At 39.2% G+C, this 115,328-nt stretch carries 83 protein-coding genes, 3 pseudogenes and 1 CRISPR repeat array (1 of these 87 only partly in view); of the genes and pseudogenes, 49 read left to right on the plus strand and 37 right to left on the minus strand.

Annotated elements, in window-relative coordinates; genetic code table 11:
• On the minus strand, positions 1 to 4 hold the 5' portion of the coding sequence (locus A7967_RS08395; protein ID WP_331458699.1) for a hybrid sensor histidine kinase/response regulator. Its footprint begins 2,414 nt before the window's first position; 4 of the gene's 2,418 nt are visible here — the first part of the coding sequence; the start codon lies at positions 2 to 4; the stop codon falls past the left edge of the window.
• A 442-nt stretch (positions 5 to 446) separates the two neighbouring features.
• Entirely contained in the window at positions 447 to 1,334 is an 888-nt protein-coding gene (locus tag A7967_RS08400; protein WP_054205008.1) for a cation diffusion facilitator family transporter, read from the minus strand.
• A gap of 240 nt (positions 1,335 to 1,574) precedes the next feature.
• Between A7967_RS08400 and A7967_RS08405 the strand changes: the two genes are divergently transcribed.
• From A7967_RS08405 to A7967_RS08415, 3 genes are read left to right on the plus strand one after another with little or no spacing between them, the layout of a single operon-like run.
• Positions 1,575 to 2,990: a sensor domain-containing diguanylate cyclase gene (locus A7967_RS08405; RefSeq protein ID WP_231659026.1), complete on the plus strand. Its 1,416-nt coding sequence runs from the start codon at positions 1,575 to 1,577 to the stop codon at positions 2,988 to 2,990.
• A 46-nt stretch (positions 2,991 to 3,036) separates the two neighbouring features.
• Positions 3,037 to 3,291 carry a hypothetical protein gene (locus A7967_RS08410; protein ID WP_054205009.1) on the plus strand — a complete coding sequence of 85 codons (255 nt, stop codon included), beginning with the start codon at positions 3,037 to 3,039 and terminating at the stop codon, positions 3,289 to 3,291.
• Positions 3,292 to 3,340: 49 nt separating this feature from the next.
• Positions 3,341 to 3,805: a hypothetical protein gene (locus A7967_RS08415; RefSeq protein ID WP_054205010.1), complete on the plus strand. Its 465-nt coding sequence runs from the start codon at positions 3,341 to 3,343 to the stop codon at positions 3,803 to 3,805.
• Positions 3,806 to 4,173: 368 nt separating this feature from the next.
• Positions 4,174 to 6,181: a CRISPR direct-repeat array (repeat unit 28 nt; unit sequence TTTCTAAGCTGCCTGCGTGGCAGTGAAC).
• 128 nt (positions 6,182 to 6,309) lie between these two features.
• Here A7967_RS08415 and cas6f read toward each other — a convergent pair.
• From cas6f to A7967_RS08455, 9 genes are all read right to left on the minus strand, one after another.
• Positions 6,310 to 6,963 carry a type I-F CRISPR-associated endoribonuclease Cas6/Csy4 gene (gene cas6f, locus A7967_RS08420; RefSeq protein ID WP_054205011.1) on the minus strand — a complete coding sequence of 218 codons (654 nt, stop codon included), beginning with the start codon at positions 6,961 to 6,963 and terminating at the stop codon, positions 6,310 to 6,312.
• An 11-nt stretch (positions 6,964 to 6,974) separates the two neighbouring features.
• Positions 6,975 to 7,997: a type I-F CRISPR-associated protein Csy3 gene (gene csy3, locus A7967_RS08425; protein WP_054205012.1), complete on the minus strand. Its 1,023-nt coding sequence runs from the start codon at positions 7,995 to 7,997 to the stop codon at positions 6,975 to 6,977.
• Between the two features lie 11 nt (positions 7,998 to 8,008).
• Positions 8,009 to 9,070, minus strand: a complete 1,062-nt coding sequence (gene csy2, locus A7967_RS08430) for a type I-F CRISPR-associated protein Csy2 (RefSeq protein ID WP_054205013.1) — start codon at positions 9,068 to 9,070, stop codon at positions 8,009 to 8,011.
• Positions 9,067 to 10,584, minus strand: coding sequence for a type I-F CRISPR-associated protein Csy1 (gene csy1, locus A7967_RS08435; protein ID WP_054205014.1), 1,518 nt, complete (start codon positions 10,582 to 10,584; stop codon positions 9,067 to 9,069). The genes csy2 and csy1 overlap by 4 nt, the downstream gene beginning before the upstream one ends.
• Complete coding sequence (gene cas3f, locus A7967_RS08440) at positions 10,577 to 13,912, minus strand: type I-F CRISPR-associated helicase Cas3f (protein ID WP_054205015.1); 3,336 nt, start codon at positions 13,910 to 13,912, stop codon at positions 10,577 to 10,579. Before cas3f ends, csy1 begins: the two co-directional genes overlap by 8 nt.
• Positions 13,909 to 14,079 carry a hypothetical protein gene (locus A7967_RS22995; RefSeq protein WP_157601488.1) on the minus strand — a complete coding sequence of 57 codons (171 nt, stop codon included), beginning with the start codon at positions 14,077 to 14,079 and terminating at the stop codon, positions 13,909 to 13,911. The genes cas3f and A7967_RS22995 overlap by 4 nt, the downstream gene beginning before the upstream one ends.
• Complete coding sequence (gene cas1f / locus A7967_RS08445) at positions 14,072 to 15,046, minus strand: type I-F CRISPR-associated endonuclease Cas1f (RefSeq protein ID WP_054205016.1); 975 nt, start codon at positions 15,044 to 15,046, stop codon at positions 14,072 to 14,074. Before cas1f ends, A7967_RS22995 begins: the two co-directional genes overlap by 8 nt.
• Positions 15,047 to 15,146: 100 nt before the next feature.
• Complete coding sequence (locus A7967_RS08450; protein ID WP_054205017.1) at positions 15,147 to 15,992, minus strand: BrxR family helix-turn-helix transcriptional regulator; 846 nt, start codon at positions 15,990 to 15,992, stop codon at positions 15,147 to 15,149.
• 370 nt (positions 15,993 to 16,362) lie between these two features.
• A complete protein-coding gene (locus tag A7967_RS08455) occupies positions 16,363 to 17,568 on the minus strand; it encodes a J domain-containing protein (protein ID WP_054205018.1) in 1,206 nt (401 codons plus the stop codon).
• Between the two features lie 74 nt (positions 17,569 to 17,642).
• Between A7967_RS08455 and A7967_RS08460 the strand changes: the two genes are divergently transcribed.
• From A7967_RS08460 to A7967_RS08495, 8 genes are all read left to right on the plus strand, one after another.
• A complete protein-coding gene (locus tag A7967_RS08460; RefSeq protein WP_054205019.1) occupies positions 17,643 to 18,596 on the plus strand; it encodes an SPFH domain-containing protein in 954 nt (317 codons plus the stop codon).
• A gap of 18 nt (positions 18,597 to 18,614) precedes the next feature.
• The gene (locus A7967_RS08465) at positions 18,615 to 19,067 is read left to right on the plus strand and encodes an NfeD family protein (RefSeq protein WP_054205020.1); all 453 of its coding nucleotides are present in this window, start codon (positions 18,615 to 18,617) and stop codon (positions 19,065 to 19,067) included.
• Between the two features lie 314 nt (positions 19,068 to 19,381).
• A complete protein-coding gene (locus A7967_RS08470; protein ID WP_054205021.1) occupies positions 19,382 to 20,056 on the plus strand; it encodes an ABC transporter ATP-binding protein in 675 nt (224 codons plus the stop codon).
• Entirely contained in the window at positions 20,050 to 21,021 is a 972-nt protein-coding gene (locus A7967_RS08475; RefSeq protein WP_054205022.1) for an HlyD family secretion protein, read from the plus strand. The genes A7967_RS08470 and A7967_RS08475 overlap by 7 nt, the downstream gene beginning before the upstream one ends.
• Positions 21,011 to 22,180, plus strand: a complete 1,170-nt coding sequence (locus A7967_RS08480; RefSeq protein ID WP_054205023.1) for an efflux RND transporter periplasmic adaptor subunit — start codon at positions 21,011 to 21,013, stop codon at positions 22,178 to 22,180. The genes A7967_RS08475 and A7967_RS08480 overlap by 11 nt, the downstream gene beginning before the upstream one ends.
• The gene (locus A7967_RS08485; RefSeq protein WP_054205024.1) at positions 22,177 to 23,376 is read left to right on the plus strand and encodes an efflux RND transporter periplasmic adaptor subunit; all 1,200 of its coding nucleotides are present in this window, start codon (positions 22,177 to 22,179) and stop codon (positions 23,374 to 23,376) included. Before A7967_RS08480 ends, A7967_RS08485 begins: the two co-directional genes overlap by 4 nt.
• Complete coding sequence (locus A7967_RS08490) at positions 23,373 to 24,608, plus strand: ABC transporter permease (RefSeq protein ID WP_054205025.1); 1,236 nt, start codon at positions 23,373 to 23,375, stop codon at positions 24,606 to 24,608. The genes A7967_RS08485 and A7967_RS08490 overlap by 4 nt, the downstream gene beginning before the upstream one ends.
• A gap of 84 nt (positions 24,609 to 24,692) precedes the next feature.
• Positions 24,693 to 25,538: a patatin-like phospholipase family protein gene (locus A7967_RS08495; RefSeq protein WP_054205026.1), complete on the plus strand. Its 846-nt coding sequence runs from the start codon at positions 24,693 to 24,695 to the stop codon at positions 25,536 to 25,538.
• Positions 25,539 to 25,681: 143 nt separating this feature from the next.
• Here A7967_RS08495 and A7967_RS08500 read toward each other — a convergent pair whose 3' ends face one another.
• Positions 25,682 to 27,307 (minus strand): methyl-accepting chemotaxis protein, encoded by a 1,626-nt coding sequence (locus tag A7967_RS08500; protein ID WP_054205027.1) that lies wholly within the window; start codon positions 27,305 to 27,307, stop codon positions 25,682 to 25,684.
• A gap of 466 nt (positions 27,308 to 27,773) precedes the next feature.
• On the opposite strand from A7967_RS08500, the gene A7967_RS08505 reads away from it, so the two are divergent.
• Both A7967_RS08505 and A7967_RS08510 read left to right on the plus strand, forming a co-directional pair.
• The gene (locus A7967_RS08505) at positions 27,774 to 28,580 is read left to right on the plus strand and encodes a type 2 periplasmic-binding domain-containing protein (protein ID WP_054205028.1); all 807 of its coding nucleotides are present in this window, start codon (positions 27,774 to 27,776) and stop codon (positions 28,578 to 28,580) included.
• Between the two features lie 11 nt (positions 28,581 to 28,591).
• A complete protein-coding gene (locus tag A7967_RS08510; protein WP_054205029.1) occupies positions 28,592 to 29,062 on the plus strand; it encodes a DM13 domain-containing protein in 471 nt (156 codons plus the stop codon).
• Between the two features lie 11 nt (positions 29,063 to 29,073).
• Here the strand turns inward: A7967_RS08510 and A7967_RS08515 are convergent, their stop codons facing one another.
• The 3 genes from A7967_RS08515 to ahpC all read right to left on the minus strand — a co-directional run bounded on the left by A7967_RS08515 (position 29,074) and on the right by ahpC (position 31,858).
• Positions 29,074 to 29,478, minus strand: coding sequence for a GFA family protein (locus tag A7967_RS08515; protein ID WP_054205030.1), 405 nt, complete (start codon positions 29,476 to 29,478; stop codon positions 29,074 to 29,076).
• A gap of 129 nt (positions 29,479 to 29,607) precedes the next feature.
• Positions 29,608 to 31,179, minus strand: a complete 1,572-nt coding sequence (ahpF, locus tag A7967_RS08520; protein WP_054205031.1) for an alkyl hydroperoxide reductase subunit F — start codon at positions 31,177 to 31,179, stop codon at positions 29,608 to 29,610.
• A 109-nt stretch (positions 31,180 to 31,288) separates the two neighbouring features.
• The gene (gene ahpC, locus A7967_RS08525; RefSeq protein ID WP_054205032.1) at positions 31,289 to 31,858 is read right to left on the minus strand and encodes an alkyl hydroperoxide reductase subunit C; all 570 of its coding nucleotides are present in this window, start codon (positions 31,856 to 31,858) and stop codon (positions 31,289 to 31,291) included.
• 251 nt (positions 31,859 to 32,109) lie between these two features.
• Between ahpC and A7967_RS08530 the strand changes: the two genes are divergently transcribed.
• The 7 genes from A7967_RS08530 (at position 32,110) to A7967_RS08560 (ending at position 37,515) form a co-directional block, all read left to right on the plus strand.
• Positions 32,110 to 32,529, plus strand: coding sequence for a DUF3429 domain-containing protein (locus A7967_RS08530; RefSeq protein WP_054205033.1), 420 nt, complete (start codon positions 32,110 to 32,112; stop codon positions 32,527 to 32,529).
• Between the two features lie 56 nt (positions 32,530 to 32,585).
• A complete protein-coding gene (locus A7967_RS08535; protein ID WP_054205034.1) occupies positions 32,586 to 32,936 on the plus strand; it encodes a hypothetical protein in 351 nt (116 codons plus the stop codon).
• Between the two features lie 77 nt (positions 32,937 to 33,013).
• Entirely contained in the window at positions 33,014 to 33,862 is an 849-nt protein-coding gene (locus A7967_RS08540; protein WP_054205035.1) for a GGDEF domain-containing protein, read from the plus strand.
• Between the two features lie 304 nt (positions 33,863 to 34,166).
• Positions 34,167 to 34,976, plus strand: coding sequence for a class I SAM-dependent methyltransferase (locus A7967_RS08545; protein ID WP_054205036.1), 810 nt, complete (start codon positions 34,167 to 34,169; stop codon positions 34,974 to 34,976).
• The gene (locus A7967_RS08550) at positions 34,973 to 35,968 is read left to right on the plus strand and encodes a Gfo/Idh/MocA family protein (RefSeq protein WP_054205037.1); all 996 of its coding nucleotides are present in this window, start codon (positions 34,973 to 34,975) and stop codon (positions 35,966 to 35,968) included. The genes A7967_RS08545 and A7967_RS08550 overlap by 4 nt, the downstream gene beginning before the upstream one ends.
• Positions 35,969 to 36,165: 197 nt before the next feature.
• On the plus strand, positions 36,166 to 37,044 hold the full coding sequence (locus A7967_RS08555; protein WP_054205070.1) for an EamA family transporter: 879 nt from the start codon (positions 36,166 to 36,168) through the stop codon (positions 37,042 to 37,044).
• Between the two features lie 90 nt (positions 37,045 to 37,134).
• Complete coding sequence (locus tag A7967_RS08560; RefSeq protein WP_054205038.1) at positions 37,135 to 37,515, plus strand: hypothetical protein; 381 nt, start codon at positions 37,135 to 37,137, stop codon at positions 37,513 to 37,515.
• 214 nt (positions 37,516 to 37,729) lie between these two features.
• Here A7967_RS08560 and A7967_RS08565 read toward each other — a convergent pair whose 3' ends face one another.
• Positions 37,730 to 38,596 (minus strand): sensor domain-containing diguanylate cyclase, encoded by an 867-nt coding sequence (locus tag A7967_RS08565; RefSeq protein WP_054205039.1) that lies wholly within the window; start codon positions 38,594 to 38,596, stop codon positions 37,730 to 37,732.
• 578 nt (positions 38,597 to 39,174) lie between these two features.
• Positions 39,175 to 41,421, minus strand: a complete 2,247-nt coding sequence (locus A7967_RS08570; RefSeq protein ID WP_231659028.1) for a DUF5916 domain-containing protein — start codon at positions 41,419 to 41,421, stop codon at positions 39,175 to 39,177.
• Between the two features lie 155 nt (positions 41,422 to 41,576).
• On the opposite strand from A7967_RS08570, the gene A7967_RS08575 reads away from it, so the two are divergent.
• The gene (locus A7967_RS08575; protein WP_054205040.1) at positions 41,577 to 43,628 is read left to right on the plus strand and encodes a winged helix-turn-helix domain-containing protein; all 2,052 of its coding nucleotides are present in this window, start codon (positions 41,577 to 41,579) and stop codon (positions 43,626 to 43,628) included.
• A 22-nt stretch (positions 43,629 to 43,650) separates the two neighbouring features.
• Here A7967_RS08575 and A7967_RS08580 read toward each other — a convergent pair whose 3' ends face one another.
• The 5 genes from A7967_RS08580 to A7967_RS08600 form a co-directional block, all read right to left on the minus strand.
• Positions 43,651 to 44,955, minus strand: coding sequence for an ABC1 kinase family protein (locus A7967_RS08580; RefSeq protein WP_054205041.1), 1,305 nt, complete (start codon positions 44,953 to 44,955; stop codon positions 43,651 to 43,653).
• Positions 44,956 to 45,056: 101 nt separating this feature from the next.
• The gene (locus tag A7967_RS08585) at positions 45,057 to 45,476 is read right to left on the minus strand and encodes a hypothetical protein (protein ID WP_054205042.1); all 420 of its coding nucleotides are present in this window, start codon (positions 45,474 to 45,476) and stop codon (positions 45,057 to 45,059) included.
• A gap of 15 nt (positions 45,477 to 45,491) precedes the next feature.
• Positions 45,492 to 46,562: a lipocalin-like domain-containing protein gene (locus tag A7967_RS08590; protein ID WP_054205043.1), complete on the minus strand. Its 1,071-nt coding sequence runs from the start codon at positions 46,560 to 46,562 to the stop codon at positions 45,492 to 45,494.
• Positions 46,563 to 46,565: 3 nt separating this feature from the next.
• Complete coding sequence (locus A7967_RS08595) at positions 46,566 to 48,965, minus strand: FtsX-like permease family protein (RefSeq protein ID WP_054205044.1); 2,400 nt, start codon at positions 48,963 to 48,965, stop codon at positions 46,566 to 46,568.
• Positions 48,949 to 49,602: an ABC transporter ATP-binding protein gene (locus tag A7967_RS08600; protein ID WP_054205045.1), complete on the minus strand. Its 654-nt coding sequence runs from the start codon at positions 49,600 to 49,602 to the stop codon at positions 48,949 to 48,951. Before A7967_RS08600 ends, A7967_RS08595 begins: the two co-directional genes overlap by 17 nt.
• Positions 49,603 to 50,122: 520 nt before the next feature.
• Between A7967_RS08600 and A7967_RS08605 the strand changes: the two genes are divergently transcribed.
• On the plus strand, positions 50,123 to 51,076 hold the full coding sequence (locus tag A7967_RS08605) for a hypothetical protein (RefSeq protein ID WP_152960599.1): 954 nt from the start codon (positions 50,123 to 50,125) through the stop codon (positions 51,074 to 51,076).
• A gap of 27 nt (positions 51,077 to 51,103) precedes the next feature.
• Here the strand turns inward: A7967_RS08605 and yidD are convergent, their stop codons facing one another.
• The 6 genes from yidD to A7967_RS08635 all read right to left on the minus strand — a co-directional run bounded on the left by yidD (position 51,104) and on the right by A7967_RS08635 (position 59,374).
• Positions 51,104 to 51,475 carry a membrane protein insertion efficiency factor YidD gene (gene yidD / locus A7967_RS08610; RefSeq protein WP_054205047.1) on the minus strand — a complete coding sequence of 124 codons (372 nt, stop codon included), beginning with the start codon at positions 51,473 to 51,475 and terminating at the stop codon, positions 51,104 to 51,106.
• A gap of 155 nt (positions 51,476 to 51,630) precedes the next feature.
• On the minus strand, positions 51,631 to 52,638 hold the full coding sequence (locus A7967_RS08615) for an RDD family protein (protein WP_054205048.1): 1,008 nt from the start codon (positions 52,636 to 52,638) through the stop codon (positions 51,631 to 51,633).
• A gap of 242 nt (positions 52,639 to 52,880) precedes the next feature.
• Entirely contained in the window at positions 52,881 to 53,657 is a 777-nt protein-coding gene (locus A7967_RS08620; protein ID WP_054205049.1) for an SDR family NAD(P)-dependent oxidoreductase, read from the minus strand.
• Positions 53,658 to 53,725: 68 nt separating this feature from the next.
• A complete protein-coding gene (locus A7967_RS08625) occupies positions 53,726 to 54,097 on the minus strand; it encodes a MerR family transcriptional regulator (protein WP_054205050.1) in 372 nt (123 codons plus the stop codon).
• A 127-nt stretch (positions 54,098 to 54,224) separates the two neighbouring features.
• A complete protein-coding gene (locus A7967_RS08630) occupies positions 54,225 to 56,237 on the minus strand; it encodes a hybrid sensor histidine kinase/response regulator (RefSeq protein ID WP_054205051.1) in 2,013 nt (670 codons plus the stop codon).
• Positions 56,238 to 56,611: 374 nt separating this feature from the next.
• On the minus strand, positions 56,612 to 59,374 hold the full coding sequence (locus A7967_RS08635) for a methyl-accepting chemotaxis protein (RefSeq protein ID WP_244507095.1): 2,763 nt from the start codon (positions 59,372 to 59,374) through the stop codon (positions 56,612 to 56,614).
• A gap of 188 nt (positions 59,375 to 59,562) precedes the next feature.
• Here A7967_RS08635 and A7967_RS08640 point away from each other — a divergent pair, with 188 nt between their 5' ends.
• Positions 59,563 to 60,252 (plus strand): VC0807 family protein, encoded by a 690-nt coding sequence (locus A7967_RS08640; protein WP_054205053.1) that lies wholly within the window; start codon positions 59,563 to 59,565, stop codon positions 60,250 to 60,252.
• Positions 60,253 to 60,388: 136 nt separating this feature from the next.
• Positions 60,389 to 63,727 (plus strand): methyl-accepting chemotaxis protein, encoded by a 3,339-nt coding sequence (locus A7967_RS08645; RefSeq protein ID WP_054453954.1) that lies wholly within the window; start codon positions 60,389 to 60,391, stop codon positions 63,725 to 63,727.
• A gap of 184 nt (positions 63,728 to 63,911) precedes the next feature.
• On the opposite strand, the gene A7967_RS08650 is transcribed toward A7967_RS08645, so the two are convergent.
• Positions 63,912 to 64,517, minus strand: coding sequence for a TetR/AcrR family transcriptional regulator (locus A7967_RS08650; RefSeq protein ID WP_054205055.1), 606 nt, complete (start codon positions 64,515 to 64,517; stop codon positions 63,912 to 63,914).
• A 167-nt stretch (positions 64,518 to 64,684) separates the two neighbouring features.
• Between A7967_RS08650 and A7967_RS08655 the strand changes: the two genes are divergently transcribed.
• The 3 genes from A7967_RS08655 (at position 64,685) to A7967_RS08665 (ending at position 72,906) form a co-directional block, all read left to right on the plus strand.
• The gene (locus tag A7967_RS08655) at positions 64,685 to 65,734 is read left to right on the plus strand and encodes an efflux RND transporter periplasmic adaptor subunit (protein ID WP_054205056.1); all 1,050 of its coding nucleotides are present in this window, start codon (positions 64,685 to 64,687) and stop codon (positions 65,732 to 65,734) included.
• Entirely contained in the window at positions 65,734 to 68,814 is a 3,081-nt protein-coding gene (locus A7967_RS08660) for an efflux RND transporter permease subunit (protein WP_054205057.1), read from the plus strand. The genes A7967_RS08655 and A7967_RS08660 overlap by 1 nt, the downstream gene beginning before the upstream one ends.
• Positions 68,815 to 69,054: 240 nt before the next feature.
• Positions 69,055 to 72,906 (plus strand): sensor histidine kinase, encoded by a 3,852-nt coding sequence (locus A7967_RS08665; protein WP_054205058.1) that lies wholly within the window; start codon positions 69,055 to 69,057, stop codon positions 72,904 to 72,906.
• 210 nt (positions 72,907 to 73,116) lie between these two features.
• On the opposite strand, the pseudogene A7967_RS08670 reads toward A7967_RS08665, so the two are convergent.
• The 4 genes and pseudogenes from A7967_RS08670 to A7967_RS08685 all read right to left on the minus strand — a co-directional run.
• Positions 73,117 to 73,326: pseudogene (locus tag A7967_RS08670) on the minus strand (alpha/beta hydrolase family protein); the annotation flags it as partial.
• 83 nt (positions 73,327 to 73,409) lie between these two features.
• Positions 73,410 to 73,616: pseudogene (locus A7967_RS08675) on the minus strand (alpha/beta hydrolase family protein); the annotation flags it as partial.
• A 95-nt stretch (positions 73,617 to 73,711) separates the two neighbouring features.
• Positions 73,712 to 73,918 (minus strand): annotated as a pseudogene (locus A7967_RS08680) (alpha/beta hydrolase family protein); the annotation flags it as partial.
• An 83-nt stretch (positions 73,919 to 74,001) separates the two neighbouring features.
• The gene (locus A7967_RS08685) at positions 74,002 to 76,446 is read right to left on the minus strand and encodes a S9 family peptidase (protein WP_054206708.1); all 2,445 of its coding nucleotides are present in this window, start codon (positions 76,444 to 76,446) and stop codon (positions 74,002 to 74,004) included.
• Between the two features lie 137 nt (positions 76,447 to 76,583).
• Here A7967_RS08685 and A7967_RS08690 point away from each other — a divergent pair, with 137 nt between their 5' ends.
• The 5 genes from A7967_RS08690 to A7967_RS08710 all read left to right on the plus strand — a co-directional run bounded on the left by A7967_RS08690 (position 76,584) and on the right by A7967_RS08710 (position 85,407).
• On the plus strand, positions 76,584 to 77,591 hold the full coding sequence (locus A7967_RS08690; RefSeq protein ID WP_054206709.1) for a LacI family DNA-binding transcriptional regulator: 1,008 nt from the start codon (positions 76,584 to 76,586) through the stop codon (positions 77,589 to 77,591).
• Entirely contained in the window at positions 77,588 to 78,808 is a 1,221-nt protein-coding gene (locus A7967_RS08695; RefSeq protein ID WP_054206710.1) for a glycosyltransferase, read from the plus strand. Before A7967_RS08690 ends, A7967_RS08695 begins: the two co-directional genes overlap by 4 nt.
• A gap of 127 nt (positions 78,809 to 78,935) precedes the next feature.
• Complete coding sequence (locus tag A7967_RS08700; RefSeq protein ID WP_082379074.1) at positions 78,936 to 80,162, plus strand: threonine/serine exporter family protein; 1,227 nt, start codon at positions 78,936 to 78,938, stop codon at positions 80,160 to 80,162.
• A gap of 1,001 nt (positions 80,163 to 81,163) precedes the next feature.
• Positions 81,164 to 83,770: a TonB-dependent receptor gene (locus A7967_RS08705; protein WP_054206711.1), complete on the plus strand. Its 2,607-nt coding sequence runs from the start codon at positions 81,164 to 81,166 to the stop codon at positions 83,768 to 83,770.
• A gap of 227 nt (positions 83,771 to 83,997) precedes the next feature.
• Positions 83,998 to 85,407: a TonB family protein gene (locus A7967_RS08710; protein WP_231659112.1), complete on the plus strand. Its 1,410-nt coding sequence runs from the start codon at positions 83,998 to 84,000 to the stop codon at positions 85,405 to 85,407.
• Here A7967_RS08710 and A7967_RS08715 read toward each other — a convergent pair.
• Entirely contained in the window at positions 85,388 to 87,559 is a 2,172-nt protein-coding gene (locus A7967_RS08715) for a winged helix-turn-helix domain-containing protein (RefSeq protein ID WP_157601518.1), read from the minus strand. The genes A7967_RS08710 and A7967_RS08715 overlap by 20 nt on opposite strands.
• Before the next feature lie 199 nt (positions 87,560 to 87,758).
• Between A7967_RS08715 and A7967_RS08720 the strand changes: the two genes are divergently transcribed.
• From A7967_RS08720 to A7967_RS08740, 5 genes are all read left to right on the plus strand, one after another.
• Positions 87,759 to 90,320, plus strand: coding sequence for a TonB-dependent receptor (locus A7967_RS08720; RefSeq protein WP_054206713.1), 2,562 nt, complete (start codon positions 87,759 to 87,761; stop codon positions 90,318 to 90,320).
• 92 nt (positions 90,321 to 90,412) lie between these two features.
• Positions 90,413 to 92,461 (plus strand): alpha/beta hydrolase family protein, encoded by a 2,049-nt coding sequence (locus A7967_RS08725; RefSeq protein ID WP_054206714.1) that lies wholly within the window; start codon positions 90,413 to 90,415, stop codon positions 92,459 to 92,461.
• A gap of 229 nt (positions 92,462 to 92,690) precedes the next feature.
• A complete protein-coding gene (locus A7967_RS08730; protein ID WP_054206715.1) occupies positions 92,691 to 93,116 on the plus strand; it encodes a hemerythrin domain-containing protein in 426 nt (141 codons plus the stop codon).
• A 270-nt stretch (positions 93,117 to 93,386) separates the two neighbouring features.
• Positions 93,387 to 94,736 (plus strand): flagellin N-terminal helical domain-containing protein, encoded by a 1,350-nt coding sequence (locus A7967_RS08735; RefSeq protein ID WP_054206716.1) that lies wholly within the window; start codon positions 93,387 to 93,389, stop codon positions 94,734 to 94,736.
• Positions 94,737 to 95,014: 278 nt separating this feature from the next.
• On the plus strand, positions 95,015 to 97,339 hold the full coding sequence (locus tag A7967_RS08740; protein ID WP_054206717.1) for a TonB-dependent receptor domain-containing protein: 2,325 nt from the start codon (positions 95,015 to 95,017) through the stop codon (positions 97,337 to 97,339).
• 60 nt (positions 97,340 to 97,399) lie between these two features.
• Here A7967_RS08740 and A7967_RS08745 read toward each other — a convergent pair whose 3' ends face one another.
• Positions 97,400 to 97,816, minus strand: a complete 417-nt coding sequence (locus A7967_RS08745; protein WP_054206718.1) for a hypothetical protein — start codon at positions 97,814 to 97,816, stop codon at positions 97,400 to 97,402.
• Between the two features lie 487 nt (positions 97,817 to 98,303).
• On the opposite strand from A7967_RS08745, the gene A7967_RS08750 reads away from it, so the two are divergent.
• The 12 genes from A7967_RS08750 to A7967_RS08805 all read left to right on the plus strand — a co-directional run bounded on the left by A7967_RS08750 (position 98,304) and on the right by A7967_RS08805 (position 112,801).
• Entirely contained in the window at positions 98,304 to 100,634 is a 2,331-nt protein-coding gene (locus A7967_RS08750) for a TonB-dependent receptor (RefSeq protein WP_054206719.1), read from the plus strand.
• Positions 100,635 to 100,645: 11 nt separating this feature from the next.
• Positions 100,646 to 102,799, plus strand: coding sequence for a dihydrolipoyl dehydrogenase family protein (locus A7967_RS08755; RefSeq protein WP_054206720.1), 2,154 nt, complete (start codon positions 100,646 to 100,648; stop codon positions 102,797 to 102,799).
• Between the two features lie 37 nt (positions 102,800 to 102,836).
• Complete coding sequence (locus tag A7967_RS08760; RefSeq protein ID WP_405629806.1) at positions 102,837 to 103,601, plus strand: DUF547 domain-containing protein; 765 nt, start codon at positions 102,837 to 102,839, stop codon at positions 103,599 to 103,601.
• A gap of 55 nt (positions 103,602 to 103,656) precedes the next feature.
• A complete protein-coding gene (locus tag A7967_RS08765; RefSeq protein ID WP_054206733.1) occupies positions 103,657 to 104,832 on the plus strand; it encodes an ABC transporter substrate-binding protein in 1,176 nt (391 codons plus the stop codon).
• Positions 104,832 to 106,589 carry an ABC transporter permease gene (locus A7967_RS08770; protein ID WP_054206722.1) on the plus strand — a complete coding sequence of 586 codons (1,758 nt, stop codon included), beginning with the start codon at positions 104,832 to 104,834 and terminating at the stop codon, positions 106,587 to 106,589. The genes A7967_RS08765 and A7967_RS08770 overlap by 1 nt, the downstream gene beginning before the upstream one ends.
• Position 106,590: 1 nt before the next feature.
• Positions 106,591 to 107,244: an ATP-binding cassette domain-containing protein gene (locus A7967_RS08775; RefSeq protein ID WP_054206723.1), complete on the plus strand. Its 654-nt coding sequence runs from the start codon at positions 106,591 to 106,593 to the stop codon at positions 107,242 to 107,244.
• Positions 107,238 to 107,864, plus strand: a complete 627-nt coding sequence (locus tag A7967_RS08780; protein WP_054206724.1) for a CDP-alcohol phosphatidyltransferase family protein — start codon at positions 107,238 to 107,240, stop codon at positions 107,862 to 107,864. The genes A7967_RS08775 and A7967_RS08780 overlap by 7 nt, the downstream gene beginning before the upstream one ends.
• Positions 107,854 to 108,642 carry a sterol desaturase family protein gene (locus A7967_RS08785; protein WP_054206725.1) on the plus strand — a complete coding sequence of 263 codons (789 nt, stop codon included), beginning with the start codon at positions 107,854 to 107,856 and terminating at the stop codon, positions 108,640 to 108,642. Before A7967_RS08780 ends, A7967_RS08785 begins: the two co-directional genes overlap by 11 nt.
• Before the next feature lie 167 nt (positions 108,643 to 108,809).
• Positions 108,810 to 110,663, plus strand: coding sequence for a CIA30 family protein (locus A7967_RS08790; protein WP_054206726.1), 1,854 nt, complete (start codon positions 108,810 to 108,812; stop codon positions 110,661 to 110,663).
• Positions 110,664 to 110,767: 104 nt separating this feature from the next.
• The gene (locus A7967_RS08795) at positions 110,768 to 111,751 is read left to right on the plus strand and encodes a sensor histidine kinase (protein ID WP_054206727.1); all 984 of its coding nucleotides are present in this window, start codon (positions 110,768 to 110,770) and stop codon (positions 111,749 to 111,751) included.
• Positions 111,748 to 112,536, plus strand: coding sequence for a LytR/AlgR family response regulator transcription factor (locus tag A7967_RS08800; RefSeq protein ID WP_064435629.1), 789 nt, complete (start codon positions 111,748 to 111,750; stop codon positions 112,534 to 112,536). The genes A7967_RS08795 and A7967_RS08800 overlap by 4 nt, the downstream gene beginning before the upstream one ends.
• Before the next feature lie 82 nt (positions 112,537 to 112,618).
• Positions 112,619 to 112,801, plus strand: a complete 183-nt coding sequence (locus A7967_RS08805) for a DUF6435 family protein (protein ID WP_054206734.1) — start codon at positions 112,619 to 112,621, stop codon at positions 112,799 to 112,801.
• 123 nt (positions 112,802 to 112,924) lie between these two features.
• Here the strand turns inward: A7967_RS08805 and A7967_RS08810 are convergent, their stop codons facing one another.
• Both A7967_RS08810 and A7967_RS08815 read right to left on the minus strand, forming a co-directional pair.
• Complete coding sequence (locus A7967_RS08810) at positions 112,925 to 114,526, minus strand: hypothetical protein (protein WP_054206729.1); 1,602 nt, start codon at positions 114,524 to 114,526, stop codon at positions 112,925 to 112,927.
• Between the two features lie 498 nt (positions 114,527 to 115,024).
• On the minus strand, positions 115,025 to 115,328 hold a 304-nt coding region (locus tag A7967_RS08815), incomplete at its 5' end, for an IS66 family transposase (protein WP_157756408.1).

Here is a 115,328-nt window from a genome sequence, read left to right on the forward strand (position 1 = left end):
TCACAAAAAAATAGCCAAAAACAGCTAAAAGGGGTGTACCTATTAGTAACCAGTATACAAGGCCCCTAACAAATAAAGGTTTAGCGCTGCGACAACAAAAAAAGTAAAGCCATATTACCTCGCCAGTAAAGACAAGTGATGGCCAACAATGCCCCCAACGATAAAATATAAATGCGGCACTAAATACACATGTGAGCAAGGCATAACGTAAGCCAAAGCACAATAATGTAAGAACAACAAAAAATTGACCAAACAAAAATTCAGAGCTGTCTAAAAACCAAAAAGGTAATAAGTTAACAGCCCCTGCAAGTAAACCCAGTACTACTGAACAACTAAAAGCAAAATATCGTTGCTGAAAAATCGGCAAAGGCTTACCCTATCAAAGATCCATACTAATAAAAGTAAAAGAAAAAACCCGTTTTGCCAAGCAAATAAGTCCATTTAATTTAGTGCGTACAACCATTACTTTCAATTTGCAGTACACTGGTAACCACATTAAATTGTTGCGCAAGCAATTGCTCCACCTTTAATCGGCACGCCTCGTCGTGTTTTTCTTTTGTACAATGTTGTTTTAAGACAACGTGCGCACCAACAACAAGCTCTTTTTCGCGCCTAATGACAGTTACATTGTGTACATTTTCAACGTGCTCAACTTTGCTTATCGCACTTTCAATATCGCCTACATCAGGCAATTTAGCCTTATTGAGCCATAACCCTTTAACACAGCTAATAATCACTTTTACACCGGTAAACATCACAAACAAAGCGATTAACATGCTTGAAAGTATATCAATCACTGTCCAGCCAGTAAGGTAAATCAATACGCCGGCAATAAAAGTAGACACCGTCGAAATTAAATCAAAGAACGAATGTAAGAAAACTGCATAAACATTAATACTTGCTTTGCGCCCTTTATATAAAACCCACGCAGCAGCGCCATGAAAAAGAAAGCCCGTTGCGGCTATTACAGACATCAAATAACTATTTACAGGTGCGCCTTGGCCCTCATGGTGATGTAAAAAACGCTCCCCCCCTTCAAACAAAATAACCATGCTAATTGCTAAATAAAGACACCCATTTAACAAGCCACCACTTAACTCTGCTTTTTGATATCCATCATTATAGTTTTTTGCTAAATGAATAGCTAAACTCGAGGCAATAAGCGCGATAAATAACGAACTATTATGTACAAATAAGTGCCCTGCATCAGCCATAACAGCGAGAGAATTAGCATAGTAAGCCCCTATAACTTGAATGACCATAAAAGAACATGTGATAGCTAATGCTATTAGTAATCGACGTCTGGAAGCTTTGTGAGTTGTAATATCGGTCATGAAAAGCGGTTTTTACCTATGCTTAATGGTGCTAAGAGTCATCATTTTTAAAGATGCAGGAAAGAGTAATGATATACAATATCAATTGTAATACTTCCTATGACTAAACGCACTAAAAACTTAGTACTAACCCACAGCAATCTCGCAGCAATTTAAGTAACTATCTATTTAAACAAAAAAGTACCATTCTCATTCAATTCACGTTAAGCTAAAAGTGTTAACAAGACGTTAGGGAAACCAGTGTACAACGCTTCTACAGGTACAATAGATTCAGTAAAAGACATATGGCATGCACTCCAGGCTTTGCCCATAACAATAGCGTTATTTGATCAGCGCACTGATTCTGTTTTTGCCAACCCATCAGCGCAAACACTACTAGGGATCCCCGCTTTAGTTACTTCTGCACATGATGCCTTATCCCATTTACATCTTTTTGAGACACTAGATACCAGCTTACCTTCAAGCGTTAAGCCACCAATCCACCTCGAAAACGGACAAAATATAAACGTTCGTTACAGCTATATTGCACAAAACCTTATCGCACTTATTTTTGAAGTGCAGCATGAACCTGATAATCAAGCCGATTTTGATGAGGTCATCGCGAAAATATCAGCTCAATTAATTGATATTCAAACTGAAAACCTAGATCAACAAATTGAAAGTGCTTTAGAGGCCATAGGCACATTCTGTCATGCTGATCGCAGCTACCTGTTTCAATTTAGTAACGATGGCAAAGAAATGAGTAATACCCATGAATGGGTTAATAACAACATCAATCCCTTTAAAGATGAATTACAAAATATTCCACAAAACTCATTGCCTTACTTTTTTAAAACTATGAACGAAAAACACGTCTTTAACGTGCCTAACGTAAGCCTGTTACCCGTTCAAGCGGCCGCAGAAAGAGAAGAGTTTGAATCTGAAGGCATTAAATCGGTTTTATGCATTGGCCTACGGTCAGACAATACACTATTTGGCTTTATAGGCTGTGATTGCGTTAGCAAAGCACATAATTGGACTAATACTGATTTAATTCGTATAAAGTTAGTAGGCGAAATAATTGCAAATGCACTTAAAAACGTTGTTTATAAACAACGTTTAGAACAAACCCAACATCAGCTGTTAATTGCAAACCAAGAACTTAAACTTCAAGCAAACATCGATAGCCTGACCGGCATAGCCAACCGACGCTGTTTTGATCAAACTTTAACGAATGAAATACAAAGAGCAACACGCACCTTGCAGCCCGTCAGTTTAATCATCTGCGATATAGATTACTTTAAGTTATACAACGATAATAACGGCCACCAAAAAGGTGACGACGTATTAAGGCAAGTAGCCCAAGCACTGCAAGCACAATGTAAACGCCAAGGTGATTTAGCAACCCGTTATGGCGGTGAAGAATTCGCCATTATTCTCCCGAGTATTGATACACAGCACTGCCTACAGTTTGCTGACTTATTACAGCAAAGAATACATGAGTTGAATATCCCGCACTTATACTCTGACATTTCACCACAACTTACTTTAAGTATTGGTTGCCATACCTGCTTTGTAAGTAAAGATACAACACCACAAACTATGATTAGCGCCGCAGATAAAGCACTCTACAACGCCAAAAATGCAGGCCGAAACCAAGTTCAGCAGATAGATTGAATCAAAAGTAAATCATCAACAATGATATTAATTCACAACCTAAACCATGTATATTGCGGGTCGTACTTTAGCGCGAAAAACCCCGAATAATCACGCTAAGCTAGCGATTTATAACCCATCCAAGAGCTTGGTTACACCGGTCACTCATCACCTAAATACCAGTACCGTAGGTCGTGCTTTAGCGCGAAAAACCCCGAATAATCACGCTAAGCTAGCGATTTATAATCCATCCAAGGGCTTGGTTACATCGATCACTCATCGCCTAAATACCAGTACCGTAGGTCGTGCTTTAGCGCGATAAACCCCGAATAATCACGCTAAGCTAACGATTTACAATCCATCCATGGAGCTTGGTTACATCGATCACTCATCACCTAAATACCAGTACCGTAGGTCGTGCTTTAGCACGAGAAACCCCAAATAATCACGCTAAGCTAGCGATTTACAATCCATCCAAGGGCTTGGTTACATCGATCACTCATCACCTAAATACCAGTACCGTAGGTCGTGCTTTAGCGCGAGAAACCCCGAATAATCACGCTAAGCTAACGATTTACAATCCATCCAAGGGCTTGGTTACATCGATCACTCATCACCTAAATACCAGTACCGTAGGTCGTGCTTTAGCGCGAGAAACCCCGAATGATCACGCTAAGCTAGCGATTTATAACCCATCCATGGAGCTTGGTTACACCGGTCACTCATCACCTACCAGTACCGTAGGTCGTGCTTTAGCGCGAGAAACCCCAAATGATCACGCTAAGCTAGCGATTTATAATCCATCCATGGAGCTTGGTTACATCGGTCATCCATGACCTCATTTCCTCAGGCTGCACTGTTTATTCGGTAAATCGTTTCGGTCCATCGTCACCTAAGCTGCCTGTGTGGCAGTGAACGTGTGACATCGCTGCGGGGTCGATGCGTATGTTTTCTAAGCTGCCTGTGCGGCAGTGAACGCTACCTGACGCGCCTACGATTAACACATTACTTTCTAAGCTGCCTGTGCTGCAGTGAACTTTCGAGCGATGACAAATAATCATTCATGCTCTTTCTAAGCTGCCTGCGTGGCAGTGAACTAACGTTGAACCAACATTAGCGTGTAAATCCATCCATGGAGCTTGGTTACATCGGTCATCCATGACCTCACTTCCTCAGGCTGCGAAACTTCGTTTCGGTCCATCGTCACCTAAGCTGCCTGCGTGGCAGTGAACTCTTAATACCATCTTTAGCATTATAATTTTCATTTCTAAGCTGCCTGCGTGGCAGTGAACCTCGCAACCATTAAAACAACGTCAATGGATAATTTCTAAGCTGCCTGCGTGGCAGTGAACAAAGTAAGCCAAGCGGACGTTGTAAGCCAAGCTTTCTAAGCTGCCTGCGTGGCAGTGAACGCTCTGCTGCGGCACAAATGGCGCTCTTTAGCTTTCTAAGCTGCCTGCGTGGCAGTGAACTGGTATGACACGCCGCGTGTAATAGTCAATGCTTTCTAAGCTGCCTGCGTGGCAGTGAACGATTACACATATCTACTTGGTAATATTCATGCTTTCTAAGCTGCCTGCGTGGCAGTGAACAACGGCGGGTAAAACCGCCCCTTTTTTCTTAATTTCTAAGCTGCCTGCGTGGCAGTGAACACTTTAGTGGTGTGTATGGATGGTCGCAGCAATTTCTAAGCTGCCTGCGTGGCAGTGAACGGCAATTTAATTTAGGTTTTATTAACTAACAATTTCTAAGCTGCCTGCGTGGCAGTGAACGATGGGAGTTATACCCCGTAATACAAGAACGGTTTCTAAGCTGCCTGCGTGGCAGTGAACTACCCTATGGTGCAACTGATATTTTCGTTACTTTTCTAAGCTGCCTGCGTGGCAGTGAACGCGCAATCAATAAGCAGATGACTGACATTTTCTTTCTAAGCTGCCTGCGTGGCAGTGAACCTTGCTAAGACTGCTTAAGCTCATGCCTGTGCTTTCTAAGCTGCCTGCGTGGCAGTGAACCGTAATGCCAGTACCAACCATTAAACCTTCTATTTCTAAGCTGCCTGCGTGGCAGTGAACTATAAACCGAGTCACGCGCAAAGCTACTGCTATTTCTAAGCTGCCTGCGTGGCAGTGAACTAATCAAACTCAGCGTAGTCCTCTATAATTATTTTCTAAGCTGCCTGCGTGGCAGTGAACTTGTGCACCCTAAATGGCGCATTGTGCTAGAATTTCTAAGCTGCCTGCGTGGCAGTGAACGAACCGACCATTTCCTAGCCTAAATAGGCATATTTCTAAGCTGCCTGCGTGGCAGTGAACTGACAAGAAAATCTGTAAATGTTTTTGTATAATTTCTAAGCTGCCTGCGTGGCAGTGAACCGGGTGATTGTTATGTTTTATTTCATACTGAATTTCTAAGCTGCCTGCGTGGCAGTGAACTTTAGTTAGCGCATAAAAATATATTAATCAGATTTCTAAGCTGCCTGCGTGGCAGTGAACGAATTTAATTCAGTCGCAGAAGGTGCGCCAAATTTCTAAGCTGCCTGCGTGGCAGTGAACCCATTCTTGCTTGCGTTGCGCGAGCTAAAGCGTTTCTAAGCTGCCTGCGTGGCAGTGAACGAAAACTGGAAGAAGGCGATAATCGTACATGATTTCTAAGCTGCCTGCGTGGCAGTGAACCTCCACTTATTAAAAGCTGATTACTTGCATTATTTCTAAGCTGCCTGCGTGGCAGTGAACAACAAGATTAGCCGCCACGTCCGCTCTAAACTTTTCTAAGCTGCCTGCGTGGCAGTGAACCATTCGCTTCAGGTAGTTCGTGCGAAATATATTTTCTAAGCTGCCTGCGTGGCAGTGAACCTAATGTAGGTGTAATGATAACTGGCAAAAATTTTCTAAGCTGCCTGCGTGGCAGTGAACATGGAGATTTACAATGAGATTATATTCCCAGTTTTCTAAGCTGCCTGCGTGGCAGTGAACGCAGCAAACGGCGCCGCTGTAAATGCTCTGATTTTCTAAGCTGCCTGCGTGGCAGTGAACTCAAAGATGCTGAGGATGGTAAACAGTATCATTTTCTAAGCTGCCTGCGTGGCAGTGAACTTTATAGGTGGTATTGTAGAAAACTGGAAGAATTTCTAAGCTGCCTGCGTGGCAGTGAACATGGTCTCCCTGTTTCTTTAGGTTTACCTTACTTTCTAAGCTGCCTGCGTGGCAGTGAACAATAGAATATCAGGCAAAAAATAAGTTACAACAGGCAATTAGGTAAAATTATCTATTTTTACCTAATTTTTTAGCGCTGTTGTAACTTATTGTTTTAGTTTCTAATTTTTAAAGAGCAAAAATAAAGGTTAAAACTGGGGAATACTAGCCAGCTTTTCTTTATTGCTGTGATTTACACTTAAACCATAACAATTAAATATGCCTGTTTGTTTTTTCCCAATTTCTACCTTTTTGATAAATAGTGGAAATTTTCTACTGTTAGCTGCATCACGTTGTTTTGTTTCTTGGCTTTCTAACCAAATAAAAGGTAATGAGTTAACGGCTTTGGGTTTAGTCTTTTCAAGCTCTGCTAAACAAGTATCAAGCGGTTGACCTGATTTTTCAGCCCAACGTTGTGCTTTACTTAACATATCTTTTTCTATACGCGCCTCACCTTTTACATGCTGTCTAACAAAAGCCGCATAGGTCACATTTTCTGGTACTGGTTTAACTGACTTAATATGTACATAATCTTCCAAACGATTTAGCCATTTTGCTATTTTTAATTTAGTGAGCTGTGCCTCATCATTTGCCAACAACCTTAATTGATTGCCGAGCGGAAATTCATGCTCACCACTTTTTTCAGTGCTATAGCGAGGAAAACTCACTGCAATTGCCGACTCATTTTCAGCGACTTTATTATCAACTAAGGCAATATGCACTTGTTGGTAAACCTTTTGCCAAATGAACCCGAGGGTAATGTCTGCTTCTGGCAATAAGGTAATATCGAGATAATATTTCATGTCTCTCTCCCTTAACTTTCACCTTCACCAAACACACCTCCACGAATCAGCATGGCGACAACAAAGTCCTGTTCATTTTGCTCAAGCGCATCGTTACTAACTGAATTCAACCATTTTAACAACAATGTTTTAAAATCATTTTTTGTTGAACGATAAGCAATACCTCTTTGTGTAACGGAACCATAGGCTTCGATAGCTATAGGGATTTGTGTTTCATCAAAGCTAGGGTACCAATCATCAATGGTACGCAATGCATTGCCTATTTTTTCACAGTGCATTGCTGCTACATCTTTGCCATTCACGTTTAATGAAAATAAATGTCGGCTTTTCTCACCTTTCGGAGAGTTCAATATCATCTCTTGTGAAGGCCAAATACGCTGCCCATTACCAAGCTTTGAAAATGCTTGAATAGACAATAAAACAGGTGTGTCACTTTCAAATCCTGATTTGATCAATTCTGTTAATTTGACTAATTCAGCATTTCCAGATGTCGTATTCTTTAATGAATAATCATAAGCATCAAATACTAATGGTTCGCTTAAACTTGCGTGATTCACTACAACTTTGATTTCTTGAGCACCAACACGGTTACGCCATAAAAAACGACCGTTTGCAATATTATATGCGTACCGACTAGCCAAATTACCTATATTAGATTGAACATAGCCGTGAATTTTTTCTTTATATGCAGCTTCAAATTCCACATCGTTACATACTGATGGACGACTTAAACCGCTTACAACACGTAAAGTAAAACTTAATTTTAATGTATCGTGTTCATGGCTTAATGCGGCGTCATCTCCCCAAGCAAGGTTTGCTTCGGCAATTTGCTTTTGTAACTCAACCTCATCATTAAGAACTTCAGGTTTAAAGTTACTTTTAACTGCGCGGTTATGCCTATCAAAAAGTTCAATTTCGCGCCATGAATTAGCAGTGGCTATATTTTCCCAGTTCCCTGAATACATTAACGCATCTGAAGGTTCTAATTTTCGATCAAAAGCGATCACTGCAGGCATTTTTGTAAAAGTGGTCATGTTATTTATCCTTAAAAGAGGTTAAGTACTTCATTTAAATTAAGTGTTTGTGCTTGTTCTAATTCGCTTTCGTTTGTATCTAAATCAACGGACTCGGGGTTATTATTTTGTTCACATAAATACCATTGTCCGTCGTGTCTATAACGCCAAATAATGTCAGCAACTTTTTGAGTGTTGTGCATACTTTTCCATTCACCGACAGAATGAACTGCTTCGACAAAACGTGAGTGGGTTAAATCATCACGTGTATTCTTCACTTGCTTAGGCTCATACAGTTCACTGATCGCTTTATACCCCGTCATAATAGGAACCAAATAACCAGAATTAGGTTTAGCAACATACTCCCAATCAGCATCAGTATTTTCATCTGGTACAACTTGGTCTTTAGTTACTTTGGGAATTGCTTGATATTTAAGAGCAGAAAAATCTAACCATGCATCTAACAGTTGTGGTTCGTTGTTCACATTGGTATTTACTTTATGACGGCTTACTAGGGTTTTGTAATGTTGTTGCAAATATTCACTACGATCTAATAAAACAAAACCAGCCATAGTTAAGTTTTTTATTTTCCTAACCATGTCAGCATGCTGTTTTTCAGTACTCGCGGCTAAGAGCTTAATTTTATTAATGTTTAAAATTGTTCCACCAGCAATACGCATTCGATAACATAGCGTTTCAACTTTTTGTTCAAACTCTTTAATCTTTTCTATGGTTAGCATTGCTGATTTATCTATTTCAATAATCAAACTAACAGTCAAATTCATTTTTCCCTCTTCAATGATCGGAGGCGATGCATTTTTATGTTTAGCCAAAACAGGGGGGGTTTTACTTTGGATGAACTCAAAATCAGAGAATTGTTTAGGTTGATATACTTTATTTTGAACAGTATGAGATATCACTCCACAACCAGTTAATTCGAAGTCATACTCACCATCATACTGTTTTGATATTTTTCTATTTAAAGCATGAGTAAAACCTAAAAACTGAGTTATAGCGGGAAAGCCCCACGTTAACCCTGCAATTGAATTAGCATTTTGTATTTGAATATGACTGAGTACTAAGTATTGGCTCATAATGTTACCTCCTGTGTAGCAACAAACTCTCTCAACTCAATTAAAAATGCATCTGCCCATACTGCTTCGTGAATAAGGGTTAAGGGCAACTTATCTTTGTCTTTAAGCTGATTATTTAACCACCGGCCGTAACTTTTGCTAAGTACTTCCATCCATTGCTTATTTTGTTTTACGGTGATTGCCTTATCATCGTCACGGAAATATTCAAATAAAAGCTGTTGCTCGATCGGTAGCCGCGTTTCAACTGTCCAATTTTTCATGCTTGTGTGTAAATTAATCTGTTCTATATAATTAAAGAAATTACCCGATATTGCCCGTAGTTTATTTATTACTGTCGCATTGCGTTTAGGCTCACTTATACTGAGTGATTTATTTTTTATCAGTAGTAAATATTTTTTTAAGTCGTTCATTTCTACTTTTAAAACAAAACTCAATGTTCGATCAAAAACATCGGTTTTATTAATATAGGAAGGAATAGTTGATTGCCATTGCGGTGGCATAGCTGGCAATAATGAAATTCGCCCCCCACGCTTGCCATTTAATGAGGAAGCATTGGAGTGATTAGAGCCTGTAACATGAATATAAGCTTTATTTGGATAGGAACATGACATTTTCGGCATGTATTTTTTACTATATCTCTGCGATCTAACCTTTTCTTGTTCTTCGTCCCAATATTTTTTATGTTCAAGGTGTAATGCGTGAACCAAGGAGGATGAAGTTAAGGGTAATAGCAGGTGATACTGCTTACTTTCTACGGGAAAGTAAGTTTGTTTAGAAAGGAAATAGCTTTGCTTTTCTGAACTATCATAAGCTTGTTTTAATTGTTCACACCACTCATTTATTAAAACCTCATTGTCAGTTAAATTTTCGAATAATGATTTATCATTCTTTTTTAAACAATCAAGAACACTAATACCATCGACTGTTATTTTTAATATATCTGCAATAGGTAATGAAGCCGCATTTGAAGAGGCTGTATCAATTTCAATATTATGCAAAGTATTAGTTGTAAGGTAGTCTTCTTTTTTTTCATCCGATACATCGAGAATACTAGAACTTTTACTGCTAGAATGAGTTAGTTTCCCAACATGGGTTGCGAAACTTATATCTTTAGCTTTCACAGAATAATTAGTAAGCCAAGTCACTGTGTTAAAAAACTCTCGATTAGTCTCTAGAAATTGATGATATTCATTTTTTATATCAACTAAATTATTATCAACACTGGTTGCATCTACTAAAGACAATAATTGCTCATATCGGCTTCTTTGAAATTCTAAATTTGTTTGGGTTTTATTTTTTTTTGCTTTTTCTATGCTGCTAACTTCATCAACATGATTAGTTACCTTTTTTATAACAGCTAATAATCTCGCAATAATTGCACCATTGGATATTATCCCTTGTTTATTTTTTTTCGGCTTATCCTTTAAAAAACCTTCTTCTTTAACATCTCGACGATTATCAATATATTTAATAATCTCATCGGATAATGCCTTCGATATTTTTTCATTAATCATTTTTATAAGCATCCTTTTTCAATATTTTGTATAAACCAAGCGAAGGATGGCATTGCCACTGTTCAGCTGAGTCTTTATTAAATTGACGAAGTGATAGATTCGTAAATTTCTTTAATACCAGTTCTTCACTTTCACCACTTCGAGTAGCTAAACTTTCAACGCTTTCTTTAAGGTTAAAATCTCCCCATATATAATTACCTATGCCAAACTTAATATTTTCACTTTCAGTTGCTATGTCTGACGTATTTTCATATTCAACAGGCGATGTTTTCGCTATTTTTTTTTGCCAAATAACTTTGCCCGTACGACTAAACATCTGGTTATATTCATCATTTGGGGCTGACTGCCTAAATGGCTGTAAACGCTGCAACTCTCCACACCATGTGACGTTGTTATCCCACCATTGTGCGGCATAATTTCTGTCGTTTTTACTTCCTCTAAGTCGAATAGTCTGTGATAAATGCTCTAATTCATTAAATGATTTAAAACGCGGTGAAGCTTCACTTGTTAGTGTGAGTGACTTTGGCGCTTTAATTCTGGAAACAGCATTAATTTCATCAAATTCATTCATTGGAACAAGATCACTTAGCTCCGCAGAAAAATAACTTAATTTTTTAGTTTCAAATCCTGGCTTTTCGAAGCGTACATCAAGCCCTTTTATACCCTTAAAGTTTTTAGATAGAACATGAATATTTTCAGTGGTAGGTTCTTGTTTACGATGGCGCTGAACACGCCCAGCTAACTGAATAATTGAACGCATAGAGCTTGGCTCAACTATCGCCCAATCATAATCATGATCACGACCCACTTCAGCTACTGCTGTAGCTAAAACAACAAAAATATGGTGTGTTTCTTTATACTGTTTTACCTGTTCTGTAATACCTGAACGTTGTAACCATTCTTCTTGGTTATGTCGCGATAATGCAGTATCTAACTGGTTTTCAATTTTTGAGCGTTGTAATAATGGAAACTGACTATGGTAAACACAGTAATGAATAATCGTATCTTCAGGCGCATTTTCTTCTAATAATATTTTAGAAATATGCACCAATGGATCAATATTTGCCATACGTACTAATCCGATAGATACTTTTTTATCTAATACAGAAATGCAGTGTTGCTTATGTAAAGTTTGGATAGATGTATGAATAACTTCCGCTATATTTTCACTGGGTCTTTGTTCATTATTTTTAACAACAGGAATGATTTTACCTTTCCTTAACGCCACATTATTTTTCCCTAAATTACTAATGCGTTTTTCAATAAAATTAGCATGCTCTTTTTCATAAGCATCGGTATTAGCTATGAGTGCTGATTTAGGCTTTTTAAACTCATCAAACCATGCGCAACAAACTCTTGTGGTTTCACCAAGCTCACCATTAACTTGCGTATAGTGTTTACGACCTGCTTGATAAGCAGAAAATAATGCACTCGCTAGTGATGGTGATATTGTCGCCGTTGATAAAAGCACTCGACTGCCGAGCATACCTGCCCAATTAACTAAACGGCATAACGCTGGTAAATCATCTAGACCAAAATCATCAGGTTCATCAAGCACTAAGTCAGATGTAAGTAACCTAAGCATAGGAGCTATTTGACGTCCACCGCGGATCCCCTCGTTAGCTGGCATCAAGTAATCTATCGTGCTAACTAATACAGGTGCTTGAATAAGTTTTAGTATTTTAGGGTCATGTTTAAACCATTTAGCACACTCGCCTATATACTCAGGTAAATTTTCAATTAGCGCAATTTCATCTTTTAATAATGATTCTGCAGATTCACTACCTTGGTTTTGCTGGACACTAACCTCAGGGACTTTTGATTGTTGGTGTAAATCCTTCACGGCCTGTGAACCAATAAGCAAAGCAAGTTCATCATTGCCAAAGTTTAGTTTACCTTTAAGCGCATCTGCTGTTTGCAGTGTTAATGTTCTTAGGCCAAGTGCAATACTAAACCGACAATTTCCTTCATCAGCAAGTCCATACATGATTCGCGTATTCCCTAGTGTTTTTCCTTTTCCTGTTGATGATTGACAGATGCCAAAGAAACCATAGTTTTTAGCTTCATCTTTGATTGATTTCGCTAAATTATAGGCTGTATCTTGCCATCCGTAATCGGCTTGGAAATTACTAGGAACTTTCGTTGTTAACGCTTTATTTACTTTTAAGGTAGGTAAATCAGCTTTTAAATAAGGTAAAGACTTTGCAAGTTCATACGCATTTAAGCCCACTGCAATATTATGTTCATCAAGTTTTTGCTTTAAGTAAGATTTACCGTGCGAGTTTTTATCTGTATTTGCATAAGCTTTATAATTTCTATCTTGCCATTGTGGCGTAGTTTCTGGTTGTGAAGAATAATAATGATCCGACAACATTAAAGATAAACGTGCAATGTGGGCTGTAAAGTTCTGTTCTAACCAGCTCCGTTGAAAGAAACCTTCACAATGCAAAGCTCTCTTCGCTAAAATACTCACTTGTGTTTGCCAATGAACACTAGAAAATGGTGTACCGTGTGGGAATATCCAGTTTTGCTCGATGTCTTTTTTTTGCCAGTCATCAGTTAAACATTGTGGTGAATTCCAACAAGCTTCAAAGCTTTGATTCAACCATTTATTAATATTCTCTAACGACGGTGGATTATCACCATCTTTAGGAAATTGGGGTAATTTATGGTGCGATACAATCAGCCAAGCAATTACTTTAGCTATAGGAGGAAATGACATAAAGGGATTAATAATATTTTCATCAATACCATCTCTGAGTGATGTTAGCTTTTTTAAAACATATTTTTCAGAGCTGTTATCAACATCAACTAAAGCCTGTAACCATTCTTTGTCTGTTTTATCATCAACAAACGCTTGAAATATTCTTAGTGATACCCACTCATGACGATATGGCTCATAAAACTTACCTGTTAATTCAGGGTTAAGTTTATTTTGGAAAAGTGCATTTGCCTTCCCTACATCATGGAATAAACCAGCAATACTAGAAAATAATGCAATTTGATCAACAGAATTGAAAAATGATGTTTCTACTAATAATTCTTTCTTCGTACTATTAACTGGCACTATACCTTCACAATTAAATTTATTTTTGTTCCCCACCACCCACAAAAACTGACTTCTTGCTCGGCTACGTATCCAGTGGCAACTGACTGCGGTGCTTTTGCTGGCTGTTTGTCGTAGCATTTTTTTAACGGTGACTAAGCCGTCTTCGGTGATGAGCGTTTGCCATGTGTTGTCACCTATACGATTAGCGAAGGCATCAAGTACGCGGCGGGTCTTCTTTAAGGCGTTTTTTTCGCATTGTGATATAAAGGTGACCATCATGGCATTAAGGTCTTCTCGCTTTGACGCGCTAAAGCACGACCTACAGTGTCACGCGCTAAAGCACGACCTACAGAGTCATGCGCTGAAGCACGACCTACAGAGTCATGCGCTAAAGCACGACCTACAGTGTCATGCGCTGAAGCACGATCTACAGAAACGTTATGCATTTTTATCTATCTCTGCATGTGTGGTTAAAGCAATGCTTTTTACAGTATCAAACATAAAATCTAACGCTTTATGATCGGTAAATGCTTGTAATATTTGTTGGCGAAACTCTTGCTCGGTTGCGTTTTCTTTGGCGCAAATAAATGCCCAAGGCAGAACGAGTGTGTCTTTTATTAAATCAGCTATATCAAACACTAATGCGCCTCTTCTGGTTTTCCCGTGCATTACGGCAAAACCGTGGGGAATACCTAATACCCACAAGCAGCTTGCGGCTAAGCCATAGGCTAAGTAATTACCGTGGTTTAGAAAGTCATTCGCTAAGTCTGTAGATTTATGCTCACGTTTAAAGTCTGTTGTTTGTGTGGCATTAGCTGCAAACTTATAAAGTGCTTTAGTGAGCTGCGCTTCGGTTAGTAGTAATTCGTTTTGTTTGGTGGCGCTTTCTGTGCGTTGGTTAAAGGTCGTTAATGCACTTTCTAAATCGGTGAGATTAAAACCATTATGTTTTAGGTCTTTATCTTTTAGCCAAATTTTAGTGAGATATTCAATTCGCGCTGCTTGGATCATTTTTGCCGCTATCAGGCGTTTTTCATCATCAAACCAAAAGCGCATCCAACCTTGCAGATATTCTGTTGGACGATATTCACTTTGTGGCGTTAACCACTCAATAGGTTGCTCAACGTCATTTGCCATATAAAGCGGTGTACCACCGCCGCCACTAAAACCTACTAATACGCCAGCTTGGGCTAGCATTCGCATTGCGGCTTGGGTAATTGATGTGCCGTTACCCAATAAAATTACGGTTGTATTTGCGATTGGAATATTAAAATAGAGATTCTCTTTCGTGCCTTCGGTTAAATAAAGTACACGCCCATCCTTTTGCATAACACGGCAATATTCCAAGCAATAAATGTTTGCGCGCTTTGAATGCAAAATTGCTTTTAGATCTGATGAGCTAAAGTTTTCCATAACAGTTCCTATTTTGTAAGTGTGCCTACTTTAGATTTGCTTTAGAACTGTTTCAACACTGTATATTTATCACCTGCTGAGTTTTTACGCATGTTTAGTATTACCATGCCATATAAGGTTTAAGTGCCTCTAAGCATGTTGGACTTAAAATAATTTGTTGGGCTTCGGGTTTGGTTTGGTAGCTGTCTAGGTGAAGTTGTTTAAGTAAGTACAGTAATAGCGCGGCGCGTACGGTTATTTTACGTTGGTAACGGCCATTTGGCTGTTTTGTCATTTGATGATCGAGTGCGATAATGTGGGCGCGTTCTGGGGTTAAACGCGGATCGGGCTCTATCACTACGGTTAATTGAGTTTGCCACAATGTGTCGTGACTTTGGTCATATTGCGCCTCCCCTTCAAACTCACATTCACCATTAAAGCGTGTTAGTACAAAGTCTCTAAAGCCACTATTTTTTTCACAATAGGCGCGTACGTGCCAACGCATACCGTCAAATATTAGATTATGTGGGCTTATTATGCGTGATTCAAATTCGGGGCTGGACACTGAAGCATAGCCTACATCAACTCTTAATCCTTGATTTAATGCACGTAGCACGCCCCTTATTTTGTGCGGTTCAATACTAATTAGTGGTGAACTAAGCCAAGTAAATTGCTGCCAAGTAAGTGTATCTTCACTTTGATCGGCTAGCTTTAAATACGCTGTTAGGTCAAGGTCGATTAAGCATGGGGAAAAGTCTTTTGTTGCTTCATACCCTTTAAGTGAACTGTTGTAACGTAGGCTCTGTGGGTAAAACTGTATATAGTCTTGAATAATATTTGACGCACTTGAACGACTAATTGCAAAGTGCTTTTGCAAATGATTTGTGGTTAACCGCCCTTCCCAATGAATAATAAGTTCAATAAAATTAAAGCGTCTACGGGTTATATAGTCGAATTGTGGGGTCATGCATTCCCTGCACTATTTCATTATTGTTAGCTCAACTTATCAGAAAAATTATTGATTACAAGCAGAATTCCTTTTCTGCTTATAAGGGCGTGTTGACCTTTCAGGATTAAAATTTGTTCCAACAAGGGGCGATTTAATCGCGGCGCGAGATTTGTAACCTAGTGGGCTAAGTAAAAGTCGAGCAAAGCTTCCGCGTCCTGCTCACGCCCCTAGGAAGAACCCCGAAGGGCAGCGTGTGTTTGGCATTTATGCTGCGTTATCGCCTATTTATGGGGAACAACCACACACCATAGGCTCTGCCTTGCCTAAATACCAAACATACTGCTGCAAATTTAACCTCGAAAGATAAACATGCCCTAGCTTGTTTAAATCAAAAATTAAACATGCTTTCTAGCGCATCGTCAAAAGACATAGGCATATGGCGTTTATTATTAATCCGATCATTTAGCTCTTCTTTAAGTAATTTTACTGTGGTGCAGTATCCTAAACGCTCGGATATTTCTTCACACTCACTATTTAAAGCAGCGATATGATTAGTAAAATTATGTTTAATTTGCGCTTTACTACGACCATTAAATTTACGCCATACGAGTGAATGCGGATCATTGCCTTCTTTTTGCTGGCGGTGCAGTTTATTTAACTCAACTATTTTATTTTGCAGTAGCGGAATTAAGTTAGCTTTAGTTTCTTCATCAAAATCTACGTCGTCATCAAAATGAGTTATGTATAACTGCAATAAGGTAAAGCCATCTTTTGCTTTACGGGCCTGCCCTAGTTGCTGCATAAGTTCGTGCTTTTCAGCCTTTTTGGTTGGATCAGGCTCTTTATCCGGGTGAAGTTTTGCTGCTAAACGTTTATACATTTTGTTTAGTTGCGAGCTTTTAAATAGCTTTTCTAATTTTGCATCCGTCTTTTGTTGTTTAATTTCATCGCGGTCGAATCGTTCGAATTGATCAAAAAAATCATCCCAGTCTTCATCTTGTTCTGCATGTGCATTGCCTGGATTAAATGCATCGTCGTCGCTTTCTTCATCCTCACCAAAGCCTTGTTCATCAAGATGCTGATAAAGTTTTTGGGGATTGACGGCAATTTCTCTCAAGTCTTCATCTGTTAACTCTAAACCGGGGAAATCTTGTTGGAGCATAGTTCGTAAAAGATTCAACTGGGATGAATCAATTGCATTAACTGTATCGTGATTGTGCTTGCTTAAATGCGATTGAAAGATTTGCGTTACTTTTTCAATTTCCAACTCACCAATAAATGGGTGCCCTGATAAGTATTCTAAATCTTCGTTTATCCAATCTACAAGCTCATTGCGCTGCTCAATCGTCAGGCTTTTACGCTGAATAAATTTACTCAGATGAATAATTTGCTCTGCCATCATACGGGCTTGGTGGTGCTCGTGAGGCTCCACTTGCTCTTTAAACTGATTGAATAGCGTACTTTTTTTAATCTCAAAGTTTGCGTTACGCTTGGTGTGCTTATCTATTCGCTGCCATAAACGTTCTAATTCTGATGCAGGTTTCGCTGTCGCTTGCTGTTTTACATTTTGTAAAAAAGTTGTGTTTGTTTTCATTAAAGCTCGTATCTCATCATATTTACACGCATAATCATTGCTCTAGTCTAATAAAAAATCTAAGGAGAGTATACATGGACCCAATTGCGCAAATATTCAACATGCTGTTTACTGTTGAAGCGTTTTTACTCATTTTTGTATTAGTGCTGCTTAAAAGCAGTGTTAAGTTTGTACCACAAAACCGTGCTTGGTTAATCGAACGTTTTGGTAAATATCAATCAACTAAAGAAGCCGGATTAAACTTTATTATCCCATTTATTGATCGTATTGCCGCAGATCGCAGCTTAAAAGAACAAGCACAAGATGTGCCTTCTCAATCGGCCATCACTAAAGACAACATTTCATTGATTGTTGATGGTGTTTTATACTTTAGGGTACTTGACCCATACCGCGCCACTTACGGTGTTGACGATTATGTATTTGCTGTCACTCAACTTTCGCAAACAACCATGCGTTCAGAGCTTGGTAAAATGGAACTTGATAAAACCTTTGAAGAACGTGATCTACTCAATACCAATATCGTAAGCGCAATTAACCAAGCGGCTGAGCCGTGGGGTATTCAAGTATTACGGTACGAGATTAAAGACATTGTGCCACCGCAATCTGTAATGGAAGCGATGGAAGCGCAAATGAAGGCCGAGCGTGTTAAACGTGCACAGATTTTAGAATCAGAAGGTGATCGCCAAGCTAACATCAATGTTGCCGAAGGTAAAAAGCAAGCCCAAGTATTAGCTGCCGAAGCTGAAAAAGCCGAACAAATACTGCGCGCTGAAGGTGAAGCTAAAGCGATTATTGCCGTTGCAGAAGCACAAGCAGATGCATTACGTAAAGTCGGTGAAGCTGCTGATACTGAACAAGGGCAAAAAGCAATTCAATTAGATCTTGCGTCAAAAGCAATTGCCGCTAAACAAGCTATTGCTAAAGAATCTTCAGTTGTTTTACTACCAGATAACGGGACTGATGCCAGCTCAATGGTGGCACAAGCAATGTCGATTATTAATACGTTAAATACTAAACAAAAAAGCTAAACGACTAAGGGGATAATCATGGATCTCATTACTAATAATTTACCTGAAGTGCTGATGATTTTAGGCATTGCAGCTCTCATTATTGAGGTTGCTGTATTAGGAATGTCGACTTTTATATTATTATTTTTAGGCATGTCGTTGTTTGCAACCGGTTTGATGATGAATTTTTCAATATTGGATAATTCATTAACGACTGCATTGTGGAGTAATACCCTTGTAACAGCGGCACTGGCTGCTTTACTGTGGAAACCTCTTAAGCGTATGCAAGACAATGTAGACACTAAAGAAGTTAAAAGTGATTTTGCTGAGCTCGATTTTATACTCAATAGCCATGTTAATGAGCAGGGTCTTAGTACACATTCATACTCTGGGATCAGCTGGAAGCTAAAAAGTCACCAACCACTATCCGCTGGTACGCATGTTAAAGTAGTAAAAAAAGAAGTTGGTGTAATGTGGGTTGAAACGCTTTAATTATCTCAATAAAAATCAAATAACGTGAAGCTATTTCACGTTATTTGCCTCTCATGTCTTATATATTTTTTGTAACAAAAAACATTTCTTTTTATTTCAAAAATCAAAGCAATTAAGTGCTTTAATCCATCAAAAATCAATTAAACCCACTCAGAGTTAATATAATAAACATAAAAAGATACAAATTTGTTAACCGGGTTTTATCTTTAACGGTAGCTTAATTTTATTCAATAAAGCAAAAAATCTTTTGCTTGTTCCTGTTACCTTTTCCCGTTAGTTTAATTAGCCATAATTATAAAAATAAAAGTCAGCATATGATCAGGGTCGAAAATCTTTGCCGTACTTATGGTGCAGGTGAAACGCAAGTAATTGCATTAGATAACGTATCGTTACATATTAAAGAAGGTGAATTTGTCGCGGTGATGGGCGCATCCGGCTCAGGAAAGTCTACTTTAATGAATATTCTAGGGTGTCTCGACACGCCAACTTCTGGTAATTATTTACTTTCTGATGAAAGTATAAAGGAGGTACATGACGAGAGCCTTTCTGCTATTCGCAATAAGAAAATTGGCTTTATATTTCAAACCTTTCACTTGTTAACACGACTAAGCGCACAAGAAAATGTTGCCCTACCACTGCGCTATACCGATATGCCAAAACAACAAGCTAGTGATCGCGCAATGGCGATGCTTGATAAGGTTGGTTTACAAAATCGTGCGCACCATAAACCATTTGAAATGTCAGGGGGGCAACGTCAGCGCGTTGCCATTGCCAGAGCATTAGTGAATAACCCGCAAGTAATTTTTGCAGATGAACCTACCGGTAACCTCGATAGCAAAACATCCCATGAAATAATGGAGTTACTGTGCTCGCTCCACCAGCAAGGACACACCTTAGTCATGGTGACACATGAAGAAGATATTGCAGCTTACGCTAAACGCGTAATTCGAATGAAAGATGGTGTAGTGATTGAGGACAGCGGATGTTAAAAAATAAATTGATTAAAACCAGCCTTATCTTACTTTTTAGTAGTTTGTCATTTTCAACTTTTGCCCAAAGCTTATTGCTCAGTGGCGAACTAAAAGCTAGTGAAAATCAAATATTCTACGCTCCCAAGTCAGATACATGGCGTGTGCAAGTCCAATGGATGATGGAGGAAGGCGAAATAGCGCAAAAAGGTGATACCGTTGTAGTATTTGATAGCGGCACAATTGCAACTGAAATAGAGCAAGATGAAGTTAACCTTGAAGCCGCACAAGAAGAGCTTATTAGGATCACCACCAGTAATAAAGAAAATCAAATTGAAGCTGAGTTTAACTTTAAGCGCTCTGAGCTTTTATTAGAACGTGCGCGTATTGATGCTGCTATTCCTCAAGTTAATTTAAGTACTTATGACTATCAAAAAAATCAGCTTGAATTTGAGAAGGCTTTAATTAATAAACAAAAAGCATCTGAAGAACTGTTGCAAGTAAAAACAGAGAATAGCGTTGCTTATAACAAACAATTACTAACCATTGAACAATTAAAAACTAATCTTGAATATAACAAAAATCAGCTTGCTAGTATGAGTATTCAAGCTCTGCGATCGGGGCCCGTATTATATGCCAACCACCCGTGGAATGGCGAAAAAGCGTTTGTAGGTATGACTGCGCAACCGGGTTGGAAAATTGCCGAAATACCAGCCATGAGTGAGCTTTATATTGAAGCATGGGTACATGAAATTGATTACCATCAGTTAAAGCTCGGACAACAGGCACAGTTACTATTTGACGCCTATTTACAACAGCCACTAAGCGCTACGCTAAGCGAAGTCTCAACTCAACCAGAAGAACGCTTACAATGGGGAAAAGACGCTTATTTTAGAACTCGTTTTAATTTTAGCGCTGTTGCATTAAATCTGTTGCCAGGTATGAGCGCAAAGCTAACAATAGGAGCAGATACAGATGAGGAATAAAGCCTTATTAGTATGTACAGTAATCATGTTTGTGTGTGTATTAAGCGCATGCAATGACGAGAGCCAACAAACCCATGTTGTTAAAAGCAGTGACATTGCTATTACCGTCAATGCTAACGGCGAGTTGGAATCTTCAACAACAGCAATCATTGCCCCGCCGTCTGTCGCCCGTATGTGGCAATACCAAATTAAAACGATGAAACCTGAAAATACACACGTTAAGCAAGGTGAAGTCATTGTCTCGTTCGACGACAAACAAGTTCGAGATAAACTAATTGAAAAACAATCAGAGTTACTACGGGCAAAAAAACAGCTAGAAAATGCCCAAAATAAAGAACTCATCAAAGAACAAGAATTAACACTCTCCGTGGCTGAAATGAAAATGAATTACGATAAAGCTAAACGCAAAGCAGATATTGTCGATCATTCTCGTTCTGAAGTTGACCGTAAAAAATCACAAATTGATTTTACAATTGCAAACAATGATTTAACCCTTGCTAAAAGTAAACAAACCTTTCAACAACAAAGCAAAGAGTTAAATCTAAAAATGGCAAAGAGCAAGGTTGCTCGGCTACAGAGCGAAGTGGACGGATATTTACAAGATATTGATCGTCTTAAAGTAAAAGCCCCGATAGATGGCCTAGTAATTTACAAAACCAATTACCAAGGTGAAAAATCATCCATAGGTGAAAGCGTACAATTTGGCCAACCGGTTATGGAACTTGCTGTGCTGGAGAATATGCAAGTAAAAGCACAAATCGATGAGCCCGATAGCGGTAAAATAACGCCCGGGCAAACGGTTAAAATTACCATTGATGGTAGTACTGAGTTAGTTGTTTCAGGAAAGGTAAAAAGCTTAGGCCGTGTGTTTAGAGAAAAATCATACCAAGATAAACGCCGTATTGTAGATGCAATTATCAGTATTGATAACCTTGATATTAGCGCAATAAGACCAGGCCTAACAGCACGCTTAGAGATAACCACCGCATTACTTGCACAGGCTTTAAGTATCCCTTTAGCTAGCTTACAGTATGATTTACAAGGACCCTTTGTTGAGACTACGGAGAATAATAAACAATTGATAGAGATTAGCCATTTCACTGATAATCTCGCCGTGATTAAAAGCGGTTTACAACAAGGTGATGAGGTGAAATTATGAAAATCCGTTTTGTATTGAGCTTAATTACCACTGCGCTTATATTAAGTGGTTGTTCTAAAGAAAATAAAGTTCAAAATGCCCTGACTTATACCGTCAGCACACATAGCTTTAAAACCGAAGTTGAAGCCAAGGGCCATTTAGTTGCTGCAAACGAAACCCTTATAGTTGCCCCTGCATCAAGTCAAGGACCGCAAACTTTAGCGTGGTTAATGCCTGAGTATAGCCAAGTCAAAAAAGGCGAAGTGATTGCGCGTTTTGATGGGGAGAAAATGCGCCGTCAAAGTCAAAAAATTACAAATCAAACCGCCATGGCTGATGAAGACTTAACGCAAAAATCAGGCGCAATAGAAAAAGATAAAACAATTTTAAATCATGACATTGTATTGGTTAGTGAAGAAAAACAGTTTGCCGAAGACTATTCAATCGAAGATGAACGCATTATCTCCAAGCTAGAGATCTTAGAGTCACAACAAAATGTTGAGTTTTTAAATGCAAAACATAATTACTATGACTGGCAGGTCGAACGCTTTGAACAAGGCGCAACTGGCGAATTAATGCTGTTAAAAATGAGAAAAGATCAACATCAACAAAAATTAGCATCTTTAAATACTAACTTATCACAACTTGAAATAGTTGCCCCCCATGATGGCTTACTAACCCATGACACTAATTGGCGTGGTGAAAAACCCCGAGCTGGTGAAACGCTATGGCCAGGGCAAAAGATTGCAGCGTTACCCGATGTCAGCCAAATGCAACTAATCCTTTATGTATCTGAGCGTGAGGCCATTGATTTAGCAGTGGGTCAAACTCTAACGTTTAAGCTTATCGCTTTACCTGATCAACAATTTAGCGGTGAATTAATTGAAGTGTCTCCTTTTCCAAAGTCTATTAAACGTGGCGATCCACAAAAATATTACGAATTAAAAGCAAATATTAATGAACAAAGCGCTGCATTACGACCAGGTTTGAAACTCAACGCACATATTTTGGTTACCCCAGAAAGCGAACGCTTAATAGTACCAAAACAAAGCGTATTTACTGAACAAAATGCCCATTATGTTTACACCGAAGTACACAATGAGTTTATTAAAACCACTGTAAAATTAGGCAAACATAATTTAAGCCACGTTGAAATAGTTGAAGGTGTCGCCTCTGGTAATGTGATCTCCTTAATTAATATGAAGGACGCCCAATGAAATATTTGAGTTTATTTATCGACACCACGTTAGAGCTTGCGCAGCATAAATTACGTACCTTGCTGACTCTATTAGGAATGATTTTTGGTGTGGGTGCCGTTATTGCGATGCTCAATATTGGTGAAGGTGCAGAGCAAGAAGCAATGAAAATGATTGACTCTATGGGCTTGTATAACTTAATTGTTAATGCAAAAGAATTTGATGAAAAGGAATTAAAAGAACAACGTAAACACTCTGCAGGTTTGAACCTTCGAGATGCTCAAGTCGCTCATGCGTCACTGCCTTTCATCACTGATTATGCGGCGCAAAAAACAATTGAGACATACCATATCTTTAGTCAATACAATAAAAGCGATGCGTCCGCTGTTGGTGTTAGTGCAAACTTTTTTGAATTATCACACTTCCAAATTTTTTCCGGTCGTGTTTTAAATCAAAACGATCAACAACAGTTTGCACAAGTGGCTATGTTAGGCGCAAATACCGCCAAACAACTTTTTCCATTAGGTGACGCCCTTGGGCAACAAATTAAAATCAATCACCTCTGGTTTAAAGTCATTGGCATTTTACAATCTCCCTATTTAAAAAAGAAAGAGTTTCAAGGTGTGAAACTAGGCAATGAACAAAATCAAGTGTTTATCCCTCTAAGTACGGCGCTACACCGCTTTAAAAGCGGTTTACTCGATAGTGAAGTAACCAGCTTAAAACTGGCGATTGATAAGTCTGTAGACCCCATTATCGCAGCCCAAGCATTAGAACATCTGCTGCAAAATCGTCACAGTGATATTGATGATTTTGAATTAGTCATTCCAGCCGCTTTATTAGCACAGCAAAAACAAACCCAACAAATATTTAATATCGTTATGTCGTGCGTTGCAGGTATTTCATTGCTCGTTGGAGGGATTGGTATTATGAATATTATGCTTGCCACTGTGCTTGAGCGTACCAAAGAAATTGGTTTATTACGTGCTATCGGCGCGACACAAAAAGATATCCGCATACAATTTATTGCTGAAAGCTTCACTATTTCTATTTTGGGTGGTTTATTAGGCGTTGTCTTTGGTATTGGTTTATCTGAAATTATTTCAATCTATTCTCAGTGGGCTGTATCTTGGTCCATGACCGCTATTGTATTGTCTTTTAGTATTTGTGCATTAGTAGGGCTTATATTTGGCGTATACCCTGCAATTAAAGCGTCACAGCTTGATCCTATCGAAGCCCTACAAAGTGATTAATTACTGCAGGTAAACTCACATTCTCCCTCGCGAATTAACAATGAAATTGTTAGCATAGCGTTATTCTAAAAAGAGAGTAACGCTATGAATCATTCATCTCATGCTTTAGTTGTTGAAGGTGGCGCTATGCGTGGGATATTTGCCACGGGTGTACTTGATGCTTTTTTGACTGCCCAATATCAACCTTTTAACCGCTGTTTTGGTGTGTCTGCAGGCGCAACCAACATCGCCGCTTATTTGTGTAAACAACCCAAGCGAAATCATAAAGTAATTACCGATTACTCTTGCAGGCCTGAATTTATAAATTTATCACGATTTATTCGTGGCGGGCACTTGTTCGATTTAGATTGGTTATGGCAACAGACTATTAAAGATATTCGCCTTGATTTAACAACGTTTCATAATCAATCATGTGATTTTTACATTGTCGCCACTGCAATTGAAAATGGCGAAGCCCAATATTTAAAAGCCACAGCTAAGCAATTAGAACAACAACTTAAAGCATCATGCGCTATTCCAATTGCCTATCGAGATTTTCCGTCTATTGGTGGATTAAAGATGACCGACGGTGGAGTTGCCGATTCAATTCCTATTCGTAAAGCGTATGAAATGGGTGCTAATGAAGTAACCGTGATACTTTCTCAACCGCTTGGCTATCGAAAAAAACCAAATAAAACACCTTGGCTTACAAAACATATTTACAAAGATTACCCTGCACTTATTCGCGCTACGTTAGCACGCACTGAAAACTACAATGCCAGTATCGACTTTATTCACAACCCGCCAGCTAACTGTAAAATAAACATCATTGCACCACCTAAAAACTTCAAAGTTGGTCGTACAACCACTAACACAAAGAAATTAGCTGATGGTTATTTGATGGGCTTTAATGCTGGTCAAAATTACTTAAGCCGTATTTTAGTCACTTAAAAACCAAACTCTTTGTTAGCAACAAAATCCGGGGAATATTATCAATTAAGTGACGTTCTAAGTAGTTTTAGTACCAAATACACAACCGTGTACTTGGTACTCTATCGAGGTAATATTAGATTTTATGTTTAAGTTTAGGTCTACTATATTTTAAATTCATTTACTTGCTGCTGTAACGTCGCTGCCAATATTGCTAACTCCTGAGATGCTTGCGCATTTTGCTGTGAACTTTCACTAACAGACAAAATACTTGCGCTGAACTCATTAATATTACTACTTAGCTCATGCGCAACCATTTTTTGCTCTTCTGTCGCTGTTGACACTTGGGTATTCATATCTGCAATTTGAGTGACCTCTTGATTTATCTCACTTAATACTTGAGACGAATACTGCGCATGGTCAACACTTTCTTGGGCACTGCTTTCAGCATTTCCCATCGACGCAGCGGCTTGTTGCGCCATTTCCTGTAATTTAGTGATCATTTCATTGATACTTGCTGTTGCCTTTTGGGTGTTATGGGCAAGCTGCCTTACTTCATCCGCAACAACAGCAAAGCCTCGTCCTGAATCCCCAGCTCGTGCAGCTTCAATTGCTGCGTTAAGGGCTAATAAATTAGTTTGTTCTGCAACGCCTTGAATCATCATAACAACTTGATTAATATCGTTTGTTTGCGTATTTAATTCATTTATAAGTTGAGTATTATCATTGACTAAATGTGACAACGTTTTTATTGATTCTATGTTATCTGCAACTGCTTGTTGTCCTTGTTGTGCTTTAGTGTCTGCGTTTGTAGCTTTATCAGATGTTGCAAGTGCATTTTGAGCCACCTGCTCAATCGCACTACTCATTTGCGTGATCGCGGTTGCTATCATCGCTGATTGTTGCTCTTGCTCTGTTGCTGTCGTCGCTACTTGATCGCTAATCGAGTTCATTTGTTCAGCAGCAGACGATAAAGTCATTGTCGCGCCCGAAACGTCCGTTACTAACGTATGAATTCTTGCCACCATGTTATTAAAATGTGTTGCTGTTTCAGCAATTTCATCTTCACCCTGAACATTAGCTCGTAATCTCAGATCTGCATCATTTGCAATTTCAGATATTGTGTTACGTAATGACATAAGTGGATTATGAATTGATCGGTATATAAAATAGGCAATCGTCAATAAAATCAATACAAGTAATACAACTGACACTTCCATTATTAAGCTCGTCACTTCATAGCTGTCATTTGCTTGATCTTTGAAGCTATTGGCCTCGTGTAATTGTAATTCTATTAAGGCTTGATAACTTGTACTCAAAGGGTCAAATACATTATAGAGATCACTCACAAATTGTTGCTGAGACACAGATTGGAATTCTTCGTTTGTAATACTATCGAGTAGGTTTTTCAGGTGTGCTTGAACAGGCAAAAGTTTGTTTTCTACGACACTCACTAAGCGCCGCTCTTCATCCGTTAAGTTAGTACTAAGATATGCTTGCCATTCGCTATCTGCAGTATTTTTTGCATCGTTCACTGCACTCAAAAAGTCAGGCTTTGGAATATTTCCTGCTCTATACTTATGAAATAAGTCAACAATATTCACAGCATAATTATCTGACACATTCTTTATTTGCTTAAGTGGAACAACCCTGTCTTCGTATAAATCATCGATTCCTACAACTAAGCTTCCCATTGTATTTATAGAAAATACAGCCGTTAAAATAAATATCAGTACTGGCAGTATTGCCAGTACTCCTAATCGGGTTCGTACTGAGTAATTATTAAGCATAGCGTTCCAAATTTACTTCTATTATTAGAAAAGTATAATACTAATTTTAAAACACACTGGTTTTTTTGCTAATTAAATTATAATAAATTCAACACTAGGGCGTGTTGACCTTTCGTGATTGATTTTGCAGCAGGCTGTTTGGTATTTAGACAAGGCAGCGCCTATGCAGTGTGGTTGTTCCCCATAAATAGGCGATAACGCAGTATAAATACCAAACATGCGCTGCCCAAAGGGTTCTTCCTAGGGGCGATTAACTCTTTGTTACTCGATTTTTACTTATTCTCACATGGATGTGAGCCAGTAGAATAACGCAGGAGCAGTTATCGAGCCCGCTAGGTTACAAACCTCGCGCCGCGATTAAATCCCCCCTAGATTGAACAAATTTCAATCCACAAAGGTCAACACGCCCTAAACCTACGAATATTTTGCTATAGTATGTTAACTATTATTGACTTACGACTGAACTATGGCTTTCTCATCTTTATTACGCTATACGCTTTATTTATTGTTATTGCTCCCTTTCGCCGCGCAAGCTAATAATGCAGTTGTTAATCTTCATTTAGCCCGACCGAGTATTGTAGAATCACCCACAAATCAATACATTCATGCTTTACTAACACAAAGCTTTGCTAAGGTAGGCAAAGAAGTTAACTTTATTTACTCAATTAAGCCCATGAATAAAAAAAGGATCACTGGAGAGCTTTATAAGCCCGGTGGAATTAATTTAGCCTGGTTATCTATAGAGCCTAGCGCACACAATGATCTACTTCACACATCCTCCCCCTTGTATAAAGGGATACATGGCAAACGCCTATTGATGATTAATAAAAACCAGCAGGCAATCTTCAAAAGGATTTCGTCGCTTAATCAATTAAAGCCGCTCGTAGGGTTACAAAAACAAAGCTGGTCCGACTATAAAGTACTCAAACGAAGTGGCTTAACCGTCAATGGTGAACTAAGTTATAAAAGCATGATAAAAGCATTAGACACAAACCTTGGTGATTATTTCCCTCGCTCTGTGTCCGCAATTGAAGCCGAACTTGCAAAACAAAAACATGTAGATTTAATGATTGAACCAACAATTATGTTGCAATACCCCAGTCATTATTACTTTTATACACACAATAGAAATAAAGATTTATTAATATTACTTGAATCAGGCTTAACTCAGTTACAACAAAGTGGTGAGTTTGAGTTGCTTTATCAACGCTTTTTTGGCGAAAAGGAAAAACGCTTAAATTTATCATCAAGGAAAGTATTTAACTTAGAATAAAAGGCTTAGTTATGGTTACTACTTTGATACGTACGCTTTCCTATCTCGTTGTTTTTATATTAGGTTTTGGTTCTGGTATGTATGCTCTACCCATTATCACTGCGCCGACCTCTCCTAGTAAACTGGAACTAGCAACACATGCTCAAAAGGCAATTTATAGCGGTGAATTTAAAGAAGACCTAGAAGGATCTGATGCATTGCATTTTGGTACGGGTGAAGTTCGTTTAACTAAGCGGATGATTTCGTTTGCGGGCAAATTAAGTCCCGGACCTGACTACCAGCTTTACCTCGCTAATAAATTTATTGATAATGAAACTGAATTTTTAGCACACAAGGGAAGCTTCACACGGGTAGGCAGCGTCAAAACATTTGATGGTTTTATGGTCAAAGTGCCACAAGGCATTAATATTGCTGACTTTAATACCGTTATTATTTGGTGCGAAAGCTTCAATGAATTTATTACAGCTACGCAATATCAATAAGCTGCTAAAAATTAGCGGCTTGGTTCAAAGCCGTCGTAGTGAGGTAATTGTGCATCAAACTCCTCCCAATTAGCTTTAGAACTACAAAAATTGTGGCTAATAGGTCGCTGTGTTATGCCACTATCGAGAATACCTAAGCGTAGTCTTAGACGCGTTATATCGGCTAAGTTTTCACTGTAAACAGGTGAGCCACATTTACTACAAAAATACCGATTTCGACCCGGTTTAAACTCAAACATGCTCAGAGAGTCTTGCCCTTTAGTAATGGTAAAATCGCTTCGCGCTACAAACCCATTAGTTGCATATGCTGTTCCGCTTGATTTTCGACACAAAGAGCAATGACAATGAATAATGCTGCTGATAGGGCCATCGATTTTAATCGCTATTTTTTTACACAAGCAACTTCCTTTGTACATTTACTTTCCCCTATATTTTTTAAAAAATATAACATAAGTAATTATTTTAATGTACAAAAAAAGCCGCCTTTGGAGAGGGCGGCTTTGGAAAATAGCAGTCATGGGTGTAAACTGCTAAATCAAGAGCTTTTATGCCACAGCAGCGTCGTTATCACTGTGGCGAATTAAATAATCAAACGCGCCAAGACTCGCGGTTGCACCGCTGCCCATCGCGATGATTATTTGTTTAAAAGGTGTCGTGGTTACATCACCGGCACCAAACACACCGGGTAAAGATGTTGATCCCTTTGCGTCGATTTCTATCTCACCAAATCGTGTTAACGACACATCACTGTTTTTAAGCCACTCTGTATTTGGTATAAGCCCTATTTGCACAAAAATACCTGCAAGACTTATCATTTTGCTCTCACCCGATTCGCGATCAGTGTAGCTAAGCCCCGTTACACGCTTGCCGTCACCTAGCACCGCAGTAGTTTGTGCATTTTTTATAATCGTAATATTCTTTAAACTATTCGCTTTTCGTATGAGTACTTCATCAGCACGTAATGTGTTAGCAAATTCTAAAACTGTGACATGTTCTACGATATTCGCTAAATCAATTGCCGCTTCAATACCTGAGTTACCACCACCGATCACCGCAACCGATTTACCTTTAAATAGCGGTCCATCACAGTGCGGGCAATAAGCAACGCCATGTCCACGATATTGGCTCTCCCCAGGCACATTCATTTCGCGCCAGCGAGCACCTGTTGCAAGTACTAAGGATTTAGCACTTAACACTGCGCCATTTTCTAAAGTGATGTCATAGCCATTGTTATAACTTAGCCCTACAGCACGTTGATTATTCATTACATCCACATTATATTCTTTAACGTGTTCTTCAAGTTGGGCAACAAGTTTGGGGCCTTCTGTTGCTTTAATCGATATAAAATTCTCTATACTTAATGTATCCGCCACTTGACCACCAAAACGTTCAGCAACAATACCTGTATTCAAGCCTTTTCGCGCGGCATAGATGGCTGCAGATGCACCTGCAGGGCCACCACCGACCACTAATACATCAAATTGCTCTTTTTCGTTCAGCGATTGAGCTTGACGAACGCCTGCCTTACTATCAACTTTATTTAAAATCGTACTAAGCGTCATTGCCCCTTGACTAAATAGTTGTCCATTTAAGTACACTGCGGGCACGGCGAGGATATTTCGTTGCTCCACTTCGTCTTGAAATAACGCACCGTCTACCATAGTGGCGGTGATCAGAGGATTAAGAGCTGCCATTAAATTAAGTGCTTGAACGACTTGCGGGCATGTCTGGCAACTCAATGAAATATATACTTCAAAATTCAGTGGTTCACTCAACGAACTTATCTGCGCACGCTGCTCATCAGAGACCTTACTGGGATGGCCGCCACTGTGAAGTAAAGCCAGCACTAAACTTGTAAACTCATGCCCCATAGGTACACCCGCAAAGGTTATTTGGGTTTCTTTTATGGGTGAGTACACCGTCATTGAAGGACGACGTACATCGTTATCTGGGTTGTTTCGTACTAAAAATTGATTACTTAATGATGCGATGTCATTCGCTAGGTTTTCTAATTCTGTTGACTTTTTGCTGTCATCCAAAGCGATAAGCAGCTCAACAGGATCTGTTATAGATTCAAAGTGGCTTTTTAATTGATTTTTTATGTTTGTGTCTAACATGACTTAGCCTTCGTTTTCAGCAAAAGGGTGCCCATCATCACGCTAATGTGCTTAATAAAGTTGTGATGATGGGCGTTTTGGAACACATTAATTATGTGCAACCATATATTTAGATTTTGCCAACTAAATCAAGAGACGGCGCAAGAGTCTCTTCACCTGGCTGCCATGATGCAGGACAAACTTCGCCATCATGTGTTGCAATATATTGCGCTGCTTGTACTTTGCGTACGAGTTCTTTTGCACTGCGGCCAATGCCTAAATCATGAGTTTCGATGATTTTTATTTCACCTTCAGGGTTCATTACAAACGTACCACGTAACGCCAAACCTTCTTCTTCAATCATCACACCAAAACTGCGTGTAATACGCCCTGTTGGATCGCCAATCATTGGATAAGTGATTTTGCCGATAGTGTCTGACGTATCGTGCCACGCTTTGTGCGTGAAATGTGTATCTGTAGAAACAGAATAAACTTCAACACCCATTTCTTGTAATTGTGCGTAATGATCTGCTACATCGCCTAATTCTGTTGGGCATACAAATGTAAAATCGGCCGGGTAAAAGAAGAAAATTGACCATTTACCTAATACATCTTTCTCGCTTAGTTCAACAAAATCACCATTGTGATAAGCCGTAGCGTTGAATGGTTGTAGTTTTGTATTAATCAATGAAGTGCTCATAGTATTCCTCATGGGTATTTAAATAAAAAATAACAACACACTGTGTGTTGGCTTGAGACATACAATAGAGCGTTTGCTTAAATTAATAAAATTGATTGTTTGGATTGATGTAATCGAATATACAGATTGAACTTCCTGCTTATAACGATCGTATACGCGATATGGGCATGCTTTTAAGTTAGCGTTTTTCAATTTCTAAATGGTACAATGGTGTGTTAAATTTGTATTAATAACTCCGTGTAAGGTAAGCCATGAACAAATTCGTTAATCATATTCAGTTAGGTTATTTAGGCCTCGTGCCATTTTTAGGCTGTGTTGGATGGCCTTTACTCGTTGGTAGTAACCAATTTAACATGCAATTTTTTACCTTTTACAGTATTGCAATATTAGCGTTTATGGCGGGGAATTTATGGCATGCAGGAAATCAACGTTACAGCGATGCTTTAAAAGCCGTGATACCCGTTATACCACTTGGGTTTTTAGCTTTCGTACCACAAACAGTCACTTTAATATGGTTAGCTGTTAGTTTTTGGCTAGTGTTCTTTTTTGAGAAGTCGAACCCACAATGGCAAACCTACCATGCAGATTATCAAAAAATGCGTTTTGTGTTAACTTCTGTGGTTTTTGTCTGTCACACTTTTGTGATCGGAATAAGTTTATATCCTAACTAACTCGCCCTTCAAAGCGGTTTCATGTACCATCCTCGCACTGCTTTTTAGGATAACTTATGATAGATAAACTTCGTCAACAACTTGATCAACTCGGTGAAAACTACGTTGAAAAAAACGCCAATTTCAAAATTAAAGTAATCCCTTTCTTTTGTGCCATACACATAAAAAAAGACCATAAGAGTGAAGGCCGACTATCATTTTATTCTAATCAATGGCTTGAAATTGCTTTAGTGGTAATGTTTTTACTGTTTGGTTTGATGATTTTTGATACAGAATCCGGTTTTACAGACGGGCCAATCCAGATTGCGTTTGCTGTATTAATCACTTTTAACTTGATCATAAAACAAATTGCTATTGAAGGCTTAAAAACCCGACTCGCTTTATGCCCTATTAGAGAAAAACCATAATATTTGCTAAAGAGGCTTCGCGAAACAGACATTTTAGTACTATAAATAATGTATAAAAATAACTTTTTTGGCTTTAAATGAAGCATACCAATTGGCTTATCTGTATTTGGGTTGTGGTGTTCATTTGCACATATTTTTTACTTTCTCATGAGCAATCACAATTCGACACGATTGAAGAGTTATTCTGGGCGGGTATCTCTGTTTCACTCACGTTGCAAGTTTATTCCTCTTTAGGTAATAGGGTCTTAATAGGCGCATGGATTTTATATTGCTCAGGACTGATATTTGATTTACTAGATGACTTGTTAGATGCGCAGATGTTTCCTTTTCTGATCTTTGATACTACGTTCAAGCATGTTGGTTTCCTATTAACGTGTGCAGGATTGTTTTCGTTAATCACAGAAAAACGCGCAACAATAAAAAAGCTCAATATTGAAATTCAAACCCGTCAAACTTTGCAAGAACAACTGGAATTTGAAGCAAGTCACGACAAACTTACCGCCTTGGGTAACCGACGCGCCTGCTTTGCACGCTTTGATGAACTTAAAGAACACTTTCATCTCATCTATTACTTTGATTTAGATAACTTTAAGTTTGCTAATGATAATTATGGTCATCAATGTGGTGATGAAATTTTAGTTGATTTTGCACAACGCCTTAGTAAGCACTTTACTAAACAAAATTGCTTTCGCCTAGGTGGCGACGAGTTTATCGCTTTTTGTGATGATGAAAATCCTAACATAGATGAACTAAGAATATACTTAACGGCTTTTATGCAACAATATAAAGTTGGTGTGAGTATTGGTTTTGCAGAGCTAAATAACGACGATAACCCCGATCATCTTCTGCATATAGCAGATCAAAATATGTATCGAGATAAAACCAGTAAATCAATGCGTCAGCGCTGTCGAGAAAACGACAGCTAACTTTGTTATATACCAAGCCACCTCAAGATGCAGAATTCAGCGTTTCACAGAGGCTTAATATCAAGGCGTTACTTTGTAGGAATGGCCGCCCCTTTTAAGAAGGAACAACGATGAGAGTAAGTCGCTGTGAAAAGCCCAACGGGTTGGTTTAAAAGCGATTTATACTGCGTTATTGATTTTAACAATAGAACCACTATTACTTGTAATCAATGCCTTGCCTAAATCGCTTTTAATTCCAACGACGCTCGCATCTTGAGGTGGTTTGGGTATACTGGCGCAATCTTGTGTTAAAAAACCATAATTCATGTATTTAAACCCTAACTGGCGTATTCTCACTGTAGGTGATGGTGACCTTTCTTTTTCACATGCGTTATATCGTGCAATTAAACCTAAGAAACTCATTGCCTCAACTTATGATGATGAGCATACAATTAAAACCAAATACACTGACAATGCATTCAGTGACCTTACTGATAATAAAGTAACCGTATTAACTCATTTTGATGTAACGAATAAAGATACATGGCGTCGTTTGAATAATGACACGTTTGACGTCATTATTTTTCAATTTCCGCTGATCCCAGCATTTGCAGGAAAAACTGCTTTTGTTGAAAATACTCAAAAAAATAGCCTAAACACATTAAACCGTGCGTTGTTACACCAATTTATTAAATACGCTTGCGAACTTGCTCTGGATAAATCAGGGCCGATGCTTTGCTATATTACCTCTAAAGATGTGAAGCCCTACTTACATTGGAATATTGAGGGCAGCTTAGTTGCTGGGCTAGATGCGAGTTACTTAGGTAAATTACCTTTTGATATTTCCAAATTCCCTGGCTATAAAATTCGCAATGTTGATAGAGATAAACACGTTAAAGATACCAGTGGTATCACTTATATTTTTAGCCCAAAAAGCAATGCAGATCTTAAGTCAATACTGACCTACCCTGACTACTTAACAGATAATCACTGTGATCTATGTCGAGCGGGCCCTTTTCATGGCAACGAAGATCACCAAAAACATATCAATGCAAAAAAACATCAGCAAATGCTAGCTTTAGAGCATGAATGGAAAAACTGGTTAACTCATTTTAATAACAAGGAAGAGCTATGAACTTTGTCATCGTCGGAACCAATTTTATCAGCGATACGCTACTGAGAGCGGCACAAACCCTACCTGAATTTAACTTATATGGCGTATGCTCAAGAGCAACAAACAGCGGTGAAGCATTTTTAATAAAGCATAACCACCATAATGCAAAAGTGTTTACCACTATAGAGCAAGTTTGTAATGATGAAAATGTCGATGTAGTTTATATAGCTGCGCCAAATAGCCTGCATAAATCCTATGCCATTAGCTGCTTAGAATCGCAGAAGCACGTACTTGGCGAAAAACCTTCTGCGGCGAATAGTCATGAGTTAAAAGATATTATTTGCGCCGCTAAAAAACACAACCGCCTCTATATGGAAGCAATGATGACGACGCATCTGCCTAATTTTGAAATCATTAAAAATGCTTTACACAAAATTGGCACCCCTCGTAAATACATTGGTCAATACAGTCAATATTCGTCTCGTTACGATAGGTATAAAAGTGGTGAACGCCCAAATACATTTTTACCTGAATTCGCCAACGGCGCGCTTGTCGATTTAGGTATTTATCCGCTGTATATTTTAATTGCACTGTGGGGCGCACCCAAGAGTGTACAGGCTAGTGGGGTATTACTGGAGACTGGTGTTGATGGCGCTGGCGATCTATTACTCAATTACGATGATAGACAAGCGGTGATCAGTTATTCAAAGATCTCCCAAGGAGATAACTTTACCGAAATTCAAGGTGAAAAAGGCAGGCTACGCATTGAAGCCGTGTCGCAGCTTAAACGCGTTCAGTTTATAGCGAATGACGGTACTGTTGAGGAACTATCAAAACCATTTGATACACACTTTATGCGCTATGAAGTTGCCCACTTTATTAAAACGGTTAATTCGCAGTTGTGTGAGTCACCAATTAATACGCATCAATTATCGCTCGATGTAATGACCGTGCTCGATAATGCACGTAAGCAATTAGGTGTGAGCTACCCAAATGATAAATCAAAAGTGTAATCTAATCGGTTATCTTTTAAAGAGTTTATTGTTTGCTAGCGGTTTAAATTAACGCCGGGGCTAGCAGTACTGTGCCCCTTTCCTAGCCTCATTAATTACCGCCAAAACGGTCACCATTTTTAATCGCAAAACCTTACTACCACTAGTAAAAAAAAGGTAAAATGACTAAAACATTACTCTTTGGTTTAAGGATTGCAATGCCGCGTACAATCTCCCCTTTTTTTCTCGCTATTATTTGTGTATTACTGGCAATGGTCACTTTGCAATCTGGTATTTCTATTGCTAAAAACCTTTTTCCTATTATTGGCCCAGAAGGCACTACAGCTCTGCGCCTCGGTTTTTCTGCCATCATTTTATGCTTAGTGTTTAAACCATGGAAAGCATTTCCTCGTCTAGGTCAACGCCTTCCTATTGTTATTTATGGTTTAAGTTTAGGCGGGATGAACATACTATTTTTTCATGCTATTGAGCGTATTCCGCTTGGAATTGGTGTCGCATTGGAATTTACAGGGCCTTTAGCTGTCGCGCTATTATCATCGAGACGAAAACGCGACCTGTTTTGGGTTGGCTGTGCTATTGCCGGGATTTTTATGCTTCTTCCTGATATGACCGGTGAAGAAAGCCTTGATCCTATAGGTGTTTTACTCGCTCTTGGTGCAGGAGCATGTTGGGCGGGTTATATTTTATTTGGTAAAAAAACAGGTAATCAAGGCTCTGGAGGCATGACAGTAGCACTTGGAATGAGTGTAGCCGCCATTGTATTAGTCCCCTATGGTGCAATATCACAAGGTGCTGCATTACTCACCTGGGAAGTGATACCGTTAGGTTTATTAGTCGCAGTGATGTCGAGCGCCTTGCCTTATACGCTTGAGATGGTGGCATTACGTAACATGCCTGCACAGGGTTTTAGTATTATGATGAGTTTAGAGCCTGCAATTGCTGCAATGGCAGGGTTTATGATTTTAAGTGAACTCTTAAGCATTTGGCAATGGTTAGCTATTTTACTTGTCATTATTGCATCTGTGGGTAGCTCATTATCCGTTAAGCAAGAACCTGCACCTAAAGAGCAAGTATGATTGGCTAATCTGATACTATAATTTCTACTAATAGCACGATAATCTATCTGGAACAGGCACATACGACCAATTACATACAAGGATGTTAAAATGTTGAACTGGTTAAAAAACACATTATCCAAGAGTATCTGGCACACATTAGCTATGATAATCATAATGCTTGTTGCAGGCCCTGAAATCATGATTAGTATGGAGTTAATGGCTATAGTTGAAGTGTTAGGCGCCTCAACATTCGTTGCAATGTATTTTAGCGGGTTAAAATTATTTATTTGTAATTGTTGGAATAGGTTTAAGACATTTGAATCCCATTCTTTTTTCTTTATCCCGTCATTTGATGCTTTAAAACAAATGCCCTCTCTTTTTATTCACGCAATACCCGAGCGCACTATTGTAATTGCTTATCTCTGTGTTCTTATTGGCTGCACATTATGCCTTTATATTAATATTGCTTTCCCGACAACCACAGGCTAACCACATAAAAAGGCTCTAAGTGAGCCTTGATTAGGGTCTGTTGAACTTTGCGGATTAAAATTTGTTCACCCGCGAGGCGATTTGATCACGGTGCAAGGTTTGGAATCGAGTGGGCTAAGTAAAAACCGAGCAAAGCGTGTGCGTCCTGCTCACGCCCCTTACCTAAATACCAGACAGGCTGTCTGCAAATTTAACCTTGAAAGGTCAACAGACCTTAATAAACAATACGGTTTCCCCCTGCATTTTTAGCTCGATACATCGCCTGATCCGCATATTGAATTAGCTGCATATCGCTCGTTCCATTCTCAGGGTAGCTTGCAATGCCAATACTACTTGATAGATCTAAAATTAAGCTTTCAATTTTAAATGGGTGCTTACATTGCACACAGATTTTTTCAGCAATATTATAAATATACTCCCGTTCACTTATACCATTGAGTAACACAACAAATTCGTCACCGCCTAGGCGTCCAACGGTGTCAGAGCTTCTAACACAACTCAATAATCGCTGCGAAATACTTTGTAATAACTTATCGCCAATGAGATGGCCATGGGTATCATTAACATCCTTAAAACCGTCTATATCAATAAATAACAACGATAACTCTACTGCGCTGCGATCGGCCTTTGTTAAGGCATGTTGGATACGATCAAGTAATAACATTCTATTTGGCAGGCCTGTAAGTTGGTCGTGCCCAACCATATATTGAAGCTGCTTTTCAAACTCTTTACGCTCAGTAATATCATGCGCAACTGCAATTCTAACTTGGTGTAGCTCAGACCATCTAACAGACCACAGTATATGTAATACTTGCCCATCTTTACGCACCCAGCGATTTTCAAATCGTGGCCTTGACTCCCCCGATAATAAAACTTCAACCGTGTCGTGGGTGATATCATGATCATCTTTATAAACAAAATCGATCATTGGCTTACCTATCACTTCACTTGGAAGGTAACCAAAGATATTTTCAAATGCAGCACTAACAAAAACAAAATGACCTTTTTTATCAACAACACAGACCGCATCTAGCATCAACTCGAGTACATCTGTTAGACAAAATAATTCATTATTTTTCATTCAGCCATTTTTCCTGTTTAGAATTCGTAGTTTGGTCTACCGTAATCCATGTAGTAAGCAATGCGAAGCTAAGCTTATTTATAGTTTATTATAGAGTAAATTACATATCTTAAACGTACTTTTACTGTTTAACCTCATAATAAGAATCGAATTATAAAATAATGATATGTTGCTCTATATACCCAAGCCACCTCAATATGCAGAATTCAGCGTTTCAAAGGGGCTTAATATCAAGGCATTACTTTGCAATAATGGCCGTCCCTTTTAATAAGTAACAACGATGAGAGTGAGCACCTGTGAAACGCCCAACGGGTTGGCTTAAAAGCGATTTATACAGCGTTATTGATTTTAACAATAGAACCACTATTATTTGCAATCAATGCCTTGCCTAAATCGCTTTTAATTCCAACTGAAACTCGCACCTTGAGGTGGCTTGGGTATATACCTAAGCCACCTCAAGGTGCAGAATTCAGCGTTGCATAGCAACTTAATATCAAGGCATGACTTTGCAACAACGCAATCTCCTTAAGAAGTAGCAACGATGAGATAAAGTGCCTGTGCAACGCCCAAACGGTTGGTTAAAATAAATAACGCACTTTAAAGGTAAGCTGGTCTTGATCGCGTTCTTGCCATAACGTATTTAAGTTACGTAACCATTTATGGGAGCCTACATCATCATCGAAGCTCGCACCACCTCGGTTGTATACTAAATAAATATCAGAATACGCACCTAACTTATAACGTAGCTTTATTTGACTTGTAAAGCGTTGATCAGTAAAGCTATTGTCTATACCTACTTGTTTATTTAGCTGGTTTTGTGAAATATCGTATACTGAATCTGTTTTAGCATCTAAAATAACCCATTGGAAAATAAAGCTTAATTCCAAATTATCGGTAATTAAACCGGCTGCATTCAAATAGCTAACATAAAATTTACGGTCAAACTGCGTAACTTGATCTGGGTCGGTACCAATCACTAACCCATCACCAATTCGGTAAAATTGGTTGAATTTAACGCTCCAGTTATGATGCGGCATCCATGTCATATCAACGGCGTATTGCTGCGCTAGTCCATCAATACCTTCTTCGTCTAACTGAAAGCTGGCAGCCCAACTAAACTCCCCAGTATAAGGACTACCATAAAAGAGTCGGCTACTAAGTGTGCTGTTACTTTGATAAAGCCCTACACCACGACCAATTAAATCATCCCACCCTGATGTAAAGTACTTAAGTGATGCACTGGCCGTTGCACCATTATCTAAAATAAATGATGCTGTATAAGCTTGTAATGCAGGGAGCTTTAAACCGTTATCGGTACTTTGATAACTGGTATCAATGCTGTGTTTCACTTGGTTTATAAAACCGTCAGAGTAATTAACCGCATGATTATAATTAAGTTCAGTTACTCGCCAGTTATTACGCTGTTTATAACCTAAATCATTATTTTCAAATTGATCATCAAGGCGTAAATAGTCACCTGCAAAGCTTACATTTGGATTAAACTGGTATTTAACATTAGCGCTTAAGCCATAACCTTGTTGATCAATTTCTTGAGTACCATAATCAACTTTACCTTGTTGAATATCTGAAAATAACAGCGCACTTTGTAAAGACCACGTTTCACTTTGATATTGGCTGTCAAATGCCGCTGTTTTTGCTTCACGTGCTAACCAAGGTCGCTCTGTTTGTGTCACTAGCAGCCCTGATTGCCAGTTATCTTGGCGAAAACGTGCTCGACCCACATAAAATTCTTTGCCTGCATCTGATTCTAAATCGTCTTCATGTACCGCAAAACCTGCAAATTGCCAATGCTCACCTTGGTGGATAAAACGCCCGGCAGCATCAATCGGTGTTATCTGCTCTGTCCCATCATCACTACCCGCACCAATACGTCGCGTATGAATAAGCCGCGTATTTTGCTCTGCTGTTACATTTAGCACACCAATATCTTGAGTGAAAAACGCTCGTTTATCTGTCGTTAGAGTTTCAACTGTGGAATAGTTAACTACCAACTCATCGCTATCTACTTGACCAAAATCAGGGTTAACCGCCACACTCAATTTTTGATGATGATCGGGTTTGTAAATTAAATCAAAGCCGATATCGACATTATTGTCGTCAGCAATAAAGTTTTGCTCAGACGTTATGTAAGGCACAAATGACCACTGCTGAGAAGTAGGGATCTGGGCCAGTACTTTCGGCATATTTAAATAAAAATCACTCTTACCCGTAGTCTGCTGTTGCGACCCATAGATATGGTTTTTCGCTAATTCATATAATTGTAAAGACACCCCCACGCTCGCCAAATCTTGTTCATCACGGTTTGGCCTAAATGAAACCGTTTGCCAAGGGATAAAAATTTCATTCGTCCAGTAATCAGGGTACTCATAAAAAGCTGACTGCCATACGCCATCCCAATCGAAGTCAGTGGTTAATTGCGGTGTTAATACAGCATCTTGAATGCCTCCACCTAATGTGGCCGAAAACTGATAGGCGCCACTGCCATCCCCTGAAAAATCTATCACAAAACGGTTAAAATCAGCTTGCATAAAGCCATCTTGTAGGTTGTATTGCTTTTTACGGTCGCCTTCTTTTTGAAAGTTTTTAAAACCAATATAAATGCCCTCTTCAGTGGTGAATACGAGTCCCTGTACTTTGTTTTGAGTTACTTCCAGTGTGGCGGGGACTACTTTAAAGAAGTCATGATAAGCCGTCGCGTTATGCCATTGAACCTCGTTCAACTGACCATCTATTTTTATATCTTTTGCGATCACAGACTGGCTCACCAACAAGGCGGCCGACACACTTACTAACGTTTTCATCATTGCATTTACTTTGTGTAATTATTTTCTTTATAAGAACAAAAATACGTGCATAAAGATCTGATTTTTTACTGAATAAAGATGACTAGTCCCTTATCTTTATTGACTTTTATCTGAATAGCGGTATGTTTAGGTGGATTCAAACTGGTAACAAAAAAATGCAGTCAATAGATATAAATAACAACCAAGATCCAACAGCCGAGAAAGTAACTATCTATTATTTTGATGACTTTGCTTTTGACGCACAGCACGATGAACTTAAAAATATTGCAAGCAATCTTGTACATAAACTAGAGCCTCAAGTTGCGCATTTATTGCGGTTGTTTTTAGCCAGCCCAGATCAAGTGATCTCAAAAGAGCTGATCCAACAAAGCTTATGGCCTAACACGGTGGTTGAGCAAAACAGTTTGTATCAAATATTAACTAAATTACGCCGTGTCTTAAATGATTCAACCAAGTCACCTAAGTGTATTAAAACTGTGCCTAAAAAAGGCTATCGGTTTATTGCCAATGTAAGCACTGAGCTGCCAAAACCACTTGCAGATATAATTCCAACAACTAAAAATGAAAAATCTTTAAACCAACCCCCAACTCGATGGATGTGGTTACTCCCTGTAATAATTGTGTGTTTTAGTGCCTATGCATTTTTTAATAGCGATGAACCCGAAATAAAAGTCCCACTTTATCATCTCGAAGATGTCAGTTACGCATTAGGGTTAGAGTTTGATGTAGACGCTCACCCACATGCAGATTTGCTCGCCTACATTAAAGATATAAAAACACTCACGATTAGTAATAAGCAAGGTACTGTGTTATTTCAGCAGCCAAGCACCTATCGTGCTGCAAAGCCTAGTTGGCAAAAAGAAGGAAAATTGCTGGCCTATTGGCAATACCGAGAAGATCAATGCGATTTAAAAATAATCACCCCGCAAGGTGCTATCGCACACAATGGCCCAGCCATCTCGTGTGAATTAGCACAAGAACCTGTTTGGAAAAACAGTAAAGAACTTATTTTAACCATTAAACAACACGGTACTTTAGTCCCGTATTTATATAGATTAACTAATAATGCTCTTATTCCTTTGCCTTTAAAGTTACCTCAAAACAGCATCTATAAAGGCGCTTTAAATGCATGGAATGACAAAACATATTATTTATTAAATCATAAAGACCACACTAGCAGTTTGATTGAGCTAAGCGGTCGTACTGTACTCAACTGGGATTTTCCAATTTGGCTAGCAACGTTTGATCCACAGCAACAAACAATTGTCAGTAACGATGTCAGTCAGCGTCACGGCTTAATAGCAACACGACTAGATAAAACACACTACCCGATATTTAGCACCGCGCAGGGCCTATTTAGCAGTATCTCAATTGATCATGCTGGTGATATGTATACTGCCATTGAGAGCTGGCAGGTAAATATTCGTGATAAAGACAATTTACCTATTTTTTCAACATCAAGCATTGACTACTTACCCGTAAGTAACGCTTTAGGCGAAACTGCATTTATGTCGCGACGCAGCGGTATTTGTGAAGTCTATTTACACAGTGAAAATAACGTCACGCGCTTATCGCAACATAAAGGCTATGAGTATGTGCAATTTTTAGAATGGCGACCTGATCTATCCATGCTAGTTTCAAACCGTGATATGGATATTGCTCTGTACGATCGCCAAGGTATGGTACAACAATTTACCAGCGCACTTGATCAGTCAATTAAAAATTTAGGATGGTATAACGCGGACACACTCTATGCATTTGATGGTAAAACGGTGCATTTATATAATCTGCAAGGTCGCTTACTTTCATCTATTAGTCTTGACGCACAACTTGCTTACTATAATGTTTATAATTCAAGCTGGCTCATCCTTAAAAATAATCAGTTGTTCAATTTAACTGAGCTGACTAATAACATGTTCTTTGGTAATAAATTGACTGATAAACAGCTCGCAAACAGCGTTACTTTAACCAATAAACAAGTTAATCAATTTCATAATATACGCATAAAGAACAATAACTTGTATTGGCAATCATCATGGTCAAAACACGATCATATTTGGCAATTGAATTTAGCCACTCAACAGATAACTAAAGTGGCCAAAGGCAATTTGATTTGGCATTTTGATATAAACGCCAATGAGGAGCTCACTATTGCTAAAATGGAAGCGCTAGAGGGCGATATTAAACGCTTAACCACCGTTAATTAACTGATCTTGCAGTTAAAAGGACTTAGCGATACACCTGAAATAACTGCTTTACATTTACTTTAGCCTGTAACTTAGCGGCAATTAAATACAACCCAGCTAATTTTCGGTGTATAAAGAGCGCATCAACCGGCGGGGTATGCCACTGCTGTGCATCTGTACTCATTGCCATACCTGCATTTTTCAAACGCATTGCAAGATCACTACTGCCAAAATCATATGCCTGCTCACTTCGTAGTGGCTCACACGCTAACATAAACAAATCAAGTACGTTGTTTTTATAGCTATCAACAATGTCATCTTGAAAATAACCAATAGCCACTGCAGCACTAAAAGCACTCTGGCGATCATTATTACTGGCGGCACTTAAAAGCGCACGATACCCATCGCTGAGCTTATCAGGTACTTCTCGAGTAGCCCCAAAATCAAGTAGCACGATGCGCTCTGAGGCTATTTGATACTGAAAATTAGCGAAGTTAGGATCTGTTTGCATCAGTTTAAAATCAAACAACTCATGGAAAAATAGCGAAATCAAATCACTCGCAATATGGTCGCGTTGAGCTTGAGTCAAACTGTCTAACTCCTCAATCGGCTGTGCCTCAACATACTCCATTGCTAAAATTTGTTTTGTACTGTACTGCTCATATAAAGCAGGCACAATATAGCGTGGTTCGTTCGCTAATAACGAGCCAAAACGTTGCAAATAACTGCCTTCTAGCTGGTAATCCGCCTCAGCGAGTAGCTGCTTTTTGGCTTCTGCCACTAAGGGTTTAATATCAAGGTCTTTAGGCAGTAAACGCGATAGAGTAAGCAAGGTCATCACATTATCAACGTCACTTTGTACGCTTTGTGCAATTCCTGGGTATTGAATTTTTACAGCCAGCTTATTTCCTTGCTCAGTAACCGCATGATGAACTTGACCAATTGACGCTGCTGCAAACGGCCGTAATTCAATATGAGAAAGGGTATCAATCCAATTACCGCCCCACTGCGTTTTTAAAACGCCAATCAGCTGCTTATGCGGCATAGGGTTAGCATCGGCTCTGAGCATCGCCAATAATTTCGCTAATTCAGGGCTCAGTAAATCACCGGCATCCATTGATAATAGCTGCCCCAACTTCATTGCAGCACCACGTAAATGTGCCAGCTGTTTAGCTAAATGCTCAATGTTCTTAGGTTGAAGCAACAAGTTTTTATTATTCCATGACTCGCCTTTGAGCGCGCCCTTCGCACCGGACACCAGCATATTACCAGCCACTTTTCCTGCCATTGAACCTAGTTTTGCAAACCGTGAAAATCGTGATGTGGGAATTGCACGCTCTTTAGTCATTATAAGTCCTAAAATTTTGAAGTCCTACGTTATTAATACACAAGCTTATCCTGTCGAAACACATTTAAAATTCCGAAAAATTAAAGCTCAGTGACTTAAGATCACGTTGATGTAGAAGGTAAAACATCTTTGTTTTTACTGGATAAATAAAATACCCACACAAAAAATATCATAAAAATTAAATCATTAAGCCCATAGATACTATAAAAAACACCAGCTAGAATATCCTCTGAGTAAACGGCCTTTACGCTGTTTTCACTATGCCACAGAATCCAAATAACAACATAAATCAGCTTTTCGACAGCAAAAACAGCCGAAATCCACTTCGCGCTTGAATTACTCAAACCAATGCAAAGATACGCAAGCCCCCACATTACAATCATGAGAAGCCCAAAATTAGACATCACTACGGGATCCGCACTATTAATTGCCGTATTTGTAAAACCACGTGAAAAAACCACAACACTGAAATTCATCAGTGCTGATAATATAAATCCCCTTTTAATTAATGTATTCTCCATATTTTCCTCTTTCGTTTAATAACCAGTGAGTTCGGCATAGCCTTTGCCATTAAAGCCGCCAGTCGCTTTAACTCGTCCTTCCCAATATTCTATTGATAATTGGTTTCGAGAGTCCTTTGTAATGCTTTCAATAATGATGGCTTCGCTATTAGCTAATTGGACTTGCCATTTACTTGGGTAATCTCGATTATCCAAACTCACAGTATTAATCACTGTCAATGTAATATCTTGTTGAGGAATTTGAGTTACCTTGCCATTGGCCGAAATTTTACTCCCACTGCAATAATCATAACCTTGATCATCACCACGAATGCAAAACAGCATTAAGCCTTTTTTATCACCTGATTGACTGTCAACAAGGCTAAACCAATCCCAGCCGCGCTGTTGTTTATCGAGTAAACTGGCAGACCATTCTCTGTCATACCATGCATTTCCCGTGACGCTGTAATGATTGCCCGCAAAAGTTAGCTTGCCAGTTACATTCAAAAATGGGTAACTATAATAATACGATGCATGACCACTTTGCGTTTTTTGGCTGTAACCATTATCACCATGCAAAGTAAGTGGGCTTTGCGCTAATGTCAGTTCAACAGCATAACCCTCTTGCTCAGCTGATAAAGTTAAAGGCAAAAATGTGTTCTCATTACTTTTTAACTGCCAGTTATCAATTGAAGCATTAAACGGCGAGCTTGTTACACTCGCCTGACCTACTCGAGCAAAACGTTCAAAAGCAATATGCTCTTGCTTGCTCTGCATAGCAAAATGAGCAAAATAAAGGTTATTATCCCACCACTGTGAATTAATCTTGCTTGGCATTAACGTACGAAATAATGTCCATTGCACACCAAATGTTTCATTGTTTGCTGTTTTTAAATTAGCAGTGAGATACCACCACTCAATGCCCTGCTTGTTATGAATACCGTGGTCCTGAGGAAAACTAAGGATTTCACTTGGTTTAACAGGTTCCCCTATCGACACTTGTAATGCAGAGCCCATCTCTGTTTTCTTACTTTTTTGCTGTTCAGCTGGTTGGCATGCACATAAAATACATAAAACAAATACACTGAATAGTCTATTTTTTAGCATGCCTTAGTGCTCCTGCGATTCTTGTTTTATTATTCGTCGAATAGGTAAGTAAGCACATACAACTGATACGCCTACAAGCGTTAAACAGGTCAATAATAAATGCATAAAATCAACGCTAAAATGAATCGTCCACCCAAAGGCTATCGGCATGACAAATGCCAGTAAAGCATACCCAAGAGCAAACCCTAAGGGGATCGCAAATAGAGTTGTAACAAGCACGACCCCACTAGTTTGCAGAAGTTTCATACCAAGTAACTGGTATTTTGTAACGCCCAAATGCCGTAAAATAGTAAGCTGTTTTAACTGATTAGTGCTTAAACTTAATAAGCTGGTACATAAGCTTAATAATGCAATCGCTAAAATAAAACTATTGAGTGCCTTAGTGACAACAAACGTGTCTTCAAATAATGTTTTGGCATAGCGCTTAAACTGCTTGTTGTCTAAAATCTGTGTACTATCTTGGTTAAAATCTTCAATTAAACGTTCACTAAACGCCGCAACGGTGGTGCCGACTTTTAACCGAATTGAATAGCCAAAATAGTCACTGTTTAACGCCGTACTCTTGTGTCTTTTCTCTTGCGTTAATAAAGAAATAGCAGGATTACCATAATCATAGAAAAAGCCCGTTATACGACAGGTGAAACGTGTAGCGTTTTGCTTAAATACAACCTTATTACCCAACGAAAAACCAAACTTAATTTTACTTTGCTCATTGGCTAAACAGCCCTCATTACTAAAGTCATCCTCAGTTACGAGCTTTGCTGAGGTCAGTGAAATATGCTGATAGTGCTGAGAACCTTCACCAAAACTTGCCAACTTAGCAGGAATTTGATCAACGTTGCCCTCACTTTGCATGTAAATACTCAGCAATTTAACGCCTGACTCGCTACTCAACGTGTCCCTTAATGTGCTATCAAGTGATGTTGAACGTAAATAAATGTCTGCGCTGAGTTGTTTTTCAAGATGGGCGTTTAAAGTATTACTAAAGCTTTTTACCATAATTTGCATGCCAATAGCGCTACCGAGTGCGACTAAAATAGCAACAACTGCAATATGTAAATCTTTTAAGTAATAGCGGGTATCACAATGTAGCCACTGAGCTAATGGGTTGCGTATATGAATTGGTAAACATGCAAGAGCAGATAATACTTTGGGAACCATTAATATAAACAAAACAAGAATAGTAAAACACACGAGTAAGGCTTGTAGTTCAGTGCTCGCGTAATTTAATAACCAAATCAACACCACGCACGTACACACTAATAAAGTATAAAAAAGCCGCTCGCCTTTCACTGTTATCTGTTTTGCTTGCGCTAATAATATAACAACCAAGCTTATGATATTTAGTGAAAAACCCAAAAGCACATTAAACCACTGCCAATTAATCACTAGTGCTTTATCCAGCTGATACAAGCCAACTAAGGTGCTGTTAATATCAAGCACAAGTGCATTGGCTATAACATATCCACCCGCGGTACCAAGTAAAGCTGTAAATAAACTCAAAACCATTAGCTCGATCAGTAAGCTAATTTGAATACCTCGCGTGCTACAGCCTAATAAATGTAACTGCTGGAGTAATTTTCTTCGTGCAGATAACGTCAGCTTTATCGCGTTAAAACTTAAAAAAGCCGCCACAATATAGCCAAGCATCGCCAGGGCCGTTAAATTAAAAAAGAATGCCTGCGATAAAATATCAAACTCTTGTTGTTGCACATCTATAAGCTCAGCGCGCCCTGCAATTAACAACTGTATTTGCGCTTGTTGCTGCTGCGTTAAATTCGATAATTCAATAAAACTAAGCTGCCCTTTGGCATCTAATAAATAATCGGCGTTCGCAAGATCTGTAATTGCCCATAAACCAATATCATCGGCAAAATATATATTTGGTTGGTGGCGCTCATTTTGGAATATAAAAGGAAGACGTTCACCTGTTGTGGTCGTAAGACGATCTTTAAATTGGGAATCAACAAGTAGCGATGATAATGCAAAAGGCCCACCAGCCTGCCCGCTGCTAATCTCTGTTTGTAGATATGGTTTGCTGTTTAACCACAATAACGTATCAACACCTTGAATCCCTAATGTGCCTTCACTTGTTGCTATCCTACCTCGTAGTACTGGCTGTGCGGTTGTAATCCCTTTTTGACGAAGCTTAAGCCATATATTCCCGTTAATATATACCTTGCCTGCCAGTGGCTTAATTAGATGTGAAACAGGATTATTAATAAGTGCAGAGGAATTATCATAGCGGTTTTTTGCTTCTTGGTTTAGCCCTGCGATTGCGGTTAATAGTGCACTCCCTAAACTAAAGCCTATAAAAAACAAGGCTATTAACCATGGGTGACGACGATAAAACGCAATATGGGTGGCTAAAATAAGCTTTATTTCGTTATACAAAGCAACCATCTCTTAGTACTTTTACTTCATCAAAGTAGCTCGTTAATTCTTCAGAGTGAGTTACCATAACTAAGTTGATTTTTCTCCTGCGGCATAACTGGGTGAGTAACTTAACAACTTGATGTGAGCGTGTTTGATCTAAGTTGCCAGTGGGTTCATCGGCTAAAATTATTTGCGGTTTGTTAAGCAGCGCTCTTGCAATGCCGACTCGTTGTTGCTCTCCACCAGATAGCTGGTGCACTAAAGAGTCAAGTTTACCATCTAAACCTAACTCATTAACTAAAGTATCAAACCCTTCAACATCTTGATGTGGAAAATTAAGTTTATGCTGAAATAAAATATTTTGCTTCACATTTAAGCACTCAAGAAGTTGATAATGCTGAAATATTAAGCCGATTTTTCGCCTATACAAGGTCAGCTCGTGCTCGTTCATCGATGATAGAAGATGCCTATTAACACTAACGACCCCGCTGTGCGCCTTAATTAAACCCGCTAAGATATGTAATAAGGTTGTTTTACCCGAGCCACTATCCCCAAGTAACGCCAGCTGTTGCGAATTATCAATCGATAAATTAAGGTTATTTATAATACGCTGCTTGTTACTACCATCAGTGCGACTAAAGCACAGATCTTTAATTTCAATCACGATAACTCCTTGTTTATAAATAGCACATTAACGTAATGAGGCTCATAAAACCACCAAAAACCTCAACCTTAATAATCCCTCTTTTTAAACGTTAACCTCAATACGTTATACCAAAAGGTTTAACTCAAGTCCGCTTTGCCTTTTGAAAAGGGCTTTATTAGCAAGTAATCAACACCTGTTCAGACCAGTTAACTAAGTTAATGAAACCATTCATGTTACGTAAATATAATAGGCATTTCACTGTAAAAACAACCTAGTTAAAACGGCGTATTTTTAAATTAATAACTAGCAATAGTGGAGGGTTTACTGCTATAAATACCATACTTTAATTGCATCAATATACACACATACAATCATAAAGGATTTGGTTTGACGCAGTATTTACTTATACCTAATTAAAATTAGGCAACTTGTTGGACAATACATGATTCTTAATAACCGTTCTAAAAGTGCATATAGCTTACACACACCATTTACTTTTAATCTATTAAGCAAATTTGTATTACTACTGGTATGCTGCATGAGCCTTCCAAGTAAAGCGACAACGTTAATGTCTGGCGAGTTGTCTCGGCATTTAAAAGCAACTAACTATGGCGCTAAAGCGGATAACCGCTGGGCAATGCCCGATGCAAAAGAACAAGAAATATTTTATGCTGTTTTCAAGTCATTTTTTGCACAAAATTATCCACTTGCAAGTGAGTTAGCAAAAGACATCGGCTATCGGGTTATAGAGTTTAAAGATACGAAAACCGATAAAAAATATTACTTACTACAAGAAATAGCACAGCTACCTAGCCCTGACTTCAAAGGCGGCGGTACTTTTGTGTACAATCCAGATGGGCTCAATGCCACCTTGCAGGCACCTCATCCTAAAAGAGATACATTTACTGGCACTCAATCAATCGATGCATTTTTATACACTCAAGCAAAGTTATTAATGCTTGCTGGCACCCGAAGAGACAGCAGCCACACATTAAGTACTTGTACAAATGGTAAATACCAAGCAAGCGATGTGGCGCATCAAACAGATTCTTTCTTTAATATTGCGCACAAGTACATATCTGATTACGATGACAGTTCAGTATTTATTCAATATCACGGCTTTGGTAAAACCACGCTAGCCAAGTTGCAAAATCAATGTAATACCGATAATCCACTGATGCTTAATTTGAGCGAAAGTGTCAGATACGCGACCGCTGAGAATGAACATAGCCTGCTACATGAGCTAAAAAGAAACGTTGAAAAAGAGGGTAAAATTAAAGCCTGTGTTTACGGTAATGATACAAAAAGCTTAGGTGGTACGTGGAATGTACAGGCACGTTATACTAACGGTTCAAGTAATACTTGCTCTTCAAGCTCTGTCGCATCTTCAAAGCGTTTTATTCACCTTGAACAAAGTTACTCTGTCAGAAAGTACCACAGGGATGAAATGCAAATTCATTTAAAAGCAGCGCTTGAGGCCTATTTAAAATAACAGCAAATCAAACGCTCATTGTTTAAATTAAAACAATGAGCAATCACAGGCTGAGCTAGGCAAATCACACCCTTTTTTTGGTATGCAGCTCGATGTACCGAGTGTTGGATCGCAGCAATCAACGCTGCATTTATCTTTATCGTTTTTTTTAGGTTTATCGTTTTTCTTAGATTTATTTGCTTCATTTTCATGCAGTTGTTGATAAGCACCTTTACAGTCGGTGAATCGCATTTTGACCAAACGGTAACCACAAAACACGCCATGCTCTTCAATAATGTGTTTAACCGCTTCAGAACATGATACTCCTTGATGAAGAGCGGCATGCGCACACCGAAACCCTTTATAAGGAGAAATTCTTTTTTGATAAAAGCGGATCAATAATAATGCGAAGTATTTCATTTACTGTCCTATAAAAATAATAGCGATTAAAAGCCTGCTAAACGTCCCTTAAAATACAACCTAACACAATAGCCCACACAACTCACTGACATCAATGACGACCACTTAACCCTACTCAAATACTCCCAAGGTGAGTGCTTGTTGAGGTATATATATTAATCACTGACTATTTTAGTTATCGTTTCAACATTAACTTGTTGATTTAAGTCACCTCTAATAACTACTGTTGCAGATATTTTATCTTGAATGGCTTGCCTGTTTGGATCCCAAAAAATTTGTAAAAAGCCCAAAAGCCCAGTTGCAAAACCAGCTCCATATCCGCCATAACGGCCAAATGAATCCCATAAACTTAGGTAGTCTCCATTAAGTGCGACAACTCGAATATTACATAGCTTTTTACCGGGGGTTTGCCCTCTCCATAACAAGGAAAATAACGTAAAATAAACAGCCGCCCACCCAAAACCTAATCCTAAATCTTCAATTATTCCTTTACCCCATTGCAAAATGCTTGTTGATGACTGAGTTTTTTGCGAAGTCAGTACAGGCGGTGTTTTAATTTCTTTATCGAGCTCTTTAGCAGGTCTTTCAACCATAGCCCATAATACAACTCGCGTAATAACAGTGTACTCTTGCTCTGCGATTTCTTGTAATTTAGGAACATCTGCTATTAATTGCTCAAGTGCGCTTTGTTGACACAAAAAATCACAATTTTTTTCATTTTCGGTCTGCTCTAAATAATTCAAAACTTGTTGTTTTTCACCTGACTTTAAAACTATGTCTTGATCTTTATTCACCTTATTAACAACTCTATCTCCTTCAACGTAGTCAATCCCCTCAGAGAGCAATACCAATGAACAAGTAAACAATGCGCTTGCTGCGAGTATCTTTAATACTCTGCGCCAAAATGAAGACATATTCGGTAGATATTTTCCTGCAGTTCCTTTATAAAAAGCCATTGCAGCAACAAATGCAATTAATGCAGCGCTGAGTTTAGCCGCTAAGAATATAAGCGCCACATCAATAATTATTGCCACAGCTCTACGCGTAGGGCTTGCCAAAGGTAAACCCAGCAATGCCTGATCAATTTTAAACGCAAACGGTGTTACGATCTCCCTCGTTTCGGTACTTGATAATTCTAATTCAACTATTTCTTTTGCTTTCATAAGCTGTCGCCTTTTATTATTTTTATTACAGCTAAAGCGCCGCACATTAATGCACTTCACATTTATAATAATTTTACCACGTTCAATAAGTAAAAAGAGACTTGTTTATTTACATCTCGAAGTGCAATCTAACAACATCCTTTAATTTAACTGCGTTGAGCTTAAAAACAAAAAACCAATTTATTACACGCAGCTTAAAAAGTGATCGCCCTTAAACTTATCAGCCTAAGGACAATATCCCGCTAAATACTTTTCATCGCATTCTCATATATTTTTAGCACAACACTCCTTGGGAGTATTCGGTTGAGGAATACATAGAATTTATTTTCAAATAATGGAATTTCCCTGATTTTACCTTTAAATAATGCCTTTAATCCCAGCTTCGCTACTTTATTTGCGCTAATTCGATGCTTAGCGCTAAATGTGCCTTTATTATTTTTTGAAGTGTCTGCGCCATCAAAAACAAAAAAGTTAGTATCAGTCCTCCCTGGAGATAAACACGTAACAGTGACATTATCAGCACGTACTTCCAGCGCTATTGCTTCACTAAAACTGGCTACATACGCTTTTGTTGCACAATACGCTGCCATATAAGCCTGTGGCTGATAAGCTCCCGTGGACGCAACATTGAGTATATGTCCACGGCCATGTTGCGTCATATGTTCGGCAAAATAGTGTGTAAGGGTTGTTAACGCAGATATATTTACAGCTATCATGGCGTTAATATCACTCACTTTAAGCGCTAAGTGTTTACCATATAAGCCAAAGCCTGCATTATTAATCGCTATATCAATGACAAGTTTTTGTTTTTCTAGCTCCTCAAGCATTGCTTTTATATCATTGTCATTAGCAAGATCAGCAACAAGTGTTAAGCGTACACTCGGTAATATGCGCGCCATTGACGTTAATTTATCTGCACTTCTGCCATGTAAAATAAGACTATATCCCAGAGCTGATAGTTCTTTAGCGAAAGCCAAACCGATTCCTGAGGTGGCACCACTTACAAAAGCTATTTTCATATTCATTCACCTTTTTTGATTAAGGTGAAATTCTAAAGTCTCCTCTATAGGGGAGAGTCAACGGCTTTTTAAGAGTCCTCTAATAAACATTGGTTATAACGGGCTACGCGAGCTTCCAAGTCAGTCAAACCAACCAGTTTTAACTCAATTTCTTGGATATGCTTAATATGGATCTCTCGTTTTTTATCGATTTCATTTCGTAAAAGATCAATAGGAATAAGCCCATGCTGTGCTTTTTCTGTGGCGAGCGCCGTTAACTCTTTTAAAGTAAAGCCGTAGGTTTTAGCCAACTTAATCATCGTTAATATTTCAATGTAGCTATCATCATAAACACGGTATTTACCGCTTCTTTGTGGGCGTTTTATGAGTGCTATTTCTTCATAAAAACGAATTGTTTTAACGCTAACACCTGATTTTTCTGATAATTTCCCTATAAACATATTATGTTCTCAATTTTACGTGTGGTGGTATTGTATTTTTCTTTCTATATAAACCAATGCGTTAAGGCCTAATCACTTTTCAGTATTAATATTTTTCAATCCACAAAGGTAAAAACACCCTAGGCAATTAATTTAGCTTTGCTATAGCGGTCACAACAGCATCTTCAATAGAGTGCAATTTAAATGGTTTTGAGATAAACATATCCATACCTGCTTCTTTACAAGCGACTTTATCTGTTGACGACGTATTTGCTGTCAAAGCCACAATTAAGGTACTTTCGTGGTTACAAATATTGTCAGCGCGCAAAATTTTAGTGGCTTCTAAACCATCAAGCTGTGGCATCACACAATCCATAAAAATAAGATCATATTTCCTTTGCTTGCATTTTAAAATTGCATCTTCCCCGTCCACCGCAAAATCAGCCTTAATAGCTAATTTTTCTAAAGATGCATCGAGTACAAACCTGTTTATTTGGTTATCATCAACAACCAAGACGGATAGATTGGTAGCGTCTATATCAACATTCAAACGTTGATTACTCTCAATTTGGGCTTCTCCGACAGCAAGTGGAATATCAATAATAAACGTAGTGCCACTATTAAATTCGCTATTTACACTGATAGTCCCATTCATGTAATCAATGAGTTCTTTAACAATTGCTAATCCTAATCCCGTACCGCCTTTACTTCTTTTTGCATCAACTTCTTGAGTAAAAGGTGAAAATAACGAATCCAGAAAAGGTTTTGTCATCCCTCTACCAGTATCACTTATCTCTATATGCAATGCATACTTGTCATCTAGGTCGCTAACATCAGCACTAAATTTCACTTCGCCTTTTTCAGTAAATTTTAAAGAATTACTTAATAAGTTTGAAACAATTTGGCTTAGTCTCGCATTGTCACAATAAGCCCAGCAATCATCAGGAATTGTTATGCATGTTTGAAAATTGACTTTATTATCTTTAAATAAAGGAATGTACAACGACCCAAGATCTACAAATATCGTTTTTAATAAAAAATGGTTTGGTTCAAGCTTCAGCTCTCCATGATTTATTTTTGAAAAATCAAGAACCTCATTAATTATACTGAGTAATATATCGGCGCTTCTCAGTGCTACTTTGAGCTTTTCAACTCTTTTCTCTTCACGATGCTCATCTAAAAGCGTTGTAAGCATGCCTGTAATGCCATTAAGTGGCGTTCTCAATTCGTGGCTTATTTTTGCAAGTAGCATACTTCTGTCTTCTAACATTCGCTCAGCTTCGGCTTTTTTATTCTTTAGCTCTTCGCGAAGCATGACTGATTCGGTAATATCTTGTAAGGTGCCGAACAACCTTATACAACAACCATTTGTAAATTCAGCCTCTCCAAATGTTGAAACCCATATCTCCTTATTATTTGCTGTAGTTAGTTCGAGCTCCAGATGCCATTTATCACCATTTTCAATTGCGGACTCCACAGCTTGGCTAATGCTTTCACGGCTGTTACCCACTTTAAAAAACGCTATCGCGGAGTCTAACTCTGGTACATATAAATCAGGCACCTCATGAATACGGCGAGTTTGTTCACTCCAGATAATTTTGTCTTTAACTAAATCAACTTCCCAAGAACCAATATTTGCCACATTCTCTAGTTTCAACAGTGTGTTATTGTTTTTTAATAACTGTTCATTGGCTATCTTTCGTGCAAATTCGCAGCCAAGCCACTGCGCAAATAACTCAACATAGTCATGCGCTTCTTGAGTAAAAGGCATTGAAGCATTAGGAGAAGAAAAGTTGACAGTACCAAATACTTTAGCGCCAACTTTAATTGGCGCACCAATATACGATTCAAGTTGAAAGTTTAAATAACAGGGATGATTTGCAATGCTGCTTGTTGAAGCTTTGTGGAAGGTAAGCGCCGCATCAGCTGTTAATGTATGTACGCAATAAGTGCCATCTAGATCAAAAACAGTCTCTGGTGTTAAAGAATCATCGGGTGTGATCACATACAGCACTTTATACGTGCTATTCTCAATTTCACTAATAATCGCAATATCTAAGTTAAAAACATCTAACCCAAATATAAGTAACTTATGTATTTTTTCATCAAAGTTTTTACTCTGATCAGATACGATATCATGGAAACGTCTAAGAAAATTCAATCGAAAATTCCTTATTTTTAATTTTCTTCAAGGTTACTCACACACCAATATGTATTGACTATTAAAACGTAAAGTTATTTATTCCTTTAATAGCGCCAAATAAAGAATTATTCAATTTTAATGTTCTCTAAGTCTACATCAAATCTAGTTATTTTTTAATAATAGCGCAACATACATTAAGTTTTACCTTTTTAAAGTTCATTTTGCCTAAAAAGCATTCTATTCATAGCTTTATATTGATAAGTGGATCGTCGTCCAAGTGGAAGCATAGTGTTATAGCTGCCTGATTGTATTGAATCATACTAAAATAAGCCAAATAAAAACGTTGTGATCTGTGCGTTAAAACTCTCACATATCACGACACTAAGCGACGATTAAACCGTAAATTGATACATAAGTTTCTTCAATTCTTCAGCATCTTGAGACAAGCTGTTACTTGACGCATTAGCGTTATCAACTAACCCGCTGTTCATTTGTATTATGCTATCCATTTGTTTTACTGCACTGTTAATTTGAGCAATCCCACTTGATTGCTCACTACTTGCTGTCGCAATATCATGCATCAAAGCAGCTAAATCTTTAATACTGGCAACAATACTGACTAATGTTTTTCCTGATTGTGACGCTAACTCCATGCCATGTCTTACTTTATCTGAACTATCATTTAAAAGAATTGCTATATTTTTGGATGCGTCCGCACTTCGCTGTGCTAAATGCCTTACCTCAGCAGCTACAACAGCAAAGCCGCGCCCTTTCTCCCCTGCACGTGCAGCTTCAACAGCGGCGTTAAGTGCTAATAAATTTGTTTGAAAAGCAATTTCGTTGATCACCTCGATAATATTTGATATCTCAGCAGAGCTTTTACTTATTTCTTGCATCGCATCGACGGTACTGGTGACAAGTTTTCCGCCTTGTTGGGCTTGACTATCAGTTAAAACGGCGAGCTCATTTGCTTTATGTGCATTTTGAGTATTAATTTGTACTGTTTCTGTGATCTCACTCATAGAAGAGGTTGTTTCTTCGATGGAAGCAGCTTGAGATTCTGTACGAATATTTAAATCACTCATACCTGAACGAATATTATGCGAAGAGTTTGTAATTGTATCTGCGGTTGCCGTTATTAAAGAGACCATTTGAGATAAGTTACTTACACTGATATTTACTGATTGCTTAAGCAGCTCAAATTGTCCCTCATAATTACCTTGCACTTGCTTTGTTAAATTACCTTCAGAAACAGCGTGCATAACCGCTATACATTCGTTTAATGGGGCTGATATTGCATCGAGTGTTCTATTAATACCTTTGACAATAACGAGAAACTCTCCTGAGTGCTTACTTTCTTCAGCTCTACAGTCTATATCACCTAAACTTGCAGCATTTGCTAATTGTGTACTGTCTTGCACCATATTGTGTATAGCTTCAATACTCGTTGCAAGGCTGTGTTTTATTTGTAAAAAATCCCCTCGATAATTAGTACTTAAATCAGTGGGTAGCACTCCAATTGAAATACTATCAAGGTACTTTGTTGTTAACTGTACAGGTTCAATAATTGAATCCAGTGTTGAGTTAAAACCATGTATTATTTTTTTAAAATCACCTTGGTGATGCGTTTCTTCGGCGCGCTTTGAAAGCTGCCCGTGTGATGCAGCCGCCACCAGCATATTTGTATCGTCTATTAACTGTATGATTGCTTTGGTTGATGTCTCAAGACTCTGTTTTATTTCTAAAAATTCGCCATTATATTGTCCGGTTATTACGGTTGGTATATCCCCTTTTGCTATCTGATTTAGATAATCACGGGTTTGATGAATGGGGCTAACAATTGCATCTAACATCTGATTAATACCATCAGCAAGCGTCAACATAAACCCCGTGTAACCAACTGTACTTAAGCGAGATCCAAGCTTTCCTGCTACCGCAGCTTTAATGATACTGTCTATGTGTGACTCAGCTTGTCGTTGCTGAGTTAAATCTGTTAATTCATAAACTATGCCTGATGTTTTACCACTTTCATCAATCACAGGGTTAGCGATAATATTAAATACAATATGAGCAAATGTAACCTCGCAGCACACTTGCTCAGAGTGCGCTTGTTGTAATGTGAAAAGTTGCGCTTGGTTAATAAATAGTTTATCAATCGTTGCCACTTCTAATACGTCTTTATATCCTATGATGTCTTCGTAGGTTGTAAATAACGCGTGGCATTGTTGGTTAGCATATATTATTTGACCACTTTTAGTTGCTAGCATGACAGGTGACGTGGCGTTATCCAATGCTTGCTTTATACGACCATTTTCTTGAGCCTGCTCTCGTTGTTGTTCAACTTTTAGCTTTAAATCACATTGCATGTCATCAAGATTTGACTGCATCGTATTTAAATTAATAAGTAATTTACCTATTTCGTCATGACTACTAACCAAAATAGTATTTGAAAAATTGCCTTTTGCAATTTGTTCAGCAATATGTGAAGCACTTAAAATTGGACTAATAATCAATTTTTGCACGTAAATAGTCATAATAACGATAATAAAAAATGCCAAAACGATTAAAGCGATTGTACTTTGCGTAATAAATTTTTCTTTTTTAATAATGAGCTGTTCAGTTTTTTCACTCACTAACTCATCAATACTATTGTTTAGCTCCTCTAGCAGCATAGCCGATGCCCTATCAATCCCTTTTACTGCTCTATCACCTGCTTGCGTATTAAAATCGGCTTGTTGAAATTGCTCAAGCCCTATCATATATTGCTTACCTAGTTTGGCATGCTCGCTTTTAAACGTTTGTAACTGTTTAATCATCGCTGCAGGTAAGTGAGATGTGTTTATCAAACTATCGGTTAAACGTACGATGTCTTTTTCTCGCGCTTTAAATCGCGTCAGGTATTTGTCATATTGAGGTTCATCAAAGCCACGAATGAGGATATTTTTCCACTCTTGAACTTGCGATTTAAACTCGATCAATACTTGGCTAACTTGCTGGCGTGACTGTAACTCTTGATTTATTAAATCATCTAAATCCTTAGCCACCCCCTTTACAACTGACAATGCAAATAGAGCACCAAACACAATTGCAATAAATGCCCCAATGACAGTCAACATAAGCTTTGATTTAATACTGTTCATAATAACGTATTCCATGTTTATTACTTTTTCATTACACAGTTAAAATGTAGTAAGAAAATAAGCTTTAACAACTATTTATTTAATTCTGATACTGATACTGGTACTGAAGATACTAATTTTATAGATACCTCACCGCGAGTAGTGACGCAGTAAAGAGATAGTTGGTATACTTTGCTCAATTGATGTTAAGGACAAGTACCTAAATGACCACAAAAACAAAAAAAAATAATTTTTTTAGCAATATCATTTTTAATATTATTTTACCTGCGATTATTTTAAGTCGCTTTAGCACTGCTGACACGCTCGGTCCAGTGTGGGCTGTCGTGGTCGCACTGGCATTTCCAATACTATTTGGTTTATGGGAGCTTAAGCAATCTGGGAAAGTTAACTTTTTCTCAGTATTGGGCATCATTAGCGTATTACTAACGGGCGGCATCAGCTTATTGAAGTTAGATCCATCTTATATTGCGATTAAAGAAGCAATGGTGCCGGCTATTATTGGCGTGATTGTACTGATCAGCCAATACACTCCTTACCCTTTAATACGTAAACTTTTGATCAACCCAGATATTCTTGATACAGAAAAATTGGCAAGTGTATTAGAGCAACATAATAATACGGCTGTGTTCAATGCTAAAATGCGCTTGGCTGGATTCATTGTAGCGTGTGCGTTCTTTTTATCTGCAACGTTAAACTACTTTTTAGCAAAAGCGATTGTAGTGAGCCCCGCTGGCACTACCGCTTACGCAGAAGAACTAGGCCGTATGACATGGTTGAGTTACCCCGTCATTGTACTGCCAACTATGGTTATGCTTATTGGCGCGATTATTTTTACATTTATGCAAATTGGTAAATTAACAAAACAATCAATTGATGAATTTATCTTGCCCTAATACATTATGACCCACTGATATTAAATGGTGGGTTTATTTGATGTTCCTTTTTCTTCATACTATTTCATTTTATTGCCTATACTCTGTGTGACATTAGTTTTTTAGCTAACTTAACTACAGGGTATAAGGGAATAGTATGGCCTCAACACGCTCCTCATTTAATCTATTAACCTCGTTACGTGCCAAATTGATCGGTGCTTTTTCTGCAGTGATGATCATTCTTGCCATTATCGGTTTAACCTCCTTTTTCGCATTAAAGTCCGCCTCTGATGGTTTTAAAGATTATCGCGAACTAGCACGAGATAGTAATCTTGCCGGAATTTTACAATCAAATATGCTTATGGTGCGTATGAACGTAAAAGATTTTTTGCTCACTGGCAGTAACAAAGATATTGAACAATACACACAATATTTTAATGATGTTGATGCCCTACTCAAAAAGGCCAAAACCGAAATTAATAACCCCCAAAGAGCTGAAATGGTTTCAGAGTTGAGCTTAGAAATAAATACCTACAACGCAACTTTTGACGTAATTAAACAATACAGAGTTGAACGAAACATATTGGTTAATGAACAACTCAATACCCTCGGCCCACAAATGGAGAAAGATCTCACCGATTTAATGTTAAGCGCTTCAAATAGTAACAATATTCAAGTCGCACATTTGGCTGGGCTGGCAATGCGCAACTTGTTACTTGGTAGACTTTACGTTATTAAATTTCTAGAAAGCAATGAAGAAAGCGCTGCGCAACGTGTACGTCAAGAATTTTCAGCATTCGATACTCAAATTGCACAACTTCAAACGGCCTCTGCTGCTGGCAATAGCCAATCCTTGATCAATAAAGTAAATGATAATCGAAATAGCTATTTAGATGCTTTTGAGCAAACCGTTAATATTATTAATGATAGAAACGATAAAGTAACCAATACCCTTGATGTGATAGGGCCTAAATTTGCAAGCTTGGTTGATGATCTAAAGCTCTCAGTTAAGCGTGACCAAGATCAACTTGGCCCACAGTTAAAAACTAAAAACGAAAATGCAATCAATCAAATTGTAATCTTCTTTAGTGCCGCTTTAGCGCTCAGTGCTGTTATTGTGTTTTTCTTAACGAAAGTCGTTATGAAGCAACTTGGCAAAGATCCTACTGAGCTTGAGCACATTGCACTGGCTATTGCTAAAGGTGATCTAGACCAAGAATACGACGAACACAAACCCGAGGGAGTGTTCAAATCAATGTTATCAATGCGAGATAACTTAAAAATCGGTCGTGACAAAGAAATGCAAGAACGTCGTATTGCACAAGTTAATGCGCGCATTAAAAATGCGCTCGATAACGCCAGTTCAAGCGTGATGATTACTGATAAAGATCATAATGTCATTTATATGAATGATGCCATAAATACGATGTTTAGTAATATCGAGAAAGACATCCGCACAGAGTCACCTGGCTTTAATGCAAAGCAAATCATCAATACTCCACTGGCGACCCAGTTTGATTATTTTAAAACTATACAAAACGATATCAATCACTTAACGAATGTTTTTAATGGCCAATTTGTTATCGGTGGCCGTACTTTTATTTTGGTTGCAAGCCCTGTGATCGTTGATAACCAGCGTGTTGGGACCGTTTTTGAATGGGAAGATAAAACAGATTGGCTCACACAAGAACAAGAAAAAACACGTATAGCATCTGAAAATGCCCGTGTAAAATATGCCTTAGATGGCTCATCCGGCCGAGTAATGATCACCGACAAATCATACAATGTGATTTATCTAAATGACGCTATAAAAACCATGTTTGCAGAGGCTGAAAATGCAATCCAATCTGTGGTTTCAGACTTCACTGTACAGGCAGTTTTAGGCGCAAAACTCGATACTCACTTTTCGCACTTCAGTGATTTACTAAACCAGTTTGATGATCAACAAAGTAGTATTAAAACAGAGCTTATTATTGCGGGTCATACTTTTAGTATTGTGGCGAGCCCTGTAAATGTTAATGATGAACGCGTAGGTACCGTTATTGAGTGGGAAGACAAAACACAATGGCTTGCACAAGAACAAGAAAAAACACGTATCGCATCTGAAAATGCACGGGTTAAATACGCCCTTGATAGTGTATCTGGTAATGTCATGATCGCAGATCCTGATCTGAATATTATCTATGCCAATAACGAATTAAAAACAATGTTTAATAATGTTGAAGCAGATCTTAAAACTCACATAAACAATTTTGATGCACAAAACCTCTTTACCTTAAGTATTGAACAGTTTTATCTTGAACCAGAGCAACAAAAACACACCTTTGAGGCACTAACAAGTACATACCGTAGCACAGAGCATATAGGTAACAGTGTCTTTGCACTCACGGCAAATCCTATTTTTGTTGATAATCATCGCATTGGCACCGTCCTTGAGTGGGTTGATAGGACTGCTGAAGTAAATATAGAAAAAGAGATAGACACAATAGTTCATGCTGCATCGCACGGCGATTTAAGTAAAAAAATAGATATTCAGGGTAAATCAGGATTTTTTGAAAAACTGAGTACCGGATTAAACTTACTCGTAGAGACCGTAGAAGTTTCTGTTAACGATGTAACCTTAATGCTTGGTGCAATGGCACAAGGGGATTTATCAAAACGTATAACCAATGAGTACGCTGGTACGTTTGGTCAATTAAAAGAAGATACCAATGCAACAGCAGATAAATTAACCGAAATTATTTTTGGTATTCGTTCTGCTGCTAGCAGTATTTCTCAAGGTGCTAACGAGATAGCTCAAGGTAATGCTGATTTAAGTCAACGTACTGAAGAGCAAGCAAGCAGTTTGGAACAAACTTCTGCAAGCATGGACGAAATAACTGAAATAGTGCAACAAAGTGCGGTCCGTTCAGAGGAGGCTAACGATCTCGCCCAAGAAGCAAAAGAACGAGCGGAATCAGGCGGCAATATTGTTAGCCAAGCAGTTAGTGCGATGCGCGAAATAAACGACTCAAGTAAAAAAATTGCCGAGATTATTTCTGTGATTGACGAAATAGCCTTTCAAACAAACTTACTAGCATTGAATGCCGCCGTTGAAGCCGCAAGAGCCGGTGAACAAGGTCGAGGGTTTGCAGTCGTCGCTGGTGAGGTAAGAAACTTAGCACAGCGTTCATCTAGTGCAGCAAAAGGTATTAAAGATCTCATTCGTGATAGTCAGGTCAAAGTTGCCGAAGGCACCGAGCTGGTCAATCGTTCGGGTGATACATTACGCGAAATAGTCGAATCCAATGCTAAAGTCCGCGATATGATGCAAGAGCTTGCAGAATCAGCGAGACATCAATCTGATGGTATACGACAAATAAACTCAGCCGTTACTCAAATGGATGAAATGACGCAACAAAACGCAGCACTTGTTGAGGAGGCTGCCGCTGCCGGTGAATCAATGGCAGAACAAGCAAGAGGAATGAATGAAACAGTTGATTTTTTCAGAACTTAAACGAACCATTTAAAGGCTTTGAGTATAATTATGAAACAGAGCCCATTGAGCTTTTAAAATTGATATTCGCAATCTTTGGGCTATTTAATCGCGGCACGGAGTTTGTAATACAACCCTAAAAAGCTCCCCCTAATAACACCTCTCTTTTAAAGTAAGGTGTTATTAGGATACTTGCTTCAGACATCTAACTATATGCTTTAATAAAACGTGATACGCAGTCTTGAATATACGTATCAGGTGGTAACTCTCCTTCTTTAGCCTGACCTAAAGCATGGCGCATTTTCCAATCCCCTTGTGTCATGCCTAATAACTGTAAAGTAGCAAATGTTGAATTTTCAATATTGAGCAAGCCCTCTTGCGCCATACACTGCAAGCAGGTTTCAACTTGCTGTAGCACCATTTTTGGTGCAGCTTCATAGAAGAACACACCTAACTCTGGGTATTCATCTTTATGTGCAACACATGTGTCGTACACTCTCAGCGCTTCTGGCGAAAAGACTAAAGCAATAAAATTAGTCACTACTCGTAAAAGATTCGATTCAACACTTTGTCCGACATCAAATTGTTCTTTTCGTAAATTAGACGATGAACAATGTGCCGTTATTGTTTCAACAAACAAGTTATTTTTATCTTTAAAGTGGCTATAAACAGTTTGTTTAGAAACCTCAGCCAATTTAGCAATTTGATCCATGCTGGTATTAGGAAAGCCTTTATCCATAAATAATGTGGTTGCAGCTTTAATAATCTGCTGTCGTTTTTGTTCTGAACGGCTCAGGGTCGTTATTTCCATTATCACCTCAAATCAAACTAGACAGTCTAGTTTGATTAGTTTATATTTATTCAAAATTAGACTCATTAGTCCAATTCTAAATCATTCTGCGTGTGTAGCAAAGTGCTGCACGTTTAATACGTATGTAATACAGGCTCATTTAGCGTGACTACAATATGGATATACCGATGAAAAAACACCTGTTTGGAGCAATAATTTTACTTGCCCCCTTTTTAAATAACGCTCAAAACCTTGTCCATGTGGCAGCTTACACGGTAAAAAAACAAGCTGGCTATAATCAAACGCGCACGCTCAGCGGTCAAGTTATTAAACAACATGACGCCAAATTGAGCTTTGAATTTTCGGGTAAGATTGAACAAATATATTTTGACCAAGGGCACACAATTAAACAAGGTGAGGTCATTGCACGTCAAGATACACAGCTTTTAGCCATTGAAAAACAAAAACTACACGCCCAAAAACAACGAACTCAAGCACAGCTTACATTAGCTAAACTGGAAAAAAACCGTTTAATAGAGCTTGATAAAAAAAATTACTCGGCCACCTCCGCCCTTGATCAAGTTAAAACGAATATCGCAGTACTTAATGCCGAACTCACAGGAATAGAAGCAAGTTTAAATGAAGTAAGTATTCGCACTCAAAAAGCGCATTTAACAGCTCCCTTTAATGGTATTTTAGGCCAACGCTTTGCATCACAAGGCGAGATTGTCGCAGCAGCTACACCCATTGTTCGTTTAATCGAAAACCAACACGCGCAAGTAAGCATAGGTATTCCACTCACATTAAAAAGTACCATTAAAAATAGCATGGATATTGAAATAGCAGGGCAAACCTTTGCAGCACAATCACTCAGTAAAGGTGCGAGTATCGACTCACGAACGCAAACCTTAACCATGCGCTTTTCATTACCTAACCACGCAGTGGTTTACTCCGGTCAGTTAGCAAAATTAGCACTGCATCAATATCAACAACAAACCGGTTTTTGGGTGCCACTAGATGCCCTTGCAGATGGTATTCGTGGTACTTGGCAAGTTTACCAAATTACAGACAACATTTTAAAACCTATCATAGTTCAACTTTACTATGCTCATGATGGTTACGCATTTATTGGTGCGCCACTGCAAGATGGCGATCAAATTGTAGCCAATGGCATGCATAAGTTATCAGCTAATATTTTAGTTAATATTGTTGAAAATAAACCGACTAAGGTGCTGTGATGATCCAGTATTTATTTAACCATGGCCGCTTTCAGGCGTTACTGGTTGCGCTGCTTATTGTTAGTGGTTTAGCCGCAATTAATGGCCTACCGCGTACTGAGGATCCGCGTATATCGAATCGTTTAGCTATTGTTACCACAGCATTACCCGGCGCCAGTGCCGAGCGTGTGGAAGTGCAAGTCAGTGAAAAAATCGAACAACGACTTAAATCACAAGCCGAAGTAAAACATGTATCGTCTATTTCTCGCCCAGGATTGTCGGTCATTACCGTCGAATTAAAAGATGAGATAACCCATGCACCACCGGTTTGGTCACGGATGCGTGATTTACTCGGTGATGTTCGCAGTCAACTTCCCGAAAACGCTGCACAGCCGCTACTTGATGACGAGCGCGGATACGCTTACACCCGTATTGTATCTGTTAATGCACGCGACGACTCTATTACAATGGCAACACTTAATCGCTACGCTAAAGAGTTACAAAACCAATTGCGTAACGTCTCCGGCGTTGAGCTTGTACATATATTTGGCCAAGCCGAAGAAGAAATTCGTGTTACTGTCGATCAACAAAAAGCCAGCCTTGCTGGTATTTCGCAAGCTCATATTCATGCAGCAATAAAGGGCGCTGATGCAAAAGTGGCTGCGGGCACATTAACCAATGATAAGTCACAAATGCAAATAGAGGTTACAGGTGCTTTTGATTCTGTTGCACGTATTGGTGCAATTCCCGTCAGTAGTAATCACACTGCTAGCCAATATCAACTCTCTGATATCGCAGACATATCACGCACAATTAAAACCCCAGTCAGTGAAATTGCATTAATTGATGGTAAACCAGGCCTATATATCGCCATTCGTATGTTACCTAAATTACGTATTGATAAATTTTCAGATAAAATCGATGTCGTTGTACAACAATTTGAGCTAGAACTGCCCAATCAAATTGAACTACAAAACATTTTTGATCAACGTGGTTATACCCAAGAACGCTTAGGTGATTTACTCGGTAATATTGCCGTAGGTTTTATACTTATATTAGCTGTATTATTTATTACCTTAGGCTTCAAAGCCGCGTTAATTGTAGGTACTGCATTACCGCTCACGGTATTATTCACCCTGGTAAGCATGCACTTATATGGTTTACCCATCCACCAAATGTCAGTCACCGGTTTAGTTGTTGCGCTGGGGATTATGGTTGATAACGCCATTGTGATCACTGATGCAGTACAGCGCTATCGTCAGCAAGGACTCAATGCTATTGCTGCAGTTGAAAAAGCCGTGGCACATTTTTGGCTACCGTTACTTGGCTCAACCCTCACCACGATTTTAGCGTTTGCACCTATTGCTTTGATGCCCGGTGCTTCAGGAGAGTTTATTGGCGGCATCGCCCTAAGCGTGATTTTTGCGTTGATTGGTTCGTACATAATTTCCCACTCATTGGTTGTGGTATTTGCTGGGCAATTTATAAATAACGAGCAACGGACAGGCATATTTTATCAAGGTATACGCACACCAAAGCTCAGTAAACGCTTTGCAGCTACATTAAAATACAGCCTAGCAAAACCAAAACTCACATTGCTGCTAGTGTTTATATTTCCCGTTGCTGGCTTTTTCGGTGCAGGGCAACTCACCGAGCAATTTTTCCCGCCTTCAGACCGCGATATGTTTCAAATTGAAGTGCACTTTGCCCCGCAAGTAAGTATTGAATCCACCCGTCAAGCAATCAAAGAAATGGACGCCCACATTCGCAAGTCCCAAGGAATAGAAAAACTTGATTGGATGATAGGCACAAATTTCCCAAGCTTTTATTACAACATGATGCAGCGTAACCGCGGCGCAAATAATTACGCGCAAGCGATGATCAAAGTCACCGATTTTAGGCGGGCTAATGAATTGATCACCGCGTTACAACATCAGCTAGACAGTGAGTTTCCACACGCGCAAACACTGGTAAGAAAACTCGAACAGGGCCCACCATTTAATGCGCCAATTGAAATGCGAATTTACGGACCTAATCTCGATACTTTGGCCGATCTCGGGCAACAGTTACGAACCCAATTAATCGCCCATAACGATATAACTCATACCCGGCCAACACTCTTATCTGGCTCACCAAAACTGTGGCTAAATACTGATGAAGCCGCTCTTACTCATGCAGGACTGAGCCTCAGCGGTATGGCAACACAATTGCAAAGCCAGTTTAATGGAGTGGTCGTAGGTAGTATTATTGATAACACAGAAACCGTCCCTGTCCGCGTTAGAGTCGCGGATAACCGCAGAGACGATATTAGCGCCTTATTTAGTACGCAATTAAATACAGCAGCCAACGCCACTCAATTAAACACTACACAGCCGCTATTGGTTGAATCATTTGCCAGTGCAACATTAAGCCCATCTCGCGGATCTATAGCTCGTCGCGATGGTGAGCGAGTTAACATTATCGAAGCCTATTTAGCAACCGGCGTATTACCGCAAACGGTATTGAATGATGTAACCGCAACAATTGCACAATCAGGCTTTGTGTTACCTCATGGCTACAGACTAGAGCTAGGTGGTGAATCACAAAAACGCAATGAGGCGGTCGGTAAATTACTCGGGCAAGTGGGTATTATAGTAGTGTTATTGATCACCGTGCTGGTTATGTCATTTAACTCATTTACGACCACCGCATTGATTTTAATCAACGCCTTGCAAGCAGCTATGCTTGGTTTGCTTAGTGTATTTATTGCCGGCTACCCGTTTGGTTTTACTGTAATCATCGGTTTATTAGGTTTAATGGGATTGGCTATTAACGCTGCTATTGTCATTTTGTCAGAGCTCAACTCGCTTCAAGCACTTACTGACAAAAGCAAAATCGTTGCCGCAGTAATGACCTGCTCACGCCATATCAGCTCTACCACTATCACCACCGTTGGTGGTTTTTTACCGTTAATACTTGCTGGCGGAGGCTTTTGGCCACCATTTGCCGTAGCCATTGCAGGTGGAACGGTGTTGACAACAATGCTATCGTTTTATTTTGTCCCTGTGGCGTATTATTTGCTGTCTAAGCGAAAAGTACATCAAAGCCAAATAGGCCCTTAACTTCTAAGTAAAACCTGTACGTTATGGCACATTTATTGTTCGTAACGTACTATGGCGCAAGTAACACACCGCTTTAAAAGGTGGCCATTAGTCTACTGTTCGTCACCTACTTAAAAATTTATTCATAAAAATAAAGTGAGCTATTTTTATTATTATGATCATAAACCTCAAATTGTTTACTTGCATTTATTGCAGGGTGTTCAATAATATAGCTATAGCTTATTTAAAAAAGTGCTCCGAGTGATCTTTTTAAAACATAATCAATTTTATTCATTTGTGTGGTGCATATTTTTTTCTTTCTTTTTACTCGCGACTTTATTCAATAACTCTGTAACAGCTGCACCATCAATACATGGTACAAAACTTACCGACTTTAAATACGCACAACCTTTATTTACAACAATTGATGACAACGCAAAGATTGTTAATGGCGCGATAACAAGTGGGATTGAGGCTAATAACGGCATTTTCTGGTTTGGCACCCAAAATGGATTAGTGAGTTTTGACGGCGTCAGCTTTACGCGTTTTGAACATCAACCCGGTAATAAAAATTCCCCCGCAGCTGATTACATAGTAGCTATAGCTCAAGATCAAGACGGGGGCATATGGTTAGCAACCCGTACTTCTGGTTTAACCCGCTTTGATCCTATTAGCAATGAATTCATTCACATCAGTACTCAAAGCCAAAACATGGCATTGATGAGCAATACCTTACGCACGCTTAAAATAGACAGCAATAACCAATTGTGGGTAGGCCATGAGTTAGGTGTAGAAAAGCTCGATCTTAATTCAAAACAAAGTACTCATTATATTTTGCCCACACAAGGGGAGATCACATATCACTTTTTTGAAACTAACGATGGCGCTATTTGGGCATGCTCAACTAAAGGTGTGTTTGTAAAGGGTATAAATGATACTCATTTTTCAAGTATTTCTCAGTTAAAAAACTTAGACATACGTTCAGTATACCAAGACCCGACGGGGACATATTGGCTTGGTAGTCGAAGTGGTTTATGGTTTTGGGATGGTGTAAGCGATCCTGTTTCAGCGAGTAGTGACAATTCACACGTTAATAGTAATGCTTATGTACGCTCTATTATTGCCTTAGATAACAACCAAGTGTGGGTTGCAACTTACGGTGAAGGAATTTGGGTATTTAACCTAGAAACAAAGCAATGGTTAAATACCTACAAACATGATCCTTCAGTTGCAACAAGTTTAGTTTATGATGAAATTGGCACTTTATTTTTAAGCAAAAATGGAACAATTTTAATAGGCACTTGGGGGGCTGGCCTACAAATATTGAATAGTAATACCGTGAATAATTTTGCAATGCTTCGCTATACTTTACTCCATGATAAAGGCTTAAGCTATGCTAATGTCCGCACAATTTTTGAATTAGAAAATGGCACAATACTTGTCGGTACTACGGGCAATGGTGTTGATGTTATTGAACCTAAAAATGGCCGGTTAAAAACAATTAACTCTGATCTCTCAGGTAAAAAAATCAGCAACGTCGTATCCCTTGCTGAGCAGAAGGATGGGACTTTATGGGCGGGAACAACATCGTCAGGGCTGGTAAAAATACATTTGAAAGAAGGTCATTTCTCACAATTAGAACTCACAGGGTTAGAGAAAGGCGCTATTTTGCGACTGTTGGTGCTCAATGATCAATCTCTAGCCGTTGGGACAGCTAAAGGTGTATGCATTATAAAACGAGGTAGTCGTCATTGTGAATCTCTGATAAAAAAATTAGACGGCAAAAAGATGAATGATACCGTTACGTCCATGATTCAAGACAGCGCTAATTCGCTTTGGATCGGTAGCCATAATGGTCTTTATCGTAAAAGAGCAGATCAAACTGTGCTTGATCACTTCCAAGCAGATAACTTATCACAAGGACTTAGTCATAATTACGTATTAGGGATGGTAGTTGATCAAGCAAATAATATGTGGCTCACCACCAGCACTGGTTTTGACAAAGTGACTGATTTGGAGCAAATACAACCAATATTTAATCAGATGAAAGGCGAATTTCCAATCGGTAAGCACTCACCTGGTGCTAATATGCTGATTGATAAACATCAACGAATTTGGAGTGCCACTAGTGTCATTGATTTATCGACGAAGCAATTTCGCCCTCTAAATAATGGCTACGGTGTAGACATTGGGGTTGCTTGGTTAGGATCGTATACTAAATTGCGCAGTGGGTTAATGGTATTTGGCGGTACAAAGGGCGTGCTTATAGTCGACCCAAATAAGTTTCCTTTTTCTATTACTCCGAGTAAATTAAATACAGTACGTCTAAAGGTCAATGGCGAATCAGCCCCTTTATCTCGCTTAAATAACCTCATCTTAAAACCTGAGGAGGCAAGTTTTAATATACAGATAGCGGTCAATGAATTACTTCACAAGTCACTTGTTTACGAATACCAATTATTACCAGATCAGCCTCAATGGCGACTTATTGATGCCGATGCTCCTTACGTACAATTAAGTAAGCTTTCCCCACAAGACTACACCCTAACAACACGGGCATATTATAAAAATAATACAGCACAGATCTCCCCTTCAGTACTCTCTTTTACTGTACAACCGACGTTAATACAAACACTGTGGTTTCGTTTATTAATTGTGGGTATTTCACTCATAATTTTGGGGCTCATTTTTCGCTGGAGAATTGGTATAGTCAAGGCTAAGGCAATAAAGCTTGAAGAGCTTGTCAGTCAACGTACACGCGAAATACAAGTAATTAATCAAATCGGACAACAATTCACACTCCAATTACTCTTGGATGAATTACTCAATGATATATACGCACAAATCAATGAAATTTTTCAAGCCGATCGTTTTGGAATTGGTATTATCAATAATGATAAAAATTGTTTAGAATTTAACTATGCAGTTGAGCGTGGGGTTCGTTACGTTGCTTATGAACGTTCAATGGAGGAACCAGGACAACTTGCTGTCTATGCCGTTGAACACAATCAATCTGTATTAATAAATGACTACGACACTCAGTTTCACCACTATTACCCTGAACAAGATAATGCTAATCATCAACTACACAGTGGTAGCAAAGAAATAAAAGCATTATCAATGATGTATGTTCCGATGCAACATAACGGAAAAATGCTGGGTGTAATTAGTATTCAAAGTGTTAAGCCCAATAGTTACCATGCACATGATTTAACATTACTAGAAAGCTTAGCGTCATATGTAACAATCGCATTGTCCAATGCACAGTCCCATCAGCATTTATTGGAAATGCACCAAACATTACAAAATAATATTGAAGAATTAAAACATACCCAAGAACAGCTAATAATGCATGAAAAAATGGCTCAATTAGGACAATTAGTTGCAGGGATTGCGCATGAAGTAAACACCCCTATTGGAATAACCATTACTGCTTCTAGTATATTACAAGATTATACGCATCAATTGCAAAAGCACTTTTCGGCGAATACTTTATCTCGCAGTATTTTTAACCAATATTTTGAGCGCGCGGATCAAAGTTTAATACTAATAAAAACAAACGCAGAACGTGCCGCAGAGTTAGTACAAAGATTTAAACAAATTGCCGTAGAGAACTCCTTTGAAATAGCTGAACCAATAAACATAGAAGAGTTTATTTACGACATAATCAAAAGTCATACAAGCACAATTGCAGCAAAAAAAGTTCAAGTAGATATAAATATTGTAAATAAAGGAAAACTGATTAGTTGCCCTAACGCTTTAAGTCAGGTTTTGTTTTGCATAATAAACAACAGCTTAACACATGCATTTAATGATGTGAGCAACAAGGTAATTCATTTCAAAATTGAGTTCACACAAACGCAATGCTTAATTGACATTGCAGATTCTGGAGTGGGTATTGCAGCTGATGCAATAGATAAAATTTTTGATCCGTTTTATACAACAAACCGATCACAGGGGGGAACAGGTTTAGGTTTAAGTATCGCGTTTAATTTAATACATCAGGTTTTACAGGGCACTATTGAATGCGAAAGTGAAATAGGAGTTGGCACTACTTTTTCATTATGTCTACCAATAAATATACGTCACAACCTTGAACATGAAAGTCAGTAGTACATCTTTCCCTTATTCATTTAATTGAACAATTAAGCAATAAGACTATACAAGTATTTGCTGTGCTAATGAACTTTGCAAAACCCCATGCTGATATTTAGTTTTATACAAAATAGACTCTAACACTTGTTAGAGCCGATTATAAAGCCTTTAAAAAATCGATCGGCTAGCTAAAACAATCAACATTAAATATATAAAGAGCTTTCATTTTTACTCGGTTACGACAGGCATCGCTTTTACAGGTGCTTCGTCACTCAGTAAATATTTATCAAGCCACTGCTCTTGCTCCCAAAGTACATGTAGCAAACTCTTACGAGCACGGTATCCATGCGCTTCATAAGGCAACATCACTAAACGGGCATCTTTACCTAACCCTTTTAGTGCGGCATACATACGCTCGCTTTGCATTGGGAAAGTGCCGTGAGATTAAAGGCGGGATCTTCTTGTTTAGTGAGAGTAATAAAAACACGGTATCAAACCGCGTTTTTATTACTTGAATTCAATTACTCAGCTGAAATTACTGCGTCTGTGGTTTTATCATCACTCAGTAAATATCTATCAAGCCACTGCTCTTGCTCCCAAAGTACATGCAGCAAACTCTTACGAGCACGGTATCCATGCGCTTCGTATGGCAACATCACTAAACGGGCATCTTTGCCTAACCCTTTTAGTGCGGCATACATACGCTCGCTTTGCATTGGGAAAGTGCCGTGAGATTAAAGGCGGGATCTTCTTGTTGAGTGAGAGTAATAAAAACACGGTATCAAACCGCGTTTTTATCAATTTAGAGTGAAACTTAACTCAATTACTCAGCTGAAATTACTGCGTCTGTGGTTTTATCATCACTCAGTAAATATCTATCAAGCCACTGCTCTTGCTCCCAAAGTACATGCAGCAAACTCTTACGAGCACGGTATCCATGCGCTTCGTATGGCAACATCACTAAACGGGCATCTTTGCCTAACCCTTTTAGTGCGGCATACATACGCTCGCTTTGCATTGGGAAAGTGCCGTGAGATTAAAGGCGGGATCTTCTTGTTGAGTGAGAGTAATAAAAACACGGTATCAAACCGCGTTTTTATTACTTGAATTCAATTACTCAGCTGAAATTACTGCGTCTGTGGTTTTATCATCACTCAGTAAATATCTATCAAGCCACTGTTCTTGCTCCCAAAGTACATGCAGCAAACTCTTACGAGCACGATATCCATGCGCTTCGTATGGCAACATCACTAAACGGGCATCTTTGCCTAACCCTTTTAGTGCGGCATACATACGCTCGCTTTGCATTGGGAAAGTGCCTGAATTAGGGTCTTCTTGCCCATGGATCATTAGCATTGGTTCGTTAATTTTCTCAGCATGAAAAAACGGTGACATGTTTGCGTAAACGTCTTGAGCCTGCCAAAAATCGCGTTCCTCACCTTGAAAACCAAACGGCGTTAGTGTGCGGTTATAAGCGCCACTTCGAGCTATACCGGTTTTAAATAAGTCACTGTGAGCTAATAAGTTTGCAACCATGAAGGCACCGTAGGAATGCCCTGCTATCGCAATTTTATCTTTATCCGCAATGCCTTTTTCAACCAGGACATCAACGGCAGCTTTTGCACTTGCCACTAATTGCTTTCTAAATAAGTCGTTTGGCTCTTTGCCCTCAACACCTACTATAGGCATTTTAGGGTCATCAAAAACAGCAATCCCTTTAGCAAGGTAAGGCATTGGGCCCCAATAGCCTATATATGTAAATTCATACTCAGATTCACGTACTTGCGATGCCACCGCTTTATCTTTATATTCCAGTGGGTAAGCCCACATTAGTACAGGTAAAGTACCTTGTGTTTTATCATAACCTGGCGGTAAGTATAATGTACCTGATAACTCCACTCCATCATCACGTTTGTAACGTACTAGCTCCTTGGTTACACCTTTAAATGCAGGGTAAGGGTGCTCAAAGGTCGTAAGCTGAGTTAAGGTGTCCTTGCCTAAATCACGAATAAAAAAGTTTGGCTGCTCTTTTTTTGATTCTCTGATGGTGATTAGTTTTTCACCTTCGTCATCAAGCATCGCACGCACACGCTCATAATATGGTGCAGCAGATTGCCACAAGCGCTTGCTGCTATTTGTTTTTATATCATATTGATCTAAAAATGGTACATTACCTTGTTCTGATGCGCCATTTCCGCGTAAGAATATATAACGTCCGCCGACTACTTTGATTACGTTTTCGCCTAAATCATTACGCTCATAAATTGCATTACCGGGATCTTTATAAGCATCATTGTAGCTTCGCTCAGAGAACAAAATACGGTTTTTATCTGCGTTACGAGGTTGGATGACATAAGTACGTAATTGGCGATCGCTAAAACGCCATTCACTAAGCAACGCAACATTATCGTTGGCCCATTCAATACCCGCAAATCGACGTTCAACTTTAGCAAATAATTTAGGCTCACGTTTAAACGGCGAACGTAAACTATAAATGTGATCATGATAAGGCACATCTGTCTTCATATCGCCACCATCTTGCGCTTGTGCCCATATAACTTCAGCTCCTTGATCAGCACGCCATTGAAAGCTTCGGCGACCCGTTCGTACACTATCATAACCCTGAGGAATATTGTCAGCCAGAGCCTGCTTAGCAAGTTCAGCTAACGCAAAACCTCGCATCCCCAGTATTTGCCATGTTGTCGCAAAGCGACTGTAAGGTACTTGATAGGAAAAAGGTTCATCAATGCTCGCAACTAAAATGTTCGTTGAGTCTGGTGAAATTGAAAATGATTTAAATAAACCCGCTTTCCCTATTGCTGTCGCCACACCACTGAGTGGAATATAGGTAAGTTGACCTTGCCCATAAAATTTAAACTGTTGTTCATCAAACGGGCTCGTCAATAAATTTTGATAAGTACGAGCAGGTGCTTTTTGGCCACTACTTTGTTGGATAACTGGCACCACACTGTCTGCATCACTAACCAAACGCGACTTACCGATATTAACAGCTGCATTAGCAACAATTGCAGTACTATCCGGCAGCCATTGGTATGGTGTTGCTGTTAATACTGAATTTAATGCAACTCCCGCAAGCTCACGCGCTTGTTTGGTTTGCGTGTTGTAAACCCACAAATGAGCCTCGGTAGGTTGCTCAACAATAAACGCAAGATATTCGCCATCACTTGACCATTTAGGTGAACGGATCACACCTTGTGGTAAATTATTAACTTCAACTACAGCACCTGTTTCAATGTGTTTTAATTGTAAGCTACTAAACTTTGAGCGAGGACGAGAGCGTGAAAAGTTAGCTGGGTTTAGTTTTATACCTGCTAACTTCACCTCTTCTTTTGCTAAGTCGTCCAATGTTTCAACACGTTTACGGTCAAATAATGCAAGCCATTGCCCATCCGATGATAAATAACTACTAGGCGCTAACTTTGCATCTACTAGTGCAGCTAAATCACTTGAAGGGGTTTGATAACCTTGTGTGCTATAGCTTGCACTGCTAAAACAAACACTGAGCCCGAGAGCAAATAAAAGCGTTATGCCTTTCATTTTTTATCCTTGGTATTTTTTATTAGGTGTGTATCTAAACATGTTTCGTAAAATCCATAAAGTTTTTGCGTTCATTACTAGGCTAAATTGCGTTAAACTCCCTAATTGGTCCATATAATCACTGTCTCGTAATCTAAATGAAAAATAAAACCGACAATATAACCATTTTTGACGTTGCCAAAGAGGCACAAGTTTCCAAGTCAACGGTCTCCTTAGTACTCACTCAAAGTGACAAAGTCAGTGATAAAAGTAAAGAAAAGGTATTGCAAGCAATTGATAAGTTAGGTTATGTATATAATCGCGATGCTGCTGCACTGCGCAGTCGCCGTTCTAACTTAGTGGCGCTAGTCATCAATGACTTAACCAACCCCTACTCTGCTCAGCTAGCTGTTGGGCTTGAAAACCATATTCATGCGCTTGGTATGCTGCCTATGTTGGTAAACACCGCAGAAAGTGTTGATCGTCAAACACAAGTTGTTAAAACACTTAAAGAGTACAACGTCGCCGCTTTTATAATGTGCCCGGCACCAGGAACTACACAACAGTGGGTTGATGAACTTATTAACAGTGGCTTTCCTGTCATTCACATCATGCGAGAAGTTCCCTTTTGTGCAGCCCCAACGATTTTACCCGATAACAAAAAAGGCAGCCACCTAGCCACCACCCATATTCTGCAACAAGGTATTGAAGACATTGCGTTTATAGGTGGAACCGACGATATCTCAGATTATCATGAACGTTTAGCTGGTTTTAAAAGCGCCTTACAATATTTCAAAATCAGCGATGATAAGCCATGCCTAAATGCAGTAACTAATCGCCAAGGCGGACGCGATGCATTTAACTCGCTGTATGCTCAATACCCTGATACAAAAGCAATCATTTGTTTTAACGATGTCATTGCTTATGGTGTTATTGAAGCGATCCGCGAGCAAGGCTTAATCCCAGGCAAAGATATAAAAGTTGTCGGCTTTGATGACTTAGCTGATTCATGTTTAATGTCACCTTCTTTGAGTAGCGTGACCATCAATGCAAATGAGATAGGCAAGCGAGCCTGCCACGTGTTGCAAGAATTACTTAGCCACGGCACGCCTGCGGTAAGAACATTAATCGACGTACACCTAAAAGTAAGAGATTCAAGTCAATGAAAAAAGTATTAGTAATTGGCTATGTGTGGCCAGAGCCCAATTCATCAGCGGCAGGCACGCATATGATGTCGTTGTTAAACACATTTACAGCCCAAGGTTGGGACGTTGAATTTGCCAGCCCTGCACAAAAAACTGAGCACATGGTAAACCTTAGTGATTTTGGTATTAGTAGTACAACTATCGCTCTCAATTGCGCTAGTTTTGATGAATATGTTGCACATTACGCCCCTGACATTGTCATGTTTGACCGTTTTATGATGGAAGAGCAATTTGGTTGGCGCGTAGATAAATACTGCCCTACAGCATTAAAAGTACTCGATACAGAAGATTTACAGTGTTTACGTAATGCCCGCCATGAAGCACATAAAGGAAATAGAGCGTTTGATCACAGCGATTTACATTCTGATATCGCAAAACGAGAAATTGCTGCTATTTTACGGTGCGATTTAAGTTTAATTATTTCCAGTTATGAAATGCAACTTCTTGGTGATGTGTTCAAAGTAGATAGCTCGCTATTACATCATTTGCCTTTTATGGTCGATTTAGCTGCACTGCCAGAGAAAACTAAATCGTTCGATGAACGTGAACACTTTATGACCATAGGTAATTTTCGCCATGCCCCAAATTGGGACGCAGTTTTATACCTGCAACAAATATGGCCACTGATCAGAAAACAGCTACCACACGCGCAACTGCATATATATGGCTCATATCCGCCACCAAAAGCCACAGCCCTGAACAATCCCAAAACAGGATTCTTAATTAAAGGCTGGGCAGATGATGCATACGAGGTTATGCAAAGTGCACGCGTATGCTTATCACCTCTTCGTTTCGGTGCTGGTATTAAAGGTAAGTTACTAGAGGCGATGATAATGCAAACACCAAGCGTTACAACGTCTATCGGCAGTGAAGGCATGCATAATGATCTGCCATGGAATGGGTCTATTGAAAACGATCCACAACATTTTGCTGACGCAGCTGTTGCTCTTTATCAAGATAGCGTTTTGTTTGCACAAGCACAAAACGCGGGTGCGGCTTTATTAGAAACACATTACGATAAACATCCGCTGGCAAGTCAATTGGTTGAAAAAATTCAAAGCATCACTCAACAGCTCAAAGCTCACCGTGAAAGCAATTTTACGGGCCAAATGCTTAAACACCACACGATGCGCAGTACTCAGTACATGGCACAATGGATTGAAGCAAAGAACAAGTAAACTAAGTTAAGAAAAAACTAGACAGGCGGGGATTAGTGTTTAAAATCGCCGCCAATTACATAGGCAATTTAAGCTACATTGTCTATATTTTTTAACTGAACAATTTAACCTTTGGTTCAAACATCATTTGAAAACCGCAACGTTTACTGAAAAACGAAAATTTATCGTTAAGCTTGGCAAAATGCTCCATAAATATGGCACTCCAGCTTATCGACTCGAAGCCCATTTAATGGAAGTGGCAACATACCTTGATCTTAAATCATCGTTTGTTATGTCCCCCACATCCGTTACTTTTGTTATCTGGACTGACGGCCACGAAGACGAATACACCCACGTTGCACGTGTTGACCCTGGCGATCATGATTTAGGTTCACTCGCCGACACCGACGACCTTGTGAATCAGATGCTAAACGGCGAACTAACTCTGCAAGAAGTTGACCTTCAGCTTGATGCCATTTTTGTTATGCCCAACCCTTATAATAAAGTAACAACCGGTATTGCTTTTGCTACCTCTGGTGGAGCTTTTGCAATGCTAATGGGCACTAGCTGGAATGACGTATTCTGGTCTGCGACTTTAACATTAGTTGTTTATTTATTTGTAATGTGGTCAAGCCGCTCCAAAAGAGTAGCGCACATGCTTGAACCACTCGTTGCCATCGTCTCTGCTATTTTGGCATGTGCGATAAGCGTTTACTTAGATGTGGGCATTAATATACGGCTAGTCGTGCTGTCAGCCATCATTGTGTTTATACCCGGGCTTGCATTGGCATTAGGGCTTGCAGAACTCGCAGCAAGACATTTAGTGTCAGGTACAGCGCGCGTCATGGACTCATTTATGTTGTTGTTTAAGCTTTATTTTGGTGCCTTTATTGGTATTGCGATAGGATTTGCTATTTTCGGTCAGGTTGATTTTGTACCGCCAGAGCCTTTACCAAAATGGACTGCATGGCTAGCAATTCTACTTTTATGTAGTAGCTTAATCGTTATTTTTAGAACTAAACTCAAACATGCTTCATGGTCGATTGCGTCAGGTTTTATTGCTTATGGCACAAGTATTGGCTCTGCGATGTATTTGGATTACACCTTAGGGACATTCGTAGGGGCATTTTCTGTCGGTGTTTTTAGTAACTTATTTAATCGTATCGCTAATGCACCTGCGTCTATCGTTGCTATGCAGGGCCTAATAGTACTAGTACCGGGGAGTAAAACCTATATCGGGCTAAATTCACTTATTGAAGGGCAAGATTTTGTTTATGCTGAACATATCGGGCAGCAAACATTTCTAATCTTTATGTCACTCGTAGCTGGCTTAATCTTTGCTAACGTAGCATTACCACCGAAAAAGAGTTTGTAACACACACCCGAGTCATTTAAATGCAAGTTCACATAAAACCAATCCATTGCGCATTTACAGTGACTTGGGAGCTACTCCTAAATCTATATCAGTTATTCCCTGTTCATTAAATAGATTAAAAAGACTCATTTAAAACTTAACTTATTCGAGTCGAAAACAATCCAAATTTTATTAAATACGTGACCATTCTCGCAAAATTATATAACTTACTGTGACAATAATTACTGATATACGCCTTGTATGGGGCCAAGTGGTAGTTCAATGCAGAGCAAGTGTCGAAGGTTATCAATTTATTTATTGACATAAGATATTTTAAAAGTGGCGTATGGCTTCGCATTCCTCCTTTCTAATGAACTACGCCAAGGCTTTTCGCTTAGGCTCAAATTCGCTTTGCGAAGAGGAGTATCTTAATTAACCTACGGTCACGTGCAAGCGGCAGAGAATTGAACCCAAAGAGATTAAAACCTTAATTTCAACTAATCACAACGTCACTCGATGTATGATATAAAATCGTAAATACAAACCATAATTAGCAACAACCCTCTTCGAGATATTTTATCTTTTTAGTTTCATTCATGACATCTACCCTATTAATTTTTAATCAACTAGTTGTGAATCAAAAGAGAATCAACAATAAAAATCAATAAGTAAACTTAATTTATTAAATTAATTCACATAAAAAATAAATATAAAACAATTGATTTTTATGGATTAAATTTAAATTTCACATCATTTTATTTTCAATTTAGTTACTTTCATAACTATTCACTTAAATTCAAGACTCTGATTTTAAAAAGGCGTTTAATAGAGTCACAAACAAAGCAGGCTCTCGTTACTTTCTATACAAGAGTAACTATTAACTAATTTTTTAGTGATCTGTATTTGTTTGTAAGCAGGGTTTTGCAAGATCATTCGGCTATTAAAAATGAATACATAAGTACGAATTGCAAACCGACAATTTGATACAACAAAATGAAGTTTTGATTCAAGGGGAATCGAGGATGTTAAAAGTAAAAATGAATAAACTGCATCTAGCAGTGAGCGCATCGCTTATTACATCAGCATTAAGCCTACCTATGGTAGCACACAGTGCCGAAGCAAAAAGTACCGATGAAGTTGAAGTAATACAAGTACGCGGTATTCGCGGCAGTGTCGTTAAATCACTTAATACAAAGCGTTACTCAGATTCAATCGTTGATGCTGTAACCGCTGAAGATATCGGTAAGTTCCCCGATCAAAACGTCGCAGAATCACTACAACGTATAACAGGCGTATCAATTAGCCGTAATTTTGGTGAAGGTGAACGAGTTAGTATTCGTGGTACTGCTGAAAGCCAAAACCGAACTTTATTAAATGGTCAAGCCGTTGGCTCTGCCGATTGGTGGACAAACTCAGCAGCGAGTCGTGGTTTTAACTACACTATGTTGCCTTCTGAAATTGTATCTGGCTTAGAAGTATATAAGTCACCTGAAGCTGACATAGATGAAGGCTCAATTGGTGGTACCGTTATTGTTCGTACACGTAAACCTCTTGATTTAGAAGCCAATAAAATTGCTGGCTCGGTGCTCGCGCAGCACAGTGAAATTTCGGGTGAGACCGACCCACAGTTATCTGTCATGTATAACTTTAAGAATGACGATGAAACATTTGGTGCACTTATTTCATTAGTTCGCCAACAGCGTAATCTTCGCCGTGACGGAATTGAATCATGGAGCTGGGCAAAACGTGACATCACTTTAACTGATGGCACAGTTCATAAAAATGTATACAGCCCAGGCGGCGGCGGTTCAGCTATGTTCTTACAAGAGCGTGTCCGTACCGGTATTAACTTAGCCATACAATATCGCCCAACTGAACAATTAGACTTAACTTTTAATGCATTAGATTCAACGCTTGAAGCAAATAACGAAAATCAAAACTTCTTATGGATCCCAGGTTATGGTCAACGTGCAGCTGAGTACGACCAAAATGATGTTTTAACTCGCCCTGCAGATCCACATTACAATAGCGTAGACCTTATTAATCACGACAAAGTGGGTCAAATGTTAGTCGGTGGTGAGCTCGCATTGTCACCAACAGGAAACAACATTCTTGATGAAACCAAAGTACGTAACTCTGAGATTAAAACTAAATCATATGATTTAAAGGCTGATTACCAAGGTGAATTGTGGCTAACCAGTGTACATGTTGGTTATACCGAAGGCAGTGGTGGTTCAGAAGCTGACCGAAGTGTGGGCTGGGAAGGTAACTACGTACACAGCTTTGATACTTCTGCTGTGGAAGATGTACGTACCACATATGGTGCAGATCCTGCAGACGGTAAACAATGGGATTTAGGTTTTTTACGCTACGACAGCAACAATGCTAAAGATGATGAAACGTACTTACAAGTTGATTTTTCGCGCCCAATTGACATCGCTGTCTTTAATAATGTGAAGTTTGGTTTGAAATACCGTGATCATTCTCGCTTTAATACAAAACACACTACCGACAACCGTACAGATTTAAACTGGAATTTGGCTGATTACTCACTTTCAATGCCATCAGATTACCTATCAGGGCTAGGTTCTGACGGCACATTACGTAACTATGCAATCACTGATTCAAATAAAGTTCGTGCAGAAGGTGATGCACTAGACTGGAATTACCGCGTACTAAAAGCAAGTACCTTTGAAGTTGAAGAAAAAATCACCGCTGGTTATATAAAAGCAGATATTGATGTTGATGGTATGCGCGGTAACTTAGGCGTACGTTTAGTGCAAACTCAACAATCTACAGCAGCGTATGTTGGTACCAGTGGTTCTGAAGTATGGACTCATGATGATCGTGACTATTTTGATATATTACCGAGCATCAATTTAGCCGTTGACTTAGATGAAGATTTACTACTTAGATTTAGTGCCGCGCGTGTTATGTCTCGTCCTGATTACGCTGCAATGACACCATCTACATCTTATAACCTTGAAACTAAAACAGGCAGCGGTGGTAATCCTGAAATCGACCCGTACCGTGCTACACAATTTGATACGGGTATTGAGTGGTACTTCAGCGAAGCAGGCTTGTTCTCTGCGGTCGTATTTTACAAAGATATTCAATCATTTTTAGATGTTACACCCAGCCTAGAAACACACGAAGGCGTAGAAATATTAGTAAACCGCCCTACTAATGGTCGTTCTGGACGAATTCAAGGTTTAGAGCTTGGTTATCAACAAGAGATCTATGATGGCTTTGGTGTAAATGCAAACTATACGTTTGTAGATGGCGAAGCAAAAGACGCAGACGGTAACGATACTATTATTCCTGGCAACTCTGAGCACACAGTTAACTTAAGCACTTACTATGAAACAGAGACCTTTAGCACGCGTATTTCATATAATTTCCGTACTGGTTATAACTCAGGCCAAGGCCATGGCTATGTAGATGATTACGGTCAAGTAGATGCTAACTTTACTTATAATGTAAATGATAACTTAGCACTGGTATTCGAAGCCATTAACCTAACTGATGAGCATACGTTTAGCTATCAAGAAGAAGGCGTACAACAAGCACTTACAGGTGTGTATGCTGATGGTCGCCGGTTTGTAGCTGGAATTCGCTTTAACTTTTAAAGTCGTTTTTGTCGAACTCCAAGCTAACACAGGTATTCGACTCTCGCCATGGATGGCAACCCCTATGCCCAGGGGTTTAAAGCAGGTAGTCATTTGACTATCTGCTTTTTTTCGTTGTAGGCAAATTAAAGTATTACTAAGGCAAACCCGCCCTAGTAATAATAAACAAAACAAGTACAATCAATAGTTAAAAACGTTACTTGGTCAACATCGGCGAAACTTAATACGTGTCAACAAGCGCAGCAATTCATCTTAAAATACAATACATAGGGTTTTGTAGTTACAAATCCTTAGTAATATTGTTTTGCCTGATTTTTACGCCATTAACGAAAGCAGATTTACTCAGCGCGACGCTTAATTACCACCAAGGAAGCTATAGCGAAGCGAAACGTGAATTTTTACAACTTGCCCATTTAGGTAATGCAGATGCGATTTATAATGTTGCAGTGATGTATTTACACGGTCAAGGTGTCGAAAAAAACAAAGCCCAAGCATTTGCTTGGTTTAGTTTAGCAGCAGATTTTGGCCTACTTGATGCTCGCGATACAGCTATGCTGATTGCGGAGCAAACAGATAATAAGCAACCACTTGATGATGCCTATGATGCGTTACTAAAACAACTTAGCTTTCAATGGTATGACCAACAATTACGGCCAGAATTAAACGCCAGTCCTGCATTGCATTTGAGCCCTGAACGTCGCTACACAGTCGAGCCTAAATATCCCGAACACGCATACAAAAATGGCATTGAAGGTTGGGTATGGTTAGAGTTTGATATTGATAAAAGTGGCGCAGTCACTGATATTACTTTAATTGATTCATACCCTGAAAAAACCTTTGATAAAGCAATTATTAATGCCGTTAGACGTTGGCAATACCAAGGTAATAACCAAACCTTACCTTACTATAATCGCTCTTTGCTTTACCATTTTACAACCTACAAAGGCAAGCAATACGAACAAAGCTTTAAGAGTCAACAGCGTGAATATAACGAAAAAATTTCAGATCTAATCGATGCTGCTGAACAAGGCAACGCGTTAGTCCAATATTATATTGCGAATTGGCTGAGTTCAAATGATTACAATGCTACACGCTTACTAAAATATCATTGGCAACAAGCCAACGCCAATGGTGAGCTCTTGTTACGCTCTGCCGTAAACGGCTATGCTAATTCGCAGTATCGAATTGGTGCAAATATGCTGCGAGGTAAATATGGCAAAGTTGATCGCGAAAAAGGCTTAAACTGGATTTTACTTGCCGCACAAAGTGGTTTTGCTAGTGCGCAATACCGCTTAGGCCGAGAGCTATTAAATAGCCAGTATGTCGATTACGCCCCAAATAAGGCGCTAAAATGGCTAAGAGCCGCAGCGGAACAAGGGCTATTTAGTGCAAAACGCGATATTGCCTTGTTACTTTTTGATTTAAAAAAACCAATGCAGCAAGTCAGCACTGCCCTTAATGAAGCGTTGGCTGGTGATAATGAACACCCACAATTATTATTGCTAAAAGCGAAAATACACGCTGCTACTGGTAATTCAAATGATGCTAGAAAGCTTTCTAATAGCGCACTAAAGGAGGCTCAAACCCGCAACTGGGATCAAAGTAGCATTAGGCACTTTATTGCGACATTGCCTTAGCTGCTTTGTGTAATAAAATATCAGTCTCAATCCCATCTACTTGACTAAACACAACTTGACTTCCATCTTCAGAGCTACTGATATTGAGATTAATATCAATATCATAACCATATACACCAAGCTCTTTTATAAATACATTTCGGTTTTGCTGTGTTAAATAACAATACAGCAATAGTTGATGACCTTGACGTAACACATAATAAATCCCTTGTTTAAAAACCGCGGGTTTAAAAAGCTCAAGCGAAGGTAACAACTGCGAAAGCGGTAATTGATGTTCCAATACCCTCGATAGGTAAGTACGTACATGTAAATCATGTTCTAAATAGGAACTATTGAGCTGCCATAAAGCATGCTCTTCATCTAATGTTTCAAAGTTAGTATTATCTGCAACCAATGTATTACTCATTAGCTGAATATCGTAGCGCCAATCTTGCCATTGTGGTTGCTTATTAATGCCTCGTGCGCTTTTCACTTGATAATAAATACTGTGGCTGTCTTGTGACCAATGCACCCCGTTGAGTTGATCAAAACCAGAAATAATGGGCACTAAGCGGCGTGAAAAAGTGTTAATCAAATAGATATTCTGCTGCTCGTCAGCCAACAACACATTGTCACCATTAGGAGAGAAAAGTAGATACTTTGGTGTAATATCACTGGGTAATGTGGCAATAAGATTAGCCGTTTTACGCTGCTTATGTTTTAACCACACCTCGATATGTTTAAACCCTGTGATGCCTCTTCTTTGCAATGAAATAAACGCACTTTGCTGCCCGTCTGGTGATACGGCAGGCAAAATATCCATCCGTGCTGACGATGATAGTTGCATCGTACTTAGGATCTCAGGGGTATCTTTGCTTAGGTCTAATTCAATTTGATACAAATTCACCCTTGCCTGCCCTTCAGCATGAGCGATATCTCCGGTTTGCGGGTTAACAGCTAAATCAGCAATAAAACCTAATGGTTGGTGTACTACCTGTTCGTTACCTTGATAATCATAACGACGTAATGCATCATCTCCTAACCAATAATAATTGTCTTGCGTATCAAATAATAACGGTGCATGGCTATGACGGCTTCGTTTTATTTCATTGCGTTTAAGTGAGCCTGTTAAATCGACCTCACTGACGCTAAACCACCCCTGATCTTTTTCAAGTAACAACATTTTTTTATGGTCGTTTATATCAAATGTGATTGGCTTAAAATCACCGACTATTTCTTGATCTAATAAGGTTGGCGTAGGCGAGAAGCCTAACGTATATTTTACAAGGCGTGGCTGCTCATCTTGCCAATGAGTCGTATAAATAGTGCTTTCATCCACCCAATGTAATTTGCTAGGCCCATGACTTTGTTGGCATCGGGTTAATCTAAATTCAGGGCTCAAACGCCAAGTTTCAATCGCATTCGATACTGGCATAACACGGATATCACAGCTAATAGGATCATACCTAAAGTAAGCAAGCCATTTACCATCGGGTGACCATACTGGCGCTTCTTCTGAATAACCGGAACTTTTAATACTATGTACCGTTTTACTTTGGTGATCATAAACAGCTAAATCAAACTGACTTTGCTGATCGTTTGATTGGCTAAACGCTAAATATCTGCCACTGGGTGAGTAACGTAAAAATACTTCAGCACCAGGAGCTGAAGTAATACGAGATTGATATTCATAGTTTAGAATGGGCACGTTAGGAGAGAGTAAATACTGACTAACTAATGTAAGCCCGGCACCTAAAATTAAGCCTACAGCAACAAATAAAGCAGATATTCGCGGCGTTGTAGGGGTCACTTTTTCTAGGAACGAAGGGGCATCACTTACTTTTGCTATTAGCTGATAACCAACCCGCGGTACAGTACGAATAAACAAAGCCGTATTTTTATCATCATGCAAGCTTTTTCGTAATTGCGTGACCAACTGGCTTACTGAATTATCACTTACAACAACATTAGGCCACAGCGTATCCATAATTAAATCTCGAGATACTGGCTGCCCTTGATTGTTTAATAGTAACTTTAGCAATACCAATTGCTTAGCTTCAACTGCACACCAGCTTCCAGCAACTTTTATTTTTAAGGCTGCAAAGTCAACAAGTACATCATTAAGTAATAACTGTTTTGGTATGGTTGTAGGCATCGCTCGTTTTTCACACACGTTAATCTATGGTTAAATAAGCCAAGAAGGCGTATTATAGATAAATATGATTCATCATAACACAGCACATTAATAGCTACTTATTTTATAAGCACTTAATCCGTAGCGAAATTTTCAAATCGTTTTAATTGGGTCGGGTATGACGATAAACACACTAAAATTTGTTAACATAACGATTCTTTTCCCTCTTTGTTTTTTTATGGGTATAACGAGCGCTGTAGCTGAGACTAATAAAAAGCAGCTAGAAACCATACAAATTAGGGGGTTTCATGACAGCGCTATCAAATCACTACAAGATAAACGTGATAGCAATTCGATTATAGAGGCTATTAGCGCACAAGATATCGGTAAATTTCCTGATAAAAATGTTGCTGAAGCACTCCAACGGATCACGGGAATTTCTTTATCACGCGCACAGGGGGAAGGTGAACGCGTAGGTGTAAGAGGCACAACCCCAGAACAAAATCGCACCTTTTTAAATGGCCAAGCTATCGCCTCCGCAGACTGGTGGATTTCAACTCAACCAAACCGTGGCTTTAACTATACCTTATTACCTGCAGATCTCGTCTCTTCACTTGAGGTTTATAAAACACCACAAGCCGATCATAATGAAGGTTCATTAGGTGGCTCTGTTAATATTAAAACACAACGACCGCTGCACACAGATAGCAACCACTTTGTTGCTAACGCACAAGTGCAATACAATGATTTATCTGGCGAATTTGATCCACAACTAGCCATTTTTTATAATTGGACAAATTCAAAAAAAGATTTTGGTGCGCTTATTACTGTAACGCGAAATAAACGCTCACTGCGCCGAGATGGCCTTGAGTCATGGGGCTGGCATGAACAAAATTTTAACAAAAACCCCGATGATACTCTAAGCCCCACGACCAATGAAAATGCTGATATTAAAAACCTTTGGACACCCGGCGGCGGCGGCTCAGCCATTTTTCAACAGCAACGTGTTTTAACCAGTGCCACAGCCAATTTTGAATACCAACCAAACTTAGATTGGAATATACAGCTTAACACCTTGTACTCCGTCCTCAATGCCGACAACAATAATCAAAATTTTTTATGGCAACCAAGTAGCGTATTTGCTCGCGGTGGTAGCATAAGTAATGTACTTATAAACGACAATACATTGAGCTACGCTCGTTACTCACAAGTCCCAGGTGATAATTCGCAAAACTTACCTTTTAGTACTGCAATGGAGGCTATTTGGCGTGATTCACAAATCAATACTAGCAGTGTTCATCTAATTATCAGTCAGCAAGCTCACTTGTGGCAAAATCAATATCAACTTGGTTTTACCAAAGGAGGTGGCGGCTCAAAACAAGATCATACATCACAGTTTTCAGCGAATACCGCGTTTAGCGTCGACACTAGGCAGCGCAAAAACATTGTTGCCAGTTACGACACTTCCCCACTCGATGCAAAATCATGGCAACTCACACAAGCGCGCAACGACAGCCAAGACTCCAATGATCAAGAATTATATTTGCAAGGAGACTTTGAACGCGCTATTGATCATTCAATTATCAGCGCGATCAAAATAGGGGCAAAGTACCGCGATCATCAACGCGATTTTATTCGTTATCGCTCATTCAATGGTGCATTTGATGGCATAGCGCAGCAACTTGACTGGACCTTAGCTGATTACCCAGCAACGTTCCCTCAAGGATTTCTAGCTGGTATTGGCAATCAACACACGCTAAAAAATTATAGCTATGCTGATATAGGTGCGTTGTCTGCAGACTTCGCAGACATCGATTTTATCCAACAAGAAGAAAAAGCCAGCCGCTTTGATATTCAAGAGCGCACTACCGCAGGTTATGTTAAATTAATGCTTGATGGCGATGAGTACCGCGCGAACCTCGGTGTAAGGCTTGTTAACACTCAGCAAAACTCGGGAGCATACCGACGCATTAGTTCTGTTGGCTCCGAGCAAGATCGTTTTATGTGGCAGCAACATAAAAAGGATTATCTAGACATTTTACCCAGCGCCAACATCAGTATCGATCTCAGCGAAAATATAATCGCCAGAGTAAGTGCTGCGCGAGTAATGTCACGTCCGCAGTATAATCACTTAATGCCTTCAACAAATTATAATGTTACTCAAGCACAAGGCCAAGGCGGCAACCCTGATCTCGATCCTTATCGTGCCAATCAATTTGATTTAAGCGTCGAGTGGTATTTTGATGATGCCGCCCTGCTCTCATTTGCCTTATTTAATAAAGATGTTGAATCGTTTGTTGAATTTAAGCGTAGCATTGAACAACACGAAGGCATTGATATGACAATAGATAGACCGATAAATGGCAGCGGCGGTACTATCCGCGGTGTTGAGATTGGCTACCAACAAGAACTCATTTATGGATTCGGCTTAATCACCAATTATACCTTTGTTAATGGTGATCGCACAGATAGTGTCTCAGGGCGCAATAATTATGTTCCTGGCACCTCAAAACACACCATTAATTTAACCAGTTACTATGAAAATGATTGGATAAGTTCACGTCTTGCGTACAACTACCGCACTCATTTTGCCACTGGCGTAGGGGAAACCATGATGGATGACTTTGGTCAGCTTGATGGCAGTATTACCTTTAAAGTATCTGATAGTTTTGACTTTGTTATTGAAGCGATAAACCTAACCGATGAGATCACTTACCTGTATGAACGTAATGAATATGCACCAACGGGGATTTACCAAAATGGTCGTCGCTTTTATCTTGGCGTTCGTTATAGTCATTAATCGTCAAATACGGAGCTTAATCGCATTTATTAGTTTGTTAGGTACATCCTGATATAATCCTTCGATAATTAAACTTGCGAAGGAAAATAACAATGCTAAAAACTAGCTTAGCACTGGCAATTGGGCTTACAAGCTCGTTGGCATTTGCCGCAACGCCTTTAACCGTTGAAGATATACCAAAAATTCAATCGGTTATTCAAACCAGCATTAGTCCTGATGGCGACAATGTTGCATTTACTCGCTCTGTACCGCGTGAACTTTACGTAGATAAAAATGGCACTAACTATAGTGAGCTTTACGTTGTTGACGACCAAGGCGTAGAGCGCCCGTTTATCACAGGCTCCGTTAGTATCAAGAGCATTCAATGGTCTAATGACAGTAAAACAATCTATTTTTTAGCCAAGCTAAATGAAGATAAATTTACCTCACTGTACCAAATTCCTGTAGATGGCGGTCAAGCGAGCAAAGTGCTTTCGTTAAAAGGCACATCAATTTCAAGCTATGAATTAAGCCCAAATAACAAGCAGCTAGCTATTTTAGCTATGCCAGCGGCTGATAAATCTGAAAAAGAACTTAAAAAGCTTGGCTTTATGGCTGAAGTTTATGAGCTTGGCTTAAAAGATAAACAGCTTTTTATTATTGATCTAGCCAAAGCTGACAAGCCTCTCACTCCTAATGCACTGAACATTGCCAACTACGTGAGTGAAGTTAACTGGGCAGCCGGTGGTGAAAAGTTACTGGTTAAAACTCAGCCAACCGCTTTAATTGACGATAAATATACTAAGTCACAATGGCACTTATTTGATATCGCGAGCAATAAAGTAACCATGTCATTTGCTACCGAAGGCAAATTAGGTGATGCTGAGTTATCGCATGATGGTAAATACATTGCAATCTTAGGCGCAGAAGATAAGCATGACCCATCAACAGGTCGTTTATTTTTAGCTGATACAAAAACCGGCGATGTAACTGACTGGCTGCCTAACTTTATGGGCCATGTTGTTGACTTTGAATGGTCTCATAAACGTAACACACTTAACTTTATTGCCAATGTTGGCACACAAAGTTTTGTAGCAACGATTAAAACTGGCTCTAATAAGTACAAAAAAGTTATTAAAGAAGGCAAATTTATTGCAGCAAACCTAAGTATATCTGATTCAGATAAAACCTTGGCGCTACGTGGCAATACAGCAACACACCCTAACGAAGTATTTATCATTCGTGGTAAAAAAACAGAGCGTTTAACTAATTCAAATACATGGTTAGATGACAAACGTTTTGCTAAACAAGAAACTATTTCTCTTAAAGCCCGTGACGGCGTTGAGATTGACGGCGTACTTGTCTATCCTCTTGATTACAGTGAAGGTACTCGCTACCCGTTAATCATGTCTGTGCACGGTGGTCCTGAAAGCCATGATAAAGATGGCTGGGTAACTAACTACTCTCGTCCTGGTCAAATGGGTGCGGCGCGCGGTTATGCAGTATTTTATCCAAACTATCGTGGTTCAACAGGTAAAGGCGTTGATTATTCAAAGCTTGGCCAAAACGATTACGCAGGTAAAGAATTTGACGATTTAGTTGATTTTAAGCAGCACCTTGTCGAAATGGGCCTAGTTGATACTAAACGTGTTGGTATTACCGGTGGCTCTTATGGCGGATATGCGTCTGCATGGGGCGCAACAAAACTGACTGAACATTTTGCGGCAAGCGTTATGTTTGTTGGTGTCACAAACCAATTGTCTAAATTTGGTACTACTGACATTTCAAATGAAATGAACCTAGTGCATGCGCGTTCATATCCGTGGGATAAATGGCAGTGGTATTTAGAGCGTAGCCCTATTTACTGGGCTGGCCAATCTAAGACACCACTGCTAATAATGCATGGTAAAGAAGATCCGCGCGTACACCCGGCGCAATCAATGGAACTTTACCGTTATATGAAAGTGCAAGGTAAGGACGTGCGTCTAGTTTACTACCCAGGTGAAGGCCATGGTAACCGTAAAGTAGCTGCACAATACGACTACAGCTTGCGCTTAATGCGCTGGATGGATAACTACTTAATTGATGGTAAAAAAGACATGCCAGCATTTGAGATCGATCATGCAGCAAAATTAAAAGCAGCGAAAGACGCAAACAAATAACATTATTTTTGCGTTAAATAAGTTAACTGGCCAACGTTCACGTTGGCCTTTTTATTTTTAAACATAGCTATCGTTAGGTGTAATATAAATACTGCTATCAGTAAAACTTACAAAAAAACCTTACCTGAAATTATGAATTTAAAAATAAATCATTATATAACAAAAGCTTAAAATATGGCTTTTACCTTGCAACATTCATTGAAATTAATGAACAATGTAAGGAAAAACCATGAACATTTTTGAAGCACTACGTCACGATCATGACAAACAACGTTCACTTGTCGATGCATTGATAAACACACATGGCGAGTCATCTGATCGACAATCAATCATGAAAGACTTAAAAAATGAGTTAGAAGAGCATGCAAAGTTTGAAGAGCGCTACTTTTATAATCCATTGATATGTGATGATCTTACCCAAGAGAAAGCGCGACATGGCATAGCAGAGCACCATGAAATTGACGACCTAATTGAAAAACTTGAAGACACAAAAATGACTTCATCTGCATGGCTGATTACCGCTAAAAAATTGCATCACCTTGTGCATCATCACCTTGCGGAAGAAGAACATGAAGCTTTTCAACTAGCAGGAAAAGTACTTACTGACACTCAAAAAATAACACTAGCAAAACAATACAATGAGGCAATGAACTAATACTTTAAATTACACTTGTCCTTCGCGAATAAAACACGCAATGTCTGTACCGTGTTTTATTCGTATTAAAGGTCTTTTTAAATATTGTATTAAAATTACTACGGCAAAAAGTTGCCGTCACACTATCGATTACGCCCATAAAAAAATATTAAACTTAATAACTTAGCGTCTATTTACACTATTTAAAAAGTATTAACCAAGTCAGCACCTAAAAAAGGTACTTCTGGCACCAAATTTGCTGTATTAGCTTTTTTTGCCAAGGATGACAAATTGCTGACAGTTAATTCTCGCTTTTTAAATACGTTGCAATCATTAAATATTTCGACGACAAAAGAATCTCAGTTTGAGCAGCTCGCTTCAGGAAAAAGAATCAATAGTGCAAAAGATGATGCTGCTGGCTTACAAATAAGCAATCGTTTAGCTACCCAAATAGCGGTTAAACAGCAAACATTAAGAAACTTACACGATGGTATTAGCTACGGCCAAGTTGCAGATGCAGGACTGGAAGAACTCACTACCGCTTTACAACGTATGAGAACACTTGCATTACAATCTGCAAATGGCAGTAATGCTGAACAAGATCGCTTGGCACTGAACGATGAATACACTGCATTACAAAACCATATTGACTCAGTTACAAATAACACTGAAATTTTTGGCAAAAAACCATTAATGTCAAAACCATTAATAGAAACAAACTTAAATAACGTACCTCTTATTAGTGAAGCATTTACAAATAATATAGAAGAAAGGTTATCTTCAGGATACGTTTCTTTAGGTGTGATACCGCCAAACTCTACAAATGTCAAAATATCAATCGACAGTTTTGGACAAAATGATGATATAAACTTATTTACACAAACTGGTGAACATCTCGTCGGGCAAGATTTATCAACTGACCAAAATAACATAGAAAATCAGCTTTTTACGTCAGCTAACGGCTACCAAGGTAATGAAGCATACAGTAATACAAACTTATTTGATGGCGCTGGGTTTAACTTTCCCGCAGTAAATACTCAAACGGTTAAAGGCATGAACTTTACTTACTCTGGTAATGGTAACCCTGGTAATAATAACGAAGAAGTATCAATAGCAAATGTCACTGAGCCATTGCTATTAACTATTGTCGGGAATGGTAGCTTTGATATCACAGTATCCTGGGACACGTTAGGCACACTCTCATCACAGGTAAGTTCATCAAGTGATGGTCCTATGTTAGTCACATCAACTGATAGAGCAATCGGCGACGACGGTTATATTATCTTTGAGGATATTGATGCTAGCTCTAGCTCACTGACGATTGGTGGGACTTCAATTGCAACAGAAAATAATGCACAAAGTGCTATTTCACGTATCGATACTGCGCTTGCTCGCGTAGGTGCTTTTCGCTCAGAAGTGGGAGCGAAGCTAAACTCAATTCAAACAACAATACGTAACGAATCAAATCAATCGGGCCTCTTAAGCAACTCGAAGCAACGTATCCAAGAAACTGATTACGCTAAAGTAATGGCTGAGAAAATTTCGACTGACATCATTGAGCAGGCTGGAATATTAGTCGCATCACAAGCAAAAAATGCTGTCAAAGATGGCATTCTCACGCTGCTTTCACAAATAGAGTAATATATTTTATTTAAATTATTGCGTCGCAAACTGATTGCGACCCCAAAAATTTTAAACATGTGAGTAGTAATCTAGTGATGAAGTTGATCCCACATCACTCAAGTTGTTCCATTTTAATACAATCTTTTCTCATAAATCACTTTACTACCATTAATTTTGACGAATAAGGTCTTTTAAAGTAAATACTTCACATTTCAATTGATAATGATGCTGATAATCATTATCATACCCGCAAAAGTTACACTAACGATTTAGTTATCATTATTAAAGGAAGTACAATGAAATCCCGCCCGCTTTACTTGGCCTCACTGATCAGCACATTACTTACATCGACGACATTACTTGCAGACGATGTAACAGCAGAAAACATGGAAGTAATGATTGTTACTGCTTCTGGTTATGAGCAAAAATTAATTGATGCACCAGCCAGTGTCTCGGTTGTTTCACGTGAAGATTTACAAAATAAGCCTTTTACTAGCCTTGCGGATGCACTTCGTGATATCGAAGGTATTGATGTAGGTGCGGGACAAGATAAAAACGGCAATATTAGTATTACAATGCGTGGTTTGCCTGCCAGCTATACCCTAGTGTTAATTGATGGCCGTCGCCAAAGTGACGTTGGGAATATTGGCCCAAATAATTTTGGTAATAGCCAATTTATGTATATGCCACCTCTTGAAGCCATTGACCGAATCGAAGTTGTACGTGGCCCTATGTCTACTTTATATGGTGCAGATGCAATCGGTGGTGTGATCAATATTATCACACGAAAAAACCTCGACAGCACGCATGGTAGCGTTACTGTAAGTAGCAATATTCAGACTGATGATCAGTACGGCGATGATAACAAGATCGATTTATACCTTACAGGCCCTACTGGTGTGGAAGGTCTAACCTATGGCGTTCGCGGTAGTTTTTATGACCGCCAAGAAAGTAAGCCTACATACAGTGAAAATTTACCACTTCCAGATGGTAGCATGTGGGTAGATGATGGCAGTTTTGGTGATAAAAAAGTCGTTGCTGCACGTAACTTCAATGCAGGCCTTAGCGTTAATTATCAAATTGATAAACAAAATGACATTACTTTTGAGTATGACATTGCAAAGCAACGTTATGATAATACTCAAGGGCAAACTGGCACGCTTGATAGCCCTAATAGTTTATGGCGTATACGAAAAGGCATTGTGCATCCTCGCGTAGGTTATACACCTTACCAACGTGTTGAACGTGAACAGTTTGTTCTCGCGCACGTTGGCCGCTACGATGCTGGCACTTTAACCAGCAGTATTACCCGTAGCAGCAGTGAAAATTTTGGCCGCTCATTACCATTGAATGTACAAGAACGCTTAGGCGTTCAAGCTATTTGGGATAAAGCAGTACAAGATCAGGGTACTGACAAACCAACGCTAACAGATGAAATTTACACGCAACTTGATGAAACCTTTTTACCGCGCCCATTACGTGCTCTAAAACTTGATAACCTCATTATTAATACTAAGTTTGAGTCAAACATTGATAATCACTACTTTGTTATTGGCGCACAATATTTTGATGCTGAAATGGAAGATGGCGTATTTGGTATGTATGGTGATGCTTATAAAGCAGGCACAACTCAAGATCATCGTCAAACGGCCGTATTTGCTGAAGATAATTGGGAAATCACCTCTAACTTAACCGCAACGTTAGGTGCACGTTACGATCACCATAACATTTTTGGTTCGCAAGTGAGCCCTCGTGCTTATCTAGCTTACTCACCTGCTGATGAGTGGACATTTAAAGGCGGTATCAGTACCGGCTATAAAACCCCTGAGCCAAACCAATTATTTCCAGGAATTACTGGGTTTGGTGGTCAAGGCACTATTCCATTCGTAGGCACACCTGATTTACAGCCAGAAACTAGCGTTAACTATGAAGTAGCGGCTTACTTTAATGGTATGGATAGTTTCAGCGGTAATATCACAGTGTTTTACAATGACTTTAATGACAAAATAATTCGCCAAGACAGATTACCAAACTGTGAAATAGCCATTGCCGACGAACCTTGTGTAGAAATTGGCAAAGGCTGGGCGGGTATTGGTAGCACCACGTTTAGTCAAGCAGCTAACGTTGATGAATCTGCCACACGCGGTATCGAGATAGCCGCAAATTGGAAGATCATTGACAGCCTATCACTGCGTGGTAACTATACATACACGGACAGTGAAGTTAAAAGTGGCCGTGATACAGGCCTTCCTTTAGTTAACACGCCTAAAAATATGTATAACTTAACACTAGCATGGCAACCACTTGATGATCTGAGTGTGTCGCTTATCTCAGAAATTCGCAGTAATCGTTATCGAGGCACCGCTAATGTATCTGGCCCACAAGGACCTGAAACACAAAAGCTGTACTACAAAGCCTATGATTTATATCACTTAGCAGCTACCTATAAAGTAAACGATAGTCTAGCGATAAATGCACGCATTAATAATTTACTGGATGATGATTTATCTAGCCGCTCTTGCTTATTAGCAGCAACAGAAGACGAGTATGAATGCACGTCTGATTATAATACGACTCAAAAAGCCCGTAGTTTTTGGGTATCGATGAGTTATAGCTTTTAATTCAGCATTGCTATAAGTTAAAAAGCCCAGCAATGCTGGGCTTTTGTGTTTACAGTTAAATTATGATTTAACTGTAAACTTTACATCTTCATCACGCAGTAAATATAGCGCAAAACATGCCGCCCACATTGGCCAAGCAGCAAAGAATAGTAAGTTATTAAAACCATCAATATATTGGCCGTATGATGAAAGTGTTGATGCGCCATGCATTAAAAATATCAGTCCATAAGTAATACGCTTTTTAATTCCGGCCATAAAAGCTAAAACCAAAATCAATTGCAATGCCCCTAATATATAAGCGACAACATCAGTTGACCCGCTAATCCCATAAAAGTGCTCAAATATACGTGCACTGTGCCCTGGATTTACAAATTTATCCAAGGTCCACATAAGCATTACAATAAAAACGCCTAAACGTAATGAAAAAAGAGACCATTGCAAGCGATTTTTTAAATCCGATGAGAAAGAGTGAGACATTTAAATTCCTTAAATTAAGTGTTGTCATTTCAGTAATGAATCTAACAAGACCGTCTTTTTAAAGTTTTATTGCATAACTTTTACTTTTTTATGAGCCTTACAGGCTAGGCTGGAATAGGCTAATGGATATGGTTGAAGCTACTGAGCTATTAAAAACGCTGCAGCAGGATACTAACTTGTGATCAAGAGACAGACACGGATGTGGATAAGGGGCGTGAGCAGGATGCACAAGCTTTGCTCGGTTTTTACTTATTCTCACATGGATGTGAACCAGTAGAATAACGCAGGAGCCGTTATCGAGCCCGCTAGTTTACAAACCTCGCGCCGTGATTAAACCGCCCCTAGATTGAACGAATTTCAATCAACAAAGGTCAACACGCCCTAATATCCTGTATCTAATTAAATTAATCAGTATCAATGAAAGTATTTTTAAAACCTTACGGTCTAATCCATCGTATATAACATATTTAACCACAGCGAGAGAGTTTTGAAATACGCATTTTTAGCACTTAGCATTTCCCTTAGCTTTTCAACATTGGCAAAAACTAATGACCCTATTGAGGTTATTCAAGTATCTGGTGAAGCGGTGAAACTTCATAGTCTTTCACCAAAAGATAGCACCGTTGATGGACCGTTTGGTGATAATTTAGCGCTGTCAGATATTGCACGTGCAGTAACACCAATTTCGAGTGCGATGATCGAACAACTTAACATTACGACCCTACAAGACATGCTCGCAGTGGCTCCAAACAGTTATTCTGCAAGTGGCTTTGGCGCGCCAAGCTTGCCAACTTTACGCGCTCAACTAGGTGAATTATTTCAAGATGGTGTTCGCCGCCAAGCGGGGAATAATGGGTTTGGGATCCCAGTTTCATTTAATGCCATTGAACAAATAGATGTAGTAAAAGGTGCGCCACCGGTACTTTTTGGTAGTAGTCAGCGTAACGGGGGATTTGTAAATTTACGCTCAAAAACAGCCAGCACTGATCAGCAGCAAGGTAAAGTTCAGCTGTCAGCAGGACGTTGGGATCAATATCGGGCGCTAGTTGATTACAGTGCGCCTATTGTTGAAGGTCAGAGCGGCTTTAGAGTCAGTGCTGAACATATCGATAACGGTAGCTTTTACGACTACGCAGGATATGAAAGTGATAGTTTGTTTGCTGCACTGCGCTTTTTACCAGATGACAAAAGCAGCTGGGATCTCAACTTTGAGCTTTACAGTGTAGATTATACCGACAACGCTGGTATAAATAGGCCAACTCAAGCATTAATTGATGATGGCCTTTATATTACTGGTCAAGGCGTACAGCCAAATGGCAGTAACGTGCCTGGTGCAGGTGCTATTGTGTCACCAACGGGGCAAGTTGTGATCCCGAGAAACCAAGTTTTAACCGATCCAGATAATATCAATAATGCCACAACGTATTTATTTCACAGTATTTATAAACGTGAATTAAACAACCAAGCAACGCTTAAAAACATTACTTACTTTCAGCATTTACAGCGCGAGTCACTCGCTAAAAACAGCTTTGTTGAAATTATTGATGGCGCAGACACAGCACAAAACCGTACCGAACTGAGTTATCAATGGAATGATTCACAAACAACGGTATTTGCATTTGATGTACGTTATAACAAAGTAAAAGGCTATAGCCAATTTACGACTGAGGCCGATTTACCGATTGATTTAACTGGGCCACTTGAAAATCGCCGCATTCCTTTAACCGCACAGCAGCAAGCACGTTTAGTTGAACTGCGCCCCGGTGTTTTTGTCTCTCCTGGTGCGCAATACGATATAAACAATGATGGCAATGGTGATTTTTCACTATCTGACACCACTGACTCAACCAGCTGGCAAACAGGTGTTGCATTTCAACACGACAGTCAATGGACAAATAAACTGCGCACCAGTATTGGCTATAGACTAGATTATTATGATGTAGTAGCCAAAGATGCGCTCCCGCCACAAGGACACAGTGCCGCGCAAGACAGTATCTATGAAACGCTGCATTCAGGTCAGGCAAGTATCAATTATAAATTTATCCCAAGCACTACAGGCTATATTGCCGGCAGTTATAATCAAGCTACGTCAAACAGTATGGCAGGTGGTCACACGCTTGGCAGTGATAACAAAATTAGCGAGCAAAACTTTGCAACCGACAACACATTGCTTGAAGTGGGTGTAAAATACGCGCCAGAGGATAGCCCATGGTATATTGACGGTGCGGTATTTAATCAGCGTCGTAGTTTACGAAACCGTGATGGTAGTAATACTGGCATTCGCACTCAAGGTTTTGAAACCCAGTTATTTTATGATGCATCCCCTTATTGGTTAAGTGCAGGCTATAGCTATATTGATGCTCGCTATGATAATTCAGCGAGTAGCCAAGACTCAAGTCAAGTGGCCGACGCCTTTGATAATTCACGCCCAGACATCATCAATGGTACAAGTGTTGGCGCACCCAGTTTTACTGCATTTGCGCCTTCAACGCAGCGAGTACAAGGCATTCCAGAGCAATCCGTGAGTATTAATGGAGGCTGGTCTATCTTAAGCAATTGGCAAATTGGCTTTGGTGGTATTTATACAAAAAGCTACCCGCTTGATTTCTTAGCAACCGTTAATATTCGTGATCAATACACATTAAATATAAATACAAGTTATGACTTTACTGATCAAACAAAGCTGCGATTAGATATTAACAACGTTACAAATCAAGACAACTGGCGACCCGTGTTTGAGGGCGGTTACTTTGGCTCGACCTTAGTATTTCCTGAGCTACCAATTAATGCCAAGCTGACATTTCAGCACAGCTTTTAAGAGCGAACCCTATGTTTAAAAAAATTACATTACTTATTGTTGCTTTGCTCACCATTGGGCTGTTTTTTCACTTTGATTTACATCAGCTTTTAACTCTTGATGGGTTAAAAGGATCAATGGATCAATTTAACCAATACAAAGAGCAATCCCCTTTATTAGTCATTGGTGGATTCTTTCTATTATACGTTGTCGTAACAGCCCTATCGCTACCAGGGGCGGCAATTTTAACCCTTGCAGCAGGTGCTTTATTTGGCTTAGTTGAAGGCTTATTAGTTGCCTCATTTGCCTCAACCATTGGCGCCACATTAGCCTTTTTAGTATCGCGTTACTTATTACGTGATGCGATTAAAAAGCGTTTTCCTGAGCGTTTAGCCGCAATTGATGCTGGCGTTGAAAAAGAAGGCAGTTTTTACTTATTTACCTTACGTTTAGTGCCTGTGTTTCCGTTCTTTTTAATTAACTTATTAATGGGTGTTACGTCAATCAAGTCATGGACTTTTTATTGGGTAAGCCAAATTGGTATGCTGGCCGGTACTTTTGTGTTTGTTAATGCAGGCACTCAACTGGCGCAAATTGACAGCTTATCGGGCATTTTATCGCTTAACTTGATCTTATCGTTTGTGTTGCTTGGCATATTCCCATTAATAGCGAAAGCAATCCTCAACACGATTAAAAAGCGCCGTGTTTATAAAAACTATACTAAACCTAAACAATTTGACCGTAACATGATAGTTATTGGTGGTGGTGCTGGTGGCTTAGTTACAAGTTACATTGCCGCTGCTGTTAAAGCTAAAGTGACCTTAATTGAAGCGGGCGAAATGGGCGGTGATTGCTTAAATTACGGCTGTGTACCCAGTAAAGCAATTATCAAAAGTGCCAAAATCGCGGAGCAAATTAAGCACGCCGATAAGTACGGCCTAGAAAACAGCACACCGCAGTTTTCGTTTAAAAAAGTCATGGCACGTGTGCATCAAGTGATTGCTGATATTGCCCCACACGACAGTGTTGAGCGTTACACAAATTTAGGGGTAGAAGTACTTAAAGGCTACGCAAAAATTACTGACCCTTGGACCGTTGAGATTAAACTCAACAATGGTGGCACACAAACTCTTACTGCTCGCACCATTGTAATCGCCACAGGCGCACGCCCATTTGTGCCGCCACTGCCAGGCATTGAAGATGCAGGTTATGTCACAAGCGATACGTTATGGAGCAAATTTGCCGAGCTTGATGAAGCACCTAAAAAACTCGTGGTGTTAGGCGGCGGGCCTATTGGCTCCGAGCTTGCGCAAAGCTTTGCACGATTAGGCTCATCAGTAACACAAATCGAAATGGCTGATCGCGTGATGATAAAAGAAGATACCGAAGTATCAGAGTTTGCAACACACGCCCTTAAAGCAAGTGGTGTGAATGTATTAACTAATCACCAAGCATTACGTTGTGAAAAACGCGGCGAGCAGAAATTCATTATTGTTAAGCATGCTGAGCAAGAGCTCGAAATTGAATACGATGAGCTACTGTGTGCCGTTGGCCGCAGCGCCCGTTTAAGCGGTTATGGTCTTGAAGAATTAGGCATTGAAACCAACCGCACTATCGTGACCAATGAGTACTTAGAAACCCTTTACCCTAATATTTTTGCGGCTGGCGATATTGTCGGCCCGTATCAATTTACCCATGTAGCCGCCCATCAAGGGTGGTACGCCGCAGTCAACGGCTTATTTGGGAATTTGAAGAAGTTTAAAGTGGACTACCGCGTGATCCCATGGACTACCTTTATTGACCCTGAAGTCGCCCGCGTGGGTATAAACGAGCAAGATGCGATTGACCAAGGTATTGATTATGAAATCACCCGCTTTGAATTTAAAGAGCTTGACCGCGCAATTACCGACAGTGCCACGCAAGGCTTTATTAAAGTGATCACACCAAAGGGTAAAGACAAAATTCTCGGTGTTACTGTGGTCTCTGAGCACGCTGGCGATTTAATTGCTGAGTTTGTACTGGCGATGAAACATGGTTTAGGCCTTAATAAAATTTTAGGCACTATTCACAGCTACCCAACCTGGGCTGAGGGCAACAAATACGCCGCAGGAGAGTGGAAACGCGCCCACGCACCGCAAACGGTACTTAATTGGCTAGAGAAATACCATACATGGCGTCGAGGGTAGTATTTTGAAATCGTTATTTTTTATTGTATTAACGAGTCTGCTATTTATAACGCATGCTAAAGCTGATGATTCACTTCATCAGCCTTGGCAGCAACTGCTCAGCAGCCACGTAAAATCGATTAACCACGGCGTTAGTACAGCAGTAGATTACAGCGCATTTAAAAAGCAACATGCACAACTAAAAGGTTACTTGAGTACCCTTAGCGATGTTACCCAGGCGCAATTTGAACAATGGGATAATGCGCAGCAGTTGGCTTTTTTGATCAACGCATACAACGCATGGACAGTCGAATTGATTCTAACTGAATACCCAAACATTAAATCAATTAAAGACTTAGGGAGTTTTTTTAGTTCCCCGTGGAGCAAAGAGTTTGTGCCATTATTAGGCGAAACCCGTAGCCTAGATAATATTGAACATACGCTTATTCGTGGCAGTGGTAAATACAACGAACCGCGCATCCACTTTGCGGTTAATTGTGCCAGCATCGGCTGCCCGGCACTGCGCGAAGAAGCGTATACTGCCGCTAAACTTGATACTCAACTTGAGCAACAAACTCAGCGATTTTTAGCTGATATAACCCGTAACTATGTAAAAGATAACACGCTTTATTTATCTTCTATTTTTAAATGGTACCAAGATGATTTTGAAAATAGCTTTCGTGATACGCAATCATTACAAGCATTTATCTTATTATACCCAGATGCGCTAAACTTAACGCCAAGTCAACAAGCAAAACTTAAAAGTAACACCATGAAAGTGAAATTTTTAGATTACAACTGGGCATTGAATGACAACCAGTAATTATCTGTTATTACAACCAAAGCGTATTAAACACTACGCCTTGGTCTTTATTGCTATGCTTAGTTTTATATTTTCATCAAACAGCGCTGCAAAAAATTGGCAAACTGTGCTCGATAACGGCCAAAACCACAGTGTATATTTTCATGCTTGGGGTGGAGACCCACAAATAAATGCCTATATTCAGTGGCTTGCACAGCAAGTTAAGCAGCAATATAATATTGATCTACACCATATCAAACTCACCGATACCAGTGAAGCTGTAAGCCGCGTTTTAGCTGAAAAATCAGCAGGTAATCACAGCGAAGGAAAAGTCGATCTTATTTGGATCAACGGTGCAAATTTTGCGGCAATGGCAAAGCACGGTTTACTAACGCCTAATTGGGCCACTAAATTACCTAATTTTTCATTAACTAATCCCACAAAAAACCCAGCGATGAGTTTAGACTTTGGCGTACCAACTCAAGGCATGGAATCACCGTGGGGGCAAGCTGCACTTACTTTTTACTACGACAGCGTTGCAATAACTTCGCCACCTAAAACTCTCACGCAATTACTTACTTGGAGCACACAACATAAAGGTCGATTTACTTATCCCAAACCGCCTGATTTTATTGGCGTAAGCTTTTTAAAGTATGCACTGATTAGTTTAACGCCAGCATCACTACAAGCGAAGCTTTATCAACCTGTTACAAAGCAAAACAGCGCTTTATTATTGCCTAAATTATGGCAGTTTTTAGATACACTACACCCTAATTTATGGCGTGCAGGCCAGCATTTTGTCTCTAGCAGCACCGCACTTAGACGTTTAATGGGTGATACTGAATTGAGCCTTGCCATGACATTCTCAGCGCCCGAAGTCCCTGCTGCTGTCACCCGCTTTGATCTCCCCACCAGCATTCGCAGTTATGCTATGAGTGATGGTAGCCTCAGTAATATTCACTTTGTTGCTATACCTTACAATGCAGCACATACAGACAGTGCTAAGTTGGTCGCTAATTTCATGCTCAGCGTAAATGCACAAGCTAAAAAGCAACGCCCAACTACTTGGGGTGATAATACCGTATTGGATTTATCTATTTTAGCTGCAGATCAAGTAACTCAATTCCAATTATCAAACCCGCACCCAAGCAGTTTAGCGCCAAACCATAATAGCCCAGCCCTTGCAGAGCCTCACCCAAGTTGGGTAAAAGTAATTGAGCAACAATGGCTTGAACGATATGGAGCGCAATAATGATACACGCGCGTGATATATTTACTCGGAGCATAAAATTAACCCCCACGCTATTAATGGCGCTATTAGTGATCCCAGTTGTAGGTGGACTAATTGGTGTATTATTACCCGCGTTTGGCTATATCCCTGCACTTGATAAAACCACGTTTACCCTTCGCGGTTTTTATTCGCTATTTAATACCGCTGGTTTTGCAAACATGCTGCTACTGAGTGCGATTAGCAGTCTTGTTAGCACGTTATTGGCATTTATTATTACCGTATTAATTTTAGCCTGTTATTTTAATAGCCCTTGGCTTTATCGTATCCAGCGTTTATTGGGGCCTATTTTAGTGATCCCCCATGCCGCCGCGGCAATTGCAATTAGCTTTTTGATCACCCCATCAGGCATGATTTCGCGCTTATTTTCTCCTTGGCTTAGTCAATGGGACAGCCCACCTGACTGGATGTTTCCACACGATTCATGGGGGATAAGTATGGTGCTAGGCTTAACGTTAAAAGAGCTACCTTTTTTATTACTGATGGCGCTAGGTGCCCTTGCCCAAGCCGATTTAGGTGCAAAACTACGAGCCCAACATAAAGTCGCTTTGAGTTTAGGTTATTGCCCAATGACCGCTTTCTTTAAAGTAGTATTACCTAACCTATACCCATTTTTACGCTTACCAATTTTAGCCGTACTTGCTTATGCCAGTGCCAGTGTTGAAATACCGCTGATCCTTGGTCCAAATGCGCCTCCTACACTCGCGGTTGCTATTATGCACTGGTTTAACGATGTTGATTTAACCTTGCGCATTCAAGCCTCTGCGGGAGCAATCATGCAATTACTGTTGACCATGGGCTTGTTACTCAGCTGGTGGCTACTTGAAAAGCTCACAAAAAAGTTTAGCCATGGCAGCTTAATCAACGGCAGACGCGAATATGCTGGGCAACTTATTCAGCGTTTTACTCAGGTATTAACGTTTATTTTGCTCAGTATAATTATGCTCTCATTAGCGGGGCTCATTCTATGGTCATTTGCGGGGTATTGGCGTTTTCCTGATGCGTTGCCATCACAATTTGTGTTACTGCATTGGCAGCATGCTTTACAACAAATGCAAACACCTTTACTTAACACGGTTGTTATCGGGTTTGTTGCTACCTTAGTGGCTGTTATTTTGACCTTATTTACCTTAGAGGCAGAACAATTGCGTACGCGCAATTTATCCAATTTTGCCAGTTTACTGATTTACTTGCCTATGCTGATCCCAAGCATTGCGTTTTTATTCGGCTTAGTCTGGTTGCAGGAGCAAGTTGGTAGCCATCATGCGTATTTTAATGTGATATTTGGGCATTTATTATTTGTACTGCCCTATGTGTTTTTATCATTAGCAAGTAGTTACCGACGTTTAGACCCTCGTTTTTCTCACCTTGCGGCAAGCCTAGGAGCCACACCCAGCAAGGTGTTTTTACGGGTAAAACTACCACAATTATTAGCGCCTATCCTGATTGCATTCGCACTTGGCTTAGCGGTTAGTTTTAGTCAATATTTACCCACGTTACTCAGCGGCGGCGGGCGTATTAACACCATTACCACCGAAGCCGTCGCCCTTGCAGGTGGTGCAAGTCGTCGAGTGAGTGCCGTTTACGCATTAATGCAAATGTTATTACCTGCTATTGCGTTTTTTCTAGCTTGGTTTATCCCTAAGCTCGTTTTTGCAAAACAAACTGCATCCCCGCATAAACTTCAACACCCAACCTTAAAACAACAATCTAAGGCCTAATATGCATTCGTCACTTAATATAAAAAACCTCACTATTTGGCGAGAAAAAACGCAACTTATCTCCTTAAATGAACGCATTAAAGGCGGTGAAGTTCTCAGTATTATGGGTCCATCAGGCAGTGGTAAATCAACGTTACTAAATTGGTTAACTGGCATGCTGCCACATGGTTTTAGCGCACAGGGGACCTTGCTTTTAAACGAACAAAACATTACTCAGTTAGCCAGCCATCAACGTCATGTGGGGTTACTGTATCAAGATCCTTTATTATTTCCGCACTTAAATGTAGCTGATAACATTGCCTTTGCGATGCCTAAAGGGAATAAAAAGCAGCGTATAGAAAAAATCAACGACTCGCTAACACAACTAGGATTAGAGGGCATGGCAGCACGCCACCCACATAGTTTATCAGGCGGGCAACAAGCAAGGGTTGCGCTTTTACGTGTATTACTGAGCGAGCCAAAAGCAATTTTACTTGATGAACCGTTTAGTAAACTTGATGCAACACTGCGAAAAGATACCCGCGAGCTGGTATTTGAGCAAATTCGTCAACGCCAACTTCCCGCAGTAATGGTCACCCATGATGACAGCGATGCACATGCTGCTGGGGGGAAAGTAATTACTCTCAGCGCACATATTCAGGAAACAACATGTTAGATAAATTTATTACACCTGTTATAAAACCACTTTTAAAACCTGTGGTTATAATACTGGATAAGTGTGGCCTCAATGCCGATAAGCTCACTGTTATTGGCTTTATTATTGGTATGCTTGCCTTACCATTACTCGCGTTTGAATTTTATTATGGCGCTTTAGTGGTGATCATTTTAAATCGCGTGTTTGATGGTTTAGATGGTGCACTTGCGCGTCATCAACAGCAAAGTTCATCAGCGGGTGGGTTTTTAGATATTTGCCTCGACTTTTTATTCTACGGCGCGATTGTACTAGGTTTTGCTTTAGCCGATCCCGCACAAAATGCTGTTGCCGCAGCCGCATTATTGCTGGTTTTTATTGGCACAGGATCAAGCTTTTTAGCCTTTGCCATTGCCGCTGAAAAATTTAGCTTAGCTAAACCTCAGTTTAAATATAAAAGCTTTTACTATTTAAACGGCTTAACTGAAGGCACTGAAACCATCGCATTTTTCGTCGCGTTTTGTATTTGGCCGCAGCACTTTAGCTTGCTTGCATATAGTTTTGCAGTACTTGGCAGTATCACTATTTTTACGCGTATTCATGGTGGTTATCATACTTTAAGGCAAATAAATAATGACGAATGAAGCACTGTGGCGATTAGGCGCTTTCCTTACTATTTTGACAGTTATGATGATAGTAGAAGCAATTAGCCCTGCGCGCACATCACCTGTGGCGGCACGTAAACGTTGGTTTGCAAATTTTTCGCTAGTCGTACTGGCTTCAGTACTAGCTCGACTAACCATTCCTATAGGTTTAACCAGCGTCGCGCTTTATTGTCAACAACAGACTATTGGTGTATTTAATCAATTTATGTTGCCTTTGTGGCTGGCGGTAGTTTTGAGTTTACTGCTCCTCGATATCGTTATTTATTGGCAACATCGGTTATTTCATAAAGTGCCGCTGCTGTGGCGCTTGCACCGCGTTCACCACGCAGACCCTCATGTTGATACTAGTACAGGCCTGCGCTTTCACCCGCTTGAGATTATTTTAAGTATTATAATCAAACTGATTATTGTAGTCCTATTAGGCGTGCCAGCATTAGCGGTATTAATATTTGAAATTGCCCTCAATGGCTTAGCATTATTTAACCACGCGAATATTAGCCTGCCAAATAAAGTGGAACGTGTACTGCGGTATGTACTTATTACCCAGCAATTACATCGTATTCACCACAGCCAAACTGTGACTGAAACCAACAGTAACTTTGGTTTTAGTGTAACGTGGTGGGATCGCCTATTTGGCAGTTATACGCCCTATGCAAAACTAAGTGATGATACTCTTAACATTGGCTTAAAAGAATTTAGTACATCAAACTCACACTCACGTTTAGTCTCATTAATAGTCATGCCATTCAAAAAGTAACGACTGATAGTTTCTTTATCCAGTCCTTGGGTTATTTATTCGTTTATGTCGATTCAACCTTAAATCATGTCGGTTCACGCGAATGGTGCTGAACACACGAATAAAATCTCCTACATTCCCTATCAACAGCACGTTACACCGTACACAGTTTAATAAGGAATATAATAATGAAAGTAATCACTAAAACAGCAATCACCTTGAGTTTATTGAGCCAGTTTAATGCACACGCAATTGATTTACGTGTAGATAATATTCGTCTATATCAAAATAGTACTGCTAATTTTTCACCCCCAAGCACGCTTTATATAGAAAACGGAAAAATAGTTACTATCACTAAAGCAACTGATACTAAGCAAAAAGCAGATGCCACTATAAACGCTAACAACCAATTTGCACTGCCAGGACTAATTGATTTACATGTTCATTTGGGCTCGTCAGGCAGCAACTTCTCTGAGTTTCAATACTTGCCTGTTAAGTCGCATTTTAATTCAAATCTTTATTTAGGCGTCACAAACATAGTCGATTTGTTTTCATTTAAGCAAACCCTTGATGAAGCTGCACAATTAAAAGCGACACACGTAACGCCTAACTTATTTTATGCTGGTACGTTATTCACCAATCCTGGCGGGCATGGCACCCAATTTGGTGGCAGTGTGTACGAAATTACAAAAGATGAAGATATTGATACATTATGGAACAAGCATATAGCCACTAACCCACATATTACTAAAGCCGTTATTGAAACATTCGGTGGTATGGGAAAATCGTTAACTGACAGTCAACTCACTGAACTTGGCAAACGTTCAAAAGCCGCTAATTTACCTTATTTTGTGCATGTATCAACGTTACTTGATGGTAAACGCGCTATCAAAGCAGGCGCTACGGCACTTGCTCATGGGATTAATAATGAAGCCATTGATGAAGAATTTATTACCTTAATGAAGCACCACAGAGTAACTTATATACCAACACTGGCTGTGTATCATAATCACAGTGACGAAAAACATAACCATGGAGTAAGTTCACAAAGCCAATTACTAAGAACAGTGCCCGCTAAATTACAAAAATGTTTATTTGAAAAAGTACCAGCCCCGTCTAAGTGGACAGACAATGCATGGCAAGCTCGAAATACGGCCTACGCCAATATTAAAAAGCTCCATCAAGCAGGCGTTGTTATTGGCACAGGATCAGACGCGGGTAATCCGTACACATTACACGGCACAGGGCTTCACAATGAGCTAGATGCGCTCAAAAAAGCAGGGCTATCAAATGACCAAATAATTAATGCGGCGACGCTCAATGGTGCTCAAGCAATAAACCAAGGCGCCCATATTGGTAAATTAGCACCAGGATATGAAGCCAGTTTTATATTGCTCGCACAAAACCCACTCGTAGATCTTAAATCGCTTCATAACGTTGCAGAGGTATTTAAATCAGGACAAAGAATCGATCGTTCAAAATTAATAGCTGAAAATAAAACCATAGAGCCACAAGGCCCAGCCTGTAACCCAACAATTACAAGCCGTAAAGCACACATAATGATAGACGACTTTATTGGAGAGTCACCATGGCAAGCATTAAGCGACAAAGTAATGGGCGGACAATCATCCGTTGAACTAAAGTCAGAAAAACAAAGCTTAACAATTAACACAGCAGTTGCTAAGGCAACTAACTTTGGTGCATGGGCGGGCGCTGAAATAAAATACCCGCAACTAGTTGATGCATCTACATTCAAAGGTATCCGCTTGACTTATAAAGGGTCGAGCACCCCATTTGCACTGTCTATTTATCATAGTGAAGTAAAAGACTGGGATAACTTTTCTGCGCTTTTAATGCCTAGCAATGACTGGAAGACCCTTGAGATCCCATTTAGTGACTTCAAGCAATTTGGCTTTGGTAATCAAGTGAAATGGTCAGCAACTAAACTCTCTGGTTTTAACTTAATGTGGCGAAAAATGCCCGGTGCCAGTGACGACATCTTAAAAAACACACTTGAAATAAAAGAACTCGTGTACTTTTAAAAGTCATTTAACCTAAACTCTAGTTTACACTATTAAAACCAAAATTAGCCTTTGTTTTGGTTTTGTATAAACTGCCATATAACTTTAAAAACAAAATGACCAAAATGTTTAAACAGCCTTTTTTTAAATATAGCTTTTTTATATTACTTGCCATTGATATCGCCTATGCATTAGGTATTGCTATTGCAACTTCCTCACCTATTTCAGGCGACACTGCTCTTGCAGCACTCGTATGGTTTGTAACCTTTTATTGGTTACCTGTTTGGGCAGCGGCTATTTTAATTTTTTATTTAAGATCAAAAAACATAAATAAGCTCGCACTTGAATGGTTAATTGTAACCTCATTTATGGCGCTAGGTAACACCATCACAGACTTGACGTTAACCACCCTGTTTGACCAATACCAACCATTAGGAATTTTTGTAATATTTAATGGCTTGTTTTGGGGATCAGGCATTTACCTTGCAACGATTTATATAGAGAGTAAAAAAAAGGTGGTAACTGAAAAGCACGCTCGCAAACAAGCTCAATTAGCCACCTTACGCTATCAGCTAAATCCACACTTTATGTTTAACAGTCTCAATACTATTTCGGCTTATATTCATACCAACCCAGATTTAGCCGATGAAGTACTGCACGAGCTAGCTGATATTTTGCGCTACTCATTAGATACCGCAGAGCAACAACTTATCCCACTGCAACAAGAACTTGCTATTATTGAGAAATATTTAAATATTGAAAAAGCACGGTTTGGTGAAAAACTCCAGATAAACTACAACATCCCCACGCCGCTTAAAAATATAAAAATACCCCCACTCCTTATTCAGCCCATTATTGAAAATGCCGTTAAGCATAATGCCCAACAAACCAAACTAATCCTAAACATTGCTATATCTACAACTGATAACGGCATAAAAATTATTATTAGCGATAATGGCAAAGGCTTTAACCAACACGTATTACAACAAGGTTATGGCAAAGGTGTTGGAATGAAAAACATGCAGCAACGTATTCAACAATTAAGTAATAGTAAAGTCATGCTAAGTAATAATAATGGTGCAGTAATCACATTGGATATAACATTATGAGCGAACACACACCCGCTGCAAACAGTGAAAAAATTCGCTTAGTGTTTGCAGATGATGAACTCCCTGCACGTGAAAAGCTAAGCCATCAATTAAGTTTAATGGACAATATAGACGTGATTGGAGTTGCTACAAATGGTAAAGAAGCTATTTCGCTGATCAACTCACTCACCCCAGACGTTGTATTACTGGATATTCAAATGCCTGAAATCAATGACTTAGAGTTAGTTGATTTACTTAACTACCAACCCATGATTATTTATACGACTGCGTACGATCAATTTGCAATTGCAGCTTTTGAACATGCCTCAATAGATTATTTGTTAAAGCCATTCCCTATTGCCCGATTGAAAAAAGCACTCGCCAAAGTACAAGCCCAGCTGAACCAACAACACGCCGTAGCGCATGTAAATAAACAAACTGTACAGCCTCAATTTTCACATAATGAAAATAAGCTCAACAAATTGATCAGTAAAAATGGCGAAAGAATATTTCTTTTATCACCAGCAGACATTAAATTTATAAAATCAGAACAAGGAAACAGTTTAGCTTGGAATGGGGAGGTATTTTATCACTTAACTGATACCTTAGATCAGTTAGAACAAGCTCTATCATCACAAAGCTTTATTCGTATTCATCGCAGTTACCTCGTTAATATCGATCATATTAAAGAAATTCAACGTTGGTTTAATGGCAAGCTCATGGTGATTATTAATGATGAAGAAAAATCAGAGCTCAGTACTAGCCGCGCAGGTGCTGATAAACTAAAACACATACTACGTATTTAAGCACTCTGTTATTTGAGCATAATGTAAACCAATATGCATGTTAAAGCGTATATATGTACATAAAAGACTAACAGAGCAATTTATGTTTTCACTATTTAAGAAAGATCCAACCAAAAAATTAAATAAACTTCTTTCGATTAAGTTAAAAGAAGCGATGGAAGCTCAACGCAAAGGTGATATACGCACATATTCTCAACTCACTTTTGAAGCAGATCAAATAGACAAACAAATAATTGAAATAGAACAAAAAAATACACAAGCATAATAACTAAGCTAAATTACAGATCAGAAATAAAACAAGTACGTTTTAACTAGCCCCGTATTTTTAATATACGACAGACATTAAAAAGCCGCAATTAATGCGGCTTTTAAAAGTTATATTAATGTATTAGCTGCCTGAACCAGTAGTACCCGTTGTAGTTTGACAAACCACTTCAAGTGCTAAAGACTCAGCTGTACCATCGGCTGTAATCGTTGTAGTTGCTTTAGTCGTATCGCCAACTAGTGGAGTACGCGCATTAACAAATACATTGTATGTGCTGCCATCAACTAAATCTGCAAGTGTGAATGTGCCCGCAGTACCAGAAGCCAGTGTTTTAGCCTTACCAGCTAAGCTATAACTAACAACAGCATTACTCATATCAACCGTTTTAGTTGTGTCATTCGCGCACGCAGCCGTCACTGCAAAGTCTTCATTTACTAACGTAGCTGGGTTTGCCAGTACCACTGCAGCGGCACCACACACATTAACTTCGCCATCTGAAGTAAACCAAGGTGTTCCGTTAACATCAAATACTTTTACAGTTGCTTTAGCATTTGCTGAAATGCCAAAGCGCTTTGTATTTAATGGTGAAACAATAACATTACTCGCCGCATTGGCTCTTAAATAGCTTGTGGCACTTGCATCTGATGAGCTCATAGATACATACAAACCTGATGCAGGCACTGCATCACCACTTAAGTTTACTGCAATACCGTCAGTACAAATAGGAGCACTTACAGTTGAGGCGAAAAAGGTTAAATGCGTTGTTTTAAAAGTACCAGTGTAAGTATTTGTCTGTGCGTTTAAAGCACCCACTTCTACTTTGTTAGTTTCACTTGCCCACACACCTGTATCTTCATTGTGTGATTTAAGACCTAGCATATCACCCGGCTGAATAGCTTCACCATTGAGCATGGTCGTCGCCGGAATAGTCATTGATACTGTAATTGGGTCTGAGAATTTTTTAACTTTTTTGCCTGTGCCATCAGCCATCGTTACATTTGCAACACCCACTGATTTTACAATTGACGTTGCATCTGCATCGTTTAAACCAGCAGGAACGATTGATGAAGCTGCACCAGTAGATGAATCAGCGCCATTAACTTTTAACGTGATTTCGCCTGAAACTGGTTGTTCACTCGCATCATATAAAATTACGCCAGCAGGAACGCTTGCTGATGCACTTGATTTACCAGGATCCGTTGCAGCAGAAATTACCGCTGACGTTGTACCACCAGCTTCAACAGTAGACACTACCGATTTATTAGAGATACCATCAGCCGACTCAGAAACAAGGGCAAGTAATGCATTTACGCTCATCACGCCTTCTGCAGTCGTTAAATCAACAATAAAGCTTTTACCAATGTAATCATCAGCAGAAACATTGACTGTAACTTCACTGATATTAGCATCATCTTTAACTGTAAACGCTAAGCTACCATCAGCCAAGTCAACAGATGTTAGTTCATTACCATCAACATCAACTATATTTTCAGAAGCGACACCATTTTCAAAAAAAGTAACTTTGGCAGCAATTGCGTCATTTGTCACTGAATCAACAACATTCGCATTAACAACAACAGATAGCTCCGTAGGCGCGTCAGGCGCGACAACAACAGGAGGCACTACAACCGGTGGAACAACATCTTTGTCATTATCATTACAACCAGATAAAACAAAAACAGAAGCGACAGACAAAGCAAGTAACGTTTTTTTATTAGTAAGCATGGGGGGTCCTTTTTATTCCTTTTCAATTAGCGTATCTTTAATAAAATTATCATTATTAATAGACTGCTGCTAAATACAAATATTTTAAAATTAATGAAATGGCAATCTATTCATTTGCAATGGATATATTAACAACTCTATTGCATGCTTAATATTACACATCATTACAAACAAACATAATTTAACAAATACAGCTAAAACTTTACATCATTAAGCCATAGTTACAACATATAATTTGTAATCAAAGCGAATATAGCCAAGTGACCTCAAAATGCGAGCATCATTAGAATTAAATCAACGTATGCCATACCGGCTCAGGCTACCAATACGCCTTAAACGTTCTCGGTATTGCGCAACCATTTGATTAAAAAAGTACGCTCTGCTTTACGCAGCTTATGCCAGCTTGGAATAATGGCTTTAACATTAAGTCTATTGGCTTTTTATCATAAACATACAAGACTAAATTAGTGTGCTTTGTAAGCTTATAGCTAACGACACCTAGCCTTGCTTAATATTCCAAGGTAATAGCGGTTCAAGGTCACCGGGCTGCTCAGCAAGGTGCTGTAAGCACGTTGATATGTAGTCATGCACTACAAGATCATTTGCCTTTGCGGTTTCAACAAGGCTATAGAGTATGGCGCTGGCATGCGCGCCATTGCAGGTATTTGAGAACAACCAGTTTTTCCGCCCTATTACGAACGGTTTTATGGCTCGCTCTGCTCGGTTATTATCAATACTGAGCCTGCCATCATCGAGGTAACGCCTGAATTTCTCAAACTGGTTTATCGCATAGGTAATTGCT

Origin of the sequence: Pseudoalteromonas neustonica (genome assembly GCF_001653135.1) — a bacterium.
GTDB lineage: Bacteria > Pseudomonadota > Gammaproteobacteria > Enterobacterales > Alteromonadaceae > Pseudoalteromonas > Pseudoalteromonas neustonica.

Bases quoted from the DNA above. Each gene is read 5' to 3' on its own strand.
- A7967_RS08400 (WP_054205008.1), bottom strand. From the start codon at position 1,334: ATGACCGATATTACAACTCACAAAGCTTCCAGACGTCGATTACTAATA.
- A7967_RS08410 (WP_054205009.1), top strand. From the start codon at position 3,037: ATGTATATTGCGGGTCGTACTTTAGCGCGAAAAACCCCGAATAATCAC.
- cas6f (WP_054205011.1), bottom strand. From the start codon at position 6,963: ATGAAATATTATCTCGATATTACCTTATTGCCAGAAGCAGACATTACC.
- csy3 (WP_054205012.1), bottom strand. From the start codon at position 7,997: ATGACCACTTTTACAAAAATGCCTGCAGTGATCGCTTTTGATCGAAAA.
- csy2 (WP_054205013.1), bottom strand. From the start codon at position 9,070: ATGAGCCAATACTTAGTACTCAGTCATATTCAAATACAAAATGCTAAT.
- csy1 (WP_054205014.1), bottom strand. From the start codon at position 10,584: ATGATTAATGAAAAAATATCGAAGGCATTATCCGATGAGATTATTAAA.
- cas3f (WP_054205015.1), bottom strand. From the start codon at position 13,912: ATGATGGTCACCTTTATATCACAATGCGAAAAAAACGCCTTAAAGAAG.
- A7967_RS22995 (WP_157601488.1), bottom strand. From the start codon at position 14,079: ATGCATAACGTTTCTGTAGATCGTGCTTCAGCGCATGACACTGTAGGT.
- cas1f (WP_054205016.1), bottom strand. From the start codon at position 15,046: ATGGAAAACTTTAGCTCATCAGATCTAAAAGCAATTTTGCATTCAAAG.
- A7967_RS08450 (WP_054205017.1), bottom strand. From the start codon at position 15,992: ATGACCCCACAATTCGACTATATAACCCGTAGACGCTTTAATTTTATT.
- A7967_RS08455 (WP_054205018.1), bottom strand. From the start codon at position 17,568: ATGAAAACAAACACAACTTTTTTACAAAATGTAAAACAGCAAGCGACA.
- A7967_RS08460 (WP_054205019.1), top strand. From the start codon at position 17,643: ATGGACCCAATTGCGCAAATATTCAACATGCTGTTTACTGTTGAAGCG.
- A7967_RS08465 (WP_054205020.1), top strand. From the start codon at position 18,615: ATGGATCTCATTACTAATAATTTACCTGAAGTGCTGATGATTTTAGGC.
- A7967_RS08470 (WP_054205021.1), top strand. From the start codon at position 19,382: ATGATCAGGGTCGAAAATCTTTGCCGTACTTATGGTGCAGGTGAAACG.
- A7967_RS08475 (WP_054205022.1), top strand. From the start codon at position 20,050: ATGTTAAAAAATAAATTGATTAAAACCAGCCTTATCTTACTTTTTAGT.
- A7967_RS08480 (WP_054205023.1), top strand. From the start codon at position 21,011: ATGAGGAATAAAGCCTTATTAGTATGTACAGTAATCATGTTTGTGTGT.
- A7967_RS08485 (WP_054205024.1), top strand. From the start codon at position 22,177: ATGAAAATCCGTTTTGTATTGAGCTTAATTACCACTGCGCTTATATTA.
- A7967_RS08490 (WP_054205025.1), top strand. From the start codon at position 23,373: ATGAAATATTTGAGTTTATTTATCGACACCACGTTAGAGCTTGCGCAG.
- A7967_RS08495 (WP_054205026.1), top strand. From the start codon at position 24,693: ATGAATCATTCATCTCATGCTTTAGTTGTTGAAGGTGGCGCTATGCGT.
- A7967_RS08500 (WP_054205027.1), bottom strand. From the start codon at position 27,307: ATGCTTAATAATTACTCAGTACGAACCCGATTAGGAGTACTGGCAATA.
- A7967_RS08505 (WP_054205028.1), top strand. From the start codon at position 27,774: ATGGCTTTCTCATCTTTATTACGCTATACGCTTTATTTATTGTTATTG.
- A7967_RS08510 (WP_054205029.1), top strand. From the start codon at position 28,592: ATGGTTACTACTTTGATACGTACGCTTTCCTATCTCGTTGTTTTTATA.
- A7967_RS08515 (WP_054205030.1), bottom strand. From the start codon at position 29,478: ATGTACAAAGGAAGTTGCTTGTGTAAAAAAATAGCGATTAAAATCGAT.
- ahpF (WP_054205031.1), bottom strand. From the start codon at position 31,179: ATGTTAGACACAAACATAAAAAATCAATTAAAAAGCCACTTTGAATCT.
- ahpC (WP_054205032.1), bottom strand. From the start codon at position 31,858: ATGAGCACTTCATTGATTAATACAAAACTACAACCATTCAACGCTACG.
- A7967_RS08530 (WP_054205033.1), top strand. From the start codon at position 32,110: ATGAACAAATTCGTTAATCATATTCAGTTAGGTTATTTAGGCCTCGTG.
- A7967_RS08535 (WP_054205034.1), top strand. From the start codon at position 32,586: ATGATAGATAAACTTCGTCAACAACTTGATCAACTCGGTGAAAACTAC.
- A7967_RS08540 (WP_054205035.1), top strand. From the start codon at position 33,014: ATGAAGCATACCAATTGGCTTATCTGTATTTGGGTTGTGGTGTTCATT.
- A7967_RS08545 (WP_054205036.1), top strand. From the start codon at position 34,167: ATGTATTTAAACCCTAACTGGCGTATTCTCACTGTAGGTGATGGTGAC.
- A7967_RS08550 (WP_054205037.1), top strand. From the start codon at position 34,973: ATGAACTTTGTCATCGTCGGAACCAATTTTATCAGCGATACGCTACTG.
- A7967_RS08555 (WP_054205070.1), top strand. From the start codon at position 36,166: ATGCCGCGTACAATCTCCCCTTTTTTTCTCGCTATTATTTGTGTATTA.
- A7967_RS08560 (WP_054205038.1), top strand. From the start codon at position 37,135: ATGTTGAACTGGTTAAAAAACACATTATCCAAGAGTATCTGGCACACA.
- A7967_RS08565 (WP_054205039.1), bottom strand. From the start codon at position 38,596: ATGAAAAATAATGAATTATTTTGTCTAACAGATGTACTCGAGTTGATG.
- A7967_RS08570 (WP_231659028.1), bottom strand. From the start codon at position 41,421: ATGATGAAAACGTTAGTAAGTGTGTCGGCCGCCTTGTTGGTGAGCCAG.
- A7967_RS08575 (WP_054205040.1), top strand. From the start codon at position 41,577: ATGCAGTCAATAGATATAAATAACAACCAAGATCCAACAGCCGAGAAA.
- A7967_RS08580 (WP_054205041.1), bottom strand. From the start codon at position 44,955: ATGACTAAAGAGCGTGCAATTCCCACATCACGATTTTCACGGTTTGCA.
- A7967_RS08585 (WP_054205042.1), bottom strand. From the start codon at position 45,476: ATGGAGAATACATTAATTAAAAGGGGATTTATATTATCAGCACTGATG.
- A7967_RS08590 (WP_054205043.1), bottom strand. From the start codon at position 46,562: ATGCTAAAAAATAGACTATTCAGTGTATTTGTTTTATGTATTTTATGT.
- A7967_RS08595 (WP_054205044.1), bottom strand. From the start codon at position 48,965: ATGGTTGCTTTGTATAACGAAATAAAGCTTATTTTAGCCACCCATATT.
- A7967_RS08605 (WP_152960599.1), top strand. From the start codon at position 50,123: ATGAGCCTTCCAAGTAAAGCGACAACGTTAATGTCTGGCGAGTTGTCT.
- yidD (WP_054205047.1), bottom strand. From the start codon at position 51,475: ATGAAATACTTCGCATTATTATTGATCCGCTTTTATCAAAAAAGAATT.
- A7967_RS08615 (WP_054205048.1), bottom strand. From the start codon at position 52,638: ATGAAAGCAAAAGAAATAGTTGAATTAGAATTATCAAGTACCGAAACG.
- A7967_RS08620 (WP_054205049.1), bottom strand. From the start codon at position 53,657: ATGAAAATAGCTTTTGTAAGTGGTGCCACCTCAGGAATCGGTTTGGCT.
- A7967_RS08625 (WP_054205050.1), bottom strand. From the start codon at position 54,097: ATGTTTATAGGGAAATTATCAGAAAAATCAGGTGTTAGCGTTAAAACA.
- A7967_RS08635 (WP_244507095.1), bottom strand. From the start codon at position 59,374: ATGGAATACGTTATTATGAACAGTATTAAATCAAAGCTTATGTTGACT.
- A7967_RS08640 (WP_054205053.1), top strand. From the start codon at position 59,563: ATGACCACAAAAACAAAAAAAAATAATTTTTTTAGCAATATCATTTTT.
- A7967_RS08645 (WP_054453954.1), top strand. From the start codon at position 60,389: ATGGCCTCAACACGCTCCTCATTTAATCTATTAACCTCGTTACGTGCC.
- A7967_RS08650 (WP_054205055.1), bottom strand. From the start codon at position 64,517: ATGGAAATAACGACCCTGAGCCGTTCAGAACAAAAACGACAGCAGATT.
- A7967_RS08655 (WP_054205056.1), top strand. From the start codon at position 64,685: ATGAAAAAACACCTGTTTGGAGCAATAATTTTACTTGCCCCCTTTTTA.
- A7967_RS08660 (WP_054205057.1), top strand. From the start codon at position 65,734: ATGATCCAGTATTTATTTAACCATGGCCGCTTTCAGGCGTTACTGGTT.
- A7967_RS08685 (WP_054206708.1), bottom strand. From the start codon at position 76,446: ATGAAAGGCATAACGCTTTTATTTGCTCTCGGGCTCAGTGTTTGTTTT.
- A7967_RS08690 (WP_054206709.1), top strand. From the start codon at position 76,584: ATGAAAAATAAAACCGACAATATAACCATTTTTGACGTTGCCAAAGAG.
- A7967_RS08695 (WP_054206710.1), top strand. From the start codon at position 77,588: ATGAAAAAAGTATTAGTAATTGGCTATGTGTGGCCAGAGCCCAATTCA.
- A7967_RS08705 (WP_054206711.1), top strand. From the start codon at position 81,164: ATGTTAAAAGTAAAAATGAATAAACTGCATCTAGCAGTGAGCGCATCG.
- A7967_RS08720 (WP_054206713.1), top strand. From the start codon at position 87,759: ATGGGTATAACGAGCGCTGTAGCTGAGACTAATAAAAAGCAGCTAGAA.
- A7967_RS08725 (WP_054206714.1), top strand. From the start codon at position 90,413: ATGCTAAAAACTAGCTTAGCACTGGCAATTGGGCTTACAAGCTCGTTG.
- A7967_RS08730 (WP_054206715.1), top strand. From the start codon at position 92,691: ATGAACATTTTTGAAGCACTACGTCACGATCATGACAAACAACGTTCA.
- A7967_RS08740 (WP_054206717.1), top strand. From the start codon at position 95,015: ATGAAATCCCGCCCGCTTTACTTGGCCTCACTGATCAGCACATTACTT.
- A7967_RS08745 (WP_054206718.1), bottom strand. From the start codon at position 97,816: ATGTCTCACTCTTTCTCATCGGATTTAAAAAATCGCTTGCAATGGTCT.
- A7967_RS08755 (WP_054206720.1), top strand. From the start codon at position 100,646: ATGTTTAAAAAAATTACATTACTTATTGTTGCTTTGCTCACCATTGGG.
- A7967_RS08765 (WP_054206733.1), top strand. From the start codon at position 103,657: ATGCTTAGTTTTATATTTTCATCAAACAGCGCTGCAAAAAATTGGCAA.
- A7967_RS08770 (WP_054206722.1), top strand. From the start codon at position 104,832: ATGATACACGCGCGTGATATATTTACTCGGAGCATAAAATTAACCCCC.
- A7967_RS08775 (WP_054206723.1), top strand. From the start codon at position 106,591: ATGCATTCGTCACTTAATATAAAAAACCTCACTATTTGGCGAGAAAAA.
- A7967_RS08780 (WP_054206724.1), top strand. From the start codon at position 107,238: ATGTTAGATAAATTTATTACACCTGTTATAAAACCACTTTTAAAACCT.
- A7967_RS08785 (WP_054206725.1), top strand. From the start codon at position 107,854: ATGACGAATGAAGCACTGTGGCGATTAGGCGCTTTCCTTACTATTTTG.
- A7967_RS08790 (WP_054206726.1), top strand. From the start codon at position 108,810: ATGAAAGTAATCACTAAAACAGCAATCACCTTGAGTTTATTGAGCCAG.
- A7967_RS08795 (WP_054206727.1), top strand. From the start codon at position 110,768: ATGTTTAAACAGCCTTTTTTTAAATATAGCTTTTTTATATTACTTGCC.
- A7967_RS08800 (WP_064435629.1), top strand. From the start codon at position 111,748: ATGAGCGAACACACACCCGCTGCAAACAGTGAAAAAATTCGCTTAGTG.
- A7967_RS08805 (WP_054206734.1), top strand. From the start codon at position 112,619: ATGTTTTCACTATTTAAGAAAGATCCAACCAAAAAATTAAATAAACTT.
- A7967_RS08810 (WP_054206729.1), bottom strand. From the start codon at position 114,526: ATGCTTACTAATAAAAAAACGTTACTTGCTTTGTCTGTCGCTTCTGTT.